The organism is Streptomyces sp. HUAS 31 (assembly GCF_028198125.1).
GTDB lineage: Bacteria > Actinomycetota > Actinomycetes > Streptomycetales > Streptomycetaceae > Streptomyces > Streptomyces chartreusis.
The window spans coordinates 4,215,489-4,330,421 of sequence record NZ_CP116353.1; the positions used below are offsets into that span (position 1 = coordinate 4,215,489).

The 114,933-nt window shown below is 71.6% G+C and carries 95 protein-coding genes and 1 pseudogene (2 of these 96 running past the window's edge); 36 read left to right on the forward strand and 60 right to left on the reverse strand.

Annotation, left to right across the window (positions count from 1 at the left end):
- On the forward strand, nt 1-6,480 hold the 3' portion of the coding sequence (locus PGH47_RS18560; protein WP_271664363.1) for an amino acid adenylation domain-containing protein. Its footprint begins 1,011 nt before the window's first position; 6,480 of the gene's 7,491 nt are visible here — the last part of the coding sequence; its start codon lies beyond the left edge, outside the window; the stop codon is at nt 6,478-6,480.
- 74 nt (nt 6,481-6,554) lie between these two features.
- Here the strand turns inward: PGH47_RS18560 and PGH47_RS18565 are convergent, their stop codons facing one another.
- From PGH47_RS18565 to PGH47_RS18620, 12 genes are all read right to left on the reverse strand, one after another.
- A complete protein-coding gene (locus PGH47_RS18565; protein WP_271664364.1) occupies nt 6,555-7,232 on the reverse strand; it encodes an AfsR/SARP family transcriptional regulator in 678 nt (225 codons plus the stop codon).
- 213 nt (nt 7,233-7,445) lie between these two features.
- Nucleotides 7,446-7,736 (reverse strand): response regulator transcription factor, encoded by a 291-nt coding sequence (locus PGH47_RS18570; RefSeq protein WP_271664365.1) that lies wholly within the window; start codon nt 7,734-7,736, stop codon nt 7,446-7,448.
- Between the two features lie 275 nt (nt 7,737-8,011).
- The gene (locus PGH47_RS18575; protein ID WP_271664366.1) at nt 8,012-10,207 is read right to left on the reverse strand and encodes an MMPL family transporter; all 2,196 of its coding nucleotides are present in this window, start codon (nt 10,205-10,207) and stop codon (nt 8,012-8,014) included.
- Nucleotides 10,208-10,372: 165 nt separating this feature from the next.
- A complete protein-coding gene (locus PGH47_RS18580) occupies nt 10,373-11,095 on the reverse strand; it encodes a 4'-phosphopantetheinyl transferase family protein (protein WP_271664367.1) in 723 nt (240 codons plus the stop codon).
- Entirely contained in the window at nt 11,092-12,252 is a 1,161-nt protein-coding gene (locus PGH47_RS18585; RefSeq protein ID WP_271664368.1) for an acyl-CoA dehydrogenase family protein, read from the reverse strand. Before PGH47_RS18585 ends, PGH47_RS18580 begins: the two co-directional genes overlap by 4 nt.
- Nucleotides 12,249-12,908: a hypothetical protein gene (locus PGH47_RS18590; protein WP_150501800.1), complete on the reverse strand. Its 660-nt coding sequence runs from the start codon at nt 12,906-12,908 to the stop codon at nt 12,249-12,251. The genes PGH47_RS18585 and PGH47_RS18590 overlap by 4 nt, the downstream gene beginning before the upstream one ends.
- A complete protein-coding gene (locus PGH47_RS18595; protein ID WP_271664369.1) occupies nt 12,883-13,812 on the reverse strand; it encodes a hypothetical protein in 930 nt (309 codons plus the stop codon). The genes PGH47_RS18590 and PGH47_RS18595 overlap by 26 nt, the downstream gene beginning before the upstream one ends.
- Before the next feature lie 2 nt (nt 13,813-13,814).
- On the reverse strand, nt 13,815-14,096 hold the full coding sequence (locus PGH47_RS18600; RefSeq protein WP_030960020.1) for an acyl carrier protein: 282 nt from the start codon (nt 14,094-14,096) through the stop codon (nt 13,815-13,817).
- Between the two features lie 23 nt (nt 14,097-14,119).
- Complete coding sequence (locus tag PGH47_RS18605; RefSeq protein ID WP_125525531.1) at nt 14,120-15,418, reverse strand: type III PLP-dependent enzyme; 1,299 nt, start codon at nt 15,416-15,418, stop codon at nt 14,120-14,122.
- A 2-nt stretch (nt 15,419-15,420) separates the two neighbouring features.
- Nucleotides 15,421-16,818: an ATP-binding protein gene (locus PGH47_RS18610; protein WP_271664370.1), complete on the reverse strand. Its 1,398-nt coding sequence runs from the start codon at nt 16,816-16,818 to the stop codon at nt 15,421-15,423.
- Nucleotides 16,819-16,849: 31 nt separating this feature from the next.
- On the reverse strand, nt 16,850-17,782 hold the full coding sequence (locus PGH47_RS18615; RefSeq protein WP_107905929.1) for a 3-oxoacyl-[acyl-carrier-protein] synthase III C-terminal domain-containing protein: 933 nt from the start codon (nt 17,780-17,782) through the stop codon (nt 16,850-16,852).
- A gap of 94 nt (nt 17,783-17,876) precedes the next feature.
- A complete protein-coding gene (locus PGH47_RS18620) occupies nt 17,877-19,070 on the reverse strand; it encodes an MFS transporter (RefSeq protein WP_271664371.1) in 1,194 nt (397 codons plus the stop codon).
- 241 nt (nt 19,071-19,311) lie between these two features.
- Here PGH47_RS18620 and PGH47_RS18625 point away from each other — a divergent pair, with 241 nt between their 5' ends.
- From PGH47_RS18625 to PGH47_RS18635, 3 genes are all read left to right on the forward strand, one after another.
- Nucleotides 19,312-20,331, forward strand: coding sequence for an ArsR/SmtB family transcription factor (locus PGH47_RS18625; RefSeq protein WP_271664372.1), 1,020 nt, complete (start codon nt 19,312-19,314; stop codon nt 20,329-20,331).
- A 24-nt stretch (nt 20,332-20,355) separates the two neighbouring features.
- Nucleotides 20,356-20,865 carry a glutathione peroxidase gene (locus PGH47_RS18630; protein ID WP_107905932.1) on the forward strand — a complete coding sequence of 170 codons (510 nt, stop codon included), beginning with the start codon at nt 20,356-20,358 and terminating at the stop codon, nt 20,863-20,865.
- Between the two features lie 66 nt (nt 20,866-20,931).
- Entirely contained in the window at nt 20,932-21,801 is an 870-nt protein-coding gene (locus tag PGH47_RS18635; RefSeq protein WP_271664373.1) for a MerR family transcriptional regulator, read from the forward strand.
- Nucleotides 21,802-21,947: 146 nt separating this feature from the next.
- On the opposite strand, the gene PGH47_RS18640 is transcribed toward PGH47_RS18635, so the two are convergent.
- The 3 genes from PGH47_RS18640 to PGH47_RS18650 form a co-directional block, all read right to left on the reverse strand.
- Nucleotides 21,948-22,139, reverse strand: coding sequence for a DUF397 domain-containing protein (locus PGH47_RS18640; RefSeq protein ID WP_126898414.1), 192 nt, complete (start codon nt 22,137-22,139; stop codon nt 21,948-21,950).
- A gap of 234 nt (nt 22,140-22,373) precedes the next feature.
- Nucleotides 22,374-23,231 (reverse strand): helix-turn-helix domain-containing protein, encoded by an 858-nt coding sequence (locus PGH47_RS18645; RefSeq protein ID WP_030967808.1) that lies wholly within the window; start codon nt 23,229-23,231, stop codon nt 22,374-22,376.
- A gap of 387 nt (nt 23,232-23,618) precedes the next feature.
- Nucleotides 23,619-24,377, reverse strand: a complete 759-nt coding sequence (locus PGH47_RS18650; RefSeq protein ID WP_093866454.1) for a GOLPH3/VPS74 family protein — start codon at nt 24,375-24,377, stop codon at nt 23,619-23,621.
- Nucleotides 24,378-24,630: 253 nt separating this feature from the next.
- On the opposite strand from PGH47_RS18650, the gene PGH47_RS18655 reads away from it, so the two are divergent.
- Together PGH47_RS18655 and PGH47_RS18660 are read left to right on the forward strand one after the other, a co-directional pair.
- On the forward strand, nt 24,631-27,447 hold the full coding sequence (locus PGH47_RS18655) for a D-alanyl-D-alanine carboxypeptidase (RefSeq protein ID WP_271664374.1): 2,817 nt from the start codon (nt 24,631-24,633) through the stop codon (nt 27,445-27,447).
- A gap of 196 nt (nt 27,448-27,643) precedes the next feature.
- Entirely contained in the window at nt 27,644-29,500 is a 1,857-nt protein-coding gene (locus PGH47_RS18660; RefSeq protein ID WP_271664375.1) for an MFS transporter, read from the forward strand.
- A gap of 24 nt (nt 29,501-29,524) precedes the next feature.
- Here the strand turns inward: PGH47_RS18660 and PGH47_RS18665 are convergent, their stop codons facing one another.
- On the reverse strand, nt 29,525-30,364 hold the full coding sequence (locus PGH47_RS18665) for a hypothetical protein (protein WP_271664376.1): 840 nt from the start codon (nt 30,362-30,364) through the stop codon (nt 29,525-29,527).
- A gap of 93 nt (nt 30,365-30,457) precedes the next feature.
- Here PGH47_RS18665 and PGH47_RS18670 point away from each other — a divergent pair, with 93 nt between their 5' ends.
- The 3 genes from PGH47_RS18670 (at nt 30,458) to PGH47_RS18680 (ending at nt 33,262) form a co-directional block, all read left to right on the forward strand.
- The gene (locus PGH47_RS18670; protein ID WP_271664377.1) at nt 30,458-31,243 is read left to right on the forward strand and encodes an SDR family oxidoreductase; all 786 of its coding nucleotides are present in this window, start codon (nt 30,458-30,460) and stop codon (nt 31,241-31,243) included.
- A 161-nt stretch (nt 31,244-31,404) separates the two neighbouring features.
- Nucleotides 31,405-32,979, forward strand: a complete 1,575-nt coding sequence (locus PGH47_RS18675) for a sodium:solute symporter family protein (RefSeq protein WP_271664378.1) — start codon at nt 31,405-31,407, stop codon at nt 32,977-32,979.
- Between the two features lie 49 nt (nt 32,980-33,028).
- Nucleotides 33,029-33,262 (forward strand): hypothetical protein, encoded by a 234-nt coding sequence (locus PGH47_RS18680; RefSeq protein ID WP_271664379.1) that lies wholly within the window; start codon nt 33,029-33,031, stop codon nt 33,260-33,262.
- A 28-nt stretch (nt 33,263-33,290) separates the two neighbouring features.
- Here PGH47_RS18680 and PGH47_RS18685 read toward each other — a convergent pair whose 3' ends face one another.
- Nucleotides 33,291-34,406 carry an ADP-ribosylglycohydrolase family protein gene (locus PGH47_RS18685; RefSeq protein WP_271664380.1) on the reverse strand — a complete coding sequence of 372 codons (1,116 nt, stop codon included), beginning with the start codon at nt 34,404-34,406 and terminating at the stop codon, nt 33,291-33,293.
- Nucleotides 34,407-34,531: 125 nt separating this feature from the next.
- Nucleotides 34,532-37,933 (reverse strand): ATP-binding protein, encoded by a 3,402-nt coding sequence (locus PGH47_RS18690; protein ID WP_271664381.1) that lies wholly within the window; start codon nt 37,931-37,933, stop codon nt 34,532-34,534.
- Between the two features lie 120 nt (nt 37,934-38,053).
- Between PGH47_RS18690 and PGH47_RS18695 the strand changes: the two genes are divergently transcribed.
- The gene (locus tag PGH47_RS18695) at nt 38,054-38,563 is read left to right on the forward strand and encodes a DUF2165 domain-containing protein (RefSeq protein ID WP_271664382.1); all 510 of its coding nucleotides are present in this window, start codon (nt 38,054-38,056) and stop codon (nt 38,561-38,563) included.
- Nucleotides 38,564-38,569: 6 nt separating this feature from the next.
- Here the strand turns inward: PGH47_RS18695 and PGH47_RS18700 are convergent, their stop codons facing one another.
- The 4 genes from PGH47_RS18700 to PGH47_RS18715 all read right to left on the reverse strand — a co-directional run bounded on the left by PGH47_RS18700 (nt 38,570) and on the right by PGH47_RS18715 (nt 44,008).
- Nucleotides 38,570-39,730: a DUF418 domain-containing protein gene (locus PGH47_RS18700; protein WP_271664383.1), complete on the reverse strand. Its 1,161-nt coding sequence runs from the start codon at nt 39,728-39,730 to the stop codon at nt 38,570-38,572.
- An 82-nt stretch (nt 39,731-39,812) separates the two neighbouring features.
- Complete coding sequence (locus tag PGH47_RS18705) at nt 39,813-40,373, reverse strand: hypothetical protein (protein ID WP_269641143.1); 561 nt, start codon at nt 40,371-40,373, stop codon at nt 39,813-39,815.
- A 68-nt stretch (nt 40,374-40,441) separates the two neighbouring features.
- Entirely contained in the window at nt 40,442-43,027 is a 2,586-nt protein-coding gene (locus PGH47_RS18710) for a bifunctional FO biosynthesis protein CofGH (protein WP_271664384.1), read from the reverse strand.
- 132 nt (nt 43,028-43,159) lie between these two features.
- On the reverse strand, nt 43,160-44,008 hold the full coding sequence (locus PGH47_RS18715) for an LLM class F420-dependent oxidoreductase (RefSeq protein ID WP_271664385.1): 849 nt from the start codon (nt 44,006-44,008) through the stop codon (nt 43,160-43,162).
- A 201-nt stretch (nt 44,009-44,209) separates the two neighbouring features.
- Here PGH47_RS18715 and PGH47_RS18720 point away from each other — a divergent pair, with 201 nt between their 5' ends.
- Nucleotides 44,210-45,730: a CehA/McbA family metallohydrolase gene (locus PGH47_RS18720; protein WP_271664386.1), complete on the forward strand. Its 1,521-nt coding sequence runs from the start codon at nt 44,210-44,212 to the stop codon at nt 45,728-45,730.
- 54 nt (nt 45,731-45,784) lie between these two features.
- Here the strand turns inward: PGH47_RS18720 and PGH47_RS18725 are convergent, their stop codons facing one another.
- Nucleotides 45,785-46,612 (reverse strand): endonuclease/exonuclease/phosphatase family protein, encoded by an 828-nt coding sequence (locus PGH47_RS18725; protein WP_271664387.1) that lies wholly within the window; start codon nt 46,610-46,612, stop codon nt 45,785-45,787.
- Nucleotides 46,613-46,712: 100 nt separating this feature from the next.
- Between PGH47_RS18725 and PGH47_RS18730 the strand changes: the two genes are divergently transcribed.
- On the forward strand, nt 46,713-47,108 hold the full coding sequence (locus PGH47_RS18730) for a nitroreductase/quinone reductase family protein (RefSeq protein ID WP_271664388.1): 396 nt from the start codon (nt 46,713-46,715) through the stop codon (nt 47,106-47,108).
- A gap of 15 nt (nt 47,109-47,123) precedes the next feature.
- On the opposite strand, the gene PGH47_RS18735 is transcribed toward PGH47_RS18730, so the two are convergent.
- The 6 genes from PGH47_RS18735 to PGH47_RS18760 form a co-directional block, all read right to left on the reverse strand.
- Nucleotides 47,124-47,915, reverse strand: a complete 792-nt coding sequence (locus tag PGH47_RS18735) for an alpha/beta fold hydrolase (protein ID WP_271664389.1) — start codon at nt 47,913-47,915, stop codon at nt 47,124-47,126.
- Nucleotides 47,916-47,977: 62 nt separating this feature from the next.
- Nucleotides 47,978-49,441, reverse strand: a complete 1,464-nt coding sequence (locus PGH47_RS18740) for an aldehyde dehydrogenase family protein (protein ID WP_271664390.1) — start codon at nt 49,439-49,441, stop codon at nt 47,978-47,980.
- Nucleotides 49,438-51,168, reverse strand: a complete 1,731-nt coding sequence (locus PGH47_RS18745; protein WP_271664391.1) for an N-acyl-D-amino-acid deacylase family protein — start codon at nt 51,166-51,168, stop codon at nt 49,438-49,440. The genes PGH47_RS18740 and PGH47_RS18745 overlap by 4 nt, the downstream gene beginning before the upstream one ends.
- Before the next feature lie 94 nt (nt 51,169-51,262).
- A complete protein-coding gene (locus PGH47_RS18750) occupies nt 51,263-52,381 on the reverse strand; it encodes an LLM class flavin-dependent oxidoreductase (RefSeq protein WP_333938070.1) in 1,119 nt (372 codons plus the stop codon).
- Nucleotides 52,382-52,479: 98 nt separating this feature from the next.
- A complete protein-coding gene (locus PGH47_RS18755) occupies nt 52,480-53,250 on the reverse strand; it encodes an SDR family NAD(P)-dependent oxidoreductase (RefSeq protein ID WP_271664393.1) in 771 nt (256 codons plus the stop codon).
- An 8-nt stretch (nt 53,251-53,258) separates the two neighbouring features.
- The gene (locus PGH47_RS18760; RefSeq protein WP_271668092.1) at nt 53,259-54,164 is read right to left on the reverse strand and encodes a TIGR03619 family F420-dependent LLM class oxidoreductase; all 906 of its coding nucleotides are present in this window, start codon (nt 54,162-54,164) and stop codon (nt 53,259-53,261) included.
- Nucleotides 54,165-54,481: 317 nt separating this feature from the next.
- Between PGH47_RS18760 and PGH47_RS18765 the strand changes: the two genes are divergently transcribed.
- Complete coding sequence (locus tag PGH47_RS18765; protein ID WP_271664394.1) at nt 54,482-55,357, forward strand: hypothetical protein; 876 nt, start codon at nt 54,482-54,484, stop codon at nt 55,355-55,357.
- Nucleotides 55,358-55,409: 52 nt separating this feature from the next.
- On the opposite strand, the gene PGH47_RS18770 is transcribed toward PGH47_RS18765, so the two are convergent.
- Nucleotides 55,410-56,642 carry an amidohydrolase family protein gene (locus tag PGH47_RS18770; RefSeq protein WP_271664395.1) on the reverse strand — a complete coding sequence of 411 codons (1,233 nt, stop codon included), beginning with the start codon at nt 56,640-56,642 and terminating at the stop codon, nt 55,410-55,412.
- Nucleotides 56,643-56,829: 187 nt separating this feature from the next.
- Here PGH47_RS18770 and PGH47_RS18775 point away from each other — a divergent pair, with 187 nt between their 5' ends.
- From PGH47_RS18775 to PGH47_RS18785, 3 genes are all read left to right on the forward strand, one after another.
- Entirely contained in the window at nt 56,830-59,778 is a 2,949-nt protein-coding gene (locus PGH47_RS18775; protein ID WP_271664396.1) for an AfsR/SARP family transcriptional regulator, read from the forward strand.
- A 216-nt stretch (nt 59,779-59,994) separates the two neighbouring features.
- The gene (locus tag PGH47_RS18780; RefSeq protein ID WP_271664397.1) at nt 59,995-60,192 is read left to right on the forward strand and encodes a hypothetical protein; all 198 of its coding nucleotides are present in this window, start codon (nt 59,995-59,997) and stop codon (nt 60,190-60,192) included.
- Between the two features lie 168 nt (nt 60,193-60,360).
- Nucleotides 60,361-60,537: a hypothetical protein gene (locus PGH47_RS18785; RefSeq protein ID WP_271664398.1), complete on the forward strand. Its 177-nt coding sequence runs from the start codon at nt 60,361-60,363 to the stop codon at nt 60,535-60,537.
- A gap of 540 nt (nt 60,538-61,077) precedes the next feature.
- Here the strand turns inward: PGH47_RS18785 and PGH47_RS18790 are convergent.
- On the reverse strand, nt 61,078-61,824 hold the full coding sequence (locus tag PGH47_RS18790) for a class I SAM-dependent methyltransferase (protein ID WP_271664399.1): 747 nt from the start codon (nt 61,822-61,824) through the stop codon (nt 61,078-61,080).
- Nucleotides 61,821-63,284 carry an asparagine synthase gene (locus PGH47_RS18795; RefSeq protein WP_271664400.1) on the reverse strand — a complete coding sequence of 488 codons (1,464 nt, stop codon included), beginning with the start codon at nt 63,282-63,284 and terminating at the stop codon, nt 61,821-61,823. The genes PGH47_RS18790 and PGH47_RS18795 overlap by 4 nt, the downstream gene beginning before the upstream one ends.
- 857 nt (nt 63,285-64,141) lie before the next feature.
- On the opposite strand from PGH47_RS18795, the gene PGH47_RS18800 reads away from it, so the two are divergent.
- Nucleotides 64,142-65,482, forward strand: coding sequence for a tetratricopeptide repeat protein (locus PGH47_RS18800; RefSeq protein ID WP_271664401.1), 1,341 nt, complete (start codon nt 64,142-64,144; stop codon nt 65,480-65,482).
- 232 nt (nt 65,483-65,714) lie between these two features.
- On the opposite strand, the gene PGH47_RS18805 is transcribed toward PGH47_RS18800, so the two are convergent.
- On the reverse strand, nt 65,715-67,280 hold the full coding sequence (locus tag PGH47_RS18805) for a FadD3 family acyl-CoA ligase (RefSeq protein WP_271664402.1): 1,566 nt from the start codon (nt 67,278-67,280) through the stop codon (nt 65,715-65,717).
- A 95-nt stretch (nt 67,281-67,375) separates the two neighbouring features.
- Between PGH47_RS18805 and PGH47_RS18810 the strand changes: the two genes are divergently transcribed.
- Genes PGH47_RS18810 through PGH47_RS18820 form a run of 3 tightly spaced genes read left to right on the forward strand, consistent with a single transcriptional unit; the run spans nt 67,376 to nt 69,724 of the window.
- A complete protein-coding gene (locus tag PGH47_RS18810; RefSeq protein WP_125529879.1) occupies nt 67,376-68,533 on the forward strand; it encodes a lipid-transfer protein in 1,158 nt (385 codons plus the stop codon).
- A gap of 7 nt (nt 68,534-68,540) precedes the next feature.
- Nucleotides 68,541-68,957 (forward strand): Zn-ribbon domain-containing OB-fold protein, encoded by a 417-nt coding sequence (locus PGH47_RS18815; protein WP_271664403.1) that lies wholly within the window; start codon nt 68,541-68,543, stop codon nt 68,955-68,957.
- Entirely contained in the window at nt 68,954-69,724 is a 771-nt protein-coding gene (locus tag PGH47_RS18820) for an enoyl-CoA hydratase/isomerase family protein (protein WP_271664404.1), read from the forward strand. Before PGH47_RS18815 ends, PGH47_RS18820 begins: the two co-directional genes overlap by 4 nt.
- A 1-nt stretch (nt 69,725) precedes the next feature.
- On the opposite strand, the gene PGH47_RS18825 is transcribed toward PGH47_RS18820, so the two are convergent.
- From PGH47_RS18825 to PGH47_RS18835, 3 genes are all read right to left on the reverse strand, one after another.
- Complete coding sequence (locus PGH47_RS18825; protein WP_271664405.1) at nt 69,726-70,235, reverse strand: hypothetical protein; 510 nt, start codon at nt 70,233-70,235, stop codon at nt 69,726-69,728.
- A 179-nt stretch (nt 70,236-70,414) separates the two neighbouring features.
- The gene (locus PGH47_RS18830) at nt 70,415-72,769 is read right to left on the reverse strand and encodes an outer membrane protein assembly factor BamB family protein (RefSeq protein ID WP_271664406.1); all 2,355 of its coding nucleotides are present in this window, start codon (nt 72,767-72,769) and stop codon (nt 70,415-70,417) included.
- 227 nt (nt 72,770-72,996) lie between these two features.
- Entirely contained in the window at nt 72,997-73,734 is a 738-nt protein-coding gene (locus tag PGH47_RS18835; RefSeq protein WP_271664407.1) for a VOC family protein, read from the reverse strand.
- Between the two features lie 134 nt (nt 73,735-73,868).
- On the opposite strand from PGH47_RS18835, the gene PGH47_RS18840 reads away from it, so the two are divergent.
- Nucleotides 73,869-74,504, forward strand: coding sequence for a TetR family transcriptional regulator (locus PGH47_RS18840; protein ID WP_030953660.1), 636 nt, complete (start codon nt 73,869-73,871; stop codon nt 74,502-74,504).
- 75 nt (nt 74,505-74,579) lie between these two features.
- On the opposite strand, the gene PGH47_RS18845 is transcribed toward PGH47_RS18840, so the two are convergent.
- A complete protein-coding gene (locus tag PGH47_RS18845; protein ID WP_126898383.1) occupies nt 74,580-75,032 on the reverse strand; it encodes an Lrp/AsnC family transcriptional regulator in 453 nt (150 codons plus the stop codon).
- Between the two features lie 82 nt (nt 75,033-75,114).
- On the opposite strand from PGH47_RS18845, the gene PGH47_RS18850 reads away from it, so the two are divergent.
- Nucleotides 75,115-75,738, forward strand: coding sequence for a LysE family translocator (locus PGH47_RS18850; RefSeq protein ID WP_030953663.1), 624 nt, complete (start codon nt 75,115-75,117; stop codon nt 75,736-75,738).
- A gap of 6 nt (nt 75,739-75,744) precedes the next feature.
- Here the strand turns inward: PGH47_RS18850 and PGH47_RS18855 are convergent, their stop codons facing one another.
- Both PGH47_RS18855 and PGH47_RS18860 read right to left on the reverse strand, forming a co-directional pair.
- Nucleotides 75,745-76,239 (reverse strand): nitroreductase/quinone reductase family protein, encoded by a 495-nt coding sequence (locus PGH47_RS18855; RefSeq protein WP_271664408.1) that lies wholly within the window; start codon nt 76,237-76,239, stop codon nt 75,745-75,747.
- A complete protein-coding gene (locus tag PGH47_RS18860) occupies nt 76,236-77,513 on the reverse strand; it encodes an acyl-CoA dehydrogenase family protein (protein ID WP_271664409.1) in 1,278 nt (425 codons plus the stop codon). Before PGH47_RS18860 ends, PGH47_RS18855 begins: the two co-directional genes overlap by 4 nt.
- Before the next feature lie 91 nt (nt 77,514-77,604).
- On the opposite strand from PGH47_RS18860, the gene PGH47_RS18865 reads away from it, so the two are divergent.
- Genes PGH47_RS18865 through PGH47_RS18875 form a run of 3 tightly spaced genes read left to right on the forward strand, consistent with a single transcriptional unit; the run spans nt 77,605 to nt 79,925 of the window.
- The gene (locus PGH47_RS18865) at nt 77,605-78,783 is read left to right on the forward strand and encodes a thiolase C-terminal domain-containing protein (RefSeq protein WP_271664410.1); all 1,179 of its coding nucleotides are present in this window, start codon (nt 77,605-77,607) and stop codon (nt 78,781-78,783) included.
- Nucleotides 78,784-78,815: 32 nt separating this feature from the next.
- Entirely contained in the window at nt 78,816-79,241 is a 426-nt protein-coding gene (locus PGH47_RS18870; RefSeq protein ID WP_271664411.1) for a pyridoxamine 5'-phosphate oxidase family protein, read from the forward strand.
- A 27-nt stretch (nt 79,242-79,268) separates the two neighbouring features.
- Entirely contained in the window at nt 79,269-79,925 is a 657-nt protein-coding gene (locus PGH47_RS18875) for a pyridoxine/pyridoxamine 5'-phosphate oxidase (RefSeq protein ID WP_271664412.1), read from the forward strand.
- Nucleotides 79,926-80,017: 92 nt separating this feature from the next.
- Here the strand turns inward: PGH47_RS18875 and PGH47_RS18880 are convergent, their stop codons facing one another.
- From PGH47_RS18880 to PGH47_RS18900, 5 genes are all read right to left on the reverse strand, one after another.
- The gene (locus tag PGH47_RS18880) at nt 80,018-81,580 is read right to left on the reverse strand and encodes an alpha/beta hydrolase (protein ID WP_271664413.1); all 1,563 of its coding nucleotides are present in this window, start codon (nt 81,578-81,580) and stop codon (nt 80,018-80,020) included.
- 380 nt (nt 81,581-81,960) lie between these two features.
- Entirely contained in the window at nt 81,961-82,818 is an 858-nt protein-coding gene (locus tag PGH47_RS18885; protein ID WP_271664414.1) for a GNAT family N-acetyltransferase, read from the reverse strand.
- 114 nt (nt 82,819-82,932) lie between these two features.
- Nucleotides 82,933-83,544, reverse strand: a complete 612-nt coding sequence (locus PGH47_RS18890) for a GNAT family N-acetyltransferase (protein WP_271664415.1) — start codon at nt 83,542-83,544, stop codon at nt 82,933-82,935.
- A 24-nt stretch (nt 83,545-83,568) separates the two neighbouring features.
- Complete coding sequence (locus PGH47_RS18895; RefSeq protein WP_271664416.1) at nt 83,569-83,976, reverse strand: Zn-ribbon domain-containing OB-fold protein; 408 nt, start codon at nt 83,974-83,976, stop codon at nt 83,569-83,571.
- A gap of 34 nt (nt 83,977-84,010) precedes the next feature.
- Complete coding sequence (locus tag PGH47_RS18900; protein WP_271664417.1) at nt 84,011-84,457, reverse strand: DoxX family membrane protein; 447 nt, start codon at nt 84,455-84,457, stop codon at nt 84,011-84,013.
- Between the two features lie 198 nt (nt 84,458-84,655).
- Here PGH47_RS18900 and PGH47_RS18905 point away from each other — a divergent pair.
- Nucleotides 84,656-86,292 (forward strand): annotated as a pseudogene (locus PGH47_RS18905) (subtype B tannase).
- A 26-nt stretch (nt 86,293-86,318) separates the two neighbouring features.
- Here PGH47_RS18905 and PGH47_RS18910 read toward each other — a convergent pair.
- The 4 genes from PGH47_RS18910 to sigJ all read right to left on the reverse strand — a co-directional run bounded on the left by PGH47_RS18910 (nt 86,319) and on the right by sigJ (nt 90,190).
- Nucleotides 86,319-86,732, reverse strand: a complete 414-nt coding sequence (locus tag PGH47_RS18910; protein ID WP_271664418.1) for a cytidine deaminase — start codon at nt 86,730-86,732, stop codon at nt 86,319-86,321.
- A gap of 117 nt (nt 86,733-86,849) precedes the next feature.
- On the reverse strand, nt 86,850-87,527 hold the full coding sequence (locus PGH47_RS18915) for an HNH endonuclease family protein (RefSeq protein ID WP_271664419.1): 678 nt from the start codon (nt 87,525-87,527) through the stop codon (nt 86,850-86,852).
- Nucleotides 87,528-87,806: 279 nt separating this feature from the next.
- The gene (locus PGH47_RS18920; RefSeq protein ID WP_271664420.1) at nt 87,807-89,078 is read right to left on the reverse strand and encodes an NAD(P)/FAD-dependent oxidoreductase; all 1,272 of its coding nucleotides are present in this window, start codon (nt 89,076-89,078) and stop codon (nt 87,807-87,809) included.
- A 164-nt stretch (nt 89,079-89,242) separates the two neighbouring features.
- On the reverse strand, nt 89,243-90,190 hold the full coding sequence (sigJ, locus tag PGH47_RS18925) for an RNA polymerase sigma factor SigJ (RefSeq protein ID WP_271664421.1): 948 nt from the start codon (nt 90,188-90,190) through the stop codon (nt 89,243-89,245).
- Nucleotides 90,191-90,388: 198 nt separating this feature from the next.
- On the opposite strand from sigJ, the gene PGH47_RS18930 reads away from it, so the two are divergent.
- The 5 genes from PGH47_RS18930 (at nt 90,389) to PGH47_RS18950 (ending at nt 97,167) form a co-directional block, all read left to right on the forward strand.
- Nucleotides 90,389-91,630, forward strand: a complete 1,242-nt coding sequence (locus tag PGH47_RS18930; RefSeq protein WP_271664422.1) for a flavin-containing monooxygenase — start codon at nt 90,389-90,391, stop codon at nt 91,628-91,630.
- A 161-nt stretch (nt 91,631-91,791) separates the two neighbouring features.
- The gene (locus tag PGH47_RS18935; protein WP_271664423.1) at nt 91,792-93,282 is read left to right on the forward strand and encodes a flavin monoamine oxidase family protein; all 1,491 of its coding nucleotides are present in this window, start codon (nt 91,792-91,794) and stop codon (nt 93,280-93,282) included.
- A 154-nt stretch (nt 93,283-93,436) separates the two neighbouring features.
- A complete protein-coding gene (locus PGH47_RS18940) occupies nt 93,437-95,662 on the forward strand; it encodes an acetate--CoA ligase family protein (protein WP_271664424.1) in 2,226 nt (741 codons plus the stop codon).
- Between the two features lie 25 nt (nt 95,663-95,687).
- Nucleotides 95,688-96,509: an enoyl-CoA hydratase/isomerase family protein gene (locus PGH47_RS18945; protein WP_443048614.1), complete on the forward strand. Its 822-nt coding sequence runs from the start codon at nt 95,688-95,690 to the stop codon at nt 96,507-96,509.
- A gap of 61 nt (nt 96,510-96,570) precedes the next feature.
- Nucleotides 96,571-97,167, forward strand: a complete 597-nt coding sequence (locus PGH47_RS18950) for a flavin reductase family protein (protein WP_271668093.1) — start codon at nt 96,571-96,573, stop codon at nt 97,165-97,167.
- Between the two features lie 36 nt (nt 97,168-97,203).
- Here the strand turns inward: PGH47_RS18950 and PGH47_RS18955 are convergent, their stop codons facing one another.
- Nucleotides 97,204-98,514, reverse strand: a complete 1,311-nt coding sequence (locus PGH47_RS18955; protein ID WP_271664426.1) for an MFS transporter — start codon at nt 98,512-98,514, stop codon at nt 97,204-97,206.
- Nucleotides 98,515-98,585: 71 nt separating this feature from the next.
- On the opposite strand from PGH47_RS18955, the gene PGH47_RS18960 reads away from it, so the two are divergent.
- Nucleotides 98,586-99,623 carry a GlxA family transcriptional regulator gene (locus PGH47_RS18960; protein WP_271664427.1) on the forward strand — a complete coding sequence of 346 codons (1,038 nt, stop codon included), beginning with the start codon at nt 98,586-98,588 and terminating at the stop codon, nt 99,621-99,623.
- Here the strand turns inward: PGH47_RS18960 and PGH47_RS18965 are convergent.
- From PGH47_RS18965 to PGH47_RS18980, 4 genes are all read right to left on the reverse strand, one after another.
- Nucleotides 99,531-100,784: an MFS transporter gene (locus PGH47_RS18965; RefSeq protein WP_271664428.1), complete on the reverse strand. Its 1,254-nt coding sequence runs from the start codon at nt 100,782-100,784 to the stop codon at nt 99,531-99,533. The genes PGH47_RS18960 and PGH47_RS18965 overlap by 93 nt on opposite strands.
- A 94-nt stretch (nt 100,785-100,878) precedes the next feature.
- Nucleotides 100,879-101,928: an alcohol dehydrogenase catalytic domain-containing protein gene (locus PGH47_RS18970; protein WP_271664429.1), complete on the reverse strand. Its 1,050-nt coding sequence runs from the start codon at nt 101,926-101,928 to the stop codon at nt 100,879-100,881.
- A complete protein-coding gene (locus tag PGH47_RS18975) occupies nt 101,928-103,073 on the reverse strand; it encodes an acyl-CoA dehydrogenase family protein (RefSeq protein ID WP_271664430.1) in 1,146 nt (381 codons plus the stop codon). The genes PGH47_RS18970 and PGH47_RS18975 overlap by 1 nt, the downstream gene beginning before the upstream one ends.
- 105 nt (nt 103,074-103,178) lie before the next feature.
- Nucleotides 103,179-104,093, reverse strand: coding sequence for an SDR family NAD(P)-dependent oxidoreductase (locus tag PGH47_RS18980; protein ID WP_271664431.1), 915 nt, complete (start codon nt 104,091-104,093; stop codon nt 103,179-103,181).
- A gap of 96 nt (nt 104,094-104,189) precedes the next feature.
- On the opposite strand from PGH47_RS18980, the gene PGH47_RS18985 reads away from it, so the two are divergent.
- On the forward strand, nt 104,190-105,116 hold the full coding sequence (locus PGH47_RS18985) for a cyclase family protein (RefSeq protein ID WP_271664432.1): 927 nt from the start codon (nt 104,190-104,192) through the stop codon (nt 105,114-105,116).
- Between the two features lie 410 nt (nt 105,117-105,526).
- Here PGH47_RS18985 and PGH47_RS18990 read toward each other — a convergent pair whose 3' ends face one another.
- From PGH47_RS18990 to PGH47_RS19000, 3 genes are all read right to left on the reverse strand, one after another.
- Nucleotides 105,527-105,988: an ATP-binding protein gene (locus PGH47_RS18990; protein WP_107905992.1), complete on the reverse strand. Its 462-nt coding sequence runs from the start codon at nt 105,986-105,988 to the stop codon at nt 105,527-105,529.
- A gap of 508 nt (nt 105,989-106,496) precedes the next feature.
- Nucleotides 106,497-107,399 carry an acyl-CoA dehydrogenase family protein gene (locus PGH47_RS18995; protein ID WP_271664433.1) on the reverse strand — a complete coding sequence of 301 codons (903 nt, stop codon included), beginning with the start codon at nt 107,397-107,399 and terminating at the stop codon, nt 106,497-106,499.
- 3 nt (nt 107,400-107,402) lie between these two features.
- Entirely contained in the window at nt 107,403-108,536 is a 1,134-nt protein-coding gene (locus PGH47_RS19000; protein ID WP_271664434.1) for an acyl-CoA dehydrogenase, read from the reverse strand.
- 165 nt (nt 108,537-108,701) lie between these two features.
- Between PGH47_RS19000 and PGH47_RS19005 the strand changes: the two genes are divergently transcribed.
- Nucleotides 108,702-110,210 (forward strand): class I adenylate-forming enzyme family protein, encoded by a 1,509-nt coding sequence (locus PGH47_RS19005; RefSeq protein ID WP_271664435.1) that lies wholly within the window; start codon nt 108,702-108,704, stop codon nt 110,208-110,210.
- A 2-nt stretch (nt 110,211-110,212) separates the two neighbouring features.
- Here the strand turns inward: PGH47_RS19005 and PGH47_RS19010 are convergent, their stop codons facing one another.
- Nucleotides 110,213-110,725: an EF-hand domain-containing protein gene (locus PGH47_RS19010; protein ID WP_107905996.1), complete on the reverse strand. Its 513-nt coding sequence runs from the start codon at nt 110,723-110,725 to the stop codon at nt 110,213-110,215.
- A 161-nt stretch (nt 110,726-110,886) separates the two neighbouring features.
- Complete coding sequence (locus tag PGH47_RS19015) at nt 110,887-111,267, reverse strand: STAS domain-containing protein (protein WP_030952270.1); 381 nt, start codon at nt 111,265-111,267, stop codon at nt 110,887-110,889.
- A gap of 368 nt (nt 111,268-111,635) precedes the next feature.
- On the opposite strand from PGH47_RS19015, the gene PGH47_RS19020 reads away from it, so the two are divergent.
- Nucleotides 111,636-112,220: a sigma-70 family RNA polymerase sigma factor gene (locus PGH47_RS19020; RefSeq protein WP_271664436.1), complete on the forward strand. Its 585-nt coding sequence runs from the start codon at nt 111,636-111,638 to the stop codon at nt 112,218-112,220.
- A gap of 143 nt (nt 112,221-112,363) precedes the next feature.
- Nucleotides 112,364-113,623 (forward strand): zf-HC2 domain-containing protein, encoded by a 1,260-nt coding sequence (locus tag PGH47_RS19025; protein WP_271668094.1) that lies wholly within the window; start codon nt 112,364-112,366, stop codon nt 113,621-113,623.
- 168 nt (nt 113,624-113,791) lie between these two features.
- Here PGH47_RS19025 and purU read toward each other — a convergent pair whose 3' ends face one another.
- Complete coding sequence (gene purU / locus PGH47_RS19030) at nt 113,792-114,673, reverse strand: formyltetrahydrofolate deformylase (RefSeq protein ID WP_030957250.1); 882 nt, start codon at nt 114,671-114,673, stop codon at nt 113,792-113,794.
- Between the two features lie 82 nt (nt 114,674-114,755).
- Nucleotides 114,756-114,933, reverse strand: the 3' end of a protein-coding gene (locus tag PGH47_RS19035) for an SCO4402 family protein (protein WP_093748808.1). It continues 323 nt past the right edge of the window; 178 of the gene's 501 nt are visible here — the last part of the coding sequence; the start codon falls outside the window, past its right edge; its stop codon occupies nt 114,756-114,758.

The window sequence follows — 114,933 nt, forward strand, 5'->3', positions numbered from 1 at the left end:
CAGGGCTGCTGGGCGCTGCTGCTGTCGAGGCTGACCGGCCAGGACACGGTGCTGTTCGGTGCGGTCTCCTCGGGACGCCCGGCCGAACTGCCCGGCGTCGAGGCGATGGTGGGCCTGTTCGCCAACACGCTTCCCGTACGGGTCGACGTGGACCCCCGACGCACGCCGGCCGAGCTGTTCGCCGCCGTGCAGGCCGGCCAGACCGAGCTGCTGCCGCACGAGCACCTCACACTCGCCGAGGTCCAGCAGCTGACGCCGGTGCGCGGGGAGCTCTTCGACACGGCACTGATGTTCCAGAACTACCCGATGGGCGAAGTCCCCCTGGCACCGCCCGAGTCGGGCCCCAGGGTGACGGCGATCGACATCCGTTCCGCCACGCACTACCCCCTGACCCTCACGGTGTTCCCCGGCACGCCGTTCGGCCTCGCGATCAACCACCTGCCGTCCCGCGTCCCGCACGCGACGGCCCACACCCTGGGCCTGCGCTTCGCCCGCCTCCTCGAAGCGGCCGTGACCGACCCGGACACCCCCACCGGCCGCCTGGACGTCCTCCTCGACGAACCCGAGCGGACCCGCCTCCTCACCACCCGCAACAGCACGGCCACCGACCTCCCGGGCGGCCTGCTGGCGCCGCTCCTGGAACAGTGGGCCGAACGCACCCCGGACGCACCGGCCGTACGCTGCGGCGAGGACCGTCTCACCCACCGCGAGCTGCACGCCAGAGCCGACGCCCTGGCCTCCGCCCTGCGCGCGGCGGGCGCGGCCCCGGAACGAGTGGTGGCGCTGGCCCTGGACCGCTCCTGCGACCTGGTGGTGGCAGCCCTCGCCGTCCTCAAAACAGGCGCGGCCTACCTCCCCCTGGACCCCGACTACCCCCCGGACCGCCTGCACTACATGCTCAAGGACGCGGCCCCGGTGGTAACCCTGACCCACACGAGGGTGGCCCCTCTCCTGTCGACGGATGGTGCGGAGAACACCGGCCAAGGCAGGGTGTGGATCCTCGACGCGACCGCCCCCAACACGACCGTGGCAGGCGCCGACGGCGCTCAGCCCCCGCAGGGGCCACCCGCACCCGGCCACGAAACCCGCACGGGCGGTGCGGGTGGGAACACCGACGCGGCCGAAGGCCGCGACGTGCCCCCGAACGCACCCGCATACGTCATCTACACCTCAGGCTCCACCGGCCGCCCCAAGGGCGTGGTCGTCCCCCACGCCGCCCTCGTGAACCTCATCCACGACATGGCCGCCCGCTTCGAGGTCACCCCCACGGACCGCTTCCTCGCCGTAACGACCTTCGGCTTCGACATAGCCAACCTGGAACTCTTCGTCCCCCTGGCCACCGGCGCCGAGCTCCTCCTCGCCGACCGCGAAACGGTCCGCGACCCAGCCGCCCTGGCCACAGCCATCACCACCACCGGCGCAACCCTCATGCAGGCCACCCCCAGCCTGTGGCAGACCCTCACCACCGACCACGCCCCCGCGCTGAAGAACCTCCGCGCCCTGGTCGGCGGCGAGGCCCTGCCCGACCCCCTGGCCCACGCCCTCACCACCCACTGCGCCTCGGTCACCAACGTCTACGGCCCCACGGAAACGACCGTCTGGTCCACGGCCGCACAACTCACCCCGCACACCCAAGGCCCACCCCCCATCGGCCACCCCATCGCCAACACGGCCGTGTACGTCCTCGACGCCGCCCTCCGCCCCACCCCCGACGGCTCGTACGGCGAGCTCTACATCGCCGGCTCCGGCCTCGCCCGCGGCTACCTGGGCCGCCCGGCCCTGACAGCGGACCGCTTCGTGGCCGACCCGTACGGCCCACCCGGCACCCGCATGTACCGCACGGGCGACATAGTCCGCTGGACAACAGACACCACAGGCACCACAGACACAAGCACGACCACCGGCACCACCACCGCCCTCGAATACGCCGGTCGCAGCGACCACCAGATCAAGATCCGCGGCCACCGCATCGAACTCGGCGAGATCGAATCCGTCCTGGGCGCACAGCCCGGCATCGAGCGGGCCGTCGTCACGGCCCGCACCGACCACGGCGGCGAACCCCGCCTGGTCGCCTATGTCGTACCGGCAGGGACCGACCGCGACCGGCTGCGGGAGCGCGCGTCCGCGGTGCTGCCCAAGCACATGGTCCCTGCCGTGTACGTCCACCTGGACACCCTCCCGCTGACCCCGAACGGCAAGGTCGACCGCAAGGCGCTGCCCGCCCCGCCGGACGACCGCACGAGCACGGGCCGCCCGCCCGCGACGCCGTACGAGGAACTGCTGTGCACGGCCTTCGCGGAGGCGCTCGGCCTCGAACGGGTCGGCGCCGACGACGACTTCTTCGCCCTCGGCGGCCACTCCCTGTCCGCGATCCGGGTCGCCAACCGGCTGCGCGCGGACCTCGGCGTGGACGTCCCGGTCCGCACCCTCTTCGACACCCGCACCGCGGAGTCCCTGGCCCGCACCCTTTTCCCGCCCACAGCCACCACCGCACCCACCGCCACACCCACCTCCACCTCGGACCGGACGCACACCCCCACCCCAACGCCCACCGACCGCCCACCCCTGCGCCCCACCCCCGACCACCCCACCGCCTCGGCCCCCCTCTCCTACGCCCAGGAACGCCTGTGGTTCCTCAGCCGTATGGGCACCCCGGCCGGGACGTACAACATCCCCCTGGCCGTCCGGCTCACCGGCGCACTCGACGCGCCCGCCCTCACCGCGGCGCTCGCCGATGTGGTGGCACGGCACGAGAGTCTGCGCACGGTGTTCGCGGAGGCCGACGGGCTGCCGTCGCAGCTGGTGCTGTCCCGCGAGGAGGCGGCGGCGGCGGCGGGCGCCCGTATGGAGGTCGTACGGCTGCCCGGCGAGGAGGCCCTCCCCGGCGCGCTCGCCGCCGAGGCCGCGCACCCCTTCGACCTGTCCGCCCAAGTTCCGTTGCGCGCACGGCTGTTCGCGCTGGGCACGGACCGTCACGTGCTCGCGCTCACCGTGCACCACATCGCCGCCGACGGCTGGTCGCTCCAGCCGCTCGCGCGGGACGTCGTGACCGCGTACCGGGCGCGGCTGGCGGGCGGCGCGCCGGACTGGGAGCCGCTGCCGGTGCGGTACGCGGACTACGCGCGCTGGCAGCGGGAGCTGCTGGGCGCCAAGGACGACCCGGACAGTCTGATCGCGAGGGAACTCGCGCACTGGCGCGAGGCGCTGGCCGGTCTGCCGGAGGAGCTGGAGCTGCCCGCCGACTTCCCGCGGCCCGCCCGGGCCGGCGGGCGCGGGGGAAGCGTGGCGCACACCGTGCCCGCCGAGACGCACGCGCGCCTGGCCGAGCTGGCGCGGACCTCCGGCGCGAGCCTGTTCATGGCCGTGCAGGCGGGTCTCGCGGCGCTGCTGACCCGGCTCGGCGCGGGCACCGACATCCCGCTGGGCAGCCCGGTGGCGGGCCGTACGGACGACGCGGTGCGCGATCTGGTGGGCTGCTTCGTCAATACGCTGGTGCTGCGCACCGACACCGCGGGCGACCCCACCTTCGCCGAACTGCTGGCCCGTGTACGGGAGTCGGACCTGACGGCGTACGCGCATGCGGAGCTGCCGTTCGAGCATCTCGTCGACGAGCTGAAGCCGGCGCGCTCGCTGGCCCGGCAGCCCCTGGTGCAGGTCGTGCTGTCGTTCCAGAACGCGGCCGGTCCGCTGCCGGGGATGGAGGGGGTCACGGCCTCGGTGGAGTCCGTCCCTTCCACCACGGCGAAGTTCGACCTGTCCTTCGAGGTGACCGAGCGCGCGGCGGCGGACGGTGCTCCGGGCGGCCTGGACATCCTGCTGGAGTACAGCGCGGACCTGTTCACCGAGGCCACGGCGGACCGTGTCGCGCACGCCCTCGCCACCCTCCTCGCCTCCGCGGCCCGCACCCCCGACGCGCCGCTCGGCGCCCTCGACCTGCTCACCGCCGAGGACCGCCACGCCCTGCTGACCGAGCATCAGGGCCGGGTGCTGCCGCAGCAGCCGGTGACCCTGCCGGTCCTCTTCGAGGCGCACGCGGCCGAGGCTCCCGCCCGTCCGGCGCTCCTCGTCCCCGGCGCGGACCCGCTGGACTACGGGGAGCTCAACGCCGAGGCCAACCGCCTCGCCCGGCTGCTGCTCGGCCGCGGGATCGGCCCCGGTGACCTGGTCGCGCTGGCGCTGCCCCGGTCGGCCCGTACGGTCGTGGCGCTGCTGGCCGTACTGAAGACCGGTGCGGCCTATCTGCCCGTCGACCCGGACTATCCGGCCGAGCGCATCGCCTACATGCTCCAGGACGCCGCGCCGGCCGAGGTCCTGTCCGTCGCGGAGGCCGCCGGCCGGCTTCCCGGGGTGTCCCCGCTGGTCCTGGACGCCCCGGCGACGCTGGCCGAGCTGGGCGCGCTGCCCGCCACCGACGTCACGGACGCCGACCGCACCCGGCCGCTGACGGCGCGGGACACGGCGTACGTCATCTACACCTCCGGCTCCACCGGCCGCCCCAAGGGCGTGGCCGTGCCGCACGCGGGGGCGGCCAATCTGGTCGCCAACCTGCGGGCGGAGATGGGTGCGGGGCCGTGGACCCGGGTGCTCCAGTTCGCGTCGTTCAGCTTCGACGCGACGGTGTGGGAGCTGTCCGCCTCGCTGTACTCGGGCGGCACCCTCGTGTGCGCGACCGCCGACAGCAGGCTGTCCGCGCCGCTGCTGGCCGAGCTGATCACCGAGTACGGCGTCAATCACGCGATCCTGCCGCCCACCGTCGTGGCAGGCTTCCCCGATCCGGCCGCGCTCCCGGGCGACCTGTGTCTGCTGGTCGGCGGCGAGGCTTGTCCGCCGGCGGTGGTCGAGCGGATCGCCCCGCACGTCACGCTGCGCAACGCCTACGGCCCGACGGAGACCTCGGTCGCCGCCACCTGGAGCGATCCGCTCACCCCGGGCGGGAAGCCGCCGATCGGCCGTCTGCTGGCCAATTTCCGCGGGTACGTCCTGGACGCGGCCCTCGCGCCGGCGCCGGTCGGCGTCACCGGTGAGCTGTACCTCGCGGGCGGCGGCCTGGCCCACGGCTATCTCGGCCGCCCCGGCACCACCGCCGAGCGCTTCGTCGCGGACCCCTACGGCGGGCCCGGTACGCGGATGTACCGCACGGGCGACCTGGTGCGCCGGCGCTCCGACGGCGCGTTGGACTACGTCGGCCGCGCCGACCACCAGGTCAAGCTGCGGGGCTTCCGGATCGAGCCGGGCGAGATCGAGGCCACGCTGACCCGGCACCCGGTGATCGAGCAGGCGGCGGTGGTGGTGACCGCGACGCCGACGGGCGACCGCCAACTGACGGGCTACGTCGTCCCGGTGCCCGGCGTCGCCGCCGTCGACGTACCCGTCCTGCGTGCCCATGTCGCCGGCTCCCTGCCGGCCCACATGGTCCCGGCGTCCCTGGTCACGCTGCCCGAGCTGCCGCTGACCCCGAACGGCAAACTCGACACCCGAGCCCTGCCGGCCCCGGGCACCCCGACCCCCGAAAGCACCGGCCGCCCCCCGCGCACCCCCGCCGAGAAGGCCCTGGCGGACGTCTTCTGCGAGGTCCTGGGCCTGCCCCAGGTCGACGCCGACGCCGACTTCTTCACCCTGGGCGGCGACAGCCTCCGCTCGGTCCGGATAGTCAGCCGAGCGGAGAAGGCGGGCCTCATCCTGTCCCTGTCGGACGTCTTCACCCACCGCACGGTGTCAGCACTGGCGACAGCGGCCGAGAGCACGTCCGAGTCGGACGGCGAGGCCCTGGTGCCGGTGCTGCCCATCCGTCCCACCGGCACCCTGGCTCCCCTGTTCTGTGTCCACGGCGGCGTCGGTTTCGGCCTGCCCTTCGCCGAACTGGCCGCGCATCTGGACACTCGGCGTCCGGTGTACGCGCTCCAGTCCGACGGGGTCACGGCGGCGCACGGGGACTGGGACCGCCCCCAGGACGTCCCCGCCCTCGCCGCGGTCTACGTCGAGCGGATCCGGCAGGTTCAGCCGCAGGGCCCGTACCACCTGCTCGGCTGGTCGTTCGGCGGGCTGGTCGCACACGAGATGGCCGTCCGGCTCCAGGAGGCGGGCGAACAGGTCGACTTCCTGGCGGCGCTGGACGTGGCTCCCGTCGAGCCCGACGACCCGAACCCCACCGACGAGCAGATCCGCACCGCGTTCCTCGAACACCACGCCCGTGGCACCGACATCCCGGAGGCGGACCTGCGTCACCTGATGACGGTCATGCGGCACCACACCGACATCGCCCGCCGCTTCACACCGGACCGCTACACGGGTGAGCTCACGCTCTTCGTGGCCGCGGACGAGCCGAACGCCCCGACCGGCGACCCGGCGGCGCGCTGGCGGCCGTACGTGGACGGCGCGGTCGTGGTCCACGACGTGCCGTGCGGGCACGAGGAGATGCTGAGCGGCGATGCGGCACGCCACATCGGTGCGCTCACGGACCGGGCCCTGCGCCGGACCTGAGGCGGAACGGACACGACAAGGGCGCCGGTGGCTCGTGCTGAGCCACCGGCGCCCTTGTCGTTCGACCTACGGAGTCACAGGGACGGGTCCTGCATCAGGATGGCCTGATACGTGCTGTGCAGCCGCCGGGACGGCTTCAGTCCCAGTTCCTCGTCCAGCCACTTACGGGTGCGATGGAAGATGTCGATCGCCTCGGACTGCCGTCCGCAGCGGTACAGCGCGATCATCAACTGCTCGCTGAACCGCTCCCGTTCGGGATACTGAGCGAGCAACTGCTTCAGCTCGGCAACGACGACCCCCGCCTCGCCGGCCTGCAACTGTGCCTCGATCAGGTCTTCCCTGGCTGTCTTGCGCTGTTCGTCGAGACGGAGCGCCACGGCCCGGCAGCGCGGCCCGTCACTCACGTCGAGCAGGGCCGGTCCCCGCCACATGGAGAGGGACTGCCGAAGCAGGTCCCGCGCCTCATACGGCCGCTGCCCCACCAGGCCGGCGCCCTTTTCGGCCATCCGCAGGAAGCGGTGGGCGTCGAGGGCGTCCTCCGGGACGTCGAGCATGTAGCCGTTGTCCACGGTACGGATGAGGGTCTGGTCGGGATCCTCGAATCCGAACTCGGCAAGCGCCTTGCGCATGCGCTTGACGTTGGCCTGAAGAGCGTTGCGCGTGTTCTTGAGAGGGACTTCGCCCCACAGTTCATCGATCAGCTCGTCGAAGGCCACCACCTGGCCGGGGTTCAACGCGAGCATGGTCAGCATGACCCGTATCTTCTTCGCCCGCAGACCGACAGTCCGCTGACCGTCCCCTATCAGCAGCGGGCCCAATATGGAGATGTACACAAAAATTCCCATCCCTATCCAAGAATTCGGCCGCGAGCTCCCACCTCACGGCCTCGGGCGCAGCACGCGGAACGAAAGCGACTCATTCCGTCGGGCCCGACAAGGGAATTACCTGGGAGTTACTCGAACTGATCAATTATCAATCACGTCCGAGCCGTTCGAAACTGTACCTTCGTACATGAGCTGATGAGCCTGGGCGACCAAGCCGACCTGAAGGCGGGATTCCACTTCCAGCTTGGTCAGAATGCTCGCGACATGCGCCTTCACCGTGCGCTCCGTGACCTGGAGCCGGGTCGCGATACCGCGATTGGAAAGTCCGGCACCCAGGAGCGCGAAGACCTGCAACTCGCGATCGGAAAGCGCTCCTACACGAGCGAGCTCGGTCTCCCAACGCGCCGACGGCATGCCGTCGTCACCGTGCATGGACATATCCCCCTGATCACCCCGTTTTCCCCCGTCGTCGCGCCCGTCGGTATGTTGATGATTCACCCAATGGGTCGGTGAAGGATCAGATGGTCGCTCTCCGCCGAACGCGCGTCTGAGTGTACAACTCTCACAACTTTCGACACAGGACTCCCAAGTGGAGCTCACACAATTCACAGGACGTTTAGCGCGGGTCCGGCACGAAAGGTGACAGACATGACCGAAGGGGCGGCCCATCGGGCCGCCCCTTCATCGCTGGTCGTGCTCGGAGAATCTCAGAGAATCGGTGCCCGCCGCGCGAGCAGTGCCGGAATCCGCGGCGGCCGCGCCTCGTTCTGATGGGCGAGCCGCGAGGGCCACCAGGTCTTCCAGCCGAGCAGCGTGACCACCGACGGCAGGACCACGATCCGGATCAGCGTGGCGTCCAGCAGCACCGCGCAGGCCATGCCCACGCCCATCTGCTTCATCTCGATGAAGCTCAGCGAGGCCAGCAGCGCGAACACGCTGACCATCACCACCGCGGCGCTCGTCACGACGCCGGCCGTACGGGTGATGCCCTGTTCGACGGCCTCCCGGATCGGCAGCCCGCCGCGCGCCGCCTCCCGGATCCGGCTGACCACGAAGACGTGGTAGTCCATCGACAGGCCGAGCAGGATCACGAAGAGCATCAGCGGCAGCCAGGCCACCACCCGGCCGGTGGACTCGAAGTCCAGGAAGCCCTCCGCCCAGGTCCGCTGGAAGATCAGTGCCAGCAGCCCGAACGAGGCCACCGCCGACAGGACGTTGAGCACCACGGTGATCATCGCGAGCATGATCGAGCGGAACGCGATCGCCATCACCAGGAAGGTCAGCAGCAGCGCCACCCCGAGCACCCAGGGCATCTTGTCGACCACGTTGGCCCGGTAGTCCACGTCGTAGGCCACGTCGCTGCCGCCGACGGCGAACTCCGCGCCCCGCACCCGGCCGACGGTCCCCGGCGCGATGTCCTCGCGCAGCGCCGTCAGGGACTCGCGTGCCTTCTCGGAGTTGCTGTCGAAGCGGGTGCCGACCGCGATGGTGGCCACCGTGCCGTCCTTGGAGGTGCGCACCTCGGGCGCCGGGGTGTGCACGAACAGGCCGGAGTGCTGAGTGCGTTGGATGAGGGAGGCCACGGCGTCGGGCAGCCGGCCGGCCTGGTCGTCGGGGACCCGTACGGCGACGGTGTGCGTGTCGGCCTGGCTCGGGAAGGACTCGGTCAGCCGCTCGTTGGCCTGCATCGCGGGGATGGAGTGCGGCAGGTCGTCGACTCCTGTGGCCTTCAGCTTCAGGTCCATGGCCGGCACGGCGAGCGCGAGCAGCGCGCCCACCGACAGCACCAGGGAGATGACCGGGTGCCGCAGGGACGGCTTGAGCATCGCCGACCACAGGCGCGGCTTGGTGCCGGCGCGCTGGGTGAGCCGCCACACCAGCGGCACCCGCGGACGGTCCAGGTAGCGGCCGAACTTGGAGAGCATCGCGGGCAGCACGGTCAGCGAGGCGAGCATCGCGATGGCGACGACGAGCACCGCTCCGGTGGCCATCGACTCGAAGGCGATGTGCCCGGCGAGGTAGAGGGCGCCCATGGAGACCATGACGACCAGTCCGGAGACCATCACGGAGTGGCCGGAGGTGGCGGAGGCGATCTCGATGGCGTCGATGTTGTCGGCGCCGAGCGCGCGCTCCTCGCGCTGCCGCTTGAGGTAGAAGAGCGAGTAGTCGACGCCGATGGCCATGCCCATCAGCACGATGATGTGGGTCACCGGGCCCGGGTCGGCGACGAACTGCGAGGCCACGCCCCACAGTCCGAGGCCGGCGAGCACGGAGGAGATGCCGAGGATGACGGGGACGCTCGCGGCGACGATCGCGCCGAAGACGAACACCATCACGATCAGCGTCACCGGGAGGCTGAGCCCGGTGGCCCGGCCCAGGTCCTCGGAGAGCATGTCGTCGAGCCCGGCCTTGATGGAGCCGGCGCCCACGAGTTCGACGCGGACCTCGGTGTGCTTCTCGCCGACCTTCTCGACCTTGTCGAGCAGCGGCTGCACCCGTTCGCTCGCGGTCTCGGGGTCCCCGCCGAGCGTGACGGGCACCAGCAGCGCCGAACCGTCGGGCGCCGGTACCGGCTTGCCGATCGCGGTGACGCCCTTGGCGCCCCGCAGCGCGTCCGCGGCCTCGTCGGCCGCCGCCCGTGCCCTGTCCTGGTCGAGCCTGCCCTCGTAGGGGGTCACCAGGATGTTCTCCACGGCCCGGTTCTCCAGGCCACCGTCCTTGGCTATCTCGGCCGCACGGCCGGACTGGCCGATGGCCAGGTCCGAGACGGTCGCCGACCGTGTGCCGGTCATTCCGCCGACCACGAGGGCGCCGAGGACGAACACCACCCAGAGCGTCATCGCCCACCAGGGGTGGACGGCGCTCCAGCGAGCGGCCCTGGTGATCAGGTTCCTGCCTCCCACTTTGCTTTCCCCTTCTCGAATGAATTGCCCGGGATCACGGACACACGCCTGGGTTCGAAATTCCGGCCGGTGGTGATTACCGCGCTCTCTTGCCTGAACAAAACCTACTGACGGCCCGGCGCGCGATCACGGGTACAAGTACTCCGATTCGAGGGGGAGTTTCTTCTACTTGACACCCCGGGTGGCCGACATGGCGTCGGATTCTTCCGGCGGCATGTCATACCACATCCGCGATGACACGGAAAAGGGATCGCCGCCGAACAGGGCGACGGCACCCGCATATCCGTCGGGCAGCGCCAGGTCCGCGACCCGCCAGGGACCTTCGAGTTCCCCCGCCGGATCCCGTACGACGGCCTGGGGTGCGGTGTGCGCCACCGGCAGGCCCATGCCCTGGGTGAGCCGGCCGCCCGCCGCCTTCACGCACGCCTCCTTGCGGGTCCACAGCCGCACGAAGGTGTCCCGGCCGCCGCGCGCCACCGAACCGCGTTCCGCTTCCGGGAAGAAACGCCTGGCCAGCCGTGTGAAGTCGAGGTCGGCGCGGGCCAGTTCCACATCCACGCCGACGGGTCTCGGCGCCAGCGCGAGCAGCGCCAGCTCCCCCGAGTGGGACAGGCTGAAGTGCAGCCCGCGGGCACCCTCGACCGCGGGCTTGCCCCAGCGTCCGCGGGTGAAGCGCACGGTCTCCGGCGGCTGTCCGAGGCGGGCGCCGAGGATGATCCGGGCCGCGGCGTGCGCCCGTACGAAACGGCGCCGCATTCCTGGGAGTTTCCCCATCCGGGCCCGGGATCTCTCGTTGTCGTCCAGGAGGTCCTCGAGAGCGGAAGGGCCGCCCTCCGGTTCCGGTTCGGCGGAAAGCGGAATGTGCCACACCTCGGCCTCCGTGCTCACGGCCGGCCCACCTTTCCGGTGTGCAGCCCCTGGAAGAGATTGAGTTTCTGGATGTTGCGTGTACCTTCCATGAACTCCACGCCCCGGGCGTCCCTGGCCAGCTTCTCCAGCAGAGGATGGTCCAGCCGCGCGCCGGGGCCGAGGAGACCGAGCGCGGCGAGGGTCACGTCCTCGGCGAGCTCGCAGGCGCGGGCCTTGGCCGCCGACGCGAGGTGCCCGGCCGCCGGGCGCCGGTCCACGGCGAGGGCGGCCCGGTACGTCAGCAGCCGGGCCGCGTCGATGCGGTGGCCGAGTTCCTCGTACGTCTCGCGCTCGCGTCCGCGCAGCAGCCGCCGGTGTTCGGCGACGTAGTCGTGGGCGGCGCGGGCGATGCCCAGGGCGATGGCGGCGACGCTGGGGCGCAGCTGGTTGAAGACGGCGACGATGCTCCACATGCCGCGCCGGGTCGGGGGCAGATGCGCCCCGAGCACCCGCTCGGCGGGCACCCGCACCCGCTCCAGCGTGATGTGGGTGAGCTGTGCCCCGCGCAGCCCCACGGTGGGCAGCGGTTCGGCCCGGAAGCCGGGGTCGGCGGTGTCCACCAGGACGGCCAGCACCCCGAGCCGTTCGGTGCCGGCGACGCGGGCGAAGACGGCGCCGACGTCGGCGCGGGCGGCGTTGCCGACGTACCGCTTCTCGCCGTCGAGGAGGTAGCCGCCGTCACCGTCCGGGGTGAGGGTGGCGGTCATCTCGCCGATGGCGGAGCCGCGTTCGGGCTCGGTGAGGGCGAAGCAGGTCCAGCGCGGCTGCTCGGCGAGCCTGCCGTACACCCAGTCCCGCTGTTCCTGGCTGCCGAGGACGCCGAGCAGCGCCCCGCACATGGAGGCGCCCGGCGAGGCGAGCATCATCCCCGCGTCTCCCCGGGCCAACTCCTCGCTGACCAGCACCCGTTCGAGCGTGGGCAGCCCGTGTGCGGGGCCCGCGCCCGCCGCGTCGCTCGTCCGCTGCCAGTCGGGCGGCACCTCGTGCCCGGCCAGGAAGCGCACGGCGGGCAGATCGAGGTGCCGGCGGATCGCCTCGGGGTCCGCGTCGAGTTCGAGGGCGTGCGCCCGCAGGTCCCCGGCCCAGCGCCGTACGTGCTCCTGGGTGGTGACCAGCGGGGCGGGCAGGCTGATCACGTGTCCTCCCCGCGGTACACGTCGGCGAGCAGCTCCGAGGCGTGGGCCGTCGGGCCGGGGCCGTCCGCGGTGAAGCCGTGGGCGCCCAGGAGGCGCAGCAGGGTGCGGTCGGCGCGGGTGATCTGCTGCTGGAGCCGCTCCAGGACACGGTCGCCGTCGGGGCCCTCGGTGAGCTCCTCCAGGACGCCCTCGATCTCCAGATGGTCGATCAGGACGTCCGCGAGGGTGCCCTTGACCATCTGCTGCATCAGCAGCGAGGTGCCCTCGACCTGCCGGGCCGCGAGATAGGCGATGCACGCCTCCCGCAGCCGCTCGGACATGCCGAGCCGCAGCCAGGCGAGCCCCGTGCCCCAGGTGTGCGCGTCGGGCCCGTCGGGCGCCTCTGCCGCGCCCTGCTCCCCGCCGGGCCGCAGCACGGCGAGTCCGGGCACCGGCACGTCGTCGTGGCGTTCGTCGCGGCCGGCGTCCTCGGCCTCCATCGCCGCGAACTCGTCGAGCAGTTCCTTCGGCAGTACGGCGTGCCCGCGCGGCCCGCGCGGCGGCACCTTCGGCGACAGGGCCCGCGTCAGCAGCGTCAGCGCGGGCACCAGCCCGTCCGTGCGCGCGTTGCCGCGCGCCTGAAGGCAGTGCTCACGCACCTCGGCCGGAACCGTCATCGGTCTCCCCATTCCCCCGTGTCAGAAGTTCCGCGGTGCAGTCGAGCGCGCAGTGCGCCAGCAGCCCGCGTCCCGGGTCGTGGTCGGCCACGACCACCGGCCCGGTGATCCCCCGGGCCACCGCGTCCAGCAGCGCCGTCCAGACGCCCGTGCACGGCAGTCCGGGCCCGGCGGTCACCGACGGGCCCCCGTGCGAGGGCAGTTGGCAGTCGGCGCCGGCGAGCCCCGTGCCCGCCACGACCGCGGCCGCCGGGTCCCACCCGGCGAACAGGCCGGGCGCCGACAGCGGCCCCTGCGCCATGCCCCGGACCGGGGCCGCGCCGCCGTCCCAGTCCAGCAGCAGCGCCACGGCCGAGTCGGTGTGCGCGGCCTCCTCGTCCGGCACCGCGAACGGCTGCGTGCTCTGGTCCACGACCAGCAGCAGCAGCCGGGTGAAGCCGCAGCGCCTGGCGTACTCCACGCCGACCCGCAGGGCGCTGAACCCGGTCAGCGGCCCCTGGTCGGACAGCGCGAAGGCGAGGGGCGAGCCCGGCAGCCGCCCCTTCACGCACGACGCGACCAGCTCGGCGTGGATGAAGTCGGGCGTGGCGTAGGCGACCACGACCAGCTCCGGCGCCCGGTCCTCGGGCAGTTCGCCCAGCGCGTCCAGCGCGCCGAACGCCAGCTCCACGGAGGTGCGCCGGGGCGAGGCGGCGTACCGCTCGCGTGCGAAGGGCAGCCCGTGGGGGGCGCCCAGCTCCGCGTAGAACTGCTCCAGCTCGGGCACCGGCACATAGCCGGACGCCGGGGCCGTCGGCGCGTACCGGGCCGCCCGCACCAGCCGGGGCACGGCCGACGCACCGGACTCCGCGAGCCCGTCGCCCGCCGCCCCCGGGTGCCGTACGGGCGCTGCCGTGCGGAACATGCTCAGGCGCCCGCTTCCGACGCGACGAAGTCGGCGAGCGAGCCCACCGTCTCGAAGTGCGTCATCTCCAGGTCCTCGGCGTCGAACTGCACGTCGAGGATCTCCTCGATGGTGATGAGCAGCTCCAGCGCGCTGCTGGAGTCGAGCCCCAGCTCGTCGAAGAGGCGCACGCCCTCGTCGGCGCCGGAGACGTCCTTGTTCAGGACCTCGCTCAGGCCCTTGCGGACGGCGTCCACGAAGCGCGCGCGCTCGGCGGTGTCCACGACTGCGGTGTTCTCGGTCATGCCGGTTCTCCTTGCTGGTTCGGTCAGTTCTGGGTTCGGTGGTCGTCGGCGCCCGGCGCGTCGTACAGCCGCTGCCGGCCGAGCATCACCTCGACGTCGTCGCGCTCACGGATCAGGTGCGCCCGCCCGTCCAGGACGAGGACCTCCGCCGGGTAGCCGTGGCTGAGGAAGTGCACGGGCGAGGCGGTCGGCCCGTAGGCGCCGGAGCGCTGCACGCCGATGAGCTCGCCGGCCTCCAGCGGCGGCATGGGCACCTTCTTGCCGACGACGTCGTTCGGCGTGCACAGCGGGCCGGTGATGTGCCAGGACTCGGTGGCCGGCGCGTCGAGGCGCTCCAGGGCGGCGATGGGGAAGTTCCGCTTGACGTAGGAGCCGATGCCGACCGCCGCCATGTGGTGGTTGGTGCCGCCGTCGGTGACCGCGAAGTTCTCGCCCATCGACTGCTTCGTGTAGCGCACCCGGGTCACATAGGTGCCGGACGCGGCCACCAGGAACCGGCCCAGCTCCATGATCATGCGGGTGTCGGGGTGCCGTACGGCGAAGGCGTCCACGACCGGGTTGAGCCCGGCGGCGAGCTCGTCGAGGTCGAGGTCCTTCTCGTTGTCGAAGTAGGCGATGCCGAGGCCGCCGCCGACGTCGACGGTCTCCAGCGGGAAGCCGAGGTGCCCCGAGACGCGCTCGGCGAGGTCCAGGATGCGCCGGGTGTTCTCCACGACGGTGTCCTCGCCGAGGATGCGCGTGCCCAGGTAGACCTGGACGCCCATCAGGCGTACGGCCGGGTAGCGGGAGGCGAGCTCCGGGCCCTCGGCGAGCAGCTGCTCCTCGTCGATGCCGAACTGGCGGGGCTTGCCGCCCATCGTCAGGCCCGAACCCTTCACGGAGAAGGACGGGTTGACGCGCAGCGCGACCCGGGCGGTGACGAACTTCTCCCGCGCCACCTCGTCGATGAGGGCGAGCTCGTCGAGGGACTCGCACACGATCGCGTGGATGTCCTCGTCGAGGCAGGCGGCCAGCTCGGTACGGGACTTGCCGGGGCCGAGGAAGATGATGTCCCGCGGGTCGACGCCGGCGCGGCGGGCCGTGACCAGCTCGGTCAGCGAGGACACCTCGGCGCGGGCGCCGCAGCGGTGCAGCAGCGCGCAGACGGAGATGTTCGGGTTGGCCTTCAGCGAGTAGAAGACCTCCAGCGCCGGGTGCAGACGCCCGCGCAGGCCCTGGAAACGGGTGGTGATCTCCGCACCGTCGTAAAGGTAGAGGGGCGTGCCGTACTGCTCGGCGAGTTCGGTGATGCCGAGGCCCTGCACCTCGTAGGCGAGGCTCACGTTCAGCTCCGATCCGTGTGGGCCGCGAGGCGGCGGGTGATGTCGGTGTCGAGGGCGGCCACCTCGGCGTCGGAGGCGGCCACGAGGACGCCGTAGAGCCGCCCCTCGAAGCCGTCCGCGCCGGCGTCGGCGGCAGCGGCGTTCACCGTGGCGTAGTTGTTGACGAACAGGCCGCGCGGGCGCGGGCCGCGCTCGGTCAGCAGCAGCCCGTCGAGGACCTCGCGCAGCTCGGCGAAGGGCAGCGGCCGCGTGAGCCGTACGGTGAAGTGGCGGGCGACGGCGACCTCTTCGGGTCCGGCGAGGCCCTCGTGGACGACGCTCTGGTACGTCGACATGTTGTTGCGGGCGTTGATCTCCACGACCGGGTAGAGACCGTCGTCCGGGTCGATCATGGCGTCGACGCCGGCCACCCCGAAGTAGCCGTCGGCGGCGAGGCGTTCGCCCAGCAGGTCCGCGGTGGCGGCGATCTCGGCGACCTGCCGCTCGGTGAGCCGGGCGGGCATGCGGTGGCCCTTGTGGACGCCGTTCTCGGTGAGCAGCTCCTTGACGAAGTCGAAGTGCACGGAGCCGTCCCGGCCCACCGTGAACTGGTAGTTGAGGTCGGCCCGCTTGGCGACCCACTCCTCGATGACCAGCGCGGTGCGCACCGTGCCGCCCTCGCCCGCGGCGCGCTCGGCCTGGGTGACGGCCATCCGGTGCAGACGGGCGAGCCGCTTGTCGCTGTCGAGGACGACGATGCCCTTGCCGGACACTCCGAAGGCGTCCTTGACGACGACCTTGCGTCCGGCGGCGAGCAGCTCGCCCGCCGCGGCGACGGCTGCCGCCAGCTCGTCCAGCGTCTCGCAGGCCCAGCCGCGTGCCTGCCGGATGCCCAGCTCGTCGGCGAGGCGGCGGCTGTAGACCTTGCTGTTGACCCGCTTGCAGATGGCGGCGTCCGGCGCGGCGAGCGCCAGGCCCGTGCGTTCGGCCAGCTCCTCCTCCACGGTGGAGATGCCGTGCGCGGTCAGCCGGGCGCCGTCGGCGGCCAGCGCGGACAGGGTGCGCAGCAGCTCCGGGTCGGCGAGGGCGTCCTCGCTGACCGTGCGGCGCGGGTCCTGCCCGGCCACCACGTGCACGGTGGGCAGGGCCAGGCCGAGGCCCTCCAGGTAGGCGCGGTAGCCGTCGTCGAGGGGCGTCTTGAGGACGACGTGGTCGTCCTTGCCGCCGAGCAGCAGCGCGAACTCGTCCATGCGGTTGACGACGGCGCTGCCGGCGTGCGCGCCGACCCGGGGCAGCGCGGGTTCGCCGAGCGCCCAATGGTTCTCGACCTCGAAGTTGCCCAGGAACACCAGGGGGGTGTCGGCGGCCGGTGTGACCGCGCGCTTCAGGCGCCTGGTGAAGCCGGAGGGCGGTGGTTGCATCTGTGTCGACCTCGTCATTCTCATGTGGTGGTCAGTGCTCGAGGACCATCGCCGCGAAGGTCGCCCCGAGCCCCACGCTGGTCATCAGGTAGCGGTCGCCGGGGCGCAGCCGGCCCAGTTCCGTGGCCCGCTGGAGGTTGATGAAGGGGTCGGCGCAGAAGCAGTGCCCGGTGTGCCCGACCAGGTCCAGGAAGACCTTCTCCAGGGGCAGCCCGAGCGCCTTGCAGACGCCGATCCACGACAGCCGGTTGACGTTGTGCGGCAGCACCAGCGCCAGCTCGTCGAGGGCGCAGCCCGCCTCGTCCAGGGCGGCGCCGATCACCTCGGTCAGGCCCGGCCCGTACAGGTCCTGGAAGTCCTTGGCGGCGGCCTCGCCCATGATGAAGTCGGCGCCGAACCGGGTGTGGGTACGGGCGGCGTAGCCGAGCATCCGGTCGCGGCCGGTGCGGTCGGCGCTGACCAGGAACGCGGCGGTGCCCTCGCCCATCACCGTGACGTCCGGGATGGACTGCGTCTTGCCGGTGCCGGTCTTCTCGCCGGTGAGGACCAGGGCGAGGGCGTCCGGGTCGGGGTCGGCGGCGAGCAGCGTGCCCGCCATGTCGAGGGCGAGCAGGCCCGAGGCGCAGGCGTGGTGCGAGACCACGAAACCGCTCGCGTGCTCCAGGCCCAGCTCGGCCTGGAGCGGCGCGAGGGACGTCAGCGGGTAGGGCAGCGGCGAGGGCATGGTCCGCGCCTGGAGGACGTACTTCACGCGCTGTTCCTGACCGCGCAGCTCGGCGAGCTTGGCGGTGGCGCGCAGCAGCAGCTCGGTCTCGCCGGCCTCCGGGGCACGGCAGACCTCGGACAGGCCGTAGAAGCGCTGGTAGCGCCTCAACTGCACGTCGGTCAGCCCGAGTTCGTGCTGGAACCGGGCGATCGGAATGGTGTCGGGCAGACTGCTGGAGACCGCGACGATGGACGTCATACCCACAACATTCGCGGCCCCCGCTGACGCCCAGCTGACGCTGCGCTGACCGGGTCGCCGCTCCCCGGTGCCGCGGTCGCTCCGGGGGCGGCCGTCACTCCCGGGCGGCGGCCACCGGCTCGGCGTCCCACACCTGGCCCCGGCCGGCCGCCGCCAGGGTCAGCGTCACGGCCAGCGAGGCGGCCGCCACGGCCGTCATCGCCGTTCCGGGCGAGGTCAGTTGGGCCACCGTGCCCGCGAGGGCCGCCCCGACGCCCTGCATGGTGAGCATCCCGGCGCCGCGCAACCCGAGGGCGTGGCCCGCGAGTTCGTCGGGGGTGAGGGTCATCAGCCGCTCCTGCTGCGCCAGGGTCGCGCCGAAGCCGACGGAGGCGACGCACACGATCAGCGCGGCCCACGGCAGGCCCGGCCGCAGCGCGAAGAGGAGGTACGGCGCGGCCAGCAACAGCAGCAGCGGGACGGGCAGGCGGGGGCGCAGGGCGGGCGGCACGAAGCGGCCGACGCTCAGATCGCCGACGAACATGCCCAGCGCGGCGGAGGAGAACAGGACACCGGCGGCACCGGGGTCGTAGGAGACGTAGAGGGATTCGCAGCCGACGATCAGACCGTTGGGGAGCCACATGCCCAGGTAGGTGAGGCGGCGGGGGCGCGAGGACCACAGGTGGGCGTTCGTGCGCCAGGTCGCCGAGACGGACGGGCGGCCCGAGGACCGCGGCGGGCGGGCCGACAGGCCGAGCCGCAGGACGACGGACGCGGTGACGTACAGCGCCGCCGACAGCAGCAGACAGGTACGGGGGGACAGCACCGCCAGCAGCGCGCCGCCCGTCGCGAAACCGACGACCTGCACCAGCCCGAAGACCATGTTGAACACCGAGCGGCCCAGCACGAAGCCGTCCTTGGGCAGGATCTCGTTCAGCAGACCCCCGGTCACTCCCCCGCCCAGCGAGGCGATCAGGCCCTGGAGGAAGACGACGCCGAAGACCGCCCCGACCGGCAGCCCCGGCAGCGCCAGGACCGTGGTGCAGCCGGCGAAGGCGAGGCTGATGCTGCTCAGCGCGGCCCGCGGGGGCAGCCGGTCGGCGCCCGACAGCAGGAAGGTCGCCCCGAGCATCTGCGCGAGCTGCGGCCCGAACATGCTCACCGCCGACAGCAGCGGCGAGTCCGTGGCCCGGTAGACCAGCGTGGCCAGCGCCAGCCCGCCGATCGTCAGGGCAGCCCCCTGGGCCGCGGAGGCGAGGAAGAACGGGGTGAACTCGGGAGTGCGGAAGAGCTCGCGGTAGCTGCGCATGCGCGGAGTCTGCGGGGGTGCGGGCGGGGGTCGTATTGTTTCGCGCTGACGCGAAAGCACGGGTGCGCGGGGACGCGAAAGATCGGGCACGGGGCCACGAGGGCACCGGTGCCGCGGGGCCACGAAGGCACCTGTGCCGCAGGTCCGCGAATGCGCCGGTGCCGCAAGGCCGCGAAGCGCCGGTGCCGCAAGGCCGCGAGGACACCGGCTCCGTGCAGCGGCGACGACACGGGGGGCGCTCATGGGGTGGTGGCAGCTCAACGCGGACACCCTCGTCCGCAGCCGTTTCGTCCTCTCCCCCTTCGCCGAGACCTTCGCGAGCCTGAAGCTGCTGCACGCGGGCATCCCCGCGCACCCCGGCGAGCGGGCCTGGCTCCGCGATCACCTGCCCGCCTACCGCGCCCGCCTCGCAGCCGACCCCACGACCGCGCAGCTGGTGCGTGCCGCGCTCGGCCGGGCCTGGATCGCCGACTTCATCGCCCCCACCCCCAAGGACGGGGAGACCTTCGAGGAGGTCGTCGCCCGGGTCCGCGCGGCCGACCCCGCCGCGGCACGCGCCCACCTCACCGTCTCCCTCGCCGGCCCCCTGCCCGCCGCACTGGACCGCGACGACCTTCCCGACCGCGCCGCCGCGCTCCTCGAACACGTCTGGACCCGTGCGGTACGGCCGTACTGGGACCGCCGCCGACGGATCCTGGAGGCGGACGTCGCCGCCCGGACCGCGCGGGTGAGCCAGGGCGGCTGGGCGGCGGTGCTCGACTCCCTGCGACCGGGCCAGACCCGCTGGCTCGGCGACAACCGCCTCCAGGTGAACCTCGGCGAGTACCCGCCCCGCGAGATCTCCGGCGCCGAGCTCGTCTTCATGCCGGTCACCCCGAAGACCGGCTGGGTCTCCTGGGAGGAACCAGACCGCTACGCCCTGGTCTACGCCTGCACGGGCGCCCTCACGGACCCCGGCGCCCGCGCGGTCCCGGCAAGCCTGAGCGCCCTGCTGGGACAGGCCCGCGCCACGATCCTCGTACTCCTCGGCTCCCCGATGAGCACCAGCCAGCTCGTCGCGGTCACCGGCCAGGCGCTCGGCTCGGTGGGCCGGCATCTGCGGGTACTGCTGGACGCGGGACTGGTGGAGCGCAGGCGGGCGGGACGGTCGGTGCTGTATTCCAGGACCATGTCGGGAAACGTGCTGGTGGCCGCGCCCCCGAAGGGGCGCGGGGAACTGCGCGACCAGCCCCCACCGACCGGCACCTTTCCCCCGGCCTGACCCGCCGGAGTTAGCATCCGCCTCATGACGACTGCAGACACCAACGAAAACTCCCCCCTCGACGTGGACATCGACGCCCTCACCGGCGGCACCGCCGACCTCGCCCAGTACGCCGGCCAGGCGGTCCTCATCGTGAACGTGGCGTCCAAGTGCGGCCTGACCCCCCAGTACAACGGCCTGGAGAAGCTCCAGGAGCGCTACGCGGAGCGCGGCTTCACCGTGCTCGGGGTGCCCTGCAACCAGTTCATGGGCCAGGAGCCCGGCACCGCCGACGAGATCGCGGAGTTCTGCTCGGCGACCTACGGCGTGACCTTCCCGATGACCGAGAAGGTCGAGGTGAACGGCGAGGGCCGGCACGCACTGTACGAGCGCCTCGTGGGCTTCGCCGACGCCGAGGGCCACACCGGCGACATCCGCTGGAACTTCGAGAAGTTCCTGATCGGCCGCGACGGCACCGTCGTCGCCCGCTTCTCGCCGCAGACCGAGCCGGAGGCCGCCGAGCTGGTGGCGGCCGTCGAGGGCCAGCTGGCCTGAGCGGCCGTTGACCTTGCCCCTGGGGCAGGGTCGAGCCTCCTTGTCACCGGGCGGATCAGCCGCCCGGTGACGGAGGATGAGGCCGTGGACGACGAACTGCTCACCATCGGCGCGTTCGCCGCGCGGGCCCGGCTCTCGGCCAAGGCCCTGCGGCTCTACGACCGACTGGGGCTGCTGCCGCCCGCGCAGGTCGACGAGGCGAGCGGTTACCGCTACTACCGCGCCGAGCAGGTCGAGCGGGCCCGTCTGGTGGCGCTGCTGCGCCAGCTGGACATGCCGCTCGCCCGGATCGCGGAGGTCGTGGAGGCCCCGGACGGGGCTTCGGCAGCCGACCGGCTCGCCGCGTACTGGGCGGACGTGGAGACCCGGGTGGCAGGACAGCGGACCCTCGCCGAGTACCTCCGTGGACGGCTGTCGGGGAGGAGCTCCGAGATGTACGGCAAGTTCGTGATCGAGACGGTGGACGTGCCCGAGCAGGTGGTGATCAGCGAGGCCCGGCATGTGCTGGCGGGCGAGCTGCCGGCCTGGATCGGGGCGTCGCTGGGCCGGCTGGAGGCGGCGGCGCGCGAGTGCGGCGGTGTCACGGCCCCGCCCTTCGTGGTCTACCACGCCGAGGTGTCGACGGAGAGCGACGGCCCGGCCGAGTCGTGCGTGCCGGTCGCCGATGAGGCGGCGGCGCGGGCCTGGGCCGAGCAGCACGGCCGGAGCTGGGAGACGAAGGTGAGCGTGCGGCCCGCCCAGCGGCTGGCCTACACCCGGATCACCAAGGCCCAGGTGGCGCATCCGCAGATCCTCGCCGCGTTCGAGGCGGTGGAGGAGTGGATCGAGGGTGAGGGCCTGGAACAGGCGGGCCCGTGCCGTGAGGTCTACTTCGCGGACTGGGACGCGGCGGGGGCACAGGATCCGGTGTGCGACGTGGCGTTCCCGGTGAAGTGATCCCGGGGCCGGCGAAGGCCGGCCCACCGGGGCACAGCCGAGCCCTCTCGGCAAGGACGGCGAGCTGGTCGAGAGGGCTCTTGTGATGCTTGTGCAGTTGTCGGTCGTCGGTCGGTGGAAGGCGCGGGTTCAGACAGCCCCGCCCCTTACGCCTTGACCGACGCCACGAAGGTGTTCCACGCGGTCGCGGGGAAACCCAGGACGGGGCCCTCGGGCACCTTGGAGTCCCGTACGGCCATGGCCGCTACGACCGGTGACTTGACCTCGACGCACGCGCCGTTGCCTGTCGAGTACGAGGACTTGGTCCACGTGTCCGTGGCACCCTGACGAATTGCCATGTTCGCTCCGAATTACCAGATGTTGAGTTGCTGTCACCGTCCTGCGCGTCCGGACCGGATCCCGCAGGACGATTCACGCCAACCTTGTTGCTCGGTGGCGTGATCGACGCTACTCGCCAACATCCGCTGACGAAGCGACTATTCACTCGGGTGGGTGGCATATTCCATTGGAGTCTTCCATCCCGGCCGGGGGACGGTGTACCGTGCGGCTCTTCTCCGGTCGGGACGGGCGTTTCAGCGCGCGTACTCCTTGGCGATGTCCGCGATGAACTGCCGTGACTGGTCCACGTTCAGGGCCTGCGCCCGCAGGTGCTCGTACATCACGCTGTACTTCTGGACGTCGTTCGCCTTCTCCAGGTACAGGTCGCTGGTGACGCCCTCGATGTAGACGACGCTGGAGTCGGCCGCGTCCGGGAACTCCAGGATCGCGTACTGCCCGTTGAGGCCCGGGTGCGCTCCCATGTCGAAGGGGATGACCTGCACGGTGACGTGCGGCAGCTGGCTCTGCTCGACGAGCTGCTCCAACTGGTCCCGCATCAGTGACCGGTTGCCGACGACACGGCGCAGGGCGGCCTCGTCCAGGACGGTCCACAGCCGCAGCGGGTTCTCCTCGGTGGAGATTCGTTCCTGTCGGCGCATGCGCACCTGGACCCGCTTCTCGATCTCCGCCTGCGCCGTCTCCGGCAGCGCCCCGGCGATCAGTGCCTCGGCGTACTGCTTGGTCTGCAAGAGCCCCGGGACGACCTGCGGGTCGTACACGCGCAGGCTCGCGGCGTCCGTCTCCAGGCCGATGTAGACGCTGTAGGGGATGTCTCCGAAGGAGTGCCACCACCCTTGCTGGCGCGAATCCTTGGCCATCTGCATCAGCGAGTCCACGATCCGGTGGTCCTCCACCTCGTAGACCCCGCACAGGTCGCGGACGTCGCGCTGGCTGATACTGCGCCGTCCGTTCTCCAGCCGGCTGATCTTCGACTGCGACACCAGCAGCCGCTCGGCGACTTCCTCGGCCGTCATGCCCTTGAGCTCGCGGAGCCGGCGCAGCTCCTGGCCCAGCCGGCGTCGCCTGACGGTGGGATTGACATTGGACGCCACGGGACGTGCACCTCCGGCTGCCTGCCTGTAATTACCACTTTGTGTATCTGCTGTTGAGCAGACTGCCACCAAGGTGCTTACTACCGCTGGGAAACGGTGGATATGCGCTGGATACACGCCAGTTCGCCAGGATCCCCGCACATGCGGCCGCGCGGGGCGACGGGACCGTGGTACGCCATCCGGAGGTACGGATGTGCGGACGTACGGTCCCGTCGCCCCGCGCGGACCAGCGGCTCCCGAACCGGTCTTGGGGACTGCGGTGCGGCGCTGCACTTCGCGTGCGTGGTGTGCGGGTCGTGCCTGTGGTGCGGGTGGAACAGGTGGTGCGCGTGCTGGATCAGGCGGTGCGTGCGCCGGATCCGGTGATGCGGGTCGTGGGACTGCGGCTCAGTGGGCCACGACACGCGCCATGGATCCGCGGCGCGGCTGCACCGGAACGCCACGAGCGGGTTCCGCCGCGGCCCTGCCTCCGGGTGCGGCCTGCCGGCCGGCCGGGGCAGCCGGGTTGCGACGCGGCTGTGCCGCCGCGCCGTTCTGGACGTCCATCACCGCGTGCGCGACGAGACCGCCCATCGGGTCGTGCCTGATCAGGTCCCGCAGCCGGGACCGTGAGGACCTGCCCTCATTGCCCGGATACAGGTGCTTGCCGAGGCCGACCGCGTGCGCCAGGGCGGCGAGCGCCGCGGTCCGCGGGTCCGGCGGTACGCCGGTGCGGATCGCGGAATCCAGCCGGGCCCTGATCTCCCGGCTGATGTCGTTGTCCGTCGCTTGATAGCGAGTCGTCGGCAGCACTCCGCACATCTGGCCCGGCACGGCGGCGACCATGCCGCACCTCTCCAGATGCGAGAGATAGGTCTGGCGCAGCCCCAGCCGGGGCCCGCCGATCCAGTGGACGGCACGCACGGGAGCGCCACGCCTTCGCAGCAACTCCAACGCACAGTCCAGTGTTGGATCTCCAGTCGGCCGCGGTGCCACCACGGCGATACGATCCCCGTCTGGGGCTATCCGTCCGGCCAGCGCCAGCTCCACTAGCTGTGCTCCGGCCAGACCGAGGTCGAGCGACTGCGGCTGTGCGGTGGTACCCGTGGTCGGGTCCAGCGCCAGCAGCAGAAGCTCCTCCGGAATTGTTCTGCGGCTCCTGCCCATCCATGCCTCCCCGCGTGGATGAAAGACAGGGTGACCCCTCTCACATTGGTCTGTCGAGGGTGCGTGACCTGTTTGTAAGGGAACCGGTAGGTATGTCGTTCTCGTCTACCGCGTCAGTGGGGGGTCGCGCACAGGACACTGGTACATGGTTCGGGCAGCGGCACGGGGGTCGCTACGGTCACAGTGTCCGGGCGACGGCTCACGGTTCGGCAGACGCACGGAGGGCGTGCGGCGGCACATGGAGGAGGCATCGGTGGCGGGCGAGTCCCCCGACAGGTCGAAGCAGCGCGAGTCGTCGGCAGAACCGACGTCGGGGAGCGCGATTCCGGTTCCCGAATCCAGGCCCGAACCGGAGGGCCGCGCGGAGAAGCGCGACCCGCGCCTCGCGGTGGCCCGGGAGTCCGCGTCCACGCGGAAGCCGGCGTCCCGCGGCGGCGTGGACACGGCGACGCGGGTGCTGTCCCGCCGCGAACTGGAGGCGGTACGGGCCGAGCTGGAGTCCGAGGGCGCGGAGAAGTCCGATGGCGCCGAGGACTCCGAGAACCCGGCGGCTGACGACGCGACGGCGAAGGGCGGCGACGCCGCGGACGCCGAGCGCGCGAAGACAGAGGCCCCGGACACCGGGAACGCCTCGGACGGCGAGCAGGCGAACGCCGGGGACACCGGGGCCGCCTCGGACGGCGAGCAGGCGAACGCCGGGGACACCGGGGCCGCCTCGGACGGCGAGCAGGCGAACGCCGGGGACACCGGGGCCGCCTCGGACGGCGAGCAGGCGAACGCCGAGGGCACCGGGAACGCCTCGGACGGCGAGCAGGCGAACGCCGGGGACACCGGGGCCGCCTCGGACGGCGAACCGGCGAACGCCGGGGACACCGGGGCCGCCGACGCAGACGGCCGGCAGGCGGACACCGGGGACGCCGAACACGCGGACGCCGGGGGCGGGGACGCCGAGGGCGCGAAGGCGGATGCCTCCGGCGACGAGGGCACGGATGCCGACGCCGAGCGCGCCGGCACGGCGGAGCCCGAGGACGCCGTACCGGCGGAGGCCGGCGGTGTCGCCGGGTCCGGGTCGGGCGACGACCGGCTGAAGGCTGCCGTCGCGGCCTGGGTGGCCACCTCGGACGGCGACGCCAAGGACGCGACGTCGGACGCGAGCGACACCGCCGAGGGTGCCGGCAGCGATGTCGAGACGGACGCCGCCGCGGCTTCCGACGCCGACGACGCCACCACGACCGCCGAGGACGGCCCGGCCGAGGCCGCTGAGGCGTCCGAGGCTCCTGAGGCCGCTGAGGCGCCCGAAGGGGCCGCCAAGGACGCTCCTGCCGCCTCCGAGGGCTCCCCCGAGGACGCCGCCCCGGTGGACCCCCGCAAGGCCTCCGCCGCGAGCGCCGCCGCCGAAGCCCCCGAGGACGCCGTCCCCGGCAAGGACGCCGAGGCCGACTCAAAGGCCGACGCGGACAAGGACCAAGACGCGAAGGGCGACGGCGGCACCCCCAAGGTCGTCGATCAGCCGACCGCCGTCTTCGCCGTACGGCCCTCCAAGCCCTCCGTCGATCAGCCGACCACCATGCTGAAGGCGCCCAAGCCCGACGCCCCCAAGCCCGAGGCGCCGAAGCCCGAGGCGCCCGCCGAGCGGACCAGCAAGTTCGTCGCGCTCAAGCCGGACATCCGGCCGGAGGCCCCGAAGCCGCCGGTCGCCCCGGACGCGCCGAAGCCGCCCGTCGCCCCGGACGTCACCACCGCCGTCCCGCAGGTCGGTCCCGAGCGGACCACCCAGCAGCCGCTGCCGCCGAAGCCGCCGCTCGATCTGCTGGCCGAGCTGACGAACACCCCGCCGCCGCCGGACACCGCGGTACGGACCGCCATCCGGCGGGTGAAGATCTGGACGCCGCTGGTCATCCTGCTCGCGATCGTGTTCGCGGTCGTCCAGTCGGTGCGCCCGCTCCCGGCGCCCACCCTGGAGCTGACCGCGAAGGACAGCTTCACCTTCGACGGCAGCAAGATCGACATCCCGTGGCCCGCCGACGGCCAGGCCGCGCTGGACGTCGACGGCATCGGCACCTTCGGCTCCTCCGGCGACCAGAAGCCCGTGCCGATCGCCAGTGTCGCCAAGGTCATGACCGCGTACCTCGTCCTGCGCGACCGCCCCCTCAAGAGCGGCGACGAAGGCCCGAACATCAAGATCGACCAGCTCGCCGAGGACCAGTCGAACGCGGGCCAGGAGTCGACCGTCAACGTCACCGCCGGCGACGAGATCACCCAGCGCGAGGCGCTGGAGAGCATCCTGATCGCATCCGCGAACAACGTGGCCCGACTGCTGGCCCGTTGGGACGCCGGTTCGGAGAAGTCGTTCGTGGCGAAGATGAACGCCGCCGCCGAGGACCTCGGCATGACGAACACGACGTACACCGACCCCTCCGGTCTGAACGACACCACCGTCAGCACGGCCGTGGACCAGGTGAAGCTGGCGAAGGCGGCGATGAAGTTCCCCGCCTTCCGTGAGGTCGCCGCGATGATGTCGTACGACGACTACAAGGGCACGAACCACTCCAACTGGAACCAGCTGGTCGGCAAGAACGACGTCGTCGGCATCAAGACCGGCACCACCACCTCCGCCCTCGGCAACCTCGTGTTCGCCGCGAAGAAGGAGGTCGGCGGCGAGACCCGCACCATCGTCGGCGCCGTCGTCCGCCAGCCCGCCGGCGGTCCGGAGAACACCATCCTGAGCGCCGCGCTGGACGGTGGCGACAAGCTCATCCGTGCCGCGCAGGGCGCCCTGGAGTCGGCGACGATCCTGAAGAAGGGTGATGTCGTCGGGTACGTCGACGACGGTCTCGGCGGTCGCACCGCGGTCGTCGCCACCAAGGACGTCAAGGCGGTCGGCTGGTCGGGCCTGAAGGTGAAGCTGACCTTCGCGCCCGACGAGGTGCCGCACACCGCGAAGGCCGGCACCCAGGTGGGCACGCTCACCGTGGGCGACGGCAGCAGCGGCGCCGTCAAGATCCCGGTCGCTCTCCAGACGGAGCTGACCGAGCCGGGCTTCACGGACAAGCTGACCCGTATCGCCTGACCTTCGGGCATCCGAAGGGACCCTCGCGCAGCCCGCCGACGGCGCTCGTCGGCGGGCTGCGTGCTAGCGTCACGAAACGGGCAGGTCGTCGCTCGCAAGACGCGCCCGGAGAACCTTCAGGGTCCGGGCCGACAACACGCGGGAAACGGGACGCGGCCGGAACAGAAGACGGGACAGCACGGGGAGTGCCTCAGACGTGGCCACTGCGGAGCCGACACGCGCCGACGACGCCGATCCGGAACGGGGAGCCGGTCCGCGAATACGCGTACCCGCGCCACGCACGGGAGAGGGCCACAGCCGTACGGAGGAGAGACCTCCGTCGCGGCTGAGCGCCGCCGTCGCCGCCCTGCGTGAGCGTCTGCTGCGTCGCCCGGTGCTGTCGATCACGGCGCTGGCCGGGCTCCTCCACATCATCTGGTTCTTCACGTTCGCGAACAGCGGCGGCGATCTCGCGGCCCAGGACGCCTGGGCCGAGTTCGTCGGCCGGCACCCGGACTCGGCCTACAACCTGGCCTGGTACGGCGGTATGCACCCGGTGTCCTACAGCGTGGTGTCGCCGTATCTGATGTCGGTGCTCGGCGTCCGTACGACGATGATGATCGCGGGGACCATCACGGCGGGCCTGCTGACGCTGGTGCTGCTGCGCAGCCGGTCGGTGCGCAATCCGCTGTGGGCCGCGTTCGCCGGGGTCTTCGGGCTGATCGCCAACGCGATCTCCGGGCGGGTGACCTTCGGTCTCGGCACGATGTTCGCGCTCGGCGCGGTCGCGGTCGTGTTCTGCTGGCCGTACCGCTGGCGCTACAAACGCTGGGCGAAGGCGCTGTGCGCGGCCCCGCTGGCGGCGCTCGCCACCATGGCGTCGCCGGTCGCGGGGCTGTTCGTCGGCTTCGTGGCGGTGGCGCTGTTCCTGCAGAAGCGGCGGCCGGGCGCCTGGGCGCTGGGCATCGCGCCGACGGCGGTGGTCGCGGTGTCGGCCTGGCTGTTCCCCTTCTCCGGCACCCAGCCGATGGTGATCGGGTCGGTGCTGCTGCCGCTGCTGTGCGCCGTGGTGACCTTCGTGATCGTGCCCGAGGACTGGAAGACGGTCCGGCTGGTGTCGGCGGTCTACGGCCTCTCGGTCGTGCTCGTCTGGGTCGTCAGCTCGCAGATCGGCTCCAACATCACGCGTCTGGCGATGCTGTTCGCCGGTACGGCGCTGGTGGCCGCGCTGCCGTACACGGTGCCCCGCTCGCGCAAGTGGTACACGGGCGTACTGGCCCTGCTCACCTTCGTGGGCTGGATCGGCTACAAGACGGTCGACGACATCATCCACGCCGCCCCGGCCGCGTCCTGGGCGCGCGAGCTGGCGCCGCTGGTCAACGAGCTCCAGGAGGTCGGCGCCGAGAAGGGCCGCGTCGAGGTGGTCCCGGCCCGCTCCCACCGGGAGGCCTCCGCCCTCGCGCCGTACGTCAACCTGGCCCGCGGCTGGAACCGCCAGGCCGACATGGAGCGCAACCCGCTCTTCTACGACGACACCCTCAACTCCGCGAACTACCGCGAGTGGCTCCAGCGCTGGGCGGTGCACTTCGTGGTGCTGCCCAAGGACGAGCCGGACGCCTCGGGCGCGGAGCGCGAGCGGGAGCTGGTGCAGCGCGGGATGCCGTATCTGAAGCAGGTGTGGGGCGACGCCAACTGGCAGCTGTTCCAGGTGACCGCCCCGGCGCCGCTCGCCGAGCCGAACGCCGTGGTCGAGCGGGCCGAGCAGGGCGAGATGACGATGCGGGTGAGCAAGCCCGGCCGCGTCCTGATCCGCATCCCCTACTCGCCGTGGCTGAGCATCGTCGACGCCGACGGCAAGAAGCTCGACCCGCCGAAGGAGACCGAGGAGTCCCAGGACCGCCCTGACGGCGAGCCGAAGTCGTACGACAACGTCAACGGCTGTCTGACGGAGACGGAGGAGGACGCCCTCGGCGACCGGTGGACGACCCTGGTCGCCCCGAAGGCGGGCACCTACCGGCTGGCCGCGCCCTACACGGTGCCGCGCGGCACGCCCTGCCCGGAGGAGCTGCGCTGATCCGGCCGGCCGGGAGGTCTCCGGTCAGCGCAACCGGTCCACGTACCGGTCCGTGCCCGGCACCGTAGGGACGAACGGCGCCACCAGTTCCACCCGCCCGAGGCCCGCCTCCTCCACCGCCGTGTCCAGGCCCGTGAAGGTGGGCTCCCAGCACTGCCTCGGGTCCGCCTCCAGGAACCACAGCAGGGTCAGCCGGGTGTCGACGCCCTCGACCTGCTTGACGTACGACATGCGGTCGAGGGGCAGTGGCGTGGGCCGGAAGATCGTCACCAGTGCGGCCGGGGAGCCCGCGAGGCGCTTGGGGAGGTGGCGGGCGCGCAGCCACTGAAGCAGTTCGGTGCGCTGCTCGGGCGAGGCGGCGTCGACGACCTGCACGACCAGGCCCGCGTAGGGGTGGTCCAGGGCGTGGAAGTCGCGGGGGCCGGCCGCGCCGTCGCGGTACACCGTCGCCTCGTGGTCCTGGAACGCCGTGAAGACGTGGGTGCGGTCCTGATAGACACGGGCGTCGCGGCCCAGGCGCTTGTTGATGCCGACGGTCCAGCGCATGTGGTCGGCGTAGCGGCCGGCGGTGATCCAGTACGTGGAGATGTAGCAGCCGGCGGTGACGGGCTGCGCTATCGCCGACTTCTCCGGGTAGCGCAGCAGCTGGAGGTCCCTGGTGGCCACCCAGCGGCGGCCCGCGTACATCCAGGGCATGGCCATCGCGCCGGCGTAGTAGTGGTCGTCCTCGTACCAGCGGTTGTAGGCGTACTCGTGGCCCGGGTGCGGTTCGACCATGGTGATCAGGGCGTGGCCGGGGCGGACTCCGTACGGGCCGACGGCGGCCAGTTCGGCGTACACCTCGCTGCGGGTGTCCTCGCTCATGCCGTTCCCTTCCTTCCGGTGGCTTCCGTCCTCCCTCGGACGCCCATACTCTGACGCTCCGTCAGATAATCCGCCAGAGTCAGGGAGGTCTCGATGTCACTGCTCACCGGCAAGACCGTCGTCGTCTCGGGAGTGGGAGCCGGACTGGGCCACCAGGTCGCGGCGGCCGTCGTACGGGACGGCGGGAACGCCGTGCTCGGGGCGCGCACGGAGGCGAACCTGGCGAAGAGCGCCGCCGAGATCGATCCCGACGGGGCGCACACGGCGTACCGGGCGACCGACATCACCGACGAGGGGCAGTGCGAGGCGCTGGCCGCGCTGGCCCGGAAGCGGTTCGGCGGGATCGCCGGCGTGGTCCATGTCGCCGCCTGGGACTCCTACTTCGGCGGTCTCCAGGACGCCGACTTCGCCACCTGGCAGTCGGTGATCGACGTCAATCTCCTGGGCTCGCTGCGGATGACCCGCGCCTGCCTGCCGGCACTGAAGGAGCGCGGCGGCTCGGTGGTGTTCATCGGCACCCAGTCCTCGGTGGCCGCCCCGTCCCAGGTGCGCCAGGCCGCCTACGCCGCCTCCAAGGGCGCGCTCACCAGCGCCATGTACTCCCTCGCCCGGGAGCTGGGCCCGCACCGCATCCGGGTCAACACCGTGCTGCCGGGCTGGATGTGGGGGCCGCCGGTGCAGGCGTACGTCCAGTTCACCGCGCACACCGATCAGGTGCCGGAGGAGGACGTGCTGAAGCGGCTGACCGAGCGGATGGCGCTGCCGGACCTGGCCACGGACGGCGACGTCGCCAACGCGGCGGTCTTCCTCGCGTCGGATCTGGCGCGGGCGATCACCGGGCAGTCGCTGCTGGTGAATGCGGGGGAGTTGATGCGCTGAGGTACGGTTTCGACCGTTCGTAGCTGTTCATGTTCGTGAACGTAGGTCACCAAGCCGAACGATTTTACTGTCTGTTGACCTTACGTGCGCTTGTCGTGCCCTCGCCACCGCACCCACCATGGGCGAGCCGTTCACAGGACGGAACCCGGGGAAGGGGTCCCATGAACAGTCTCGACTGGGCCGTGCTCATCGGCTACTTCGGCGTGATGGTCGCGATAGGCGTCTGGTCGCACAAGCGAGTGGACAACGTCAGCGACTTCTTCACCGCCGGCGGAAAAATGCCCTGGTGGCTGTCCGGCATCTCGCACCACATGTCGGGCTACAGCGCGGTGATGTTCACCGGGTACGCGGGCATCGCCTATACCTACGGCGTCACGTCCTTCGTCACCTGGTCCTTCCCCATCGCGCTCGGCATCGCGATCGGTTCGAAGCTGTTCGCGCCGCGCATCAACCGGCTGCGCTCACGGCTCCATGTGGCCTCCCCGCTGGAGTACCTGAAGAACCGCTACGACCTGAAGACCCAGCAGGCGCTGGCCTGGTCCGGCATGCTGCTGAAGATCGTGGACGTGGGCGCCAAGTGGGCCGCCATCGCCACCCTGCTGTCGGTGTTCACGGGGGTGTCACTGAACCAGGGCATCCTCATCACCGGCTGCATCACGGCCATCTACTGCACCATCGGCGGCCTCTGGGCGGACGCGCTGACCGAACTCGGCCAGTTCGTCATCCAGTTGCTGGCCGGCGTCGCGATGTTCATCGCGGTCATCATGGAGCTGAACGACAAGGGCATCGGCTTCCTCGACGCCTGGGACCGGCCGGAGCTCCAGGGCCACGGCGAGCCGCTGGTCGGACCGTACGGCACCGTCTTCCTGCTCGCGTTCCTGTTCATCAAGCTCTTCGAGTACAACGGCGGCATGCTCAACCAGGCCCAGCGGTACATGGCCACGGCCACCCCGCGGGAGGCCGAGCGCTCCGCGCGGCTGTCGGCGGTGCTGTGGCTGGTCTGGCCCGTGGTGCTGTTCTTCCCGATGTGGATGTCGCCGCTGCTGGTCGAGTCGCAGAAGCCGGACGGCTCGGACTCGTACGGCCTGATGACCGAACAGCTGCTGCCGCACGGTCTGCTGGGCCTCGTCATCGTCGGCTTCTTCTCGCACACGATGGCCATGTGCTCCTCCGACGCCAACGCGATCGCGGCCGTGTTCACCCGGGACGTGGCGCCGGTGCTGTCGAAGCAGGCGCGGGCGTGGGGCGAGCGGTCCGGGCTGATCGCGGCCCGGGTGACCACGGTCGTCTTCCTGGGCCTTTCGATGGCGGTGGCGACCCAGGTCAACTCCCCCACCTTCAAGGACATCATCACCGTCGTGATCAAGTGGGTCGCCGGCCTCATGGGCCCGATCGCCATCCCGATGATGCTGGGCCTGCTGCGACCGTTCCGCCGCTCCGGCCCCACCGCCGCGCTCACCAGCTGGTCGATGGGTCTGCTCGCCTTCTGGCTGGTCAACTACCCGATCAGCTGGCAGATCGAGGGCGGCGTGCCGCTCCAGTACCAGGTCTCCATCCCGCTGGCGGTCTCGCTGGTCCTGTACATCCTCATCGGCTTCCTCAAGCCGGAGGACACCCCGGAGCGCCTCGCCGTCGTCGAACGCATCAACACGGACGACGACGGAACGGCGGCGGCCGCGGTGCCGGCGCCGGCGGGCGGCGTGGAGGACACGGTGGGGACACAGGCGAAGGACTGAGTTCGCCGACCGAGTCACCGGGCCGGGCCCGGATGTGCCGCGCGCGGGGGTGCTGGACTCCCTGCGCGCGGCTCGCCCGTTCCAGGGGCCGGCGTCCGCCGCGGCGATGGTGGCGGGTCGGCGCCTTGCGCTGTTGGATATGGGTGTGTCGAAGGACGATGACCACGCGAGAACCAGCATGCGACTGACCGTCTGGGGCTGTATCGCCGGGCTGGCCGTGATCCTGGCCATTCCGGTGTACATGCTGGTGGCCTTCGTCCTGTACGGGATGCCGACCCCTTAGAGCAGCCGGTCGCCCCACGGCCCAGGCTCTAGGCCCGCGGGTACCTGGCCAGCCAGCCCGGGGAGGAGCCGGCCGGGCCGTGCAGGGCCGGGCCCTGGGTCATCTCCATGGCGAAGTCGTCGGCCAGTTCGAGCATCGTGGGGCGGCCCTCCAGCTCGGCCAGCCAGGCCGGGGGCAGGGCCGTCTCGCCGTGCAGGGCGCCCAGCAGGCCGCCGGTGAGGGCGGCAGCGGCGGCGGAGGGGCCGTCGTGGTTCACGGCGAGGCGGAGTCCGTGGCGGACGTCCTCGCCGACCAGGGCGCAGTACACGGCCGCCGCGAGCAGCCCGTCCGCCGAGCCGTCGGCGGCGAGCTCCTCCACCCGCGCGGGGGTGGGCATGCCCTGCCGTACGGCGCCGAGCGCGTGCTGCAGGGCGTCCGACACGGGCTCGTGACCGGGCCGCAGGGCGAGCAGCGCAAGAGCCCGCTGCACGGCACCGTCGAGGCTCTCCCCGCAGGCCAGGCCGTGCACGATCACGGCGTACGCGCCCGCCGACAGGTAGGCGATCGGGTGGCCGTGGGTCTGGGTGGCGCACTCCACGGCGAGCTGGACGACGAGCTGCGGCTCCCAGCCGACGAGCAGTCCGAAGGGCGCGGAACGGGCGACGGCCTCGGGCCCGAGCTCGGTGGAGTTCTTGGGTGCTTCCAGCGTGCCCATGGTCTCGTCGCCGAGGCCGATCAGCAGGGCACGGGTGGGGTCGCGGCGGGCGTAGAGCCACTCCTCGCGGGCCAGCCATCCGTCGTCCTTGCGGCGCTCGTCGGGGCCCCAGTCCCGCTGCGTGGCCGCCCAGCGCAGATACGCCCGGTGCACGTCGGTGGGCGGATGCCAGGCGCCGGTGTCCCGTCTGACCTGGGCTCTTATCAGCCCGTCGACGGAGAACAGGGTGAGCTGCGTGAGGTGGCTCACGGCACCGCGCCGCCCGTACCCGAACGCCAGGTCGACGACGCCCTCGGCGCCGTACTGCTCCTGGATCTCCTCCAGCCCGAGCCCGTCGACGGGCGCGCCGAGGGCGTCCCCGACGGCCACGCCGAGCAGTGTGCCGCGGACCCGGCTGCGGAAGTCCTGCTGCTCGGTTCGGCCCCAGACAGCGCCGGCGGTCGCACTCATCCAGACCTCCCCGTGACAGCGTTCCGTCCGTACGACAGTTCGCCACTGTAATCGACCGGGGACGGTCGGTTCAGGGGGCGGATCGGTATGCGGAATGTGACCGAAATGGACCCGGCCAGTCAGTTTCACCCATGGCGCGCCCGAAACAAGTCGCGCTCGCCGGCCACCCGGGACAGGCGGGGGCCCAGCAGGGCGTACTCGACACCAGGGAAGCGCGCCAGAAGCACCAGCCCGTCCAGGAGGTTGGTCAGATCCTCCCAGTCGGGGTACAGCGAAATGCCCTCGGCGTACAACTGATCGCCCACGGTCCACCTGCCGCGTCCCCAGCTGACCAGAGCCAACTCCAAGTTCCGGTACGCGGCCGTGCCTGCCTGAGGGCCTCTGCGCCGGGCTTCATCCCACAAGGGCTCCGCGTCACTTGCGCCGTCCTGCAGCCCCACGGCCATGGCCATCGTGTGTGCCCCGTACCGGATGTCGGTCACATACAGCCACTCGGCCTCGCGCCGGGCGCGCCGCCACCTGCCGGCCAGTGCCTCGGCGAACCACAGCTGTCTTGCGGCCTCAACGGCGTCGTACTGCCGCAGCATCACCCGATGGGCGTCCAGAACCTGCAACGCCTCGTCGTAACGGCCGGCCAGTGTCAGCACGTCCACGATCCTGCTGTGGGCGTAGGCGTTGCCCGCCTCCGCCGCGACGCACCGGTCGAGGCTCACGCGCGCCGAGGAAAGATCGCCCACCGCTATGTGAACCTCTGCCCGATCGTTGTGCAGGCTCGCTCGGTCCGGCTCGACGGAAAGAGCCTCCTCGACGTCCTGGAGCGCCTCGCGGAACCTCCAGCGCTTCCGGTGGGCCCTACTTCTCCTGGTCAGGACATCCGCATGGTCATGGCCGAGTTCCACGGCCCGGTCGAACTCGGCGTAGGCCTCGGTGTCCCTCCCCAGATCCATCAGCACAGAGCCGCGTAGAGCCCGGAGACGGCCGTTGTCGGCATCGCGTTCCAGAGCCAGGTCGTAGTCGGCGAGGGACTCCGCGTTCTGATCCTCCTCCCAGTGCGCGATGCCACGTACCGAAAGCGCCCAGACGCCCCCGTCGGCCTCGACCGCCCGGTCCAGGTCGGCCCATCGGCCCCGCTCATCTCCCGTGCCTTGACTCAACTGGGCGCGCTGCACCAGCGCCCACGCGTAGTCGGGGTCGATTTCGACAGCACGATCGAAGGCCGTACGCGCCTCTTCGACCCGGTGCAGAGCGGCGAGCGCGTAGCCACGCCCCGCGTGCGCGGAAGCATGCTCGGGCTCGAGGGCGCAGGCCCGCCCGAGTTCCTCGACGGCATCCTCGTACCGCCCGACCAACCGGTAGGCGTCCCCACGCTCCGAGGCGATCCAGGCGCTGTCGGCGGAGATCTCCACCGCCCGGTCCAGATCGGCGAACGACTCGTCGAGCCTGGCCAGGCTCCGGTACACCTCGGCTCGGTGCACCAGCGCCCACAGGTACTTGTCGTTGATCTCCAGCGACCGGCCGAAGCCGGCGAGCGCTTCGTCGTCGTCGCCCAGGACGTGCTTGCTGTACGCGCGGCAGGCCCAGGCCACGGCGTCCACCTGGTCGAGGAGCAGCATGTGGTCGAAGACCGCCAAAGCATCCTCGTGGCGTTCCAGCTCTTGCAGGACATCCCCGCGTTCGAACAGGATCGCCCGGTCGTCGGGGCGCAGCTGATCGGCACGGTCAAGCGCGGCGAGAGCGGCTGTCTGATCGCCGAGTATCGACAGCGTGACGCCGCGTTCATAGTGTGCCGTCGCAGAGTCCGAATCGAGGGCGACGGCACGATGGCACTCGGCCAGCGCACGCTCGTACTCACGGGACCGGCGCAGCAGTTGGGCTCGAATGCAGTGTGCCTCGGCCCGTCTCGGCATGCTGAGTCCCCCGCCTTCCAGCAGGACTCCGAGCGCCGCCAGAACGCCGTTGGCCTCCTCCGTGAGTGCCGAAAGCAACTCTCGCCCCCAGGCCGCCGTCTCCTCGGTTTCGGTCTGCTCCCCGGCGTCGCACAAGGCCTGCGCGCAGACCCGCACCGCCGCCGCGTCGGCGCGGCAGGCATCGACGATGTCTCCGAGTACGTCCGGCACGGCTGCCCGGGGCCGGGCGCACAGGTCGTGGTAGGCCTCCTCCGCCCGCAGTTCACGCCAGACCTCGTCGGCCCACAACTCGTCCGGGCCCCGGCCGTCCGCGATCTCCGCCCGCCACTGGCCGTAGGTCTGCGCGAGGTGCTCGTGGCGTGCCGACCATCGATGGGGCGACCTTGTCCGCTGGAGCCTGAGCATCATCTTGCGGACCACATCGTGGTAGAGCACCCGCCCTGCCCGGTCGCTCGCGAAGGGAAGGCCGCGCAACCACGTGTACGACGCCACCGCTTCCGCGTCCACCACCGCGCGGAAGACATCCTCGTCCAGGCGGCGCGGGAACGCGCAGGCGAGAGCCGCCTTTCGCAGCCCCGGGTCCTGCTCCCACCACAGGAACCGCTCGACCGCGGTGGCAGCGGGATCGGACACCGTTCCCGGGTCGTTGTGCGCATGCTCCGCCAGGGTCTTGACCAGCACCGGCAGGCAGTCGGACAGCTCCAGTACGTCCCGTACGACCTGTTCCTCCACCACGCCTTTGGACGCCAGCAGTTGACGTACCTCGGATTCGGTGAAGGGGTCGAGGGCGTACTCCGTCATGTAACCCGTGAAGTCCCTCCAACAGGACGGATCCGGACCGTGCTGTCCTGCCAGGGCGAAGACCGCGTTCCCCGGGGGACTGCCGTAACGGCCGCTCACGATCACGTCCGCGAGCCAGGCATCCAGGAACGGTGCCGTCCGTTCGTAGGTGTCGAAGAACAACACGATCCAGGGCTTGGCACCCGCGAGCCGGTTGAGCTCCGTCACGAACACGGGCGACAACACCTTGACCGGCTCCAGCACGAGTTGCACGTCGTCGTGATCACGGAGACGAGGGCTGATCGCCGCTCTCAACCGGTCCGCCTGGTGGGCCACCTGGGCCGGGTCGACGGCTCCCGCGAACGCCCCCACCCCGGGCACCATGCCGAGACCGATCAGCCCCGCCTGAGCCACGGCCATGCTGCCCGCCGACGGAGATGCGGCGCCCGCACCGGGTTCCGCCGCGACTGAGGCGAGTTCCGCCTCGTGGCGCCGCTGACGGTAGGTGGACAGCATTTTGTCCAGGGCCTTCAGCTCAAAGCCCTGGGCGGCGAACTGGGCACTGATCGCCGCCATGGCCTCCGGCACGCTGTTCACGGTCTCGTCCAACGTGGCTGTGATCGCCTGACGTTGGGTCGCGACCTGCCTCAACTCCTGCAGCAGCGAGGACTTCCCGACACCCGCCATGCCGTGAATGTGGAAGACGAAACTGTGCCGCTCGTCGTCCAACGGGACGTCGAAATTGGTCCGGAAGCGATCGATCTCGGCCCTTCGGCCGATGAAGCCCCCGCGTTTACGCCGCTCGATCAGCTCCTGCATCGACGGCCGTGTCGATCCCATCCGCCCACCCCCGTAAGCCGGCCCACCGGGAAGTCTTGCAGAGGTCCGGGCACCAGGACAGCCGCCTCAGCTGACTCAATGCCTACCCGGTTGAAGCGGTCAGCCGGAAAGATGACCACCATGTCATCCACACCCCCACGCCCCGCCCTCCACCTCGCCGCCACCCTTCTCACCGCGGCGGTCGCCCTCTACATCGCTCTCGTGGCCTTCGGGAACATCACCGACTTCGGGACGAACCAGCAGTTCGTGCGGCACGTCCTGGCGATGGACACCACGTTCAAGGACGACGACCTGATGTGGAGAGCCGTCACCAGCAAGGGACTTCAGGACACGGCGTACGTCGCGATCATCGTCTGGGAGACCCTCGCCGCCCTCGTCCTCATATACGGCACCTGGCTCTGGTTCCGCCGCGACGACCACCGCGCCCGCCGCTTCTCCACGTACGGCCTGCTCATGATGATGCTCCTGTTCGGCGCCGGGTTCATCGCGATCGGCGGCGAGTGGTTCGCCATGTGGCAGTCCGGGGACTGGAACGGGCTGGACGCGGCGACGCGGGTGTTCCTGCTCAGCGGTGTCGTGCTGATCGTCAACCACCTGCCGTTCGGGCCGGCGCAACGGGCCGACGTCTGACGGGGATCAGTGGCGCAGGGCCCATTTCTGGACCGATTCCAGGGGCCCTGCCGAGAACCGCCGCAGCCACAGCGTGGAGCCCGCCATGAGGACCGCGCAGACCGTGGCCCACAGCGCCACGACCCACCAGGGGCCCGTGCCGTCGAGCCGTTCCGCGAGGCCCAGCCCGATGCCGTAGGAGATGAGCACGCACAGCGCGTTCTGCAGGACGTAACCGGACAGCGCCGTCCGGCCCACGGAGGTCAGGCCCGTCATCAGCGGGCCCGGCCTCCGTACCCGGTCCACCACGGCACCGACCAGGCCGATGTAGCCGAGGGCCAGCAGCGGGGCCGTGCCGTACCTGGCGAGCAGGAAAAGGTCCGGGCCGGCCAGCGCCGCCGCCGCGTTGAGGGGCAGCCCGAGGCCGATCCCCCAGGCCAGGAGGCGGGAACGCAGCCGGCGTCCGGTCTCGTCCGCGCCGAACGCGCCCGCCCGGAACAGCCGTACGCCCAGCAGGAACAGGAAGACCAGGAGGAAGAAGGTCAGGACCGGTTCCATGCGCAGGGCGAGCGCGTTCTCCAGACGGAAGGCGATCTGGGCCGGGTAGCTTCCGTGTGCGTACAGGTCGACGACGTCTTCGGGTACCCCGTCGTCGGTGCCGTCGCCCGTCGACGCCAGAGCCGCCGTCAGCAGGCCCATCACGGCCAGGTGGATCCCGGCCGCCCACCACATCACCCGCCGCTGCGCCCGTTCCGAGCGGGTCAGCAGCCAGGCGACGAGCAGTGCGGTGACCGCGTACCCCATCAGTACGTCCCAGGCGAAGACCAGCACGAAGTGCACCGTGCCCTCGGCGAACAGGAACAGCGCCCGCCACCGGTAGCGGCCCGGCCACGGCTGTCCGCGCCGCTTCGCCGAGTCGTACTGGATGGCCAGGCCGACCCCGAACAGGATCGTCAGCAGCGACAGGAACTTGCCGTTCGCGAGCACGCCGAAGGTTGTCTCGACGGGCCCCGTGGCCATCCCGGACTCCAGGGCTCCCCACTCCGCGCCCGGACCTGTGAAGATCCACACGTTGGTCATGAGGGTGCCCAGGATGGCCACGCCGCGCAGTACGTCGAGGAGTGGAAGCCGGCGTCCGGCGGGCGTGGCCTGCGGTGTCTGCGGGACTCGCGCGTCCGTGTGCGTCATGCCCTCATCGTCTCGGCGGCCTCGCGCCGGATCGTCATGAGTGAAGGGGAACCTGCCGTACATCGAAGGATGCAGCGGACGGTCACTTCACCACGACCACCGACGTACCCGCCTCGCCGAACTTCCACAGCGCCGCGCCGTCGCCCGCGCGCATCCGGATGCCGCCGGTCTGCTTGTCCCCGGCGGGCGGGGGCGAGGAGCCGTCGACGGCGTTGGAGAAGGCGATGGAGATGCCGGACTTCGCGGCGAAGTAGATGATGTTCTCGATCTGCACGCCGTCCGAGCCGGTGGTGGCCATGCTGCGGGACGACACCGCGTAGGTGCCGGGGTCCGGGCTCACCGTGCCCGGCCAGACGGCGAAGGTACGGCGGGACGCGTCGCTCGCGTCGACCAGCCAGACCCGCTTCTTCCCGAGGGAGTAGACGACCCGGCGTCCCGTGCCGGAGCTGTCCGGCACGACCGCCGGTGCGGGGGACTTCGTCGGTGCGGGGCTCGCGCCCGCCGCCGCCGACGCGCTCGGGCGGGCCTTCGCGGCCGTGGGGTGCGGCCCCTTCTCTGCCTGCACGGCGAGGGCGGTGACGGCGGCTATCGCTCCCACCGTCAGACCGGTCACCCAGACCTTGGGAGCAGGCACGGCACGCATCTCCTCAGCTAAGGCACCCCTCCAGCGGGGGTCGGATCATCGTACCGACCCCCGCGGTGGGCTCTTCGTCAGTCCAGCACCGGCAGCAGCTCGGGCAGGTGTCCGTCCGAGGCAGTCGCCGCCCGTCGGCGCTCCTCGGAGACCTCGCCGTACAGGGTCGTACGCGGCCTTGCGGGGCGGCCCGCCGCCTCGGCGACGGCCACCAGGTCGCGGACCGACTTGTAGGAGCCGTACGACGAACCCGCCATGCGCGAGATCGTCTCCTCCATCAGTGTGCCGCCGAGGTCGTTGGCGCCGGAGCGGAGCATCTCGGCGGCGCCCTCGGTGCCGAGCTTGACCCAGCTGGTCTGGATGTTGGGGATGTGCGGGTGCAGGAGCAGCCGGGCCATGGCGGTGACCGCCCGGTTGTCGCGGATCGTGGGGCCGGGGCGGGCGATGCCGGCGAGGTACACGGGTGCGTTGGTGTGGATGAAGGGCAGGGTCACGAACTCCGTGAAGCCGCCGGTGCGCTGCTGGATGCCGGCCAGGGTGCGCAGGTGGCCGAGCCAGTGCCGGGGCTGGTCGACGTGGCCGTACATCATCGTCGAGCTGGAGCGGATGCCGAGCTCGTGTGCCGTCGTGACGACCTCGATCCAGGTCGCCGTGGGCAGCTTGCCCTTGGTGAGGACCCAGCGGACCTCGTCGTCGAGGATCTCGGCGGCGGTGCCGGGGATGGAGTCCAGGCCCGCCTCCTTCGCGGCGGTGAGCCACTCGCGGATGGACATGCCGGTGCGGGTGGCGCCGTTGACGACCTCCATCGGCGAGAAGGCGTGCACGTGCATGCCGGGCACGCGCTCCTTCACCGCCCTGGCGATGTCGAAGTACGCCGTGCCGGGCAGGTCAGGGTGGATGCCGCCCTGCATGCAGACCTCGACCGCGCCCACCTCCCACGCCTGCTGGGCCCGGTCGGCGACCTGGTCCAGGGAGAGGGTGTAGGCGTCGGCGTCGGTGCGGCGCTGTGCGAAGGCGCAGAAGCGGCAGCCGGTGTAGCAGACGTTGGTGAAGTTGATGTTCCGCGTGACGATGTACGTCACGTCGTCGCCGACGACCGACCTGCGGACGTCGTCGGCGATCCGGGTGAGCGCGTCCAGCGCCGGGCCGTCGGCGTGCAGCAGCGCCAGCGCCTCGTCGTCGGTCAGCCGGGTCGGGTCGTCGGCGGCGACCCGCAGCGCCTGGCGGACGTCGGTGTCGATGCGCTCGGGCGCCATGCCGGGGGCGGCGGCCTCGCGCAGGGCGCCCCAGTCGCCGTACACCTCGTCGAAGTCGTCACGGCGGTCGGACGTGCGGCCCTCGGTGTCGATGGTGGCGTGCAGGTCGGTGCGGCCGGAGGAGACGAACGCCTCCTCGGGCTCCTGCCACGGGTGACCCTCGACCACGGCGTCGGTGCGGGCCAGGCCGGTCTCGGGGTCGGCGAGCGCCCGTACGTGCGGCAGCAGCCGGGGGTCCATCCAGGGCTCGCCGCGCTGCACGAACTCGGGGTAGACGCACAGCCGTTCCCGCAGCTCGAAGCCGGCGTCCGCCGACTGCCGCGTCAGCTCCTCGATCTGCGGCCAGGGGCGTTCGGGGTTGACGTGGTCGATGGTGAGCGGGGAGACGCCGCCCCAGTCGTCGATGCCGGCCGCGATCAGGCGGGCGTACTCGCCCTCGACGAGGTTGGGCGGGGCCTGGATGTTGCCGGCCGGGCCCATGATGAGCCGGGCCACCGCGACCGCCGCGACCAGTTCGTCCAGCTCGGCGTCCGGCATGCCGCGCATCGCGGTGTCCGGCTTCGCGCGGAAGTTCTGGATGATCAGTTCCTGGATGCCGTGGTAGGAGCGAGAGACACGGCGGAGCGCGAAGAGGGACTCGGCGCGCTCCTCGTACGTCTCGCCGATGCCGATGAGGATCCCGGAGGTGAAGGGGACCGAGGAACGGCCGGCGTCCTCCAGAACGCGCAGCCGGACGGCGGGTTCCTTGTCGGGGGAGCCGTGGTGCGGGCCGCCGGGCTCGGACCACAGGCGGGTGGCGGTCGTCTCCAGCATCATGCCCATCGACGGGGCGACGGGCTTGAGGCGCTGGAAGTCGGTCCAGGTCATGACGCCCGGGTTGAGGTGCGGGAGCAGGCCCGTCTCCTCCAGGATGCGGATGGAGATGGCGCGGACGTAGGCGATGGTGTCGTCGTAGCCGTGCGCGTCCAGCCACTCGCGGGCCTCGGGCCAGCGGTCCTCCGGCTTGTCGCCGAGGGTGATGAGGGCTTCCTTGCAGCCGAGGGCCGCGCCCTTGCGGGCGATGTCGAGGACCTCGTCCGGGGACATGAACATGCCGTGGCCCGCGCGGCGGAGCTTGCCGGGGACGGTGACGAAGGTGCAGTAGTGGCACTTGTCCCGGCACAGCCGGGTGAGGGGGATGAAGACGCTCTTGGAGTACGTGATCACGCCGGGGCGGCCGGCCGCCGCGAGGCCCGCGTCACGCACCCGGGCGGCGGACGCGGCGAGGTCGTCGAGGGCCTCGCCGCGGGCCTGGAGCAGTACGGCCGCCTCGGAGACGTCGAGCGCGACGCCGTCCCGGGCGCGTTTGAGGGCGCGACGCAGGGAGTTCTCGGTCGGGCCGGTTCCAGGGGTCGCGGGAGTCGTCATTCTTTGAGCATACGTTCGAGATTTGCGGGGTCGGGGAGGGTTCGGGGTGGTGCTGTGCGCTGCCGGGTGCGGGTGCGTCGTAGCTGGTCGCGCAGTTCCCCGCGCCCCTGGGTGGGCTGCCTGCCCGCCCCTTTAGAGGTACTCGGCATACTCGTCCAGCACCCGCAGAACCTCGGTCTCCCCCGCCGGAGGCAGCTGTACGACGACCTCCTCGATGCCCAACTCGGCGTAGTGCGAGAGCTTGCCGGGGCTGGGGAACACCGCGTAGGGCACGACCTGGAGCGTGTCGGGGTCGCGGCCGGCGTCGGTCCAGACGGCGCGCAGCCGGGGGAGAGTTTCGGACAGTCCGCGGCCGCCGATCGGCATCCATCCGTCGGCGTACTCGCTGATGTGCGTGAACAGCTTCGGCCCGGCCGCGCCGCCGATGAGCGTGCGGGGGCCGTTGACCTTCGGCGCACGCGGCTTCTGTACGGGTTTGGGGTAGGCGAAACTGGCACTCACCGCCCCGAACTCCCCCTCGTATGCGACGGGTTCGTCGGTCCACAGGGCCCGCATCAGGGCCATCCGGTCACGGACGAGTTCGCGGCGCGTGGCCCACTCGACGCCGTGGTCGGCGGCCTCCTCCACGTTCCAGCCGAAGCCGAGGCCGAGGGTGAACCGCCCGCCCGACAGGTGGTCCAGGGTCGCGATCTGCTTGGCCAGGTCGATCGGGTCGTGCTGGGCGACCAGGGTGATGCCGGTGCCCAGGCCGAGCCGTTCGGTCACCGCGGCGGCCTGGCCGAGGGCGACGAAGGGATCGAGGGTGCGGCCGTACTCGGGCGGCAGCTCGCCGCCCGCCGGGTACGGCGTCGTCCGGTCGACCGGGATGTGGGTGTGCTCGGGCAGATACAGCCCGGCGAACCCCCGCTGCTCCAGCTCACGGGCGAGCCGGACGGGGGCGATGGTCTCGTCGGTGAGGAAGATCGTGGCGGAGATACGCATGGGTGCATCTGTACCGCGCCGAAGTCGCAATGTCCATACCGACCAGTCGGCCTAAAATCGCCTCTCCGCGGCTTCGTCAGCTGACCATCGGCTGACGATTCCCTTCCCTTGCCCGACAGTTCACGGCTGAATACGAGGGTTGCACGCACCACCCCTGCACCACCACGCCCTGTCATCCACGACGACCTGGGGAGCAGCAGCATGTGCGAGGACGACCACGGCGGCCTGGGAAGACGCGCATTGTTCGTGACGGGTGCGGCGGCCGCGCTTACGTTGGGAAGCGTGAGCTTCTCTCGCGGCCCCGCCGAAGCGGCCGAGAACACCGAGACCCGGACGGTACGCGGCACGCTGCCCACCGGCGGCCCCGACTTCGCCTATCTGCCCCTGGAGATCCCGGACGGCATACGGGAGATCAAGGTCGCGTACACCTACGACAAGCCTTCCGTGCCGGCCGGCACTCCGGGCAACGCCCTCGACATCGGCATCTTCGACAACCGCGGCACCGAGCTCGGCGGCAAGGGCTTCCGCGGCTGGTCCGGCGGCGCCCGCACGGAGTTCTTCATCCGCGCCGACGACGCGACGCCGGGCTACATCCCGGGGCCGGTGCGCGAGGGCACCTGGCACATCGTGCTCGGCCCGTACACGGTGGCGCCGCAGGGCCTCGACTACGAGGTCACGATCACCCTGACGTACGGCGAGCAGGCCGAGGCCGTGGAGCCGACCTACCCGCCGGAGCGGGCCAAGGGCCGGGGCCGCGCCTGGTACCGGGGCGACTGCCACCTGCACTCCTGGTACTCGGACGGCCGCCGCACCCCCGCGGAGATCGCCGCGCTGGCCCGCGAGGCCGGCCTGGACTTCATCAACAGCTCGGACCACAACACTCACTCGGCGCACCCGCACTGGGCCGACGAGGCCGGCGACGACCTGCTGGTGATGCTGGGCGAGGAGGTCACGACGCGCAACGGCCATGTGCTGGCGCTCGGCGTCGAGCCGGGGACGTTCATCGACTGGCGCTACCGGGCGCGCGACAACCGCTTCGGCAGGTTCGCCCGCCAGATCCGCCGCGCCGGCGGCCTGGTCGTGCCCGCCCACCCGCACGCCACCTGCGTCGGCTGCAACTGGAAGTTCGGCTTCGACGAGGCGGACGCGGTCGAGGTCTGGAACGGCCCGTGGACGCCGGACGACGAGGTGGCCCTGGCGGACTGGGACGGCACGCTGGTGGCGTCCGTGCGCGACAAGGGCCGCGGCTGGATCCCCGCGATGGGCAACAGCGACGCCCACCGCAGCCCGGACCCGGTCGGCTCCCCGCAGACGGTGGTCCTCGCCGACGACCTCACCCGCGAGGCGATCCAGGAGGGCATCCGCGCGGGCCGCTCCTACGTCGCCGAGTCCAAGAACGTCTCCCTCACCTTCACGGCCTCGGGCGGGCGCGCCGAACAGGCGGGCATCGGCGAGCGGTTGGAGGTCGGCAGGGAAACCCCGGTCACGGTCCGCCTGGAGGTCTCGGGCGCCCCCCGCTGCACGGTCCGCCTCGTCACGGACCAGGGCGTCCTGTTCACCAGCGCTCCCCTGCCGGTGTCCGGCTCGGGCGTCGTGGAGTGGCGTACGACCCCGTCGTACGCGGCCTACGTCCGCGCCGAACTGCGCCACGAGGCGGCGGTGGGCCCCCTGCCGGGCGCCCTCGCGGCCTTCACCAACCCGATCTTCCTGGGCCGCTCATAGCCTGCGCGGGGCACCGCTCGGGCCGGCTCACCGTGCCGGGCGGTGACCCGGCCCTCAGTCCGTCGAGGTGTCCCCCAGGTCGGCGACCACGGCCGCGTGGTCGGACGGCCAGGTGCCGTCGACCGGGCCGTCTCCCGCGCGGCGCACGGCGCGTACACGGCCGAGTCCGCCCGGACCGGGCGGGCCGACGTGTATGTAGTCGATCCGGCCGCCCGGCCCCGGGCCGGCCGGGACATGGGCGTTGGCGCGGTCCCAGGTGAGAGCGGGGGCGGCCGGGTCGGCGTACCGCCAGGCGTCGAGGAAGACCTGCCCGGGCACGACCGGGGCGGTGCCGTGGCCGCCGAACAGACGGAGCTCGTCGGACTCCGGCAAGGCGTTGAAGTCGCCGGTGACGATCGCCGGAAAAGGGGTGTCCACCCCGTTCTCCGCGATGAACTCGGCGAGGGCCGTGACCTGGCGGCAGCGCACGGCCGAGCCGTCCGGGGCGGACGTGAGGTGGGTGGTGAAGAACGGGATGTCGTACGACGGGGCCGAGAGGCGGGTGAAGAGGGCCAGGCGGCCGTCGTCGACGTCGGCGGGGGCGGGCAGTCGCAACGTGCGCCGGTCGGTCACCGGCCAGCGGCTCAGCACGGCGTTGCCGATGTCGACGGTGGGGTCGCCGATGCGCCGGCGCCAGCGCTCGGGGGCGGGCGAGGGGGCCCAGACCCAGTGCATGCCCAGCTCGCCGGCCAGCCACTCGGCCTGGTTCCCGCCGCCGGCCGCCCATACCTCCTGGAGACCCACGACGTCGGGGCGCAGCTCGCGCAGCTCGGTCACGATGGCCTTCTGCCGTGTCTCCCAGGGCCCGAAGCGCCACCACAGGTTCCAGGTCACGACCCGCATCGGAAGCCACCCGCTCTCGTCACGCCGTGTGGGCGACCATTGAAGCAACAGTTCGAGGGCCGCGCCCCCGTACCCGGCAGAAGTCAGGAGACCCACAGGCATGTCCCGCCTCACCGAGCTCAGGTTCCGCGCCGCCACCGCGTTCCAGCGCCATGTCGGCAACCCTGTGCTGCGCCGACTTCCCCTCCAGACGGTCCTGGAGACCACCGGCCGTGTCTCGGGCCTGCCCCGGCAGACACCGGTGGGCGGCAGCCGGGTCGGTGACTCCTTCTGGCTGGTCTCGGAGTTCGGTGACCGGTCCCAGTACATCCGCAACATCAAGGCCGATCCGCGGGTGCGGGTGCGGATAAAGGGCCGCTGGCACACCGGAACGGCCCAGCTGCTCCCCGACGACGACCCGGTCGCGCGGCTGCGCCGCCTGCCCCGCTTCAACAGCACGGCCGTGCGGGCCCTCGGGACGAATCTGCTGACGGTCCGGGTGGACCTCACCGGCTGACACGCACGGCGCGGGTCAGCCGGCCCGCACCCGCTCGCACAGCTCGATCACCAGCCGGACGACGTCCCACGGCGCCCGCAGCGTCGGGAAGTGGTCGCACTCCGGGTGCCGGACCAGCCGACAGCCGGGGATGCGGGCGGCCATCGCCTCGTTGCAGCGGATCACCTCGGACTGGTCCTGCTCACCCAGGAGGAGCGTGCAGGGCAGGTCGAGTTCGCCGAGCCGGTCGAAGGCGGGGGCGCCCGCGATCTCGTGGCCGTACGTCGTGAACCACGCCGGGATCGCCGCCCGCAGCCGGGCCTCGGCCGCCGTGTCCGGGTCGGGGCCGGCCGCGCCCCACACCCGCAGCGCGAGCGCGACCAGGCCGTCGAGGTCCCCGGCGCCGGCCAGCCGGCCGATCTCCTCGGTGATCTCGGGCACCTCCAGGCCCTCGTATCCGGCGACGCCCGGCGTGAACAGGCCCAGCGCGGCCACCCGTCCGGGGTCGCTCAGGGCCAGGTCGATGGCGGTCCTGGCACCCATGCTGGTGCCGGCCAGGACCACCCGGGGCAGGTCGAAGTGGTCCAGGACGCCACGGAGGTCGTCCAGCTGGGCGTAGGGCGTCGTGGGTGCCGGGGAGCGCCCGAAGCCGCGGGCGTCGTACCGGATCACCCGGTGGTGTCCGGCGGCCAGGCCGGGCAGGACGGGCTCCCAGAGCCGGGAGTCCCCGACGCCCGAGTGCAGCAGCACCACGGGCGGCCCCGCCCCGTCCGCACCGGTGTCGTCCGCCCAGACCTCGCCGCCCTTGACCTGCACCAGTTGTCCCATACGGCAGACTCTGCCCGCGTTGCCGAACCGGCGACAGCCACCGGCCGGTCAATCGGCGGGGCTCAGCCCGGCCACACGATGGCCTGCACCTCGCTGTAGGCGTGCAGGGCGTAGGAGCCGACGTCGCGTCCCACTCCGCTCTGCTTGAACCCGCCGAAGGGCGCCTCCATGTTGCGGCCGACGGTGTTGACGCCGACGCCGCCGGCCCGCAGTCGCCGCGCGATCCGGAAGGCGCGGGCGACGTCGCCGGACCAGACGTAGTCGATCAGTCCGTACTCCGTGTCGTTGGCCAGCGCGATGCCCTCTTCCTCCTCGTCGAAGGGGATCACGCACACGACCGGCCCGAAGATCTCCTCCCGGGCGACCCGCATGTCGTTCGTGCAGTCCGCGAGCAGCGTCGGCGCCACGTAGAAGCCCCGCTCGTACGGCGGCCGTTCACCGCCCGCCACCACCACGGCGCCTTCCTTGCGGCCCGTCTCCACGTACGACTCCACCCGGTCCCGGTGCTCGGCCGAGATCACCGGCCCGACGACCGTGGACGCCTCCCGCGGATCGCCGACCTTCAACCGGCCCGCGTATGCGACCAGTTGCTCGACGAGGCGGTCGTGGACGCCCCGCTGCGCCAGCACCCGCGTGGGCGCGGTGCAGATCTGCCCGCTGTAGAAGGAGAACGTCGTCCCGATCCCGGCGACCGCCGAGCCGATGTCCGCGTCGTCGAGGACGACGGCGGCGCCCTTCCCGCCGAGCTCCATCAACTGCCGTTTCATGTCCCGCCCGCACGCCTCGGCGATGCGCCGGCCGACGGCCGTGGAGCCGGTGAAGCTGACCATGTCGACGTCCGGGGACGACACGGCGGCCTCCCCGACCTCGACCGACCTGCCGGAGACGACGTTCACGACCCCCGGCGGTACCCCGGCCGCCTCCAGCGCCTCCGCCATCCGGTAGACGGACAGCGGGTCCTGCGGCGCCGGTTTCACGACCACGGTGTTGCCCATGGCGAGCGCGGGCGCGATCTTGCCGGCCGGGTTGGCCCACGGGTTGTTGTAGGAGGTGATGCAGGTGACCACTCCGACGGGCTGCCGCACGGCCAGCGCACCCATCACGCCGGCCTTCCCCATCGGCCCCGCGTCGTTGATCTGCGGCGCGACGGCCCACTCGGCGGGCTCCACGCGCGCGTAGCGCCGGAACCGGGCCGCCCCGACACCGACCTGCATGCCCCGGGCCGTGCCCGTGGTCGCGCCGGTCTCGGCCTGGGCGAGTTCGGCGTACGGTCCGAGGTGGCCGTGGATGATGTCCGCCGCCCGTGCCAGCACGGCCGCCCGCTCCTCCGGCGCCGTGCGCGACCACGGCCCGAAGGCCTCGCGGGCCGCGGCGCAGGCCGCGAGCACCTGGTCCCGGGAGGCTTCGGGAGCCCCTCCCACGGTCTCCTCCGTCGCCGGATCGATCACGGGATAGTGACCACCGTCCGGCTCCACCCACGAGCCCCCGACGAACAACCGCTGCCGGTCGGATCCTTCGAAGCTCACCTGGTGGCCACCGTCCTGGTGTCCCGCCCCGAGCGCAGCACCCGCCCCGGCACGGCCCCGCTCACCACGTCGTCCCGGATCGCCTCGACACCGTTGACCCACACAGCCCGCACCCCGATCGCCCTGGAGTCCAGCCGCGGGCTGTCGCCCGGCAGGTCGTGCACCAAAGTGGCCGTGCCGGCGTCGATCCGCTCCGGGTCGAAGAGGACCAGGTCCGCATGGAAGCCCTCCTGGATCCGGCCGCGTTCGCGCAGCCCGAAGAGCCGCGCGGGGTCGTCGGTCAGCATCTTGACGGCCTGCTCCAGGCTCGTGAGCCTGCGCCCGCGCAGACAGTCCCCGAGGAACCGGGTCGTGTACGGCGCCCCGCACATCCGGTCCAGATGCGCCCCGGCGTCGGAGCCGCCCAGCATGACGTCGTCGTGCTGCCATGCCTCGGCGCGCAGCGCCCAGGACGCGGGGTCGTTGTCGGTGGGCATCGGCCACAGGACCGTACGCATCTCGTCGGCGGCGCAGATCTCCACCATGCACTGGAAGGGTTCCTGGCCGCGTTCGCGGGCGATGTCCTCCACGACCCGGCCGCTCAGTCCGCGGTTGGCGTCGCTGTAGGTGTCGCCGATGACGTACCGCCCGAAGTTCGTCAGCCGCCGGAAGACGCCCGCCTCCTTGGACGAGGCGTGCCGCAGCAGCTCCGCCCGCACCTCCGGCTCGCGCAGCCGGGCGATCCGCTCGGGCACGGGCAGCCCGAGGACCGGGCCCCAACCGGGGATCAGGTTGAGCGCGCAGAAGGTGCCGAGCGACATGTTCATCGGCGTGAGGATCGGCATGGTCAGCGCCACGACCCGGCCGCCGGCCTTGCGTGCCCGCTCACTGGCCAGCAACTGCCGGGGCACCCGCTCCGGCACGGCCGAGTCGATGGTCAGCACGTTCCAGTTCAGCGGCCGTCCGGCGGCGGCACTCATCTCCACGAACAGCTCGATCTCGGCGTCGCTGAACTGGTCGAGACACCCGGCGACGATGGCCTCGATCTGCGTCCCCTCGTGCTCCCCGACGGCCTTCGACAGCGCGAGCAGTTCGGCGGGCCCGGCGTGCCGCGAGGCCACCGGTTTCCCGTCGCCGTCGGAGTGGGTGGACGACTGGGTGGTGGAGAACCCCCAGGCCCCGGCGTCCATGGCGTCGTGCAACAGCCGCACGATCTCGGCGAGTTGCTCCTCACTGGGCTGCCCGCCGACCGCGTCGGCTCCCATGACGTACCGCCGCAGCGCGCAGTGCCCCACCATGAACCCCGCGTTGACCGCGATCCGCCCTTCGAGCGCGTCCAGATACTCCCCGAAGGAGTTCCAGCTCCAGGGCGCCCCTTCTTCGAGGGCGACCAGCGACATCCCCTCGACCTTGGACATCATCCGCCGCGTGTAATCCGCGTCCCCGGGACGCCCCGGATTCAACGGCGCCAACGTGAACCCACAGTTCCCACCGGCCACCGTGGTCACCCCGTGGTTGAGGGAGGGGGTGGCATAGGGGTCCCAGAAAAGCTGGGCGTCGTAGTGGGTGTGCGGATCGACGAACCCCGGAGCGAGAACGAGCCCCGCGGCGTCCTCGCTGGTACGGGATCCCTCGGTGACGGTTCCTATGACGGCGATACGGCCGTCGCGTATGCCGACGTCGGCGGTGAAGGCGGGCGCGCCGGTTCCGTCGACAACGGACGCACCCTTGATGACGTGATCGAGCATTGGCTCACCTCTTGGTATGCGGCGGAACTGCTTACCCAGGGGCGCGGGGAACTGCGCGACCAGCCACGAACTCACCCGCACCCGCCGACGGAGATCACACGGCAGCCCGGAACCGCGAAGTCCGGTGAACGGGATCCGTGTCGATCTTCGGAATGACGTGCTCCCCGATCAGCCGGATCGTCTGCAACGTCTCCTCCTTCGGCACCCCCACCGGCAACCCGAAGCTCAACTGATCCGCCCCGGCCTGCTCCCACCGCTTGCACTGCGTGAGCACCTCGTCCGGATCACCGCAGATCAGCAGTTCCTCCTCGATCAGCAGCTCCACGAACTCCGGCGTGTACTCGGGCAGCGTCTCCGGCCAGACCGGGAATCCCTCGGGCCGCGGGAAGGTGTCGTGGTACCGGAACACCAGCGACGGCAGATAGTGCAGCCCGCCGTTCACCGCGATCCGGATGGCCTCGTCGTGCGTCGGCGCGCAGATCGCCGTGGTCGTCACCATGACGTTGTCGTTGACGAAGTCCCCGATCGGCTCCGCGTTCACGACCGCCGTCTTGTACTGCTCCAGCACCCACTCCATGTCGGAGACCTTCTGGATGCTGAAGCCGAGCACCCCGAGCCCCTTGCGGGCGGCCATCGCGTACGACGGCGGCGACCCGGCGGCGTACCACATCGCCGGATGCGACTTCCCGTACGGCTTGGGCAGGACCTTGCGCGGCGGCAGCTGCCAGTGTTTGCCCTGGAAGCCGACGTACTCGTCCTGGAGCCACATCTTGGGGAACTCGGCGATCGTCTCTTCCCAGATCTCCTTGGTGTAGTTCATATCGGTCACGCCCGGTATGAACCCGAGGATCTCGTGCGAGCCGGCACCGCGGCCGCTGCCGAACTCGAAGCGGTTCTCGCTCAGATGGTCGAGCATCGCGACCTTCTCGGCGACCTTCACCGGATGGTTGACCTGGGCCAGCGGGTTGAAGATGCCGGATCCCAGATGGATCCGCTCGGTCGCGTGCGCGAGGTACCCGAGGAACACGTCGTTGGCGGAGAGATGCGAGTACTCCTCCAGGAAGTGGTGCTCGGAGGCCCACGCGTACTTGAAGCCTGACTTGTCCGCCTGGATGACGTACTCGGTCTCCTCCATCAGCGCCTTGTGCTCCGCGAGCGGATCGGTCTCGGCGCGCTTGCCCACGTATCCCTGTACAAAGAGCCCGAATTCCAAGGCGGTTCACCGTCCCCGGTATCGAAGTTTTCTGACGCTCCGTCAGTTTTGAACGACTGTGGCACCCCCCGCATGGAGGGTCAATACCTGATGGTCAGTCAGATGACGCTGACCCCCGCCAGCCACCCGCCGTCGATCACGAACGGCTGTCCGGTGATGTAGGAGGAGTCCTCGGACGTCAGGAACAGCGCCAGCCGCGCCACCTCCTGCGGCCTCCCGATCCGGCCGAGCGGCACGAGCTTGCGATACAGGCCGTCCAGGGCCCGGCTCGTCTCCTCCGCGTCCGCCTCCGGGTCCAGCTGCGCCGGGTTGGACATCGCGGTGTCGATCGCGCCGGGGCACATGGCGTTGACCCGGATGCCGCGCGGCGCCAGCTCCAGCGCGGCGACGCGGGTGAGACCGAGGATGGCGTGCTTGGTCGCGGCGTACGTCCCCACGGCCGCCATGCCCGTGACGGCCGTGTAGGAGGCGGTGTTGACGATCGTGCCGCCGTCCTCCATCTCGGGAGCCACGGTCTTCATACCGAGGAAGCAGCCGACCTGGTTGACCCGCACGACCTGCATGAACTCCTCCAGCGGCGTGTCGACGAGGGAGTTGAACCGCAGGATGCCGGCGTTGTTCACGAGCCCGTCGACCCGGCCGTACGCCTCCTTGGCGGCCGCCAGCGCGGCGCGCCAGTCCTCCTCGCTGCCGACGTCGAGGTGGACGTACAGCGCCCCCAGCTCCTTGGCCAGCGCCCCGCCCTGGTCGTCCAGCACATCGGCGACCACGACGTTCGCGCCCTCGGCCACGAACAGCCGCGCCTCCTGCTCGCCCTGTCCGCGCGCGGCGCCCGTGACGATGATCGTCCGTCCGTCCAGCTTGCCCATGACTCTCCCTAGTCGAGGCGGGGCGCGACCTCGGCCCCGAACGCGGTGATCTGGTCGACGAGCTCGCTGCGGCCACGGCTGCGGAACCGCACCTGGATCTGGTCCACCCCCATCGCCCGGTACGCCCGCAGCGACTCGGCGAGGGCGTCCGGCGTCCCGGTCAGCGTCCGGCGCCCGACGTCCCACGCGGGCGTGCCGACGTACAGGGGCTCGACGATGGCGCCGACGGTGTACGGCCCCTCGATGCCCGCCTCCTGCCTGAGCCGCCGGATCCGGGCGATCTGGGCGGGCAGCCGGTCGCGCGGGTCGCCCTGCGGCAGCCACCCGTCGCCCTTCAGCGCGGCCCGGCGCACGGCGGCCGGCGAGGATCCACCGACCCAGACCGGGACGCGCTCCTGGGCGGGGCGGGGCAGCTGGCCGAGGCCCTCGAAGTCGTAGAGTTTGCCGTGGTGTTCGGGGAACTCCTCCGGTCCGAGGGCGGCGCGCAGGGCGTCGATCGACTCGTCGAGGACAGATCCGCGCCGCTCGAAGTCGACGCCGAGCACCTCGAACTCCTCGCGCACATGCCCGGCCCCGACGCCGAGGATCAGCCGCCCCGCGCTGAGGTGGTCGAGGGTGGCGTACTGCTTGGCGCTGAGCAGGGGGTGGCGCAGGCCGACGACCGCGACATGGCTGAGCAGGCGTACCCGCTCGGTGGCCGCCGCGAGGAAGGCGAGGGTGGCGACCGGGTCGTACCAGACCGTGCTCATCGCGGAGGCCAGGCGGCGCGGGATGGCGACGTGGTCGCAGGTGGCGACGTAGTCGAAGCCGGCGCGGTCGGCGGCGCGGGCCAGGGCGACGAGGTCGTCGGGTCCGGCGCCCGCCTCCCACGGCTCCGCGTACATCGTGCTCTGCGACTGGACGGGGAGCTGCATCCCGAACAGCGTCCGTCCGTCCGGCGGGACTTGGATGACCACACGCCCTCCTCGATCTGACGGTCCGTCACATTCATGCTCGGGCGCCATCGTCCGGTCTGGCGGCGCAACAGACAAGGGGTGGGGCGGATCCCGGCGCGAGGGGGCCTCGCCGTATCCCCGCCGTGCCCGGATTGTCGCGATCTTCGTGCGATTGACCGGGGGTTGTCGCGCTCATGTCTCAGGGGTGTCACCGGGTGAGGGCGGCCCGAGGGCAGCTCGTACTGGGTGGCGGCGGCCCGGGAAGTCCGGGCGCCGAGACACGGGGAGACACCGAGATGATCCGCAACCGCTTCGCCGCGATCGCCGCCACCACCGCCGCCGCGGCCCTGCTGCTGACCGCCTGCAACGCCGCCGACGACGCCGCCTCCGCGGCCCGCGAGGGCGCCGGATCCGCCCTGCAGAGCCTGAACTTCGGCAGCGGTACGGCCAAGCAGAACAACGCGGCCCCCGGCACCGGCGACTGGGCGACCGGTCCGGGCAAGCCCGCGAGCAAGCCGGCCGCCAAGAAGTGGGTGCAGCTGAGCGCGTCGTCCGCGGGCGACCTGAACCCGGTCGTGGTCAACGGCGCCGGGTTCACCCTCTACCGCTTCGACAAGGACACCGCCGACCCGTCCAAGTCGAACTGCTCCGGCGAGTGCGCCACCACCTGGCCGCCGGTTCTGGTCGCCCCTGGCGGCAAGATCTTCGTGGACGGCGTGCACAAGTCCGACGTCGGCGTGGTCAAGCGCGACGACGGCAACCTCCAGGTCACCATCGGCGGCTGGCCGGTCTACCGCTTCAGCAAGGACCTCAAGCCCGGCGACACCAACGGGCAGGGCGTGGGCGGCACCTGGTTCGGCGTGACGCCGGACGGACAGAAGGCGGGCGCCGCCGCCGAGGAGCCGGAGCAGGGCGGCGGCACCGCCGCCCCGGCGAGCAGCGTCACGCTCTCGGACGAGATCAACTTCGGCGACCCCTCCGAGGGCCTGGCCGGCGCCGGCTGCCAGAACGTCGGCCGGGACGACTCCGCCTCCTCCCTCCAGGCATCCGGTGCCCTGAAGATCTGGTCCGAGAAGGACTGCAAGGGCGAGTCCAAGGTGGTGCAGGGCAACATCGCCGACCTGAACTCGGTCGGCTTCGACAACAGGATCTCGTCGGTGTTCCTCGGCTGAGGCCCCCGGCGCGGCCATGGGCCGCGGTCCCCCACCGGGGGCCGCGGCTCCCTCACGCCCCGCCCGGCCAGAGCCCGTCGTCCGTCAGCCCCAGCAACTCGATCGCGTTGCGCCGTACGATCCGGTCGACCACGTCGGCGTCCAGGTGCCCCATCTGCGCCTCGCCGACCTGGCGGGACTCCGGCCAGGTCGAGTCGGAGTGGGGGTAGTCGGTCTCGTAGAGCACGTTGCCGACGCCGATGGAGTCGAGGTTCCTCAGCCCGAAGGCATCGTCGAAGAAGCAGCCGTAGACGTGGTCGGCGAACAGCTCGGACGGCGGTCGGTGCACCTTGTCGGCGACCCCGCCCCAGCCCCGGTTCTCCTCCCAGACGACGTCGGCGCGCTCCAGGATGTACGGGATCCAGCCGATCTGGCCCTCGGCGTACATGACCTTGAGATTCGGGAAGCGCTCGAACTTGCCGCTCATCAGCCAGTCGACCATCGAGAAGCAGCAGTTGGCGAAGGTGATCGTCGAACCGACGGCGGGCGGCGCGTCGGCGGAGGTGGAGGGCATCCGGCTGGAGGAGCCGATGTGCATGGCGACGACCGTGCCGGTCTCGTCGCAGGCGGCGAGGAAGGGATCCCAGTAGTCGGTGTGCACGGACGGCAGCCCGAGGTGCGGGGGTATCTCGGAGAAGGCGACGGCCCGTACACCCCGGGCCGCGTTGCGGCGGACCTCGGCGGCGGCCAGCTCGGCGTCCCACAGCGGGATGAGGGTGAGCGGGATCAGCCGCCCGCGCGCGTCGGGCCCGCACCACTCCTCCACCATCCAGTCGTTGTACGCCCTGACGCCCAGCAGGCCCAGCTCGTGGTCCTGCGCCTCGGTGAAGGTCTGGCCGCAAAAACGCGGGAAGGTCGGGAAGCAGAGCGCCGACTGGACGTGGTTGACGTCCATGTCCGCCAGCCGGGAGGGCACGTCGAACGATCCCCGGCGCATCTGCTCGTAGGTGATGACCTCCAGCTTGATCTCGTCCCTGCTGTAGCCCACGGCGGTGTCGAGGCGGGTCAGGGGCCGGTGCAGGTCCTCGTACACCCACCAGTCGCCGATCGGCCCGTCGTCGCCCGGCCGTCCCATGACGGGCTTGAACCGCCCGCCCAGGAAGGTCATTTCCTTCAGCGGCGCGCGGACTATGCGCGGTCCGATGTCCTGGTACTTCTTCGGGAGCCGGTCCTGCCACACCGTGGGCGGCTCCACCGTGTGGTCGTCGACGGAGATGATCAGGGGAAACGTCGTCTCGGTGTCCATGACCCTCACGGTAGCGCCGATCTGACGGTCCGTCAGCTGCGTGGTGATACACCCCGCCGTGCGAAGAGCTCGTGAGGACCTTGTGATATCCCGCGCGCCTGGCTGTGATCAGCCTCTCCCCGGCTGACGCATCTGCCATGAACAAGGCAAACTGGCGGAGATGTAAACGGGCCCTAGGGGGACTGCGATGGACGGGGTACCGCGAGTGCCGGAGCAGAGGCGTCCCGGCTCCGCGCAAGATGCGGCGGCGCTGCGTTTCGGCGTGCTCGGTCCGGTGCGCGCGTGGCGCGGCGAGGAACAGCTGGCCACCGGCTCCCCCCAGCAACGCGCCCTGCTCGCCGCCCTGCTGCTGCGCGAGGGCCGTACGGCGACCGCGGCGGAGCTGATCGACGCCCTGTGGGGCGAGGAGCCGCCCTCGCAGGCGCTGGCGGCGCTGCGCACGTACGCCTCCCGGCTGCGCAAGATCCTCGACGCCGGTGTCCTGGTCAGCGAGTCCGGCGGGTACGCGGTGCGGGGGCTGCCCGAGGGCGCGCTGGACCTCGGGGTGGCGCAGGAGCTGGCGGCGGAGGCGGAGAAGGCCCGCGGCGCCGGGGATCTGTGCCAGGCGCGGGAGGTGCTCGCCCGGGCCCTGGCGCTGTGGGACGGCGAGGTGCTGGCGGGGGTTCCGGGGCCGTACGCCGAGGCCCAGCGGGTCCGCCTGGAGGAGTGGCGCCTCCAACTCCTCGAATCCCGGCTCGACATGGACCTGGAACAGGGCTGCCACGCGGAGGCGGTCTCGGAGCTGACGGCGCTGACCGCCGAGCACCCGCTGCGCGAACGGCTGCGGGAGCTGCTGATGCTGGCGCTGTACCGCAGCGGCAGGCAGGCGGAGGCGCTGGCCGTGTACGCGGACACGCGCCGGCTGCTGGCGGACGAGCTCGGCGTCGACCCGCGCCCCGGCCTCAAGGAGCTCCAGCAGCGCATCCTCCAGGCGGACCCGGCCCTCGCGGAACCGTCGGCCCCCGCCGCCGAACCGGCCGCGGTCCCGGTCCGCCCGGCACAACTCCCGGCCACGGTTCCCGACTTCACCGGCCGCGCCTCCTTCGTCTCGGAGCTCGGCGAGGTCCTCGCCTCGGCCGAGGGACGGGTGATGGCGGTGTCGGCGCTGGCGGGCATCGGCGGCGTGGGCAAGACGACGCTGGCGGTCCATGTGGCGCACCAGGCACGCTCGGCCTTCCCCGACGGCCAGCTCTACGTCGACCTCCAGGGCGCCGGCCCGCGCGCGGCGGAGCCGGAGACGGTGCTGGGCTCCTTCCTGCGGGCCCTCGGCACCGCCGACTCGGCGATCCCGGACTCCTTGGAGGAGCGGGCCGCGCTCTACCGCTCGGTGCTCGACGGCCGACGGGTGCTGGTCCTGCTCGACAACGCCAGGGATGCCGCCCAGGTACGGCCGTTGCTGCCGGGCACCGAGGGCTGCGCGGCGCTGGTGACCTCCCGGGTCCGCATGGTCGACCTCGCGGGCGCCCATCTGGTCGACCTGGACGTGATGTCCCCGGACGAGGCGCTGTCCCTGTTCACGAAGATCGTGGGCGAGGAGCGGGTGGCCTCCGAGCGGGAGGCCGCGCTGGACGTGGTCGCGGCGTGCGGCTTCCTGCCGCTGGCGATCCGCATCGCGGCGTCCCGGCTGGCGGCGCGGCGCACGTGGACGGTGTCGGTGCTGGCGGCGAAGCTCGCGGACGAACGCCGCCGACTCGACGAACTCCAGGCCGGTGACCTCGCGGTGAAGGCCACGTTCGAGCTGGGCTACGGCGCGATGGACCCCGCCCAGGCCCGAGCCTTCCGCCTGCTGGGCCTCGCCGACGGCCCCGACATCTCGCTGGCGGCGGCGGCCGCGGTGCTGGACCTGCCGGTGGACGAGACGGAGGACCTGCTGGAGGCCCTCGTCGACACATCACTGCTGGAGTCGGCGGCGCCGGGCCGGTACCGGTACCACGATCTGGTGCGACTCTACGCGCGTGCGTGCGCGGAACGGGACGAACAGCCGCCGAGCGAGCGGGACGGGGCGTTGTCCAGACTGCTGGACTTCTATCTGGCCACGACCGCGCAGGTGTACGCCATCGAGCACCCCGGGGACCGGCTGACCGACGACCTGGAGCCCACCCGCTATCCGGGGCTGAGCTTCGACGAGGGGACGGCTGCCCTCGACTGGCTGTACACGGAGGCCGGGCAACTGCTGGCCTGCGTACGGCAGGCGGCGGGAACGGAGCGGCTGCGGCGGGCGGTCGATCTGCTCTGGGCGGCGAAGGACCTGACCGAGTCCGGGGCGAACTCGCATCAGTACGAGATGACGGCGAGGGCGACCTGCGAGGCCACCCGGGCGGCCGGCCACGAACGGGCGGAGGGCAGGGCCCGTACGGTGCTCAGCGATGTGCTGCTGGTCTCCGGACGCATCCAGCCGGCCGAGCAGGAGGCCCGCGTCGCCATGGAACTCGCCGGCCTGGCGCAGGACTCCACCGCCGTCAGCTGGGTGGCCAACAACCGGGGCCTCATCTGTCTGCACGAGAGCCGGTCCGCCGACGGCAAGGTCTTCTTCGACCAGGCCCTCGAAGGTCTGCGGGCGGCGGGGAACCGGCCCTTCGAGGCCACCGTCCTGGGCAACCTGTCCCGCGCCCACCTGGGCATGGGCAACATCGCGAAGGCCGTGGAGATGGCGCGGCACGGGCTCGCCGTGCACACCGAGATCGGCCGGACGGTGCGCCTGGCCAACGGTCACTTCGCGCTCGGCGTCGCCCTGACCCGCGCGGGCCGTTACACCGAGGCGCTCAGCCAGTTCTCCGACGCCCTCGGCATCTTCAACGACCATCGGCAGCGGCTGTGGGAGGGCGTCACCCACTTCCGCATCGCCGAGGTGCACGCGGCCGACCGCCGCCCGTCGCAGGCCGCCCAGCACGCCGAACAGGCGCTCGCGCTGGGCTGTATCGGCGGTGACCGGATGCAGGGCAACGTCCTTACGCTGCTGGGGCGTTCGCTGTACGCGCTCGGCCAGGCGGACCGGGCCCGGGCGTGCTGGCGTGAGGCCCTGAGCCTGTACGAGCAGAACGGCGCCGGGGAGGCGAGCGCGGTGCGCGCCCTGCTCAGCTCGGCCACGGCCGCCTAGAACTCGGGCCGCTGACCTGGGGATTGTGAGCGTTAAGCGTTCGTTTATCTCCACCCGGCAGTCTCATACCTGTCAGACCGTCGCGTCGGGGGGCAGACGGTCGGACCCGGAGCCCGACCGATTACTGTGCGGCTCCGAACGCCCGTCCGGCGATCCGCGGGGGAATCCCCGGGCGGGCGTTCCTCACTCATCGCCGAAACAGAGGAACACGAGCCCATGAGCGACAAGAAGAAGGACGCGACCGTCTCTCCGGACAACAACGCGATGCCGAGCGAGCCGGCCGCCGCGGACCCGAAGATCACCACCCTGAACAACGCCATGCCCAGCGAGCCGGCCGGCGCCGACGAGGAGATCACCACGCTCAACAACGCCATGCCGGCGGGACCCGCGAAGCTGAAGCTGAACGACAAGTAGGCCTCATCGCACGGGGATCGGCCGCGGCGGCTCGGAGGGGGAGCCACCGCGGCCGACGTGTGTCCGGCGAGCACCGGCGCCCGCGAGGTTCGCCGTGAGGCCGGCGCCAATGGCGTGTCTCGTCGTGAGGTCGGCGCAATGGCGTGTCCCCGCGGCCTCTGTGCCTCAATGGACCACCCGGCCAACCTCGACCGCATCGACGCCCTGCTCTGGTGCGCCCTCGCGGTGGTCATGGCCGAGACCCCGGCCACCTGGCGCAACCGCCCCGGCGCGACCCCGGCCCTCCTCCCGGCCCAGCCCAAACGTCCCCGCCACGGCCCACAGCGCGTCGGCGCCGCCGGGTGATCCTTCTTCCAGGGCCTTCTCCGGAGACTCTGCGTGATCGGCCGCCACTGCCGTACCGTGGGCACGGCCACGGAGGATCACGGACGATGACCGCACAGCCCTTCGAGCCCGATGGGCCGCTCATCCCCCGCCGGAGCGCACACCCGCCGCTCTCCGGATCGCTCTGTCGCAGGTCGCGCCACACCGGCCGGCCCAGATGGAGAGCGGTGGAGATCGCCCGCAACCCGGCCACAGCCGCTCCGCTCCGAGCCGCAGAGTACACAGCGCACACCGCCGACCGGGACGACCCCGCTTGGCGGGCCGCGATGGACGAGATCCGTGTCCTGCATACCGAGGTCCAGGAGTCCCTGAATAGTGGCTGACTGGCGCTGGGAGTACGACCCGGGGTGAAGGCGTTCAGACCGCTTACGTGCCAGGGGGCATGTTCAGGTTTGCGTTCTGCTGGGGTCCGTGGTTGTGCGGGGCAAACCGTGGCTGTTGCCGTCGCTACTGCTGTCAGGAGTCGGGAGGCGGTGCTGGTGCCATTGCTCGCTCCGCCGGTCACCGCCGAGTTTGTCGGGCCACTGTGTATGCGGTGGGGCCGGTAGGCCCTGTCCCTGTGCCGTCGAGCATGTCCAGGACCTCGAAGCCGGCGCCCTCCGCGTAGCGTTCGAGCTCCTGGGGGAACAGGACGCGTCTGCGGATCTCGTCTCGGGCCTCGTCGCCCGAGGGGAGCATCCAGTGCCGGTGCATGGTGTTGATCTGGGTCCGCAGGTCCCACGTGTGGCGGATGGTGACGGTCGCGGATCCCGTCGGGGTGTCGACCGTGGCGGTGGTCGGCTCGGTCCGGGTGATCGGGGCGACGGGGGAACACAGCACGAGCAGCGCTCCCGGCCGGGCATGGGCGGCGAAGGTGGCGAAGACCTGGCTGATCGCCTCGTTGTCGTGCACGTAGGCGAGGCTGTTGCCCATGCAGGTCACCACGTCCATGCGGCTGCCGAGTCGTGCGGTGCGCATGTCGCCGGTGCGGATGTCCAGTTCCGGACGGGCCTGGTGGGCGTAGGCGACCAGGCCGGGCTGAAGGTCAACACCGATGCACTTGTATCGCTTGGCGAGGATCTCCAGGTCCCGGCCGGTACCGCATCCGAAGTCGACCAGGGTCCGGGCGTCCGGCCGGTGCAACTCGATCAGGGTCTGGCACATTCCGGCGCTCGTGCTGTCGGACTGGACCAAGTCGTATAGTGCCGGATCGCGGTACAGGAGGTTGGTGGCTTCCACGTGCTCGGCTTCCGTGTCGGGGCTGGTCACATGAGGCTTCGCAGTCCGACCTCCAGGGCGAGCACATCGCACAGCAGGTCGGGGACGACCGGCGCGGAGTCGGCGTTCCTCCGTGCCTCGGCGAGAGCCGTGCCGTCAACGTAGCCGAGGTTCACCAGGATGGCTTCCTTCAGCATGTCGTCCAGAATGGGCAGCCCGTGGGACCGCAGTCCCTTCTCCAGGACGGCCAGGAAGTTCTCCGGTTCGGCCGGCGCAGCCACCCACTCAGGCAGCCCGGCCCGCCGGATCCGCTCGCGGAACAGCGCCTTGCCGCGCTTGTGCTCGTGCGGTAGCTGCTCCATGAACCGCACGATCCGCGGATGCGCGAGCGGGCTCACCGGCCAGATTCCAGCCCGGAGGAAGCCAGGGTTGTGCATCCCGAACGCCATGAGGGTCGGTACGGGCAGCACCGGGATGGGAGCCAAGTGCTCGTCTACTTCGGCCAGCGCTCGGACTGCTCTGCCGCCGAGCCACGGCACGGCTTTTGGCGTCGGCAGTTCGGCCTGTGTCCTGGAGTGGTGGGCGTTGATCTCGTCCCCGCCGCTGCCCGTGAACATAACCTCGCACCGCAGGGCGGCTGCTTGCTCGCGCACGACGTCGAACGCCTCCTGGTAGAAAGCCCCCGCAGGATCGTGCGGCCTGCGCAGGGCGCGTACGCCTCCGGGCCAGAAGGGTGGGAGCTGCATGGCGGGAGTGGCCGTGTCCCGGAAGCCGCAGTACTCCACAAAGGCTCGGCGCCGCTCGCCCTGTTGCCTGCCAGTGCTTCCTCCCACCAGCAGGCCGAAGCTGTACACCTCGGGGAAGCGGGCTGCTTTCACGGCCAGGGCGACGTTTCCGGAGTCCGCGCCGCCGGACAGTTCGACGCCCACGCATCCGGTTGCCGTCGGCGCCTGGCGGATCACGTCTGTCAGCAACTCGTCCAGAGCAGCGAGCGGATCAACCCCGAGCCGGAGCATACGTGGCTCAAGTACGTGTTCAGCGGGCTTGGGGTAGTGGATGCTGAGTCCCGAAGGGGTGAACTTGGCCGCTGCCCGCTCGGTGAGGCGGTAGACGCCCTCGAAAAAGGTCTCGGACGTGTAGCGGTGCTGCCTCGTCAGCGTGCGGGCGACGACGCGCGGCAGCAGACGGTCGGCTCGCAGATGCGGTCGCAGCAGTGTCAGGTCCCACGAGGCGTGCAGTTCGCCGCCCTTCTCTGTCAGATAGAGCGGGGCAGTGCCGAAGACACCCGCCGACAGCCGGGCTTCCCCTGGCTCCATGGTGAGTGCGACGAAATCGGCCTCGTCCCGCTTGCACTCCTTCACGCGAATCCGTACGCGCGGTGCCCGGTCGTCGTTGACCTCCATGACCAATGTGGACAAGTTTGCGGGCTCGATCCAGCTCTGTCCGTTGACCCAACGGCCGCTCTCTGATCTCCACTTGGGCTCCTGAAGATCGGCCAGGCGCAGACGCATCGTCAGCATGTCGTCCCTTCCCGATGTCATGCGACGGGGCGGAGCCGCTTACGGCCCCGCCCCGTCTGGCGTCAGCCCTGGATCACTTGCTGCAGTGGTCGCCGTTGTTGTCGCCGCCGCCCGGCATCTTGTCGAGCAGCGCTGCCTCGACGGCCGGGACGCCGGTGATCAGATCGCCGGTGAACAGTTCGTCCACGTTCATCGTTTTCTCCCTTACGGTTTTCAGTGAACTCCGCTGCGGATGCTGCGGAGTTGGACCCGTCCGGCTGCCGGACCCTTGCGAAGAAGGCAGCCGGGCGTGGTGCCCGCGGCTTTCGGCGGCGGGCCCTCCCTCGTCACAGGTGGGGAACTGGGTGCGTGACGGGGAGGAGTCAGGCGGGTGCGGAAACGGCGGCCACGCCGAGGACGAAGCCGACCGATCCCGAGATGGTGACGACCAGGAGCTGTCCGGCGTAGCGGCCGACGGCTGCGGCCAACCGGTTCACAGCCGCTCTCCACGACTGCGCTCGTTGACCTCGCGTACTGCGGCGCTCAGCCTCGCCGACCCATCCTCACGCGCGGCGCTGCGATGCTGCGGACAGTGACACTGCGAGAACGGATTCGAACCCGACGGCAGGTCCGCACCCTCGTAGGTGTCGATCCTCAACACCCCGTCCAGGCCACGCTCCTCGGTCATCCAGGCCAGACGGGCCCGCGCTTCACTTCTCATCCCCCAGCCTTCGGACGACGGCTGCGGCGAGGTCTCGCCGCTCCCTGCTGTCTCTACGCAACCGCACGACCACGCTCAGCGGTACCGTTGCCACAGCGTCAGGACTTGAAAGCCTTGAAAGTTCGCAAAGGCATGGGGAGTTGAGGGCATGGCCAAGCGTGAACCGAACGTGACGCTCGGGCGCCTGCTCTCCGAGTGCCGTTGGACTCACCGCCAGTTCGCGCGGGCGGTGAACCGCGTCGGCACGGAGACCGGAATCCCACTGCGCTACGACGAATCGGCGGTGAGCCACTGGCTGGGCGGCACCGTCCCTCGCGGTGCGGTGCGCGCGTGCATCCTCGAAGCCCTCTCCCGCCGTCTCGGCCGCCCCGTCACCCATGCTGAGGCCGGGCTGCCCGTTCCACGCAATAGTTCCTCCGTGGCTGCGGATACCGTGGAAGGGGTGATCGACCTGGGGAGGCTGGATATGGACCCGTCCCGCCGCAGCGTCCTGGGTGCCGGCCTGTTCTCCGTGGCCGTCACCATTCCCGGCTGGCCCGATGTAGTCGGGCGTGCCGATGCCGTCCAGTCCGGCCGCACAGCACGTATCGGCATGAGCGAAGTGGACATGGTCCTCACTATGACCGAGCGTGTCTCGGAGCTGGACGATGAGTTCGGCGGCCGTCACGCACGTCCCATGGCGGCCTCGTTCATGGTCAACACCGTGGCCTCTTACCTGCGCGCCGACGCACCCGAGGACGTACGCAAGGCGATGCTGTCCGCCGCCTCGGACCTTCTCTACCTGACCGGCTACATGGCCGTGGACGAAGGGCTGCACGGTCTCGCGCAGCGCTACTACGTCAAGGCCCTGGAGCTGGCGGGCGCAGCCGAGGACCACCTGACGTACTGCACCACCCTGCGAGGCATGAGCGTCCAGGCGGTCGACCTCCGTGACGGGGCGAAGGCCATGGAGCTGGCCGACGCCGCTGCCGCCGCCTCCCCGAAAGCCGGCCCCCGGATGCTGGCCTTCCTCGTCGGTCAGCAGGCACACGCCGCCGCCCAGACCGGCGACCGTACGGGCGCACTGCGCTACATCCGCGAGGCCGAAGCAGCCATGGACCGCGCCGAGTCACGAGGCAAGGCGTTCGGCTCGTACGACCCTTCTTCGCTCAACTACCACGTCAGCCAGGTACGTTACGAACTCGGCGACAAGGCCGGAGCCGTCGAAGCCATGCAGCAGGCGGACCGGCTCCGGCCCAGCACGTACCAGCGCACACGAGTACACCGTCGCGGCCTGCTGGCCGAACGGCAGCTGGAACTCGGCCACCTGGAAGCGGCCTGCACCACCTGGCACCAAGCCCTCGACGACTACCCCAAGGTGCAGTCCGGCCGCGCCGACGACCGCGTGAAAGCGATGCTCGGTCTCTTGCGCCCTCATCTGAGGAACGCGGCGGCCGGCGACCTGTACGACCGGGCACGGACGCTCGCGCCACCGCCGCTGGTCACCTGACCCCCGTCGCATCTTCAAGCTCAGGCACGGAAAGTCAGCCACGACGGTGGGTGCGCCGAGAGATCATCCACCACGCGCGCTTCCAGCAACCCCGCACCGGCCTCAACCACGCCTCTTCGTTCCGTCACGGCATTCGCCCTGCTCCGGCCTGGCCGATCGGCCGCGGGCTGGGCTGCTCGATCTGCGACCGCGCCCGCGACCCCGCGCGCCGACGACGATCACAGCCGACCGGTCAGCTCCTCCCCCGCAACTCCCCCTTGACCACCTTCCCGCTCGCGTTCCGTGGCAGTTCGGCCACGAATTCCACCACTCGCGGCACCTTGTAGTTCGCCATCTCCCGGCGTGCCCAGGCGATCAGGTCGTCCCCGGTCAGCACGGACCCCGGCCGTCGCACCACGAACGCCTTCCCGGCCTCCCCCAGCCGCGCGTCCGGCACGCCGATCACCGCGACGTCCGCGACGTCGGGGTGCAGGCCCAGCATCTGCTCGATCTCCGCCGGGTACGCGTTGAAGCCGCCGACGATGAACATGTCCTTGATGCGGTCGGTGATGCGCAGGTTGCCGCCGTCGTCCAGCACGCCCACGTCCCCGGTGCGCAGCCAGCCGTCCTCGGTGAGCACCTCGGCCGTGGCCGCCGCGTCCTCGTAGTAGCCCCGCATGACGTTGAAGCCGCGGACCAGCACCTCGCCGGGTTCGCCGGGCGGTGCCTCGACGCGGACCTCCGTGCCCGGTATCGCGCGGCCCGACGTCGACGCGATGACCGTCGGGTCGTCGCCGCGCCGGCACATCGTCACGATGCCGCTGGCCTCCGACAGGCCGTACGCCGTCAGAACCGTCTCCACGCCGAGCTCCCCGCGCAGCCGCTCCACCAGTCGCAGGGGCACGACCGCGGCGCCCGTGACCACCAGCCGCAGCGCCGAGAGGTCGTGCGTGTCGCGGGCCGGGTGGTCGAGGAGCGACTGGTGCAGGGTCGGCGGGCCCGGCAGCACCGACACCCGTTCCGCCGCGATGTTCGCGAGCGCCGTACCGACGTTGAAGACCGGCTGCGGGATCATCGTCGCGCCCCGCATCAGACAGGCGATCACCCCGGCCTTGTAGCCGAAGGTGTGGAAGAAGGGGTTCACGATCAGATAGCGGTCGCCCTGCCGCAGTCCCGCCAGGTCGCTCCACACCTCGTACGCCCGCAGCGTCTGGGCGTGGGTGATCACCGCGCCCTTCGGGCGGCCCGTCGTGCCGGACGTGAAGACGATGTCCGAGGCCCAGGAGCCCTCGACGGCCTCCGCGCGCGCCCGCACCTCGGCGCCGTCCACCCCGTCGCCGCTCGCCAGGAAGTCCTTCCAGGTACGGAAGTCCGCGGGGGCGTCGTCCGAGAGCACCACCACCTGATCGAGGGCGGGCAGCCCGGGACCCTCCGCGACCGCCCGCCGCAGCGACGCCACGTACGACGTCCCCAGGAACGTGCCGGTCACGAACAGCAACCGGGCCCCGCTGCGGCGCAGCACATCGGCCGCCTCCCCGCCCTTGAAGCGGGTGTTCAGCGGCACCAGCACCGCCCCCGCCGACACCGCGCCCAGCGCGGCCGTGATCCAGTCCAGCGTGTTCGGCGCCCAGATGGCGACCCGGTCGCCCGGCTCGATGCCGTTCGCCATGCAGGCCGCGGCCGAGCGCTCGACCCGGGCGCCCAGTTCGGCGTACGTGATCCGGCTGCGGCCCTCCACCACCGCCTCGACGTCCGCGTACCGCTCGGCCGCGGACCGCAGAAGTCCCGGGATGCTGTCCCACTCCAAGTCACCGCGCACCACAGCCTCCAGACCCACTAGCTGACTACCCGTCAGATTAGCTGTAGCCTGACGCCCTGTCAGCAGCCGCTTCAGCATGCGGAGGTGCGCGCAGCATGACCTCAGGCACCGGCCTCAAGGACGCCACCGCGATCGTCGGCATCGGACAGACCCCCTTCGCCAAGAACCTTCCGGACGACGAGAGAACCCTGGCCTGCCGTGCCGTTCTCGCCGCCCTCGACGACGCCGGCATCGCCCCCGGCGAGGTCGACGCCCTCGCCTCCTACACCATGGAGGAGACCGACGAGGTCGAGCTGGCGAAGGCGGTCGGCCTCGGTGACCTCACCTACTTCAGCAAGGTCGGCTACGGCGGCGGCGGCTCGTGCGCCACCGTCGCGCACCTGGCCACCGCCATCGCCACCGGCCAGGCGTCGGTCGGCGTCGCCTGGCGGTCCCGCAAACGCGGCAGCGGCCCCCGGCCGTGGCGGAACACCACCGCCCAACTGCCCACCCCGGCCCAGTGGACCAGGCCCTACGGCCTGCTGCGCCCCGTCGACGAGATCGCGATGCTCGCCCGGCGGTACATGCACGAGTACGGCGCCACCCGGGACCACCTGTTCAACGTCGCCCTCGCCTGCCGCAACCGGGCCAACCAGAACCCGGACGCGATCATGTACGACCGCCCCCTGACCCGCGAGATGTACATGACCTCCCGCTGGATCAGCGAGCCGCTCTGCCTCTTCGACAACTGCCTGGAGACCGACGGCGCCCTGGCGTGCGTGATCGTCAGCCGGGAGCGCGCCCGCGACTGCCGGCACACCCCCGTCTACGTCCACTCCGCCGCCCAGGGACTGCCCGCCCAGCACCACGGCATGGTCAACTACTGGAACGACGACCCGCTCACGGGCCCCGCCTGGACCGCCGCCCGGCATCTGTGGAAGCACGCCGACCTCACTCCACAGGATGTGGACGTCGCCCAGATCTACGACGCGTTCACCGCGCTCATACCGCTCTCGCTGGAGGGCTACGGCTTCTGCGGGCGCGGCGAGGGCGGCGCGTTCACCGAGGGCGGCGCCCTGGAGATCGGCGGGCGGCTGCCGATGAACACCGGGGGCGGCGGGCTCAGCGAGGCCTACGTCCACGGCTTCAACCTCATCAACGAGGGCGTCAAACAGCTGCGCGGCACCAGCACCGCCCAGGTCCCCGGCGCCGCGACCTGTCTCGTCACCGCCGGCGAAGGCGTCCCCACCTCCGCGCTGCTCCTGAGGAGTTGATCGAAGGATGCTCTCCCCCGTCACCGACCCCGACGGCGCCCCCTTCTGGGAGTACGCCGCCCAGGGCGAGCTGCGCGTCCAGTCCTGCGCCGACTGCGGCGAACCCCGCTTCCCGCCCCGCCCGTGCTGCCCGCACTGCCAGTCCTTCGCGAGCGAATGGCGGCTGATGAGCGGGCACGGCCGGATCTGGTCCTACGTCGTCCCCCACCCGCCCCTGCTGCCCGACTACGCGGCTCAGGCGCCGTACAACGTCATCGTCGTCGAGCTCGCCGACGCGCCCCGCATCCGCCTGGTCGGCAACCTCGTCACCGGCCCCGGCGCGGCCCTCGGCTCCTTCTCCCCGGACCGGATCCGCATCGGCGCCAAGGTCCAGGCCGTCCTCGGCGGCACCGGGCTGCCGCAGTGGGTCCTGGAGCGGCCATGAGCCTCGACGTCAGCATCGACAAGGACACCGCGGTCGCCGTCGTCACCCTCGACCGGCCGGACCGCCTCAACGCCATCGACCTGCCGATGCGGGACGAACTGGTGGCGGCCTGGCGGGATCTGCGGTTCGACGACACCGTTCGGGCCGTCGTCCTCACCGGCGCCGGGGAGCGGGCCTTCTGCACCGGGCTGGACCGGGACGCCGTGGTCCCGCAGCCCAACTCCCCCTACATGACGGATGACCCGCTGCTGCGGGTCGGGCCGAAGTCCAACGACCTGTGGAAACCGGTCGTCGCCGCCGTGCGGGGCATGGCCTGCGGGGGCGCCTTCTATCTGCTCGGGGAGGCGGACTTCCTGATCGCCGACCCGACCGCCGCCTTCTTCGACCCGCACACCACCTACGGCATGGTCAGCGCCTACGAGTCGATGCTCATGGCGCTGCGCATGCCGTACGGGGAAGCCGCGCGGATGGCGCTCATGGGGAGCGCGGAACGGCTGTCGGCCCGGCGGGCCCACGAGATCGGGCTGGTCTCGGAAGTCACCGAGGCCGGCGGCTCGTTGGCGGCCGCCGTCGACTGCGCGACCGTACTCGCCGGGTATCCGCCGGCCGGGGTGCAGGGGACCGTGCGGGCGCTGTGGGCGGCCAGGGAGGCCGCCCTCGCCCAGGCGTTCGCGCAGGCACCGCACCTGATCGCCCTCGGGAACCTGCCGGGCGAGCGGCAGACGGAGCTGTTCCGCTCGCGGCGCCGCGAGCACCGCCTGCGCTGACCTACTGCGCCTCGCGCGTCACGTCGTCCAGGGCGCAGGTGACACCGGCGGTGTTCGCACCCGAGTCGGCGACGTAGGCGGCGGCCACGTCCAGGGTCTCGGTGGAGTCGGCCGCGACGTACGGGATGGCGGACGAACTGGTGCGCACGGGCGCGCCGTCGGGGTCCTTGAAGACCACGTCGAACTCGTAGGTGTACGTGCTGAAGGTGTTGGTGTTGGTCGCCTCGACACGGGCGACTATGCCCCGGCTCGGGTCGTACACGCAGCTGGTGATCCGCACGTCGCTCGTCGGCTCCGCGGACGCGGTCGCGGACGAGCCGCCGCCCGACGACGACCCGGTGTCGTAGTCGTCATCGTCGTCGTAGTGATGCGTGCTGCCGCCCGAACTGCTCGACGAGCTGCTGGAGCCGGAGCTGTCGTCGCACCCGCCGCCGTGCGAGCGCCGGGCACCGGTCAGGGCGACCAGTACACAGGCGAAGACGGCCAGAGCGCGGACATGGCGAAGCTTCACGGTGTTTCAACCCCCGTTGTCGCGATCGTGAACACGTCACGTTAGCAGCGGTCGCATGGCGGTAAGCGCTCACCCGGCGTAGCGTCTCGTGTAAGAGCGGTGAAGATGGCCGCTCTCCTGGGACGGCCGCCGTCCGGCCCCTTCCGTGCACCGGCACGACGGCCGTCACACAGCCGTGGCTAGGCCGTTCGCGCCGTGCCCGTGCCCTTCTCCGCGTCCAGCGCGTACACGCACCGGTCCTTGCTGCACGCGTACACCACGCCGTCCTTCACCACGGGCGAGCCGGTGATCTCGCCGCCCGTGGCGAGCTTCCAGCGCAGCCGGCCGTCGTCGGCCTTCAGGGTGTACAGCAGGTGGTCGGTGGAGCCGAAGTGGATCCGGCCCTCGGCCACCGACGGGGCGCCCACGAGGTCGCCGCCCGCCTGGAAGCGCCACTTCGGCGTCCCGGTGACCGCGTCCAGCGTGTACAGGCCCTTGCCGCTGCCGACGTGGACATGGCCCCCGGCCACCAGCACCGGCTCGATCGAGGACCGGGACTCGGTCGCGATGCGCCAGCGGTCGCGGCCGTCGGTGGCGTCCAGGGCGTAGACCGTGCCGAGGTAGTCGGCGAGGTACACACCGCCGCCGGTCACCGCCGGGCCCGGCACGAAGGCCGGCGGGCACAGGAAGACCGCCGGGGCCTCGAAGTGCCAGCGAACGTGCCCGCTCATCACGTCGATCGCCAGCACGCGCGTGCCGGCCGAGACGTACACATAGCCGTCGTGGGCCTGCGCCACCCGCACCGGCACCCCGCCACAGGAGGCGGCGTCGCCGATCGGGTACGACCAGCGCTCGTCGCCGGTGCGGGCGTCCAGGGCGCGCAGCCGGGCGTCCTGCCAGACGTACACCGTGCCGTCGTACAGCGCCGGCCCGGCCTCCGGGGACTCGAAGTCGGTCTGCGCCCCGGTCAGCTCCCACAGCTTCTGGCCGCTGGACGCCTCCCAGGCCTGGACGCCGCCGCCGCGCGTGCCGGTGACGACGGTGCCGCGCTCGGCTTTGAGGGAGTACACCCAGGCGTCCGTCTGGAGCCGCCACAGGTCCGCGCCCTCGCGGCACTCCAGGGCGAACAGGGTCGGCCCGTCGGAGGCGTGGATACGGCCGTCGGCGACCGCCATGGACCAGGCGACGTCACGGGTCTTGAAGCGGCGTCGGCCGGTGGCCACGTCCAGGGCGTGCACCTCGAAGGAGGTGACGTAGACCAGGTCGCCGTCGACGGCCGGGGTGCCCCAGACGTCGTTCGACATGCGAAAACGCCAGGGCCGCCAGCCGGCCGCGTTCTCCGGGGGCACAGGCGGCACCGCCGGGCCGACGGCGGGGTCGGTGCCGTTGACGCCGGGGCGGGGCTTGGACCAGGAGGCGACCAGGCCGGCCTCCGGAGGGGGCGCCTTCATGGCGGCGGCGCGGGCGTCGGCCACGCGCGGGCCGGGACCGATGGGCACCGCGGCGCCCGCCAGGCGGACGGGGCCGGTGTCGGGCGCGCCGACCGGGACGGGCTGCGGGCCCGGGACCACCGGGTCGTGCGCGGGCGGGGGCGGCAGCGGCGCCGGGGCGATACGGCCGCCGCTGCGGCCGGAGGCGGGCGCGGGCTTGGCCGCGGGGCGGCCGCCTCTGCGCGTCTCGATCAGGCCCACCGCGCGCTCGGGCAGCCACGCGGACGCCGTACCGCTGTCGTCGGAGCCGGAGCCGAAGAGGTGGGGCGCGAGCTGGGACTGGAGGTCGGCCGGGTTGGGCCGGGCCGTGGCCTCCATCTGCATACAGGACTCGATCAGCGGACGCAGCTCGTCCGGGAGACCTTCCAGGTCCGGGCCCTCGCGCAGCAGCATGAAGACCGTCTCGACCGGGTTGGCGCCGTGGAACGGGGGGTGTCCGGTGGCGGCGAACACCAGCATCGAGCCCAGCGAGAAGACGTCGCTCGCGCCGGTCACGCTGCGGGAGTCCTTCGCCTGCTCCGGCGACATGTAGGCGGGCGTGCCGACGGCGACGTTGGTCATCGTCAAACGCGTGTTCGAAACGCCGGACGCGATACCGAAGTCGATGACGCGGGGACCGTCCTCGACCACGAGCACGTTGGACGGCTTCAGGTCGCGGTGCACGAGCCCGGCGCCGTGGATCGACTGGAGGGCCTCCGCCACACCGGCCGCCAGCCAGCGCACCGCCTGGGCCGGCAGCGGCCCGCACTCGTTCACTATTTCCTCGAGGGAGGGCGCGGGAACGTACGCGGTGGCCAGCCACGGCACTGCGGCGCGCGGGTCGGCGTCGACGACCGCGGCCGTGTAGAAACCGGAGACCGCCCGGGCCGCCTCCACCTCACGCGTGAAGCGGACGCGGAACAGCTGGTCCTCGGCGAGCTCCGTGCGGACGGTCTTGATCGCCACGCGCCGGCCCGAAGCCGAGCGCGCGAGATAGACCAGCCCCATGCCGCCGGCACCCAGCCGTCCGAGCACCTCGAACGGCCCGATCCTGCGCGGATCGTGCTGCGTCAGCTGATCCACCACTCTGCCTGCCACCTCCCCGTACGGGCCCCGTCCACCCACATATGTACGCGACCCCGTGCAGCGTCTCACCACCGCACCGCCTTGGCGGCACGCACCCCGATTCTTCCTGTCCGAGGGCGTGGTTGCGAACCCGAGGGCGGAACGGGGTGTCTTGGGACAAAACCACACTCCGGCGTCCACGGACAGCGCCAGTTCGCATGGTGGGACGCCGGAATGCCGCAGTGCCGTCAGCGTTCCAGGACCGCGAACGAGGCCCCCTGGTCGTCGCTGACCACGGCGACCGTGCCGTACGACGTTTCGAAGGGCGGCACCTGCACCCGCCCGCCGAGCCGGTTCACCGTGCCGAGGATCTCAGCACAGTCCGCCACCCGGAAGTGGACGACGAAATGAGGCGGCATCATCGCCGAGAACACCTCGCCCACGGCCGCCCGCCCGAAGTCCGGCTCGGCGTCGGGACCGAACAGGGCGTCGTGGAAGAGCCCGCCGTAGAAGGTGTTGGCGGCCTCGGTGTCGCGGGCGTACAGCTCGGCCCAGACGAAGCTGCCGACCTTGCGCCGGCGCCCGAATCCGGTGTGCCCGTCCGCCTGCCACAGCCCGAAGACCGCACCCTCGGGATCGGTGACCAGCGCGGCCGTCCCCAGGTCCGGCCCGACCGGTGTCGGCGAGGTGACCACCTGCCCGCCGGCGTTCCGGATCCGCCCGGCCAGCCCCTCCGCGTCCGGGGTGGCGAAGTACACCGTCCACACGGTGGGCATCCGCCCGTCCGTCTTGCGGGAGAGCGCGGCGACGCGGTCACCGTCCAGGCGGGCCCACACGGTGGAGTCGTACGCCTCCTCGAAGTCCCACCCGAAGAGCTCACCGTAGAAGCGTTCGCCCGCCGGTACGTCGGCGAGCTGTGCGTCGACCCAGCACGGGACGCCTTCCGTGTATCCCGTTCCGTTCGCGGATGCCCTGTTTTCGGCCATGCGGCAAAAGTAGCCGCCTCCCCCACACCCCGCAGACCAGGCACACCAGGCCCGTGCTCCTCGTGCACCCCATTTGCAGTCGGCCGAATCGCGCTCCGATCACCCCTCGGTAAGCTGACGACATGACAGGACAAGTGCGTACCGTCGACGGCCGCGTGGCCGGCCGGCGTGGGCAGGCGACCCGGCAGAAGCTGCTCGACTGCCTCAGCGAGATGCTCAGCTCTTCCCCCTACCGGGACGTCAAAGTCATCGATGTCGCCCGGAAGGCGGGCACTTCGCCCGCCACCTTCTACCAGTACTTCCCGGACGTCGAGGGCGCCGTCCTGGAGATCGCCGAGCAAATGGCCGCCGAGGGAGCCGGGTTGACCGAGCTCGTCGAGGGCCGCAGCTGGGTCGGCAAGGCCGGCTGGCAGACGGCGCAGGAACTCGTCGACGGCTTCCTGGAGTTCTGGCGGAGGAACGACGCGATCCTCAGGGTCGTCGACCTCGGTGCGTCCGAGGGCGACAAACGCTTCTACAAGATCCGTATGAAGATCCTGAACTCCGTCAACAACTCCCTTGCGGAAGCCGTCACTCAGCTCCAGTCCAAGGGCAAGGTCGACAAGGACGTCAACCCGGCCGCGGTGGCGGGTTCGCTCGTCGCGATGCTCGCGGCGGTGGCCTCGCACCAGAAGGGCTTCCAGACCTGGGGTGTGAAGCAGGCCGAACTCAAGCCGAACCTGGCGCTGTTGGTGCACCTGGGCGTGACCGGCAAGAAGCCGACGAAGTAGCGGCGCCGGGGTCCTGTCTCGCAGGCGGTGGTCCACGCGGGGCCGGCGCCTGCCGCCCGTTCACGGCGGCTCACATCACGCCGGCAGGGGCCGGTCGTCCACCACGTGTTTCATCACCAGCGTCGAGGTCAGCCGCTGCACCCCCGGCAGCGTGGCCAGCCGCTCGTCGTACAGCCGTTGGTAGGCGGCGAGGTCCGCGGCGACCACCCGCAGCAGATAGTCCGGCTCCCCGAACAGCCGCTGCGCCTCCACCACGTGCGGGATGTCCGCCAGCGCGCCCTCGAACCCGGCGACCGTGTCCCGGTCCTCCTGCCGCATGGACACGAAGACCAGCGCCTCGAAGTTCAGCCCCACGGCGGCCGGGTCCACGACGGCCCGGTATCCGCTGATGGCGCCGGCCCGCTCCAGCTCCCGCAGCCGCCGGTGGCACGGCGAGACGCTGAGCCGCACCCGCGCGGCCAGCTCGGTCACGGTCAGCCGCCCGTCCTGCTGAAGCTCGGCAAGAATCTGCCTGTCCACGTCGTCCATGAGGCAGATCTTCCCCCACGACCCCGGATCATGGGCAAACTTCGACAACACTTTCGGGCCATTCACGCCTAATGTCCCCACCATGGACTCCGGACTGCTCATCTCCTTCCTCGCCATCGACCTGCTGCTCGTCTGCGTGCCGGGCGCCGACTGGGCGTACGCGATATCCGCCGGGCTGCGCGACCGCTCGCCGGTGACGGCGGTGGCGGGTCTGGTCACCGGGTACGCGCTGCACACCGTCCTCGCGGTGGCGGGCCTCGCGGTGCTGGTGGCGAGCGAGCCGGGTCTGCTCACCGCGCTGACCGCCGCCGGCGCCGCGTACCTGGTGTGGCTGGGGTGGAGCGTGCTGCGCCGTCCGGGCACGCCGGGCGAGGCCGAGGAGGCCGTGGCCACGAGTCCGGCCCGTGCCTTCCTGCGCGGCGCGACGATCAGCGGCCTGAACCCCAAGGGGCTGCTGCTCTACCTGTCGGTGCTGCCGCAGTTCCTGCTGACGAAGGGCGACCACCTGCCGGTCCCCGCCCAGACCGCCGTCCTCGGCCTGCTTCACATGGCCTGCTGCGCCGCCGTCTACCTCACGGTCGGCCTCACCGCCCGAGCGGTCCTCGGCGCCCGCCCGACAGCGGCCCGCGCGGTCGCCCGCACATCGGGCGCGGCGATGCTCGGAATCGGCGCGTTCCTGCTGGTCCAGCGCCTGGCGACACTGTAGCGGTCACTACCGCGTGGGCTCCTTGCGGACGATCCGGAACAGCCGGATCTCCCGGTCCACCCGTGCCTGGTACGTCGCGTACGGCGGCCAGAACGACAGTGCCGTCCGCCACACCGCAGCCCGCTCCTCCCCCTCCAGCAGCCGGGCCGTGACGGGGATGTCGTGGCCCTTCCAGTTGACCTCGGCGTCGGGGTGGGCGAGGAGGTTGTGGGTCCAGGAGGGGTGGCCGGGGCGGCCGAAGTTGGAGCCGACCAGTATCCAGGAGCGGCCCTCCTCCTCGGGCATGCAGGCCAGCGGCGCACGGCGGGGCAGTCCGCTGCGGGCGCCGGTCGAGGTAAGGATCACCCCGGGCAGCATCTGGGCGCTGAGCAGCACCCTGCCGCGGGTGAGGCGGTGCACGGCACGGTCCAGGGCCGGGATGACATGCGGGGCGACCTTGGCGAAGCCCCGCGTGGAGGACACCTTCTGCACCGCCCGTACGACCACGGGTACGCCGATCACACCGCCACCTCCTGGGCGTCGAAGAGCCGGGCGGCGTCGGCGGCGTGCGCCCGCAGCCGGTGGACCGGGCCGAAGAGGAGCTCGTCGCCCGCGGCCCGCTTGAAGTACAGGTGCGCCTCGTGCTCCCAGGTGAAGCCGATGCCGCCGTGGAGCTGGATGCCTTCGGCGGCGGCGGTACGGAGGGCCTCCAGGGCTTGGGCGAGGGCCAAGCGCTCCGCAGGGGGTGCCGCGATGTGCCGCCCTGCGTCCGCGGGTTCGTCGTGGCTGGTCGCGGCCACGCGGCGGAGCCGCATATCGACACTGCCCGCGCCCCTTTGGGGCGTTGCAGCCCACGCCGCGTAATACGCCGCCGAGCGGGCCGCCTGTACTGCCACGTACGCGTCCGCCAAGCGGTGCTTCACCGACTGGAAGGAACCGATCGCCCGGCCGAACTGCTCGCGCTGCCCGACGTACTCCACGGTCCGCTCCAGTGCCCGGTCGGCGGCTCCCACGGCCTCGCACGCGAGGACCGCGGCAGCCGTGTCGCCCACCGAGGCGAGGGCCGGCAGGACCTCACGGCCGTCCTCGTCGCCCAGCAAGTCCGCGTCCACGTCCCGGAGTTGGACCCGGCCCTGGGGCCGGGTGGCGTCCAGCGCCGTCTGCCGTGCGCGTACGACCCCGGCGGCGTCCCCCGGCACCAGGAACAGCAGCGTCCGGGACCGTGCGAACCCCCCGGCGTGCGCGGCGACCAGCAGCAGTCCGGCGCTGTGCCCGTCCAGCACCTGGTCGACCTGCCCGTACAGCCGCCAGCCGTCCTCCGTCCGCCGTGCCTGCACTCCCCCGGCGCGACCGCCGCCGGCCCAGTCGCCGCCGTTGCCGCCGGTGAGGGTGAGGGCGGCGGCCAGTGCGGTGCCGGGGACGGCGAGGGCGGCGGTGAGCCTGCCGGAGGCCAGGCGGGGCAGCAGCTCGGTGCGCTGGGCGTCGGTGCCGAGCGCGGCGATCAGCGGGGCCGCGAGGACGGCGGTGGCCAGCAGCGGGGACGGGGCCAGTGCGCGGCCCGTCTCCTCGCAGGCCAGGGCGAGTTCGGTCGCCGAGCAGCCGACACCGCCGTACGCCTCCGGCAGGGCGAGGCCGGGCAGGCCGAGCTGTTCGGCGAGGGCGGTCCACAGACCGGGGTCGTGGCCGGCCGGGGTGTCGAGGGCCGTGCGCAGTTCCCTCGGTCCGCAGCGGCTGTGCAGCAGCTCGCGCAGGGTGCGGCGGATCTCGTCCTGCTCGGGGGTGAAGCTGGCGTCCATGGGCTCTTCCCTCCGGCTCTTCCCCTCAGATCTGACGGGCCGTCATATTAGGAGGGCCGTAGCGAGATGCACAGAGGTTTGGAGGCCTCGTATGACTCCCGGGAGCCGGAAAGTCGCCGTGGTCGGAGTGGCCCTCTCCGACTGCGGACGGGTCGACGACGCGACGCCGTACGCCCTGCACGCCCAGGCGGCCCGCCGCGCGCTGGCCGACGCGGGGCTCGGCCGCGAGGTGGTGGACGGCTTCGCGTCCGCCGGTCTCGGCACGCTCGCCCCCGTGGAGGTGGCCGAGTATCTGGGGCTGCGCCCCACCTGGGTCGACTCCACGTCCGTCGGCGGCGCCACCTGGGAGGTCATGGCGGCCCACGCGGCGGACGCGATAGCCGCAGGGCACGCGAAGGCGGTGCTGCTGGTGTACGGCTCGACGGCCCGCGCGGACATCAGGGCCGGCCGGCGGACCGGGAACCTGTCCTTCGGCTCCCGCGGCCCGCTGCAGTTCGAGGTGCCCTACGGCCACACCCTCATCGCCAAGTACGCCATGGCCGCCCGCCGTCACATGCTCGAACACGGCACGACGATCGAGCAGTTGGCGGAGGTCGCCGTGCAGGCGCGGGCGAACGCCGCCCTGAACCCCGAGGCCATGTTCCGCGACCCGATCACCGTGGACGACGTCCTGTCGGGCCCGATGATCGCGGACCCCTTCACCAAGCTGCACTGCTGCATCCGCTCCGACGGCGGCGCGGCGGTACTGCTGGTCGCCGAGGAACTCGTACGGGACTGCCGTACCGCGCCCGTGTGGGTCCTCGGGGCCGGGGAGCACGTCTCGCACTCCGCGATGTCCGAGTGGCCCGACTTCACGACCGGTCCGGCGGCGGTCAGCGGACGGCTCGCCTTCGAGCGGGCGGGCGTGCGGCCCGAGGAGATCGACTTCGCGGAGATCTACGACGCCTTCACCTACATGACGCTGGTGACGCTGGAGGACCTCGGCTTCTGCGAAAAGGGCGAGGGCGGGGCGTTCGTGGAGAAGGGGCGGCTGCTGGTGCGGGGCGGGGAGCTGCCGGTGAACACCGACGGGGGCGGGCTTTCCGCCCAGCATCCCGGGATGCGCGGGCTGTTTCTGCTGGTGGAGGCGGTGCGGCAGCTGCGCGGGGAGGGCGGGGAGCGTCAGGTGCGGGGGCCGGACGGGCCCGGTGAACTGCCCCGTCTGGCGGTGGCTTCGGCCACGGGGGGATGGTTCTGCTCGTCGGGCACGTTGGTACTGGGGAGGGATTGAGACGTACGTCGACCCGACCGGGAGGAACCGGCATGGCACTGACCCGCGAAGAGCGTGAAGAGTTCCTGGCAGAACCCCACATCGCCGCGCTGGCGGTCGACGCGGGCGCCGGGCGCGCGCCGCTGACCGTGCCGATCTGGTACCAGTACGAACCCGGCGGCGACCTGTGGATCATGACCGGCCTCGACTCCCGCAAGAACGAGCTGATCCAGGCGGCGGGCCGGCTGTCCCTGATGGTCGACCGGACCGAACCCACGATCCGGTACGTATCGGTGGAGGGCCCGGTCGTCAGCACCGTCCCCGCCACCCTCGAACGGCTGCGGGAGCTCGCCGCCCGCTATCTCCCGGCCGAGAAGGTCGACGGCTATGTCGACTTCGCCTGGAAGAACCACGGCGAGCAGGTGGTCGTGCACGTGCGGCCCGAGCGGTGGGTGTCGTCGGACCTCGGTCAGGTGTGAGCGGGCGCCGCGCGTGACAATCGGGGCATGGGAACGGATCTTCATGACTTGCTGAGGTCGCTCCGGGTGTGGGACGTCGAGCTGCCGTCCTTCGACCCGTCGGCCGCGCCCGCCGACCCGCTCGCACTGTTCACGGCCTGGTTCGCCGAGGCGGTCGAGGCCGGACAGGTGGAGCCGCACACGATGTCCCTCGCCACCGCGGACGAGGCCGGGCTGCCGGACGTACGGACCGTGATGATGCACGGCGCCGACGCGTCCGGCTGGTCCTTCGCCACGCACGTGGGCAGCAGCAAGGGCCGTCAGCTCGCCGCCCGCCCGCACGCGGCCCTCGGCTTCTACTGGCCCGCGCAGGGGCGCCAGGTGCGGCTGCGGGGCCCCGTGACGGCGGCCCCGTCCGCGGAGTCCCAGGCCGATCTGCACGCCCGCTCCACCGGCGCGCTGGCGGCGGCCCTGACCGGCCGCCAGAGCGAAGTCCTCGGCTCCCTGGAGGAGTTGGCGCGCGAGTCGCAGGCGGCCTGGGAACGCGCCCAGGACGAGCCGGACGCCCCGGTCCCGTCCTGGACGCTGTACCGCCTGCGCCCGGTGGAGGTCGAGTTCTTCCAGGGCGACGCGGCCCGCCGCCACGTACGGCTGCTGTATCGCCGTGCGGAGGAGGGGTGGGCGAAGGAACTGCTGTGGCCCTGAGCTGCTCCGGCAACGCCACGGTTCAGCCGCGCCCCTGAAGGGGCGCGGGGAACTCGCGACCGGCCACGACGTCCCCGCAGCCGACCGACGGCCTACCGCGGCACCACACCTCGCGGCGTCGGCAGCGGCAGCGAGTTCGCGCGCTCACGGGCGGCCGGCGCCGCCTTGCACGTCGCGTCCTTCGCCGGCAGCTTCCCGGTGGTCAGATAGGCCGTGGCGGTCTTGTCCGCGCAGGACTTGGAGCCGTAGATGCCGTGCCCGACACCGCCGAGGACGGTGACCATCTTCGAGCCCTTCATCACGCGGCGCAGGCCCTGGCCGCTGGCCAGCGGGGTCTGGGAGTCCCACTCGTTCTGCAGGATCAGCGCGCCGACCTTGTTGTCGACCTTGGTGGCGGGCTCGCTGCCGTTCTTCTTCCAGAACGCGCACGGCATGATGTTGGAGACGAAGTCGCCGTACAGCGGCCACTTGGCCTTGTCGCGGATCGCGTCGCTGCGGTATTGCTCGGGATCGCGCGGCCAGTTGCGGGTGTCGGCGCAGACGACGGACCAGAAGCCGGCGGTGCCGTTGTCCGCGGGCACCGCCCGGGCGAACGACGGCGGGGTCTGCGAGGGCGTCCGGTCCGCCCGGTCACCGGAGGTGGGCCGGCCCGCGGCGGCGTTCTTCAGCTGGACGACCCACTCGGCGGCGTCGCGCACGCTGAAGAACGTGGCGCGGCCGAAGGAGCGGACCTCGTCGCCGTTCAGCTTCATGCCTTCGAGCTCGATCGGCTTGCGGTCGGCGCGGGCGACCAGGTCGTAGAAGGTCTTGCGGACCGCCGCGGGGGTCCTGCCCAGCTTGTACGTGGAGTCTCGCTCGGCGGTCCACTCGGTCCACCTGGTGAAGGCGGGCTCGGTGCCCTCCGCCCAGATCTGGATCATGCCGCGCCAGATCCGCGCGGGGTCGACGGCGCTGTCCAGGACGATGCGGTCGGAGCGCCCCGGGAACAGCTGCGTGTAGACCGCGCCGAGGTAGGTGCCGTACGAGTACCCCAGGTAGTTGATCTTCTTCTCGCCGAGCACGGCACGGATGACGTCCATGTCCCGGGCGGTGTTGCGGGTGGTGATGTGGCGCAGCTTGTCGCCCTGCTTCGCGTCGCACTTCTCGGCGACGGTCCGCGCCCACTTGACGTCCTTGGCGAACGTCGCGGCCTTGTAAGGCCGTTCCCAGTTCTGCTCCGCGTCCGTCAGGCCGCAGCCGACGCCGGAGCTCTTGCCGATGCCGCGCGGGTCGAAGCCGACGAGGTCGTACTTGGCCTTCACGCTCTTCGGCAGTTCGCCCGCCATCATCTGCGGCATGTCCAGGCCCGGACCGCCGGGTCCGCCCGGGTTGAGCAGCAGCACACCGCGTCGCTCGGTCCTGTTGCCCGTCTTGATCCGCGAGATCGCGAGGTCGAGCTTCTTGCCGTCGGGGCGGCTGTAGTCGAGGGGCACCTTGATGGTGGCGCACTGGAAGGAAGCCGGTGTCGTTCTGTCGCAGCGGTGCCAGGACGGGGCCTGCCGCAGGTACCGGTCAAGGGGATTCGCCGCGGCGGACGCCGTGGCCGGTGCGAGCGCGGGGACGAGGGTGGCGACGACGCCGGCCGCCAGGACGGGAGCTATTCGACTGCTTCGCACGTGGGGGGTCCTCGGGGTTGTTGCGTATGGGACGCATCAACCCTTTCGTGCGGTGGAGTTGGGCGAATCCATCGATGAGGCGGATCTGGTCCGTCCATGGACGGACGGCCGCGCGCGCCGGATGGTCCCCGAGTCGCACAACCGAGCCCCGCTCCGCACCGTCTCCTTCAAGAGGCCACCGACCGGAGAACGGCGCGCGGGTGGGCGCGCGGGTGGGCGCCGAGCTGGAGGCCCCACCAGCGCCTGGGCCGCCGGGGCGAGGCCCGGCCCACGCTTTGGCCGCCGAAAGTCAGCGGCCCCGCCCGCCGCCCCGCGCGGGGGTGCCGCGCTCAGAGGCCCGCCCCGCACTCATGGACGCCGCGCTACTACGAGCCCCGGCCTCACCGGAAGTCGTAGGCGGCGAAGTCGGCCACCGCCCGGTATCCGATGCGCTGGTAGAGGCCGTTGCTGGTCGGGTTGTCGAGGTCGGTGAAGAGCAGCACCTCGCGTACGCCGGAGCCGAGCACCGCCCGGGTGACCGCGGCGGTGACCGCGCCCGCGTAGCCGCGTCCGCGCAGCGGGGCCGGGGTGTAGACGGGCGCGACCCGGACCTGCCCGGCGACCTCGGGCGTCACGCCGGCCATGGCGAGCGGGGTGCCGTCCTCGCCCTCCCAGAAGGTGACGCCGCCGTAGGAGATCCGCGAGTCGGCCCACGCCCCGGCGTCCCGCGCGGCGACATGGCCGACGGCCTCGACGAACTCGCCGTGCCAGCGCGTGAGCTGGTCCCGGTCCGCCGGGCCCACGACCCGTGCGCGGCCGGCCGGGACGGGCTGCGGCACGGTCAGGTTGCCGAGCCGGTACAGCCGCTGGCGCTGGCCGACCGTACCCCGGGCGCCCGCGTGCCGACGCCAGGCCGCGCTGAAGGCCTCGGCGGTCTCGCGGGCGGCGATGACACCGGGGACCGCCTGGCCGAGGCCGACGAGATGCGCGGCGAGGGAGTCGGCCTCCTCGGGGGTGAGGGGGGTGACGTTCAGGTGGTAGGGCGGGGTGCGGAAGTAGGCGGCCCGTACCTGCCCGTCCAGCTCCAGCGCGCCGAAGACGGGTGCCTCGCCGCCGTACGCGCGCAGCCCGTTCGTGCGCAGCGTCTCGGTCACCGTCAGGGGGACGGTGTGCAGATCGGGTCGTGAGCGCAGGAAGCCGCCGGCGTGAGCGAGAAAGCCGGTGAGGTCCTGGGTGGAGTACCAGTCGTCCGGGCGCATGCCTCATGATCCCTCGTACGGGAGGGGGTTGCGCACCCGATTTCCGCGGTGGACACGAACCCGACACAAGAGACCGGGCTCAGCTGCCAGGTCGGGGGCCATCAGCGAACCGCTCTACGGGTTGACGTCGGGATCCGTGGCCAGCCGGGCGTGCAGGTGCATGTCCCGGTAGGCGTCGTGCCGCCCCGCCTCCCACATGGCGCCCCGCAGGGTCCCCTCGTAGCGGAAACCGCACCGCTCGGCGATACGGCAGGACGGCTCATGGCCGACGGCGTGGTCGAGTTCGAGGCGGTGCAGGCCGAGTTCGGTGAAGGCGAAGCGGGCGGCGAGGGCGAGCGCGTGGGTGGCCACGCGGCGGCCCCGGGCCTCGGGGAGCACCCAGTAGCCGACGCGGGCGGAGCTCATGACCCGGTTGATGACGTTGACGCCGACGTGCCCGAGGGTCGCACCGGTCGCGGCGTCGGTGACCCGGTACGCCGCCGAGGTGCCGTCCTTCGTGTGCTCGGCGGCGGTGCGCAGGGAGTCGCGGGCGCTGTCGAGATCGGTGGTGATCCGCAACGGCGTGTTCCAACGCCGGAACTCCGGATCGGTACGCCCCCGGAACCACGCCTCGAGATCCCCCTCGGACGCCACGTCCCAGGGCCGCAACCGCAGACCGTACCCATTCAGCTCGGGGAGGGGACGGAGGTGAGGCTCAGGGTGATGCGATCCGCCGGCGATGGTCATGGACTCATTGAAACCGCCCGGCGATCAACTCCGCACCGCTTCGGCCCGGAACACCGGCACGCCGTCCCGGAAGGCGACCTCCAGTTCCGTCCCGGCCCGCAGCAGTCCGGGGTCCGGGCAGTCGACGAGTTCGGTCATCATGCGGGGACCCTCGGTGAGATCGACGACGGCGGCGACGTACGGCGTCCGTTGTCCGAAGGGCGGCAGGTCGTTGCGGTGCACGACGGACCAGGTGTAGAGGGTGGCGCGGCCGCAGGCCGGTTCCCAGACGACGTCCTCGCTCCAGCAGTGGGGGCAGAACTCGCGGGGGTAGTGGTGGGCGCGTCCGCAGGCTTGGCAGCGGCGGATCAGCAGCCGGCCCTCCGCGGCGGCGTCCCAGTAGGTACGGGTGAAGGCGTCGGCCTCCGGAAGGTCGTGGCGCAGCTCGCTCATCGAAGCGGTCCCCATCTCTCGCGCCCCGGCCGGGTCAGAACAGCCCCAGCGCGTTGTCCACCGACCACGACTGCCAGGACATCCCGAACAGCGCGACCACCGAGATCAGCGCCATCATCGAGTTCTGCCCCTGCTCGGCCCAGTCGTGGATCATCAGGACGAGGTAGAGAAGGTTGAGCAGCAGCCCGCCGACCAGGGCGATCGGGGTCAGGAACCCGAGGACGAGCCCGAGTCCGAGGGCGAGCTCCGCGTAGAGGACGACGTACGCCATGGTCCGCGGCCGGGGCTTGACGAAGACGTCGAAGCCGGATCGTACGGCGTTCCAGCGGTGCTTGGCCGCCACGTCGGCCGCCCAGGAGATCCCCGCCCCCTCGAACCAGCTCTTCTTGTCCTTGTGCCGCCAACTCTCCAGCCACCACAGCCCGAGGCCTATGCGGAGCACGGCCAGCCATTCCGCACCTGTGAGCCAGATCGCGTCCATGGATCTGACGGTACGTCAGATAAAGGGGACCTGACAATCGCCTGTGCGTCCGTGATGAGTCCGACAGAATTGTTGGCAATTTCGTCGGCACACGATTACGTTCGCTGTCGCAAGGACCCAGGAAGCAGTCAGGGAAGCCGTAGCAGCCGAGGAGAGTCCGCCGTGAAGCACAGGGCAGTCAAGCGCAGGAGCGTGGTCATGGGGATCGGGGCGACCGCCGGGGTCGCTGCGGCCGGCGGCATCGCACTGACCGCGCAGGCGTCGAGCGGGACGGGTGCGTCGTCCGGTGGTCCCGGGGCCGCGGGGGTGGCGTCGTCGGACGCGCTCGCCTTCGACAAGGACGCGTACACCACGCTGAAGACCACGATCACCGACGCCGACGGTGCCGACCACGAGGTGGAGTACCGCTTCTACAAGGCCATCACGTACGTCGCCGCGCCGGTCGACGAGAAGTACCAGTGCCTGAACGTCAGCGTGCCGGTCCGGATCGACGGCACGGCGGTGGACGCGACGGACGCGACGGTCCTCTTCGCCAACTCGGTGGGCGGCTACATGCCGTCGTCGGTTGCGGACGCGACGGGTGTGGGCGGGGGTGGGGCGACGGGGATGCCGGGCGGCGGCGCTCCCGGCGCGTCGGCCTCGCCCTCACCGCCCTCCTCGGCCTCACCGTCCTCCTCGGCCTCGGGTGAGGTGGCGTCCGGCGGCAACGGCATGGTGAACGCCCAGGGCGGGATGGTCAGCCTCCCGAAGCTGGCGCTGGCGGCGGGGTACGTGGTCGTCGAACCCGGCGCCCGCGGCCGTACGCTCGTCGACGCCGACGGCACGTACTACGGCGTCGCCCCCGCGGCGATCGTCGACCTCAAGGCGGCGGTCCGCTACGTGCGTTCCAACAAGGGCCGCATACCCGGCGACGTCGACCGCATCGTCTCGTCCGGCACGAGCGCGGGCGGCGCGCTGTCCTCACTGCTCGGCGCGTCCGGCGACAGCCCGCTCTACGAGAAGCCGCTCGCGGCGATCGGCGCGGCCGACGCGAGCGACGCGATCTTCGCGACCGGCGCGTGGTGCCCGATCACCGACCTTGAGCACGCGGACGGCGCCTACGAATGGAACTGGGGCTCGAACCCCACGAGTTCCGGCGCCACCGTGGACCAGGCGGTCTCGAAGCAACTCCGGTCGCAGTTCGCCGAGTACCAGGCATCGCTGAGGCTGAAGGGCCTGAACGGCTTCGGCGCCCTCACGGCCCGCAACTACGACGAGTACCTGGTCAGGCAGTACATGGAGCCGTCGGCGACCCGCTACCTGGCGGCCCTGTCCGACGCCGACCGGACGACGTACCTGGCCGCGAACACCTTCATCGCCTGGTCCGGCGGCAGGGCGCGATTCTCCTGGGCGGACTTCCTGACCCACGTCGGCGCCCGCAAGAAGTCGACGCCGGCCTTCGACGCGTTCGACCTTTCGGCGGGCGAGAACAACCTCTTCGGCAAGGGCTCCACCAAGGCCCGCCACTTCACCCTCTACAGCCTCCGCCACGAAAGCGGCGGCAGCGCCCGCCTCGACAGCGACCTCCCCGCGACGCTGCACCTGATGAATCCGATGCCCTTCCTCACCCAGAAGCCCAACCCCACCGCACCAAGCACTGGTGGATCCGCCTCGGCACGAAGGACTCCGACACGTCCCACACGGTCTCCGCCAACCTCGCCGCCGCCGCGAACGCCCTCGGCGACGAGGTCGACCACCTCTACTACTGGGACGAGGGCCACGGCGCCAACTCGGACCCCGGCGACTTCATCAAGTGGATCGCAAGGATCACCAACCACACCCCGAAGACCAGGTAGACACCACTCAGACCCCCTACCGCCCCTTAGTCGGTGTCGAGCTGGTGGTCCGCCCAGACGTAGCCTTCGGGGAGCAATTCGGCGATGGGGACGGCTCTGGCGCGGTCTCCTTCGCCGACGATGACCTTGAGGGCGGGGAAGTAGTCGAGGAGGACCTGTCGGCAGCGGCCGCACGGGGGGACAACCCCTCGGTCGCGGTCGCCCACGGCGACGATCGTGTCCAGGTCGTAGGCGCCCTGGGCGGCTGCCGCACCGATGAGGACCAGCTCGGCGCAGGGGCCGCCGGTGAAGTGGTAGGCGTTCACCGCGGTGATGACGCGACCGTCCTGGGCGCGGGCCGCGGCTGCCATGGTGTGGTTGTCGCCCCGGCAGCGAGTACGGGCGACATCCGCTGCGGCCTGGATGAGTTCGTGGTCGACGGGGTGGGTCTGCGCGGTCATCTTCTCTGCCTTCGTCAGGTGTCAGCCGACGCTGACCCGCGCGACCAGGGCTCGCAAGCGAATATCGCCGGTGTGCCGTCGAGGCCCCACCCCGGATCGAGGGGTGGGGCCGCTGTTCTACGGTGCGGGCTCGTAGGTGACCGTCGTCGCCGGGCAGGCATCCGCGAGTTGGGTGAGGGCCTCGCGTTCCGTCGCGTCGGCCGTCAGACCCCAGCGGAGCTTCGTCGAGATCCACTCCGAGGCGTACCGGCAGCTGACCTCGACCGTCGGCGGCAGCCACTCCGCCGGGTCCTGGTCCGCCTTGCTGCGGTTCGAGGCCGCGGAGACGGCGACCAGGGACGGGTTCACGGCGAGGTCATTGGCGTACGACTCACGTCGCTCGGCGGTCCATTGGGACGCCCCGGAGTCCCACGCCTCGGCCAGCGGCACCATGTGGTCCACGTCCAGCGCCGACGCCGAGGTGAGCCACTTCGAGTCGTAGTACGACCACCAGCGCCCGCCCGAGAGCTTGCAGCCCGGCAGGATCTCGGGCTTGTCCACGGCCTCCGCGAGCAGCACCTCCGCCCGGGTGTTGCAGCCGTCTCCGGGGATCCGGCCGGCGTTCCAGTGCCTGAAGCTCGTGCGCTCGTAGCCGTCCCGCATCTCCGCGGCGACCGGAAGGAGCTGGACCGAGGTCGCGATCGGGAACGTGTACGGGTCGAGGGAACGATCCTGCGCCTGGGCGGGGGTGGGTGCCGCAAAGGGCACGAGGAGAAGTGCGGCCGTCATCGCGGCTCGCCTGATGTTCTTGATCACACATCGTAGGATTGACCGCCTATAACTCGTTCGAGGGATTCGACTCGAACGAATGAGCCATGTGGATGCGTGAGTTCACCGGACGAGTGAGCCCCAGGGCGCATCTCCCGGGGCTTCTTCCGATGCACAACCAGCCGGCGGCTTCCTGCGCCCCCGACCGGCCGACGGCATCCTCCGACGCACGACCGGCCGAGGGCTTCCCCGCCCCCGGCCGACCTGCGGCCCCCAACCGCCCCTCGGGCGCCCGCCCCACCCCCGGGCGCCCGCTCCCCGCAACCGTCACGCCGCCGTCTTCACCCCCGACCCGTTCCCCTCCCGCACCGGCTCCGCCACCACCCGGCGCCGCCGGGCCAGCGTGCCGACCGCCGGGTTGGCCACGCCCCACGCCGCCCCCTTGCAGATGAGTTCCTTGTAGACGGCGGCGAGTCGTCCCGTCAGTGCCGCGCTCACCGCGCGGTCGTCGGCGGTGACGTACTGGATGAGACCTTCCTTGCGGCCCAGCGAGATGCACTGGTTGAAGTAACGCACCGGCGTGGTCGGCACCTTCGCCCCGGTCAGCCGCGCCGCGATGGCGTCGGCGGCCTGCCACGCGGTCGGGACACCCGACGCGCACGACATCCGCAGCGGCTTGTCGCCGGGGCCCATCACCATGGCCGCGTCGCCGATGGCGTACACCTCGGGGTGCGATACCGAGCGCATGCTCCGGTCGACGACGATCTGGCCGGTGCCGTTGACCTCCAGGGTCGTGGCCTGCGCGATCGGGTGGACGGCGAAGCCGGCGGTCCAGACGGTCACCGCGGCCGGGACGACCGCGCCGTCGGCGGTGGTGACGTGGTCGGCCTCGACGGCGGCGACGGCGGCGTCCTCGTGGACCGTGATCCCGAGGTTGTCGACGACCTTCCGCAGGTGCCGGCGCCCCTTGGGCGAGAGCCAGTCGCCGAGGCAGCCGCGCACGGCGAGCGCGACGTCGAGGTCCGGGCGGGCCTCGGCGATCTCGGTCGCGGCCTCCACGCCGGTGAGACCGCCGCCGACCACGACCACGGGCTGTCCGGCGCCCAGGCCGGCGAGGCGTTCGCGCAGGCGCAGTGCCCCGGGACGGCCGGCGATCTCGTAGGCGTGCTCGGCCGTGCCGGGCACACCGTGGTCGTTCCAGCCACTGCCGAGGGCGTACACGAGGGTGTCGTACTCCAACTCCTCGTACGCCGGCTCCTGGTACGCCGGCTCCTCGTACCCCAGTCCCTCGCGCCCCAGCCCCTCGGCCTCGGCGGCCCCGTCCACGGCGACCACGCGGACCGTGCGGCGGTCGACGTCGACGCCGGTGACCCTGCCGAGCTTCAGCGCGACGCCGGTCCCCGCGAACATCTCGCTGAACGGCCGCGGCTTCAGCGACTGCCCGACCGCGAGCTGGTGCAACCGCACGCGCTCGACGAAGTCGGGCTCGCTGTTGACGAGGGTGATCGCGACATCGTCACTGTGCAGTCGCTTGGCGAGACGTCCGGCGGCGGTGGCTCCGGTGTAGCCGGCCCCGATGACGACGATGCGGTGCTGCATGTCCGTGCTCCTGTCTCTTCAGCGGATTCGCCCCTTGAACCGAGCGGCCCACCGATCCCTGACAGGTGTGCGATGTGAAGCACGTCACATCGCACAGACCCACTGCGCTCCGACCCATTTCGCCGGGCCGCCGGCCTTCCCGCCGCCGCCCCTCGACCCGCCCCTCAGAACACGCTGAGCAGCAACGGCTCCCCGCGGTCCTCCGCCGCCCAGACCCTGGTCGCCCGTTCGAGCTTGTCGGGGTTGACCTGGTTGCGGAACCCGGCGATGCCCTCGGGCGTGACCTCCAGGCACATGACGCCGATGACGCGGCCGTCGAGCACCGCCAGGACGGCCGGGTCGCCGTTGGCGAACGAGCCGTAGATCTGCGGCGAGCCGCCGGTCAGCACCCGCTTCGCCTTGCTCGGCTTGAACAGGCCCCGCATGAACTTCGCGACCGCGAGCGCACCCTCGAACGCCCTCGCGCGGGCCGGGACCTTCCCGCCGCCGTCGCCGATCGCGATGGAGTCCTGGGTGAGCAGCCGGACGAGCGGCTCGGTCCGGCCGCTGGTGGCGGCCGCGAGGAACTCGTCCACGATCCGCCGCGCGGTGGCCTCGTCCACCTCGGTACGGGCCCTGCCCTCCGCGACATGCTTCTTCGCGCGATGGAAGATCTGCTGGCTGGCCGCCTCGGTGATGTCGAGGATCTCGGCGATCTCCGCGTGCCGGTACTCGAAGGCCTCCCGCAGCACGTACACCGCCCGCTCGTTGGGCGACAGCCGCTCCAGCAGGACGAGTACGGCGTACGACACCGACTCGCGCTGTTCGGCGGTGTCGGCCGGGCCGAGCATCGGGTCCCCGGCGAGCAGCGGCTCGGGCAGCCACTGGCCCACATAGGTCTCGCGCCGCGCACGGGCCGAAGTGAGCTGGTTCAGGCACAGGTTGGTGAGCACCTTGGTCAGCCACGCCTCGGGGACCTCGATCCGTGCGACGTCGGCGGACTGCCAGCGCAGGAACGTCTCCTGCACGGCGTCCTCCGCCTCGCTCGCCGAGCCGAGCAGGCGATAGGCGATGGCCTCCAGGCGGGGCCTGGACGCTTCGAACCGGTCGACGTCGTTCATGGTCAGGGCCATGACGCCGGATCCTAACTCCCGCACCGCCGACCGCATCAGGGCGCCATGTCCGGACTCGCGCCAAGTCCACCCCACGCCCACAACCAGGAGACCTACGTCACACATCTCACCCACGCCTCCCACAGCCGTGATCGATCCGCAACCAATTCCGGGCTTGACCGAGACCCATCAACCCCCCATGTGATTACGCTCCGGACCATGGCCGACACCCCCCGACACGTCCCGCCCCCGGACAGTCCCGCAGCTGAGCGCCCCGCCACGGAGCCCCCCGTCACCGACCGCCCCGTCTATGTCATAGGCGGCGGACCCGGCGGACTCTCCGTCGCACACGCCCTGCGCGCCCGGGGACTGCGTGCCGTCGTGCTGGAGAAGTCGGACCGGGTCGGGGCCTCCTGGCGGCGGCACTACGACCGCCTGCGACTGCACACCACCCGGCGCCTCTCGGCCCTGCCCGGGCTGCCGATGCCGCGCCGGTTCGGACGCTGGGTGACCCGCGACGACGTCGTGCGGTACCTGGAGAAGTACGCCGAGCACCACGACCTGGAGATCGTCACCGGCGTCGAGGTCTCCCGCGTCGAGCCCGCGCCCGACGGCTCCGGCTGGCTGCTGCGCGCCACCGGCGGACGTGAACTGACCGGCGCCGCCGTCGTCGTGGCCACCGGCCACAACCACACCCCGCGCATTCCGCACTGGCCCGGCCGCGACACCTACACCGGCGAGTTCCTGCACGCCGGCGAGTACCGCAACCCCGCCCCGTACGCCGGCCGCGACGTCCTGGTCGTCGGCATCGGCAACACCGGCGCCGAGATAGCCGTGGACCTGGTCGAGGGCGGCGCCTCCCGGGTACGGCTGGCCGTACGGACCGTGCCGCACATCGTCCGCCGCTCCACCGCCGGCTGGGCGGCCCAGTTCACCAGCATTCTCGTACGGCGGCTGCCGGTCCGCCTCGTCGACCGGCTCGCCCGCCCCATGGCGAAGCTGAGCGTGCCGGACCTGGCCGAGCAGGGCCTGCCGCGCCCCGACAGCGGGCTCTACAGCCGGGTCCGCGAAGGCGCGATCCCGGTTCTCGACGTCGGCCTCATCGACGCCGTGCGCAAGGGCCGGATCGAGATCGTCGCCGCCGTCGACGCCTTCGAGGCCGAGAAGGTCGTCCTCGCCGACGGCACCCGCGTCTCGCCGGACGTCGTCGTCGCGGCCACCGGATACGTCCGCGCCCTGGAGGACCTCGTCGGCCACCTCGGAGTCCTCGACGAGCGCGGCAGACCGGTCGTCCGGGGCCGCCGCACCCCCGCCGACGCCCCCGGCCTGTACTTCACCGGCTTCACCAACCCCATCAGCGGCAACCTCCGCGAGATGGCGATCGACGCCCAGAAGATCGCCAAGGCCATCGCCGGCGACCGCGACGACCGCCGACGGGCCTCCCGGCTGCCGGTGACCTAGCCGTCCTCAACTCTCTTGCGTAGATCTCCTGTTACTTGTGAGTCATAAGTTGCGGGAGATCTCTGTACCGCGCCCTCGTGCGGAGCCAGAATGTGAGCCCTGTTCAGCTTTTCGGCTCCACTTTCCAGCTCCACTCCCTCTCGCTACGACGGAGGACGCACGTGGCACGCGAAAGACAACTCTCCCGCCGCTCCCTGCTCGGCGGCGCCGCCGCCACCGCCGGCGCCGCGGCCCTCACGGCAACGACCGCCGGCACAGCCTCGGCAGCCGCTTCCCGAACGGTCGACGTCGCGATCGTCGGCGCCGGACTCGCCGGACTCACCGCCGCCCGCGACCTGGTGGCCGCCGGCAAGTCCGTCGTCGTCCTGGAAGCACGCGACCGGGTCGGCGGCCGGGTGCTGGGCCTGAACCTGGCGGGCGGCGGCGTCACCGAGGGCGGCGGCGAGTTCATCGGCCCCACCCAGGACCGCATCCGGGCCCTCGCCGACTCCCTCGGCGTACAGACCTTCACCACCTACAACACGGGCAACAACCTCCTCTACAAGGACGGCAAGAGGACCCCGTACGCCACCGACGGCATCCTCGGCTCCGTCCCGCCCATCGACGCGGCCGGGCTCGCCAACGCCGCGATCGTGCAGGCCAAGCTCGACGACCTGGCCAAGGAGATCCCGGTCGACGCGCCCTGGACCGCCGCGAAGGCCGACGAATGGGACCGGCAGACCTTCGAGAGCTGGCTGCGCGCCAACGCCGTGATCCCGTCCGCCAAGTTCCTCTTCGACGTGGCCTGCACGTCGATCTTCTCGGCCGAACCCCGCGAACTCTCCTTCCTGTTCGTGCTCTTCTACATCGCCGCCGCCGGCAACTCCGCCAACCCCGGCACCCTGGAACGCCTCACCGAGACCGCGGGCGGCGCCCAGGAACTGCGCTTCGTCGGCGGCTCCCAGCTGGTGCCGATCAAGCTCGCCGCCACGCTCGGCGACCGGGTGGTGCTCGGTGCCCCGGTGCGCACCATCGCCAGGTCGGGCGCCAGTTACGTCGTGACGGCCGACGGCATCACGGTCACCGCCGGGAAGGTCGTCGTGGCCGTACCTCCGCCCATCGCCGCCCGCATCACCTACGACCCCCTCCTGCCGGCCGCCCGCGACCAGCTCACCCAACGGCTGCCGATGGCCTCGGTGGGCAAGGCCATCGCCATCTACGACACCCCCTTCTGGCGTGCCGACGGCCTCAACGGTCAGGTCGTCAGCGACACCGGCGTGATCAGCTCCACCTTCGACAACTCCCCGCCCGACGCATCCTTCGGCGCCCTGATGGGCTTCATCGAGGCCGACGAGGCCCGCAAGCTGGACGCGGCGAGCGAGGCCGAGGTGCGGGCGGCGGTGCTGAAGGACTACACGACGTACTTCGGCGCGAAAGCGGCCTCCCCCACCTCCTTCGTCCTGCAACGCTGGAACAACGAGGCCTACACCCGCGGTGGACCCGTCTCCATCGCCGCGCCCGGCGTCCTGACCCAGTACGGCCCCGCCCTGCGCGAGCCGGTCGGCGGCATCCACTGGGCCGGGACGGAGACCTCCACGTACTGGATGGGCTTCATGGACGGGGCGGTGCGGTCGGGCGAGCGGGTGGCGAAGGAGGTGCTGGCGGTGCTGTGAGTGCGCCGCCGGGGCTCGTCCTCGCACCGGCCCCGCCGGGCACGGAGTGCTGTTCCGCTCAACTTTGCGTGCACAGCCGTTCCTGACTGAGCGTCAGTTCCTTTAATCTGACACTGCGTCAGTTAATCGCTGTCACACAGGAGCGGGCGGACCGATGCTTGGATCAACCCACGGCACCCTCACCACCGACTCCCGCCGGGCCCGGGTCATCGCCTGTGGCGAGCAACCCGGGCCCGCCGTCCACGGCCGGCCCGCCGAGGTCGACGATCTCGACGTCAGCGGCCGTCCCCTGTACTGCGACGTGCCCGATCTGGACCGTCTCTTCCGGCCCGAGTCGGTCGCCGTGATCGGCGCCTCCGACGCCGAGGGCCGGCCGAACACCGGTGTCACCCGCCAGCTGATCGCCTGGTCCGAGCGGGTCGGCGCCCGGCTCCACCCGGTGCACCCGAGCCGTACGTCCGTCTTCGGCATCCCCTGCTCCGCTGCCGTCGCCGACCTGCCCGAACAGGTCGATCTCGCCGTGCTGCTGGTCGCCGACCCCCTTCCGGTGATCGAGGAACTGGCCGAGACCAAGGTGAAGTTCGCCGTCGTCTTCGCCTCCGGGTTCGCCGAGACCGGCGAGGAGGGCGCCGCCGCGCAGGACCGGCTCAGCGCCGCCGTCGAGCGGTCCGGGATGCGGCTGCTCGGCCCCAACACCAACCTCAACGCCTTCGAGCGGTTCCGCGACGACCTCGACGGTCCCGCGATCGCCCTCATCACCCAGTCCGGCCACCAGGGCCGTCCCGTCTTCGCCCTCCAGGAGCTCGGCATCCGCCTGTCCCACTGGGCACCGACCGGCAACGAGGCCGACCTGGAGTGCGCCGACTTCATCTCCTACTTCGCCGAGCGGCCCGAGGTCGGCGCCATCGCCGCCTACGTCGAGGGCCTCAAGGACGGCCGCGCCTTCCTGCTGGCCGCCGACCGCGCCGCCCGCCGCGGTGTGCCGGTCGTCGCGGTCAAGGTGGGCCGCACCGAGACCGGCGCCCGCACGGCCGCCTCGCACACCGGCAAGCTGACCGGCGCGGACGCGGTGGTGGACGCGGCGATGCGGCAGTACGGCGTGATCCGCGTCGACGGCCTCGACGAACTCCAGGACACCGCCGCCCTGTTGGCCCGCGCCAGGGCGCCCCGCGCCGACGGCGTCGTCGTCTACTCCATCTCCGGCGGCACGGGAGCGCACTTCGCCGACCTGGCGACCGAGGCGGGACTGCGGCTGCCGGCGCTGTCGGAGGCCAAGCAGGCCGAGCTGCACCAGTGGATACCCGAGTACCTGAGCGTGGCCAACCCGGTCGACAACGGCGGCCATCCCGTGGGCGACTGGCGCGGCCGGAAGATCATCGACGCCATCCTCGACGACCCCGCGGTGGGGGTGCTGATCTGCCCGATCACCGGGCCCTTCCCGCCCCTCAGCGACCGGCTCGTCCAGGACCTCGTGGACGCCGCCGAGCGCACGGACAAGCTGGTCTGCGTGGTGTGGGGATCGCCGGTCGGCACCGAGCCCGCCTACCGCGAGGTCCTGCTCGGCTCCTCGCGCGTGGCGACCTTCCGCACGGTGGCGAACTGCATCACCGCCGTGCGCGCCTACCTCGACCACCACCGCTTCGTCAGCGGCTACCGCTCCCCCTTCGACGAGGCCGCGCGCACCCCCTCGCCGTCCTGCCGCAAGGCGCAGGCACTGATGCGCCCGGGACAGCAGCTGAGCGAGCACGCGGCGAAGCAGCTGCTGCGGGCGTACGGGATCCGGGTCCCGCGCGAGCAGTTGGTGACCAGCGCGGCGGCGGCCGTACGGGCGGCGGGGCTGGTCGGCTACCCCGTGGTGATGAAGGCATCCGGCGCGCGGATCGCCCACAAGACCGAGCTCGGCCTGGTCAAGATCGGGCTGACCTCCGCCAGCCAGGTCCGCGACGCCTACCGCGAACTGACCGACATCGCCCGCTACGAGGACGTCTCCCTGGACGGCGTCCTGGTCTGTCAGATGGTCGAGCGGGGCGTCGAGATGGTCGTGGGCGCCACGCACGACGAGCTGTTCGGACCGACCGTGACGGTCGGGCTGGGCGGGGTGCTGGTGGAGGTGCTGAACGACACGGCCGTACGCGTGCCGCCCTTCGGGGAGGAGCAGGCCCGGGACATGTGTGCCGAGCTGCGCGGGCGGGCCCTCTTCGACGGGGTCAGGGGGCGGCCACCGGCGGATCTCGACGCGCTCGTGGAAGTCGTCCTGCGGGTGCAGCGCATGGCACTGGAACTCGGGGACGAGCTCGCGGAGCTCGATATCAACCCGCTGATGGTGCTGCCCAGGGGCCAGGGCGCGGTGGCCCTGGACGCGCTGGTGGTGTGCCGCTGACATGACTACCGACCGTGAGATGGGCATGCCCGATTCCCCCCGTGCGTCCGGAAATTCCGTCGATTCATTGGTACAGCACGCCACTGACAGTCAGATCTGCCGCATCACCCTCAACCGGCCCGAGGCCCTCAACGCCCTCACCCCCGACCAGCGCGACCGCGTCGTCGAGCTGCTCGCCGGCGCCTCCGCGGACCCGGACGTGCGGGCGGTGGTGCTGACCGGCACGGGCCGCGGCTTCTGCGCGGGCGCCGACCTGCGCGGGACGCCGGCCGGCACGGAGCGGGTCGCCGGTGACGTCGCCCGTACGATCCGGCTCGGCGCCCAGCGGCTGATCGCGGCCGTACTGGACTGCGAGAAGCCGGTGATCGCCGCCGTCAACGGCACCGCGGCCGGCATCGGCGCACATCTGGCGTTCGCCTGCGACCTCGTGCTGGCCGCGGAGTCCGCACGGTTCATCGAGGTGTTCGTACGGCGCGGCCTCGTCCCGGACGGCGGCGGCGCCTACCTTCTCCCGCGCCTGGTCGGCACCCACCGCGCCAAGGAGCTGATGTTCTTCGGTGACGCGCTCACCGCCGCGGACGCGGAGCGGCTGGGCCTGGTCAACCGGGTCGTCCCGGACGGGGAGTTGGACAAGACGGCCCGCGAGTGGGCCGAACGCCTCGCCGCCGGACCGACCCGCGCACTCGCCCTCACCAAGCAGCTCGTCAACGCCTCCCTGGAATCCGACCGCGCCTCCGCCTTCGCCGCGGAGGCGGCCGCGCAGGAGATCAACATGACGACACAGGACGCACGGGAGGGCGTGGCGAGCTTCGTGGAGCGCAGGAGTCCTGAGTTCAAGGGGCGTTGAGGTCGACGCCCTCGCACACCCCTTCCAATCTGACGAGCCGTCAGTTTCAATGGGTGTCGTGATGGGACACGCAGGGATGGCGGCCGCCGCCGTCCGCTATCTGAGGTCGGCCGACGCGCCGCCCGTGCAGGCGCTGCCGCGCCCGGCGCTGCGCTGTGTCGGCGAGGACGAGCGCGCGCCGGTCCCGCAGGACGAGTTCCGGCGGGTGCTCGGCAGCTTCGCGACCGGCGTGGTGGTGGTGACGGCCCCCGCCGGCACCGGGGCCCCGCACGCCCCCGCGGGCTTCGCCTGCCAGTCCTTCTCGTCGCTCTCCCTCGACCCGCCGCTGGTCGCCTTCATGGTCGGCCGTACGTCGACGACATGGCCGCGCATCGCCCGCGCGGGCGTGTTCTGCGTGAACGTGCTGAGTGCCGGTCAGGGCGGGCTGTGCCGCGCCTTCGCGGTGAGCGGTGCCGACAAGTTCGCCGGGGTGACCTACGACGCCGCCCCCGTGTCCGGCTCCCCCCGCCTCGCGGGCACGCTCGCGTGGATCGACTGCACGATCCACGCGGTGCACACGGGCGGCGACCACCTCATCGTCGTAGGACGGGTGGACGCCCTCGGAGTGAGCGACGGGGACGAACCACCGCTGCTGTTCCACAAGGGGCGGTTCCTTTAGCCCCGCCCCCTTCCTGAGCAGCCATCCCCACCCTTCCTAAGCAGCCATCCCCACCGCCGCCGGCTTCCGCCTGATCACCAGCGCCATCAGTGCCGCCGCCGCGCACAGCGCCCCGGACGCGTACCAGACCATGTCGTACGTGCCGAAGACGTCCCGCGCGACCCCGCCGACGAAGGCGACCAGTGCGGCGCCCACCTGGTGGGAGGCGAGGACCCAGCCGAAGACGATCGCGCTGTCCTCGCCGTACTGCTCACGGCACAGGGCGACGGTCGGCGGGACCGTGGCGACCCAGTCGAGGCCGTAGAAGACGATGAAGAACAGCATCGGCGGGTGGACGCTCGGCGCGAGCAGCATCGGCAGGAAGAGCAGGGAGATGCCGCGCAGGGCGTAGTAGACCGCGAGCAGGCGGCGCGGTTCGAAGCGGTCGGTGAGCCAGCCGGAGAAGATCGTGCCGACGACGTCGAAGACGCCGATGACCGCGAGCAGCGAGGCGGCGGCCGTGATGGGCATGCCGTGGTCGTGGGCGGCGGGCACGAAGTGGGTCTGGATGAGGCCGTTGGTGGAGGCACCGCAGATCGCGAACGTGCCGGCCAGCAGCCAGAAGGGGCCGGTGCGGGCGGCCGAGAAGAGGACCGTCACGGCCCGGCGGGCGGCGCCCTGCGCGGGCGGCGGCTTCGGCACGAACTCCTCCGAGCCGTACGGCGCAAGGCCCACGTCGGCGGGGTGGTCGCGCAGCAGCAGCCAGACGAAGGGGACCACCGCGAGGGCCGCGAGGGCGACCGTGACGACGGCCGGGCGCCAGCTGTGGTTCTCGACCATCCAGGACAGCAGGGGCAGGAAGATCAGCTGGCCGGAGGCGGAGGCGGCGGTGAGGATGCCGGTGACCAGGCCGCGCCGCTCGGTGAACCAGCGGTTGGTGACGGTGGCGGCGAAGGCCAGCGCCATCGAACCGGTGCCGAGCCCCACCAGCAGACCCCAGCACAGCAGCAGCTGCCAGGCCGCCGTCATCCAGTACGTCAGACCCGAGCCGACCGCGATCAGCGTCAGGGCCGCCGCGACGACCCTGCGTATGCCGAAGCGGTCCATCAGCGCGGCGGCGAAGGGAGCGGTGAGGCCGTAGAGCGCGAGGTTGATGGAGACGGCGGCCCCGATCGTGCCGCGCGACCAGCCGAACTGCTCGTTCAGCGGGTCGATGAGCAGTCCCGGCAGGGAGCGGAAGGCGGCCGCGCCGAGGATCGTCACGAAGGCGACGGCGGCGACGAACCAGGCGCGGTGGAAACGGGGACGACGCGGCCTCGTCGGGGACGTGGCCGCGGTGGCGGCGGTGGCGGGGGTTGTCTGCGTCACGACAACGAGCTTCGGGCCTGCGCCGCCCCGGAGCCATTGGCCCGAAGGACAGCATTCGCTAGGATCGGGCCATGAGCAGTGAGCCGGAGCACCGTACGCCGTCGGATTTCCGCCCGCACCGTGTGGTCGTCCTCGCACTGGACGGGCTGCTCCCCTTCGAGCTGGGCATCCCGCACCGGATCTTCGGCCGCCCCAAGGACGCCCGCGGGCGGCACCTGTACGAGGTCGTGACCTGCTCGATCCGACCGCCGGGCCCCGTGCGGACCGACGCCGACTTCGCCATCCAGGTCGAGCACGGCCCCGAGGCGCTGGCCACCGCCGACACGGTGATCATCCCGGCGTCGTACGAACTCGGCCCGGTCTTCGAGGAGGGCGTGCTGACCGACGAGCTCGCCGCCGCGTTCGCCCGCATCCGCCCCGGCACCCGGCTCGCCTCCATCTGCACCGGCGTGTACGTCCTCGCCGCGGCGGGCCGGCTCGACGGGCGCCCGGCGACCACCCACTGGGCCGACGCCGAGCGCTTCCAGCGGCTGTTCCCGCGCATCGAGGTCGACGCGGACGTGCTCTTCATCGACGACGGCGACGTGCTGACGTCGGCCGGGGTCGCGGCCGGAATCGACCTGTGCCTGCACATGGTGCGCCGCGACCACGGCACGGCGATCGCCACCGAGGTGGCCCGCCGCACGGTCGTACCGCCCCATCGCGACGGCGGCCAGGCGCAGTACATCCACCGCCCGGTCCCCGACCCGCAGCAGTCGTCCACGACCACGGCCCGCGCCTGGGCCCTGGGGCGGCTCCACGAGCCCATCCAGCTGCGGGACATGGCCGACCAGGAGTCCATGTCGGTGCGCACCTTCACCCGCCGTTTCCGCGAGGAGGTCGGCAGCAGCCCCGGCCAGTGGCTCTCCCAGCAGCGCGTCGAACGCGCCCGGCACCTCCTGGAGTCCACCGACCTCTCGGTCGACCAGGTCGCGGACGCCGCGGGTTTCGGTACGGCCCAGTCGATGCGGCAGCACCTACAGGCGGCACTCGGGGTCACGCCCACCAGCTATCGGCGCACCTTCCGCGCCGCCGGCAAGGCCGACCGCCAGGTCACCGGGCGCACCTGAGACGTCCCGCCGGGCCTCGCCCCACCAGCCGAGCACGGTGAGCAGCAAGGTCAGCGACACACCGGCCAGGACGGCCGTGGACGGCGCGACCACCTGGAGCAGACCGCCCGCGAGGGATCCCGTCGCCGCGTAGCCGGCGCCGGCGGCCGCGTACAGCACGGAGTACCCGGCGGCCAGGGCGCTCTGCGGCAGCGCCTCGCGCAGGGACAGATTGCGGGTGATCAGCGCGCCCGACTGGAGCACGCCCGCGAGGACGAGGGCGACCGTGATCCCGGCCGCGCCCGGTATCAGCGCGACCAGCGCCACGAAGACCGCCATGCCGCTGATCAGCACCGCACTGCGCGAGCGCAGCCGCCCCGGCCAGGACCGCAGGCCGTACAGGAACGCACCGAGCCCCGCCCCCACGGCCATGCCCGCCAGCATCGGGCCGGACCAGCCCACGCCGATGCCGCGCTGCTCCAGCAGTGCGGGCAGGGTGAGTTCGGTCAGGCCGAGCAGGGTGATGCTGGCCGCGCCGGTGACGTACACCGGCCAGGCGTGCAGCAGTACGCGGGTCTTCGCCCGGCCCGTGTCCCCTTCCTGGTCGCCGCCGGCCCAGCCCGCGGGCAGCAGCCAGTGTCCCGCGATCGACGACGCCATGCAGGCCGCCGCGAGGAGCAGCGGCACCCGGGGCGCCACCGCGAGGGCAAGTCCGGCGACGGCGACCGGGGAGACGGCCCACACGCCGGACATCAGCATCGACTCGGCGGACAGCGCCTGTGCCACGGCGCGCTCCGGAACCAGTGACGTGAGCAGCGCGCGCTGTCCGCCGGCGGCCGCCGAGGGGGCGGCCCCCGCCAGGAACGCGAACGCCCCCAGCACCACGGGGTGCGAGTCGGCGAAGATCCCGAGTCCGGTGAACCCCAGCGCCCCGCCCGCGAGTCCGAGGACCAGATGACGCCGGCCGCGAGCCGGGTCCAGGCGCATCCCGAGAACCGGGGCGCCGACGATCTCGCCGAGCACATAGGCCGCCGCGAGCGTCGCGCCCAGGGTGTAGCCGCCGGGCCGCTCCCGGACCAGGAACACCAGCGCGAGCGGCGTCATGGCGACCGGCATACGAGCGGCGACGGCGGTCAATGCCCAGATCAGCACCTGCTTGGTGGCGACGTCTCGATAGGTCATGAAGATGACGGTAAGTGCCGCCACCGACAACACGGCAGCCGTTTTCCGGGCCTGTGGAAAACCCCGCCGCGCGGCCCCCGGGGACCTCGCGACCTCAGAACGTCAGCACCCCGCGCGCCACCTTCCCCGCCTCCGCGTCCGCCGCCGCCCGTTCGAACTCCTCCACCGGATACGTCTGGGTCACCAACTCGTCCAGCATGAGCCGCCCGGCCCCGTACAGCTCGGCGTACAGCGCGATGTCCCGCTGCGGCCTCGACGACCCGTAGCGGCAGCCCAGGATCGACTTGTCGAGGTACATCGAGGACACCAGGAAGGACGCCTCGGCGGTGGCCGCCGGCACCCCGAGAAGTACGGCCTGCCCCTGCCGGTCCAGGAGATCGACGGCGGCCCGGATCAGCTCGACGCGCCCCACGCACTCGAAGGTGTGGTCGGCGCCCGTCGGCAGCAGGTCCCGCACGCCCTCCACCGACGTCAGGAAGTCCGTCGCCCCGAACTGCCGCGCCACCGCCTCCTTCGCCGGGTTGGCGTCGACCGCCACGATCCGCAGCGCGCCCGCGATCCGCGCGCCCTGGATGACGTTGAGCCCGATCCCGCCCGCGCCGATCACGACGACGCGGTCCCCGCGGTCGACCCGCGCCCGGTTCAGCACGGCCCCCACCCCGGTCAGCACCCCGCACCCGATCAACGCGGCGGACGGCAGCGGAATGTCCTTCGGGATCCGCACCACCTGCACGGCCTTCACCACGGTGCGTTCGGCGAAGGCGGAGTTGGACGCGAACTGGAACACGGCCTGCTCGCCCCGCCGGAACGGCCTTCCCGGCCGCCCTATGGCCTGCCGGCACATGGTCGGCCGCCCCCGGTCGCACTCGGCGCACGCACCGCAGTTGGCGAGCGTGGACAGCGCCACATGGTCCCCGGGCTCGACATGGGTGACCCCCACACCGACGGCCTCCACCACCCCCGCGCCCTCATGGCCCAGCACCACAGGAACGGGGAAAGGTATGGTTCCGTCCACCACCGACAGGTCGCTGTGGCACAACCCGGCCGCCGAGACGGCGACCAGCACCTCGCCCGGCCCCGGATCCCGTACCTCCAGGTCGTCCACGACCTCGACCCGCTTGCCGTCGAACATCACTGCGCGCATCAGACGACCCCCTTGGGCTCCCTGGGCAGACCGAGCACCCGCTCGGCGATGATCGTGCGCTGAACCTGGTCGGAACCGCCGTAGATGGTGTCGGCGCGGGAGAACAGGAACAGATGCTGGGCGTCGTCGAGTTCGTACGGCGTCGAGGGCGCCCACTCCCGCGGCCCCGCGCTCGCCGAAGCCCCGCGCACCTGCATCGCCAGTTCCCCGAGCCGCTGGTGCCAGCCGCCCCACAGCAGCTTGGCCACGCTCGGCGCGCCCGCGTCGCCCGAACTCCCCAGCGTCCGCAGGGCGTTCCACCGCATCACCCGCAGCTCGGCCCACTGCCGCACCAGCCGGTCCCGTACGACGGGATCCGCCGCGGCGCCGGACCGCACGGCCGCTCCCACGACCCGGGCCAGCTCCCCTGCGAAACCGATCTGCTGGGCGAGCGTGGAGACCCCGCGCTCGAACCCGAGCAGACTCATCGCGACCTGCCACCCGGCGCCCTCACCGCCGACGACGTGCTCGGCGCGCGCACCGTCGAAGAAGACCTCGTTGAACTCGCTGGTGCCGGTCATCTGCCGGATCGGCCGCACCTCGATACGCCCCGGCTGGTCCATCGGGACGAGCAGGAAGCTCAGTCCGCGGTGGCGCCGGGAGTCCGGCTCGGTGCGGGCCAGCACGAAGCACCAGTCCGCCTCATGGGCGAGGGAGGTCCAGATCTTCTGCCCGGTGACGCGGTACGTCCCGTCCGAGGCCCGCTCTGCCTTCGTACGCACCCCGGCGAGGTCCGACCCCGCCCCGGGCTCGCTGTACCCCTGGCACCACAGCTCCTCGCCGAGCGCGATCGGCGGCAGGAACCGCGCCTTCTGTTCCTCGCTCCCGTGCGCGAGCAGCGTCGGCGCGAGCAGCTTCTCCCCGATGTGCCCGGACCGCGCGGGCGCCCCCGACCGCGCGTACTCCTCGGCCCACACGACCTGCTGAGTGAGCGTGGCGACCCGGTTCCCGAACCCGCCCTCCCCCCACCCGAGCCCGATCCACCCGCCCTTCCCGAGGGCCTGTTCCCAGGCCCGCCGGTCCTGCGCACTCCCGGCATGCTCGGAGAGCCACGCCCGCACGTCCGCGCGGAACGTCTCGTCCTCGGCGGCGAATTGAAAGTCCACTGACCTCTCCTCTTGATGCCGGACTGCTGAAACCCCCAGGGGCGCGGGGAACCGCGCGACCAGCCACAACAGGCCCGCAGCCGCCCCACGACGAACCGCCCCGGACTATTGGGCGTTCGGCCGGTCCCCCGAGCGCGCGGCCCTCTCCATCGCCTCCACCCGAGCCAGCATCGGCATCGGATCCACCCCCACGGACCCCGGCAGAACCTCCGCGATCCGCTCCGGCGTCCACGCCCCCTCGGCGTAGGCCGAGCGCAGCTCCCGCGGCTGCGCCCACACCGCGATCCTCGGCCCGGCGACGGTGTACACCTGCCCGGTCACCTCGTGCTCCCGCGCCGCGTCCGACAGCAGGTACACCACCAGCGCGGCCACGTCCTCCGGCTCCCCGATCTCCGCGAGCTCCATGGGAACGTTGGCGGACATGCGCGTACGGGCGACCGGCGCGACGGCGTTCGCGGTCACCCCGTACTTGTGCAGGCCGAGCGCCGCGCTGCGCACGAGCGAGATGATCCCGCCCTTCGCCGCGCTGTAGTTGGCCTGCGAGACCGACCCCTGGTGGTTGCCGCTGGTGAATCCGATCAACGTCCCCGCCCGCTGCCCCCGCATCACGGCCGACGCGGCCCGGAACACGGTGAACGTGCCCTTCAGATGGGTGGCGACCACCGGGTCCCACTCCTCCTCGGACATGTTGAACAGCATCCGCTCGCGCAGGATCCCGGCGACGCACACGACTCCGTCGAGGCGTCCGTACGACGACAGTGCCGTGTCCACGATCCGCTGTCCGCCGGCCATGGTGGAGACGTCGTCGGCCACGGCGACCGCTTGCCCGCCCGCCGCCTCGATCTCCTTGACCACGGCCTCGGCGACCTCGCTCGTGGGCGAGGCCCCGTCCATGGACACCCCGTAGTCGTTGACGACCACCCGCGCGCCCTCGGCCGCGGCGGCGAGCGCCACCGCCCGTCCGATGCCCCGCCCGGCGCCCGTCACGGCGACGACCTTGCCTGCCAAGAAGTTCCCCACGCCCCGGCCCCTTCCCGCAGTTTCTGACGGTCCGTTAGATTCGACTTGATTCTACGACCCGTCAGATACGCGGAGACAAGCCCCGGGGAGGGACTCATGTCACTGCCGGACGCGTTCCACGAGATCGCCAAGCGCGTGAACAACTGGGGGCGTTGGGGCGCCGACGACGAGATCGGCACCCTGAACCTCATCACCGACGACGTCGTCCGCGAGGCGGCCGCCTGCGTCCGCACCGGCCGCCGCGTCCCGCTCGCGCTGCCCCTGAAGGAGGACGGCGTGCAGACCGGGATGATCCCCGGGCGCATCAACCCCCTGCACACGATGGTGCAGATCAACCAGGAGCTGTTCGGCCCCGGCACCGTGGCGTGCAGCGACGACGCCGTGACCATGGGCCTCCAGGCGGCCACCCACTGGGACGCGCTCACCCATGTCTCGCACTCGGGCCGGCTCTACAACGGCCGCCCCGCCGGCACCATCACCGCCCACGGCGGCGCCGAGTTCAGCGGTATCGACAAGGCGCGGCACATCGTCTCGCGCGGGGTGCTGCTGGACGTGGCACGCGCGCGTGGCGTCACCCGGCTCGACGGCGGGCACGCGGTCACGCCGGAGGACCTGGAGGCGGCCGAGGAGCTCGCGGGCACGCGCGTGCGCGCGGGCGACATCGTGCTCGTAAGGACGGGGCAGATCCAGGTGCTTCTCGCCGGCGACAAGCACGCGTACGGCTATCCCTCGCCCGGTCTGTCGATCCGTACGCCGGAGTGGTTCCACGCGCGCGACGTGGCGGCCGTGGCCAACGACACCCTCACGTTCGAGATATTTCCGCCCGAGACAGAGGATCTGTGGCTGCCCGTGCACGCGCTCGACCTGGTGGAGATGGGGATGCTCCAGGGGCAGAACTGGAACCTGGAAGAGTTGTCCACAGCCTGTGGACAAGAAGGCCGCTATGCGTTCCTGCTGTCGGCGATGCCGGAGCCCTTCGTCGGCGGCACGGGCACACCCGTCGCGCCCGTGGCGGTGCTCTGAGGTCCGGCGAGGCCGGTTGGCGGCGCGGTTCCCCCGACCTCCGGCCGCGCCCGAACGGGAGATGCCCCTTCCTCCCCGGGCACGGCACCGCGCGCCGCCATCCGACTCCGGCGCACCCGCCCCGGCCTCTCCTGGCCCTGGAGAGACCGACGCCGATTCACGACCCGCTCTCGACAAGGGCTTCCGTCACCGAAGTCCTCGCCGTCCCCTCACGGCGAATCGCTGACCACAAGCGTGATCAACCGGACACGCGGCGTCAACACCCACTCGGGGATTTGTTGCTTACGCCCTGTTTCTCGAAGGCGCGCACAGAAGCATGCCCGGGCGCATCCAGACATACCCGAGCTCAGGGGACAGCGCTTTCTGCAACTGTGCTCCGAATCCGCCGGAGTTACGGCTCCGTGCGCCCGTCACACCGCCTCGTACGCGAGCCCTTCGTAGGCCGAGGACCCGCTGCCGTAGGCCGCGGCGGCGCTCTGCGAGTCGGCGTCGCGGTCCAGTTCGCACCAGATCCGCTTGCCGCCGCCCTCGGAGCACCAGCCCCACCGGTCCGCGAGGCCGTCGACGAGGGCGAGGCCCCGGCCGCCGGTGGCGTCGCCGTCGGCGCAGCGCGGCACGGGAGCGCGGCCGCTGCGATCGGCGACCTCCAGTCGGACGGTGGCGGCGTCCTGGGCCGCTCCGGGAAGGGACAGGCGCAGCACGGCCGGACAGCCGGTGTGCACGACGGCGTTGGTGACCAGTTCGGACACGAGCAGGATCAGGGTCTCCGCGAGCGGCTCGTCGGCGCCTATCCCGGACCCGGCGAGCCGGGAGCGGGCCCACCGCCGGGCTCGCCCCACCTCAGCGGGGTCGGGCCGGATCTCCAGCTGCACTTGAAGCACCTGCACCGCTCACACCATCCGAACCGGCGGACACAAAGCCCCGCGCCTCACGAGGGCCACGATCCTAGCCATTCTTTTCATGACCAGATCAATGGCCGGAGCCAGGGTCACGGAACGTGAATCCCTTAGCTGACAGCATGGTTGACGTACAGTCACCCCAACAAGCGCTTCGGGCATATTCCAGCGTGAAGGAGTACCCGTGCGGCATACTGTGCGACGCTTGTCCCGGGGAGTCGAACAGGCTGGGGCAGACCGCCCACGCGCCTTGCGAACAGCGGCGCGCACCGCCGGATCCGGAGCCGCCTCAAGGGCAACTCCGGCATGGCTCGTGCTCGGAACCACTCGCATCTCACACAAGGTACCGGAGCGGACGCCCGACTCCAGGCCGTGACGAGTCACACGTAGGACACAACCCGATATCAACGCTCCGTAATTCCGGTATGCCACGATCCGCGACATCCATTTCGGCGCTGTCGGCGATACCGCAGACCAGGGGCCTTCAGGCCGAACCGAGGAGAAGCTCGGCGGCCAACCGTTCCTCACTCTCCGTAGCGTCACTCGTACGGTGCGTTCGCACCCATGCGCGCTTCAGATGAAGATGGACCTCGAACTCCCAGGTGAATCCCATGCCGCCGTGCACCTGGAGACAGTCGCGGGCGCCCCGCACTGCGGCGTCGTCGGCGAGCAGCCGCGCGGTGTCGATGTCGGCCGGGTCGGCGGTGACGGCGGCCGCGTAGACGGCGGCGCGGGCGGTCTCGGTGCGCACCAGCATCTCCGCGCACAGGTGCTTCACCGCCTGGAAGGCTCCGATCGGCCGGCCGAACTGCTCACGCGTCCGGGCGTGTTGCGCGGCGAGTTCGCACGCGCGTGTGGCGCTGCCCAGTTGTTCGGCGGCGGTGAGGAGCACGGCGGCGGGGTCGGCGCCGGGTGCTTCGGCAGCCCGGCCCGGAGGGGAGTCGGGCACCCGGTGCAGCGGGGTCAGCGGATCGACCGACCGCAGCGGTACGGCCCCGGCGTCGTCGCCCCGTACGACATCCGCCGCCGGCAGCCACTCCACCAGCCCGCATCCGCCGACGTCCGTCACGACCGTCTCGCCGGTGGCCGCGCCCGGCACCTCGGCCGCCGCGAGGTGGGTGGCCACGAGCGGCCCCGGCAGCAGCGCTCGCCCGGCCTCCTCGAAGGCCAACACCGCCTCGGGCAGGCCGAGTCCGACGCCGCCCTCGCTCTCGGGCAGCCGCAGCGCGAAGAACCCGGCCTCGCCGAGCTCCCGCCACAGCCCCTTCTGAAGTCGCCCGGGCGTCTCGACGGCGGCCCTGAGCTGCTCGGGCCCGAACCGCCGCGCCAGCAGCTCCCGCACCCCGGTCCGCAACGCCCGCTGGTCATCGGTCAGTTGGAAACGCATCCGTCACCGCTCCTTCGGCAGCCCGAGAATCCGCTCGCCCACGATGTTCCGCTGGATCTGCGAGGTGCCGGCCGCGATGGTGTACGACAGCGAAGACAGCCGGTCGGACATCCACGGCCGGTCGAGGTCCAGCGAGGCGGGCCCCAGCACCTCGGCGGCGGCGTCGAAGAGCTCCTGGCGGGCGTGCGAGTACCTCAGTTTGAAAACCGAACCCCCGACGCCGGGTATGCCGTCGGCGGCCTCCGCCTCGCTGACGTTCCACTGCGTCAGCCGCCACAGCGCCCGGAACTCCGCGTTCAGCCGCCCGAGCCGGCGGCGCAGCACCGGGTCGTCCCAGCGGCCGTTCCCGCGGGCCTCGGCGGCGAGTTCGCGCAGCACACGGCGGCAGGCGACCACTTCGCCCACGAAGGCCGTGCCGCGCTCGAAGGACAGGGTCACCATCGTCACGCGCCAGCCGTCGTTCTCCTCGCCGATCCGGTTGGCGACCGGAACCCGCACCTCGTCGAGGAACATCTCGGCGAACTCGGTGGTGCCGGCGAGGGTCTTGAGCGGCCGTACGGTGATGCCGGGGGCATCCATGGGCATGGCCAGCCAGCTGATGCCGCGGTGCTTGGGGGCGTCGGGGTCGGTGCGGACCAACAGCTCGCACCAGTCGGCGACTTCGGCGTGCGAGGTCCAGATCTTCGACCCACTGACCACGTAGTCGTCGCCGTCCCTGCGCGCATGCGTGCGCAGTGCCGCGAGGTCGGACCCGGCGTCCGGTTCGCTGAAGCCCTGGCACCAGACCTCCTCGCCGCGCAGGATCGGGGGCAGCCAGCGGGCCCGCTGCTCGTCGGTGCCCTCGGCGGCGATGGTCGGCCCGGCGTGCAGCAGCCCGACGAAACCCGCGCCCACATAGGGGGCGCCCGCCTTCTCGGTCTCCTCCAGGAAGATCAGCCGCAGGGTCGGGGACGCGTCCCAGTGGACGTCGCCGTACCCGGCGTCGTGGAGCATGCGCTGCCAGCCGAGGTCGTGGGCGCGACGCCCCGGCCAGTCCTCGGGGGACGGCTTCGGCGGCAGTGTCGGCAGCGCCTTGGCCAGCCACTCCCGCAGCCGGGTCCGGAACTCCTCCTCGTCCGGGGTGTACGCGAGGTCCATGTGGCGCCCCTCCATATCTGATGAACCGTCAGATACAGCTCTGCGGGAAGGCTAAGTCCCGCACCCCTGGACCGACAAGGCATCCCGCCCTACGCTCTGCCCACGATCTGACAGACCGTCAGTTCTGATGTGGACACCACGACCGCTTGGTGGCAGGGGGCCGTCATGAACGACACCGCGCACGCCCTGAGTTCCTCCCGCACCCTCTGGGATCTCCTCGCCCGCCGCGCCGACCTCGGCCCCGACCGCCCGGTCCTCCTCCAGGACGACCGCACGCTGACCTTCGGCGCGCTGCACGCGCGTGCCGAGCGCGTCGCGGCCGGCCTGTACGACATGGGCGTACGCCCCGGCACCGTCGTCGCCTGGCAGTTGCCCACCCGCATCGAGACGGCCCTGCTCTCCTTCGCGCTGGCCCGCCTCGGCGCCGTGCAGTCGCCGGTCATCCCCTTCTACCGGGACCGCGAAGTCGGCTTCGCGCTGCGGGAGTCGAAGGCGGAGTTCTTCGCGGTGCCGGGTGTGTGGCGAGGCTTCGACCACACCGAGATGGCCCGCCGCCTCGGCGCGAAGGGGATCTTCGAGGCGTACGACACCCTGCCCGACGGCGATCCGGCCGTACTGCCCCCGCCGCCCGCCGAGGGCACCTCGGTGCGCTGGATCTACTGGACCTCGGGGACCACCTCCGACCCCAAGGGCGTCCTGCACACCGACCGCTCGCTGATCGCGGGCGGCTCCTGCCTCGGGCACGCCCTGCGCCCCACGTCCGCCGACGTCGGCTCGATCGCCTTCCCCTACGCCCACATAGGCGGCCCCGACTACATGGTGATGGTCCTGCTGTACGGCTTCCCCACGGTGCTGTTCGAGCAGTTCGCGATGCCTGACGCGCTCGCGGGGTACCGAAGGCACGGCGTCACGATCGCGGGCGGCTCGACGGCGTTCTACTCGATGTTCCTCGCCGAGCAGCGCAGGCAGCCGGACGGCGCGAAGGCCGTCCCCACGCTGCGGCTGCTGGCGGGCGGCGGGGCGCCGAAGCCGCCTGAGGTCTATCACGCGGTGGTCCGCGAGATGGGCGTGCAACTGACCCACGGATACGGCATGACCGAGGTGCCGATGATCACGATGGGCGCGCCGGACGACACCGCGGAGAACCTCGCGACGACGGAGGGACGGCCGCCGCGGGAGATGGAGATCCGGATCGTCGAGGGGGAGGTGCGGCTGCGCGGGGAGGCGGTGTGCCGGGGCTATCTGGATCCGGCACAGACGGCGGCGGCCTTCGACGAGGACGGCTTCCTGCGCACCGGCGATCTCGGGCATCTGACCGACAGTGGGCATCTGGTGCTGACCGGCCGCCTGAAGGACGTCATCATCCGCAAGGGCGAGAACGTCTCGGCGAAGGAGATCGAGGACCTGCTGCACCGGCATCCCGCCGTCGGCGACGTGGCGGTGATCGGGCTGCCGGACCCCGAGCGCGGGGAGCGGGTCTGCGCGGTCGTGGAACAGCCGTCCGGCGCGCCGGAGCTGACCCTTCAGGCGCTGACGTCTTATCTGCGCGAGGAAGGGCTGTCGACGCACAAGCTGCCGGAGCAGCTGGAGGTGGTGGACGCCCTTCCGCGCAACGAGACCCTGCGGAAGGTCCTCAAGTACAAGCTCAGGGAGCGGTACTCGTCGGGGTCGTAGGGCTACTCGGGGACGGTGAAGTAGCGGGCGAAGGCCGTGACGACCTCTCCCTCGGCCACCTTGCCGTCGCCGTCGGTGTCGAGCGTGCCGGCGGCGGCCTGCGCCACGTCCTGCGGTACACCGAGGCAGACCAGCACGCGGGCGGTGTCGGTGACGGTGGCGGCTCCGTCGCCGTCGGGGTCGGCCACGGCGAGGGCGGCGTGCAGGAAGGGACGGGCGATCTCGGCGAACCGGTCCGGATTGTCGCGCAGGCGCTTGACCGCGCCGTTCACGAACTCCTCGCGGGTGATCCGCTGGTCGCCGTCGCGGTCCGCTATTCCGGCCATGCCCTGCCAGAAGGCCTCGGCACCGATGTACAGGGCCTGGCCCTTGTCGGAGCGTGCGGTGGTGCCGAACTCCGCGAGCAGCGCCTTGGCCGCCCCGACGAAGTCCTCCCGGTCGATGTAGCCGTTGCCGTCCTGGTCGAAGCCGGCGAACCGGGCCGCGATCCTGCGCTCGTACTCGCTGCTGACCATGTCTTTTCGGGCCGCCTCACTTCGTCGGGTGCATCTGTCACGGAGCGTACGACGTCAGGGGCCGTCCGGGCGCGGGAAAGGGGCCGTTGTGCCAAGACCGGGGGAATTTTGGGACAACGATGTGGCACTGACGTGCGGAACGGCGTACGCGGGGCGAGCGCTCAGGCGGACAGCGGTCCGGCCTCGTCCTTGACCGCCGAGGCCAGGTCGGGGTGCACGTCGAAGAGCCGGCGCACACCCAGCGCGCCGAGGACCCGGTTCACGTGCGACCCCTCCGCCGCGCCCTGCGCCGGGAGTATCAGCCGCAGGCTGCCCTGGCAGGAGCGGATCAGCCGCCGGGCGGCTATGAGCACGCCGACGCCGCTGGAGTCGCAGAACAGGACCTCGGAGAGGTCGAGGACGAGGCTGTGACGTCCTTCGGCCACCACGTCATGGATGTGCTGGCGCAATCCGGGCGAGGTCACCAGATCCAGCTCGCCCGACACCTGGAGCACGGCCCAGTCGCCGCGCTCGCCGCCGGTCACTTTGAACGTCACCACCATGCCCCTCGCTCGCTGAAACGGAAGCGACACCTACGCTTCCTTGCAGCGCGGCTGCCCAGCGGCTGTTCCCTGAAACGCCCTCCAGAAAACGGTCACCGTTCAGAAAAGGCTTGTTCCCATCGCATTCGATCCTGTTCGATCGTGTCTGATCATGTGGTGACCGGGTAGCCGAGCGACGCGAGCCTCTCCACCGGAGTGCGACCGGAGTGCGAGGAGTCCCCCTATCACGAGTGCGAGGTGTGTCACCAGCCATGGCTCTACAAGGGGCGCACATTGCGACAAAGGGGCGTGCGCGTCCGACCGTGCCGACTACATTCGTGGAGACGGCACACGCACGCTGGACCGGGACGGACCGGTGAGGGGGCCTTATGGCGAAGAAGGACGCACCGCCCCGCTGGGACCGCAAGATGCAGCAGCGGCTGGCGCGCGGCGAGGCGGCCGCGCTCGGCGAGCTCTACGACCGGTTCGCCTCGCTCGTGCACGGCCTCGCCCACACCGTGCTGGGCGACGAGCGCGCCGCCGACCACGTCACCCGTGACGTGTTCGCCCATGTCTGGGAGCACCCGGACGCCTACGACCCCAAGCAGGGACCGCTGCGCTCCTGGGTCGCCACGCTGACCCACCGCCTCGCCGTGCAGCGGCTGCGCGCCACCGAGACCGCCGCGCTCGCCGAGGCCGGCCAGGGCTCGACGGAGGAGCTGGAGCGCAAGGTGCGGCACGCCTCGGTCGCCGCCCGCGCCGACTACATCGTCCAGTCCATGCCCGTGCCGCTGCGCGCCGCCCTGGAGCTGGCCTACTTCCAGCGCCGCGACTACCGCCAGACCGCCGCCGACCTCGGCGTCACCGAGGACGAGGCCCGCCGCCGGCTGCGCCTGGGCCTCCAGCTGCTGGCCACCGCCCACGACGCCGGAACCGCCCCGGGGGCGCCACCGGGATACGGGGGTGCGGCGTGAACGAGGCCGGACGCTTCGAGGCGTACGACAACGATGACAACGACGACGACAACAAGCCGTACGACGACTCTCCCCACGGCGACGCGCATCACAAGGACCAGGAGGACAACGACCCCGCGGACTCGAACCGCGCGGCCGACGGCATGAACAGCAGCGGCGACGGCGACGACCAGCACCCCTCGACGAAGCCGGAACCGGACCGGCCGCCCCGCATACCCCTGCCCCGGGCCTCCGTCGAGGACACCGGACGCCCGCTGCCCGACGCCGTGCCGCGGCCCGCGCCGCTCGTCCTGGACCACCGCGTGCTGAAGTCACTGCTCGGCGCGTGGGCGCTGGCCGCCTGCTCGCCACAGGAGACCGCTGCCGTGGAGGACCACCTCGGCGGCTGCGGTTCCTGCGCGGACGAGGCGCTGCGGCTGCGCGAGGCGGTCGGCCTGCTGCACCCCTCCGAGAGCCTCGACCTCGACCCGTCCCTGCGCGCCCGAGTCCTGGCGGGCTGTCTGGAGCGGCGCCCGCCGCGCATCCCGGTGCCCGCGTGGGCGACGCCGTACGACGCGGAGACTGCCAGGCTCGACGCCCTGCTCCAGGACTTCGGGGACGCCGAGTGGCACGCGCCCGTGCGGCTGCGGTGGTTCCGCGGGGACGAGCCCACGAGCCGTCGTACGACCGTCGCCGGAGTCATCGCGCATCTACTGACGGTGGACGGGCTGGTGGCGGTCGCGCTCGGCCTCGCGGACCCGATGGGCGAGGTGGCCGTGGACCGGGCGACCCCGTCCGGGCGCACGGAGGCGTACTGGCGGGCCTCGCACTACCCGCCGACGCGCGCGGTGCGCGCGCCCTGGCGGGAGCAGAGCCACGACCTGGTCCGCACGGTGTCCTTCACGGGCGGCGGCACCGGCAAACTGTCCGTGCCCTACGGCGACTTCGAGCTGCCGCTGCACGACGCGATGCTGGACCGCGCCTTCGAGACGTGGGTGCACGCCGAGGACATCGCCGACGCGGTGGACTACCCCTACGAGCCGCCGTCCGGCAGCGATCTGCACCACATGGTGGACCTGGCGGCCCGCATGCTCCCGACGGTGCTGTCGGCCCGCCGCCAGGCCGGTCTCGCGTCCCCGCCGCCGGGTCCGCACCGCCACCTGGTGCCCGCCGGCGAGCCCGGCCGGAGTCTGCGGCTGGAGATCGAGGGTTCGGGCGGCGGCGAGTGGCTGATCCCGCTGGACTCCCCGGCGGCGGTGGGCTCCGCGGAGCACGAGGTGGCCCATGTGGCGCTGGACGGCGCGGAGTTCTGCCGACTGGCGGCGGGCCACGTGCCGCCGGAGGAGGCCGCGGCGGGGCAGGTCGGTGACCGTACGGCGATCAGGGACGTACTGTTCGCGGCGGCGAGCCTGAGCCGGATGTGAGGGGTCGGGCACGGATTCGTCGGCGGCTGCGGGTGGTACGTGGTTGCTCGCGCAGTTCCCCGCGCCCCTGAAGGGGCGCGTCCAGTGCACGTACTTCAAGGGGCGCGGGGACTGCGCGACCAGCCCCCACCCACCCGCAGCCGCCCCGGAACACCCGGCCCCGAGCTACTAGGCGAACACGACCGTCCGCCGCCCGTTCAGCAGAATCCTCCGCTCCGCATGCCACTTCACGGCCCGCGCCAGCGCCTGGCACTCCACGTCCCGCCCGACCGCGACCAGTTGGTCCGGGGTGACGTCGTGTCCGACCCGCTCGACCTCCTGCTCGATGATCGGCCCCTCGTCGAGGTCCGCGGTGACGTAATGGGCCGTGGCGCCGATGAGCTTGACGCCCCTGGTGTGTGCCTGGTGATACGGCTTCGCGCCCTTGAAGCTCGGCAGGAACGAGTGGTGGATGTTGATGATCCGCCCGCTCAGCTGCTTGCACAGGTCGTCCGAGAGGACCTGCATGTAGCGGGCCAGCACGACCAGCTCCACACCCTCCTCGCGCACGATCTCCAGAACCTGCGCCTCGGCCTCGGACTTGTTGTCCTTGGTCACCGGGATGTGGTGGAAGGGAATGTCGTAGGACCCCGCGAGCTCGGCGAAGTCGGTGTGGTTGGACACCACGGCGGCGATCTCCACCGGCAGCGCCCCGATACTGGCGCGGAACAACAGGTCGTTCAGGCAGTGCCCGAACTTGCTGACCATCAGCAGGACCCGCATCTTCTCCTCGGCCCGGTGGATCTGCCACTCCATGTGGAAGGAGTCACCGATCGCCGCGAAGCTCGCGCGCAGTTTGTCCACCGTCACCGGCGCCTCCGCCGAGAAGTGGACCCGCATGAAGAACAGTCCCGTGTCACGGTCGCCGAACTGCTGACTGTCCTCGATGTTGCAGCCGGTCATGAAGAGGTAGCTCGACACGGCGTGCACGATGCCCTGCTTGTCCGGGCAGGACAGCGTGAGGACGTACTGTTCGGCAGGGACCGCGGCTCGGGTGGACTGCTCATTCATGCAGCACAGGGTCCCATATCCCACGCCTCCGACGGGCAGCCGTCCCGCTACCCGGACCGCCCGCCCGGCACCGGCCGGAACGTCACGCGGAACGCGTCATGATCCGCAGCACCTCGAGCGTGCGCGGCGGGGCCTCCGGGTCGTCGCCGTCGGCCATGGCCATCCGGACGTGCGCGTCCCGCGCCGCCCGCACCGCCTCCGGCCACTGCTGGTTCTCCATATAGGCGGAGACCGGCGCGTCCGGGCCGACCTGGTGCATG

What these genes read in the sequence shown, in the direction of transcription:
- PGH47_RS18835 (WP_271664407.1), bottom strand. Translation starts at nt 73,734, where the DNA reads ATGGCCGAAAACAGGGCATCCGCGAACGGAACGGGATACACGGAAGGC.
- PGH47_RS18610 (WP_271664370.1), bottom strand. Translation starts at nt 16,818, where the DNA reads ATGCAACCACCGCCCTCCGGCTTCACCAGGCGCCTGAAGCGCGCGGTC.
- PGH47_RS19005 (WP_271664435.1), top strand. Translation starts at nt 108,702, where the DNA reads ATGAACGACACCGCGCACGCCCTGAGTTCCTCCCGCACCCTCTGGGAT.
- PGH47_RS18650 (WP_093866454.1), bottom strand. Translation starts at nt 24,377, where the DNA reads ATGGGCAGGAGCCGCAGAACAATTCCGGAGGAGCTTCTGCTGCTGGCG.
- PGH47_RS18595 (WP_271664369.1), bottom strand. Translation starts at nt 13,812, where the DNA reads ATGTTCCGCACGGCAGCGCCCGTACGGCACCCGGGGGCGGCGGGCGAC.
- PGH47_RS18640 (WP_126898414.1), bottom strand. Translation starts at nt 22,139, where the DNA reads ATGGCAATTCGTCAGGGTGCCACGGACACGTGGACCAAGTCCTCGTAC.
- PGH47_RS18735 (WP_271664389.1), bottom strand. Translation starts at nt 47,915, where the DNA reads ATGGGACAACTGGTGCAGGTCAAGGGCGGCGAGGTCTGGGCGGACGAC.
- PGH47_RS18930 (WP_271664422.1), top strand. Translation starts at nt 90,389, where the DNA reads ATGGCCGACACCCCCCGACACGTCCCGCCCCCGGACAGTCCCGCAGCT.
- purU (WP_030957250.1), bottom strand. Translation starts at nt 114,673, where the DNA reads ATGAATGAGCAGTCCACCCGAGCCGCGGTCCCTGCCGAACAGTACGTC.
- PGH47_RS19000 (WP_271664434.1), bottom strand. Translation starts at nt 108,536, where the DNA reads ATGGACCTCGCGTACACCCCGGACGAGGAGGAGTTCCGGACCCGGCTG.
- PGH47_RS18965 (WP_271664428.1), bottom strand. Translation starts at nt 100,784, where the DNA reads ATGACCTATCGAGACGTCGCCACCAAGCAGGTGCTGATCTGGGCATTG.
- PGH47_RS18590 (WP_150501800.1), bottom strand. Translation starts at nt 12,908, where the DNA reads ATGACGGTTCCGGCCGAGGTGCGTGAGCACTGCCTTCAGGCGCGCGGC.
- PGH47_RS18565 (WP_271664364.1), bottom strand. Translation starts at nt 7,232, where the DNA reads ATGCTGACCATGCTCGCGTTGAACCCCGGCCAGGTGGTGGCCTTCGAC.
- PGH47_RS18715 (WP_271664385.1), bottom strand. Translation starts at nt 44,008, where the DNA reads ATGCGTATCTCCGCCACGATCTTCCTCACCGACGAGACCATCGCCCCC.
- PGH47_RS18850 (WP_030953663.1), top strand. Translation starts at nt 75,115, where the DNA reads ATGGACTCCGGACTGCTCATCTCCTTCCTCGCCATCGACCTGCTGCTC.
- PGH47_RS18900 (WP_271664417.1), bottom strand. Translation starts at nt 84,457, where the DNA reads ATGGACGCGATCTGGCTCACAGGTGCGGAATGGCTGGCCGTGCTCCGC.
- PGH47_RS18780 (WP_271664397.1), top strand. Translation starts at nt 59,995, where the DNA reads ATGAGCGACAAGAAGAAGGACGCGACCGTCTCTCCGGACAACAACGCG.
- PGH47_RS18625 (WP_271664372.1), top strand. Translation starts at nt 19,312, where the DNA reads ATGGGGTGGTGGCAGCTCAACGCGGACACCCTCGTCCGCAGCCGTTTC.
- PGH47_RS18890 (WP_271664415.1), bottom strand. Translation starts at nt 83,544, where the DNA reads ATGACCATCGCCGGCGGATCGCATCACCCTGAGCCTCACCTCCGTCCC.
- PGH47_RS18725 (WP_271664387.1), bottom strand. Translation starts at nt 46,612, where the DNA reads ATGCGGGTCGTGACCTGGAACCTGTGGTGGCGCTTCGGGCCCTGGGAG.
- PGH47_RS18770 (WP_271664395.1), bottom strand. Translation starts at nt 56,642, where the DNA reads ATGGACACCGAGACGACGTTTCCCCTGATCATCTCCGTCGACGACCAC.
- PGH47_RS18820 (WP_271664404.1), top strand. Translation starts at nt 68,954, where the DNA reads ATGAGCCTCGACGTCAGCATCGACAAGGACACCGCGGTCGCCGTCGTC.
- PGH47_RS18720 (WP_271664386.1), top strand. Translation starts at nt 44,210, where the DNA reads ATGTGCGAGGACGACCACGGCGGCCTGGGAAGACGCGCATTGTTCGTG.
- PGH47_RS18705 (WP_269641143.1), bottom strand. Translation starts at nt 40,373, where the DNA reads ATGCGTGCCGTGCCTGCTCCCAAGGTCTGGGTGACCGGTCTGACGGTG.
- PGH47_RS18570 (WP_271664365.1), bottom strand. Translation starts at nt 7,736, where the DNA reads ATGCACGGTGACGACGGCATGCCGTCGGCGCGTTGGGAGACCGAGCTC.
- PGH47_RS18695 (WP_271664382.1), top strand. Translation starts at nt 38,054, where the DNA reads ATGTCATCCACACCCCCACGCCCCGCCCTCCACCTCGCCGCCACCCTT.
- PGH47_RS18675 (WP_271664378.1), top strand. Translation starts at nt 31,405, where the DNA reads ATGAACAGTCTCGACTGGGCCGTGCTCATCGGCTACTTCGGCGTGATG.
- PGH47_RS19025 (WP_271668094.1), top strand. Translation starts at nt 112,364, where the DNA reads ATGAACAGCAGCGGCGACGGCGACGACCAGCACCCCTCGACGAAGCCG.
- PGH47_RS18845 (WP_126898383.1), bottom strand. Translation starts at nt 75,032, where the DNA reads ATGGACGACGTGGACAGGCAGATTCTTGCCGAGCTTCAGCAGGACGGG.
- PGH47_RS18600 (WP_030960020.1), bottom strand. Translation starts at nt 14,096, where the DNA reads ATGACCGAGAACACCGCAGTCGTGGACACCGCCGAGCGCGCGCGCTTC.
- PGH47_RS18775 (WP_271664396.1), top strand. Translation starts at nt 56,830, where the DNA reads ATGGACGGGGTACCGCGAGTGCCGGAGCAGAGGCGTCCCGGCTCCGCG.
- PGH47_RS18985 (WP_271664432.1), top strand. Translation starts at nt 104,190, where the DNA reads ATGTCACTGCCGGACGCGTTCCACGAGATCGCCAAGCGCGTGAACAAC.
- PGH47_RS18710 (WP_271664384.1), bottom strand. Translation starts at nt 43,027, where the DNA reads ATGACGACTCCCGCGACCCCTGGAACCGGCCCGACCGAGAACTCCCTG.
- PGH47_RS18810 (WP_125529879.1), top strand. Translation starts at nt 67,376, where the DNA reads ATGACCTCAGGCACCGGCCTCAAGGACGCCACCGCGATCGTCGGCATC.
- PGH47_RS18765 (WP_271664394.1), top strand. Translation starts at nt 54,482, where the DNA reads ATGATCCGCAACCGCTTCGCCGCGATCGCCGCCACCACCGCCGCCGCG.
- PGH47_RS18690 (WP_271664381.1), bottom strand. Translation starts at nt 37,933, where the DNA reads ATGGGATCGACACGGCCGTCGATGCAGGAGCTGATCGAGCGGCGTAAA.
- PGH47_RS19015 (WP_030952270.1), bottom strand. Translation starts at nt 111,267, where the DNA reads ATGGTGGTGACGTTCAAAGTGACCGGCGGCGAGCGCGGCGACTGGGCC.
- PGH47_RS18950 (WP_271668093.1), top strand. Translation starts at nt 96,571, where the DNA reads ATGGGACACGCAGGGATGGCGGCCGCCGCCGTCCGCTATCTGAGGTCG.
- PGH47_RS18885 (WP_271664414.1), bottom strand. Translation starts at nt 82,818, where the DNA reads ATGCGCCCGGACGACTGGTACTCCACCCAGGACCTCACCGGCTTTCTC.
- PGH47_RS18620 (WP_271664371.1), bottom strand. Translation starts at nt 19,070, where the DNA reads ATGCGCAGCTACCGCGAGCTCTTCCGCACTCCCGAGTTCACCCCGTTC.
- PGH47_RS18755 (WP_271664393.1), bottom strand. Translation starts at nt 53,250, where the DNA reads ATGGGCAAGCTGGACGGACGGACGATCATCGTCACGGGCGCCGCGCGC.
- PGH47_RS18870 (WP_271664411.1), top strand. Translation starts at nt 78,816, where the DNA reads ATGGCACTGACCCGCGAAGAGCGTGAAGAGTTCCTGGCAGAACCCCAC.
- PGH47_RS18630 (WP_107905932.1), top strand. Translation starts at nt 20,356, where the DNA reads ATGACGACTGCAGACACCAACGAAAACTCCCCCCTCGACGTGGACATC.
- PGH47_RS19020 (WP_271664436.1), top strand. Translation starts at nt 111,636, where the DNA reads ATGGCGAAGAAGGACGCACCGCCCCGCTGGGACCGCAAGATGCAGCAG.
- PGH47_RS18760 (WP_271668092.1), bottom strand. Translation starts at nt 54,164, where the DNA reads ATGCAGCTCCCCGTCCAGTCGCAGAGCACGATGTACGCGGAGCCGTGG.
- PGH47_RS18865 (WP_271664410.1), top strand. Translation starts at nt 77,605, where the DNA reads ATGACTCCCGGGAGCCGGAAAGTCGCCGTGGTCGGAGTGGCCCTCTCC.
- PGH47_RS18875 (WP_271664412.1), top strand. Translation starts at nt 79,269, where the DNA reads ATGGGAACGGATCTTCATGACTTGCTGAGGTCGCTCCGGGTGTGGGAC.
- PGH47_RS18785 (WP_271664398.1), top strand. Translation starts at nt 60,361, where the DNA reads ATGGACCACCCGGCCAACCTCGACCGCATCGACGCCCTGCTCTGGTGC.
- PGH47_RS19010 (WP_107905996.1), bottom strand. Translation starts at nt 110,725, where the DNA reads ATGGTCAGCAGCGAGTACGAGCGCAGGATCGCGGCCCGGTTCGCCGGC.
- PGH47_RS18800 (WP_271664401.1), top strand. Translation starts at nt 64,142, where the DNA reads ATGGCCAAGCGTGAACCGAACGTGACGCTCGGGCGCCTGCTCTCCGAG.
- PGH47_RS18940 (WP_271664424.1), top strand. Translation starts at nt 93,437, where the DNA reads ATGCTTGGATCAACCCACGGCACCCTCACCACCGACTCCCGCCGGGCC.
- PGH47_RS18895 (WP_271664416.1), bottom strand. Translation starts at nt 83,976, where the DNA reads ATGAGCGAGCTGCGCCACGACCTTCCGGAGGCCGACGCCTTCACCCGT.
- PGH47_RS18700 (WP_271664383.1), bottom strand. Translation starts at nt 39,730, where the DNA reads ATGACGCACACGGACGCGCGAGTCCCGCAGACACCGCAGGCCACGCCC.
- PGH47_RS18960 (WP_271664427.1), top strand. Translation starts at nt 98,586, where the DNA reads ATGAGCAGTGAGCCGGAGCACCGTACGCCGTCGGATTTCCGCCCGCAC.
- PGH47_RS18945 (WP_443048614.1), top strand. Translation starts at nt 95,688, where the DNA reads ATGCCCGATTCCCCCCGTGCGTCCGGAAATTCCGTCGATTCATTGGTA.
- PGH47_RS18745 (WP_271664391.1), bottom strand. Translation starts at nt 51,168, where the DNA reads ATGCTCGATCACGTCATCAAGGGTGCGTCCGTTGTCGACGGAACCGGC.
- PGH47_RS18615 (WP_107905929.1), bottom strand. Translation starts at nt 17,782, where the DNA reads ATGACGTCCATCGTCGCGGTCTCCAGCAGTCTGCCCGACACCATTCCG.
- PGH47_RS18685 (WP_271664380.1), bottom strand. Translation starts at nt 34,406, where the DNA reads ATGAGTGCGACCGCCGGCGCTGTCTGGGGCCGAACCGAGCAGCAGGAC.
- PGH47_RS18910 (WP_271664418.1), bottom strand. Translation starts at nt 86,732, where the DNA reads ATGACCGCGCAGACCCACCCCGTCGACCACGAACTCATCCAGGCCGCA.
- sigJ (WP_271664421.1), bottom strand. Translation starts at nt 90,190, where the DNA reads ATGGCCCTGACCATGAACGACGTCGACCGGTTCGAAGCGTCCAGGCCC.
- PGH47_RS18730 (WP_271664388.1), top strand. Translation starts at nt 46,713, where the DNA reads ATGTCCCGCCTCACCGAGCTCAGGTTCCGCGCCGCCACCGCGTTCCAG.
- PGH47_RS18665 (WP_271664376.1), bottom strand. Translation starts at nt 30,364, where the DNA reads ATGAGCGAGGACACCCGCAGCGAGGTGTACGCCGAACTGGCCGCCGTC.
- PGH47_RS18860 (WP_271664409.1), bottom strand. Translation starts at nt 77,513, where the DNA reads ATGGACGCCAGCTTCACCCCCGAGCAGGACGAGATCCGCCGCACCCTG.
- PGH47_RS18920 (WP_271664420.1), bottom strand. Translation starts at nt 89,078, where the DNA reads ATGCAGCACCGCATCGTCGTCATCGGGGCCGGCTACACCGGAGCCACC.
- PGH47_RS18795 (WP_271664400.1), bottom strand. Translation starts at nt 63,284, where the DNA reads ATGCGTCTGCGCCTGGCCGATCTTCAGGAGCCCAAGTGGAGATCAGAG.
- PGH47_RS18970 (WP_271664429.1), bottom strand. Translation starts at nt 101,928, where the DNA reads ATGCGCGCAGTGATGTTCGACGGCAAGCGGGTCGAGGTCGTGGACGAC.
- PGH47_RS18995 (WP_271664433.1), bottom strand. Translation starts at nt 107,399, where the DNA reads ATGCGTTTCCAACTGACCGATGACCAGCGGGCGTTGCGGACCGGGGTG.
- PGH47_RS18670 (WP_271664377.1), top strand. Translation starts at nt 30,458, where the DNA reads ATGTCACTGCTCACCGGCAAGACCGTCGTCGTCTCGGGAGTGGGAGCC.
- PGH47_RS18815 (WP_271664403.1), top strand. Translation starts at nt 68,541, where the DNA reads ATGCTCTCCCCCGTCACCGACCCCGACGGCGCCCCCTTCTGGGAGTAC.